This window comes from Bacillus cereus group sp. RP32, assembly GCF_040459735.1.
Classification (GTDB): domain Bacteria; phylum Bacillota; class Bacilli; order Bacillales; family Bacillaceae_G; genus Bacillus_A; species Bacillus_A wiedmannii.
Genome location: NZ_JARVHO010000001.1, coordinates 582501 through 696823 on the forward strand (window position 1 = coordinate 582501; position 114323 = coordinate 696823).

A 114323-nucleotide genomic window follows, 5' to 3' on the forward strand; every position below is an offset into this window, starting at 1 on the left:
ATCCCTGAAAGATGATCAGGTTGATAGGTTCGAGGTGGAAGCATGGTGACATGTGGAGCTGACGAATACTAATAGATCGAGGACTTAACCATATAATATGAAGCAATGTTATCTAGTTTTGAAAGAATATAAAAAACTTGTTGACTTTAAAAGTTAAATGAGTTACAATGATTCTTGTCTTAAATGAATACAGTCTGGTAATGATGGCAGAGAGGTCACACCCGTTCCCATACCGAACACGGAAGTTAAGCTCTCTAGCGCCGATGGTAGTTGGGACCTTGTCCCTGTGAGAGTAGGACGTTGCCAGGCAAATGGAGGATTAGCTCAGCTGGGAGAGCACCTGCCTTACAAGCAGGGGGTCGGCGGTTCGATCCCGTCATCCTCCACCATTTAGCCGACTTAGCTCAATTGGTAGAGCAACTGACTTGTAATCAGTAGGTTGGGGGTTCAAGTCCTCTAGTCGGCACCAGAAAATCATGGCGGTTGTGGCGAAGTGGTTAACGCACCGGATTGTGGCTCCGGCATTCGTGGGTTCGATTCCCATCAGTCGCCCCATTTTTCTTTTAAAATTAATATGCGGGTGTGGCGGAACTGGCAGACGCACTAGACTTAGGATCTAGCGCCTTTGGCGTGGGGGTTCGACTCCCTTCACCCGCACTTTTAATAAAATAACTCATACATGTCTTGCGGAAGTAGTTCAGTGGTAGAATACAACCTTGCCAAGGTTGGGGTCGCGGGTTCGAATCCCGTCTTCCGCTCCAATTTTCAATATGACATGCCGGGGTGGCGGAACAGGCAGACGCACAGGACTTAAAATCCTGCGGTGGGTGACCACCGTGCGGGTTCGACCCCCGCCCTCGGCACCATATGCGCCCGTAGCTCAATTGGATAGAGCGTTTGACTACGGATCAAGAGGTTAGGGGTTCGACTCCTCTCGGGCGCGCTTTTATTAACGGGAAGTGGCTCAGCTTGGTAGAGCACCTGGTTTGGGACCAGGGGGTCGCAGGTTCAAATCCTGTCTTCCCGATTTTCCAAAAACACGGGGCCTTAGCTCAGCTGGGAGAGCGCCTGCCTTGCACGCAGGAGGTCAGCGGTTCGATCCCGCTAGGCTCCACTTATTTAAATTTCATTTATGGCGGTGTAGCTCAGCTGGCTAGAGCGTACGGTTCATACCCGTGAGGTCGGGGGTTCGATCCCCTCCGCCGCTACCATAAAGGACCTTTAGCTCAGCTGGTTAGAGCAGACGGCTCATAACCGTCCGGTCGTAGGTTCGAGTCCTACAAGGTCCACCACTAAAGCTTTATATCTCGGAGGTATACCCAAGTTCGGCTGAAGGGATCGGTCTTGAAAACCGACAGGCGGCGAGAGTCGCGCGGGGGTTCGAATCCCTCTACCTCCTCCATTTTTTCTAAATTAAATATTTTATCATCGCGGGGTGGAGCAGCACGGTAGCTCGTCGGGCTCATAACCCGAAGGTCGCAGGTTCAAATCCTGTCCCCGCAACCAAATGGTCCCGTGGTGTAGTGGTTAACATGCCTGCCTGTCACGCAGGAGATCGCCGGTTCGACCCCGGTCGGGACCGCCATTTTTTTACATAAAGGCTCGGTAGCTCAGTCGGTAGAGCAGAGGACTGAAAATCCTCGTGTCGGCGGTTCGATTCCGTCCCGAGCCACCATTTTGAAGTCGCAAGCCGACTTAGCTCAACTGGTAGAGCAACTGACTTGTAATCAGTAGGTTGGGGGTTCAAGTCCTCTAGTCGGCACCACTTTCAAAATGAGCCATTAGCTCAGTTGGTAGAGCATCTGACTTTTAATCAGAGGGTCGAAGGTTCGAATCCTTCATGGCTCACCATTTACAATTTAATGCGGGTGTAGTTTAGTGGTAAAACAAGAGCCTTCCAAGCTCTGGTCGAGAGTTCGATTCTCTTCACCCGCTTTTCAATTATGGGCCTATAGCTCAGCTGGTTAGAGCGCACGCCTGATAAGCGTGAGGTCGATGGTTCGAGTCCATTTAGGCCCACCATAATTATTCCGCAGTAGCTCAGTGGTAGAGCTATCGGCTGTTAACCGATCGGTCGTAGGTTCGAGTCCTACCTGCGGAGCCATATTATAGAGAAGTACCCAAGTGGCTCAAGGGGCTCCCCTGCTAAGGGAGTAGATCGCGAACGCGGTGCGAGGGTTCGAATCCCTTCTTCTCTGCCAGAATTGGCCCGTTGGTCAAGTGGTTAAGACACCGCCCTTTCACGGCGGTAACACGGGTTCGAATCCCGTACGGGTCATACTAAAAGAGATAGCATAATCTGCTATCTCTTTTTTGTTGTGTAAAAGTGGACTTTTAATAGTCTGCTTTTTTTTATGGATGTCTTGTATACTTTTTTCTATTTGAATCGTCTAACTAATAGAAAGGAGAGAGCGATGGAGTATGAAAAGGTCATTATAGAAACATCAAAAAGTATTTATAGATATTTGCTTAAAATTGGAGTAACACCAGTAGAAGCAGAGGATATCGTTCAAGATACGATACATAAGGCGTTATTATCTATACCGAATATGAAAATTAAGTATATAAAAACATGGTTATTTCAGGTTGCGATTAATAGGCATCGTGATCTAGCAAGAAGGCAACAGCGTATTGAACAAATCCCGATTGAATCTGTTCAATTGATTGGAGCAAAAGGATTAGATGAGCCACTCTTAAAAAAAGAGCTTCAAGTAGAAATACAGAGCATACTTGGAAATATGAATCCAGTATATAAACATATTCTTTTATTAAAGTATGATTATGAACTCTCATATAAGGAAATAGCGGCCGTATTAGAGATGAAAGAAGAGACCGTGCGTGTTTCATTGTATAGGGCTCGAAATGAGTTTAAAAAGCAGTATAGGAGGTTTGAAGATGGGCAGAGATGATTTTGATTTTGATATAGATTCGAGTAAAGTATCAAAAATGTTGAAGAAGGCGAAGCAAAGACAATTATTAAAAATAATCGTAATTTCAATTGCACTTTTTATTGTTTTATTCTTCGGCTTCATTATAGGGATTTCACAATTGAATAATAGAGCTTATCTAGCTATGGATCGTGACGTAAATATGATTAGACAAATTACAAGGCCTAATACGGAACAAGGGGTAGCAATTACTTCTAATGGTTTATTTAAGAGCACAGTAGAATATAAAACGTATAAGGTTATTGAGGGAAAACCTGTTAAGTGGGAAGATGAAGTGTATGAATATAAAGTTTGGAATACATTTCGCCGATTATCGAATGTAAATCCATTAACAGTAGCAGATAATGTTGTAATGGGGAATGAGCGTATTAATAAAGCGAGTGAATTGTATAATAATCAAACGCTGGAAAGAGAGATGCAATTTTATCTGCCATTTGCTTCATATAATAGTTATATAAATGATATAGAGAAAATAAAAGATGAAAAGAAAGTAGCTGAATTGGCTATATCTTTTGATAAACCGTATAAGGTCTCTGAACTAAAAGACATGTTACCAGAAGGAGTGCATCCTGTTTGGTATTGGGTAGATACATATTATGATAAGAATTCGTATCATATTGATGATATGACTGAAAGTGCTTATAATGTGTACGGTTTTAAAGCAAAACAAGGTGATATTGAATTTGGAAATGGAACGGAAAAAGATTTTCTTTTAGCAATTCAAAATGGACTGGAGCAAAAGGGAAAGTTTTATGAGGAATATAAACGTATATATGATTACCTAAAAGGAAAGAAAGCAAAACCAAGTGAGCAAGATGTAAAAGTTATCGGTGTTGTTGTGACAGGAACGGCTGTGGATTTACAAAAATTAAACGGTCAAAATTATGTAAAGGCCGCTGTGTTAGGAGCTACCGCCGATTATAAATAATAAATTTAAAAAAGTTATATTAATTTAAATAGGATTACCTTTTCTTATACATAAGAAGAGGTAATCCTATTTTTCGAATATGCTTTAACTCTCTGCTGAACGCCGATCCGGTTTCATAACAGCATGACTACTATATGCGGAGTGGAGAGTTTTGTATCCTAAAAGTGCAATAGTTAAGGCAAGGCCTCCTGCTATAATAGCCACACTAAATCCTGCCGGAGCCCCAAAGTTATCAATAACTAAACCAGCTATTGCTGATCCTAGGGAGACTCCAATACCAAGGCCTGTAATTGCCCAAGTCATTCCTTCAGTTATTTTTGATTCAGGTACGATTTTTTCCACAAGCCCCATAGTAATAATCATAGTAGGAGCGACAGATAATCCTGCAAAGAAAACAATAACTACTAGCCAAGCAATAGTGTTTACGAAAACTAGTGGCAGCATTGTTATCATGGAAAGTGTGACTGCTATTAAAAATTGATTATATGGTGGAGTACGTAGTTTAAGAGTACCGAAAATTAGACCTGCCAGACAGGAACCAATTGCATAGACTGAAAGTACAAAGCTAGCAGCTATTGCGCTTCCTTGATGCTCAGCAAAAGCTACACTAACGACATCTATTGTGCCGAATATAGTACCTATAGCAATGAGTGTGAATACTAGCACTCGTAAAGAACCAATTTTAAATACTGTTCCTTTGTTTGTAATGTCGTGAGGATGCACAGGCGGTTCTGTGCTTTTTTGCATCGTGAATAGGCATACCCCAATTGTGAGAAAAACAGATGATAAAAGTGGTCCGGCTTCTGGGAAGAACATAACACTTAAACTGACAGATAATACAGGACCAATTATGAAGCAAATTTCGTCGACGACCGATTCAAAGGAAAATGCTGTATGCAATTTGTGGGATCCACGGTATAGTTTAGTCCAACGCGCACGTACCATGGCTGACATGTTTGGCATACAACCTGCACATAAGGCGGATAGAAATAGTGTCCAATAAGGAGCTTCATATTTCGTACATAGAAGTAAGAGGATCGTAAAGAAAACACTGATACCTGTAGTCTGAAGAAGTATGCGGGATTGCCTTAATTGATCGGCCATACGAGAAATATGAGGAGCTAGTAAAGCAGATGATAATGTAAAGGTGGCTGCAACAGCTCCAGTAAGCCAATAGTCACCACGTAACTGAGATAACATTGTAACAATACCAATACCCATCATTGATATGGGCATCCGAGCTATAAATCCTGCTAATGAGAATCCTTTTGTACCAGGAGCACTGAAAATCTCACGGTAGGAATTAAACATGATAATCACCAAAGTATTTGACGTTTATTACATATACATTCTTCATTCTTTTAACTCCTCCTCTGTTTCATTAATACCTTCTATAAAAAGGGACAGTGAGTCAATGTAGGATATAGGTAAGAAGTTATACTATCTTGTAAGCTAGAAATAATTGACATACGCACCGTATGCCAATATCATATTAACATACGACGCGTATGTCAATTCAAATGTTTTATCTCTGGATAGAGAGTTGACGTTTAAAGGAGTTATTCTTTTACATAGAGAAACGGTACTATAATGCAATTCATTTTGAATAAAGAGAATGAATAGAAGTAGGAGGAAAAGATGATTAAAAAAACAAGAGCAGAAATGATCACTGAAACACGTGCTAAATTGCTGCGTGCAGCAAGAGAGGCTTTCGGTACAGTTGGATATGTAAATACGTCTATGGATGATTTTACAGCATCTGTCGGTTTAACACGTGGTGCAATTTATCATCATTTTGGTGATAAAAAAGGATTGTTAGAAGCGGTTGTAAAAGAAATTGACATGGAAATGGACAATAAATTAGGGAAGGTATCAGATGAGGCGGAAGGAAAATGGGAAGGATTTGTTAGGCGTTGTCGTGCGTATTTAACAATGGCACTTAATCCAGAAATTCAGCGAATTGTACTTCGTGATGCACCAGCAGTATTAGGAACTAGTTATTATCAATCATCACAATCACAATGTTTAGCGACGATGGCGGAGATGCTTCAGCAACTAATGAAGGACAGTATTATTGAAAACACGGACTGTGAAGCATTAGCAAGATTCATAAATGGCGGACTAGTGGACCTTGCTTCTTGGATTGCGAATTCTGAAGATGCAGAAGCACAGTTGTCTAAAGCTTTGCATAGCCTATCACTTATATTGGATGGTTTATTACTAGAAAAGAATGCGTAATTTTAACGGATATTTTTTAATATACAGTAATGGTTAAAAGGGAGGTGATAAAGTATAGGCTAATTCATTTATTTCACCGTATTCTATATAAGCTAATTGACGTCCATCTTGTAAGGGTATGATGTGATCAGTCAGTTTAATCTTATAATGTGATTACATTTTTTGTGAATATTAGGATTTTGATTATAGAAAGTGAATTTAATTATAATGAGTAATCGAATCATAAATTTTTATTCACAATCTAAAGAAAACACCTAAAATGGTATGGATTCCACACCTATTCCATCAACTTTACACTCTATGTGAAAAAGTTCACAAATAGGTCATAATTTGTGAAGTAATTCACAATAATACGTGCTACAATATGAATGTAAAGAAGTTAAACAACATTAAATTAGTATTTTAATTAATTACTTAAACAATCATAAAAAAATATATGTGAACAATAGAGAGGGGAAATTACCATGAAAAAAGGTATCAATCGTGTAGTATTAGTAGGAACAGGAGCTGTAGGTTGTAGTTACGCTTACTCAATGATCAACCAAGGTGTAGCTGAAGAATTCGTATTAGTAGATGTTAATGAAGCAAAAGCAGAAGGGGAAGCAATGGACTTAAGCCATGCGGTACCATTCTCTCCATCACCAACAAAAGTTTGGAGCGGTAGCTATGCAGATTGTAAAGATGCAGATCTAGTTGTTATCACTGCTGGATTACCACAAAAGCCAGGTGAAACTCGTTTAGACTTAGTTGAGAAAAATACAAAGATCTTTAAACAAATCGTTCGCGGCATTATGGATAGCGGGTTCGATGGAATTTTCTTAATCGCTACAAACCCAGTTGATATTTTAACTTACGTAACTTGGAAAGAATCTGGTTTACCAAAAGAGCGTGTAATCGGTTCTGGTACTACTTTAGACTCTGCTCGTTTCCGTTACATGTTAGGTGACTACTTAGATGTAGATCCACGTAACGTTCATGCTTACATCGTTGGTGAGCACGGTGACACTGAACTTCCAGTATGGAGCCACGCTACTGTAGGTGTACAAAAGTTAGAAACAATCTTAGCTAACAACGAGCAGTACAAACAAGAAGACTTAGATAAAATCTTCGAAAATGTACGCGATGCAGCTTATCATATCATCGAACGTAAAGGTGCAACTTACTACGGAATCGGTATGTCACTACTTCGTGTAACTAAAGCAATCTTAAGCAACGAGAACAGCGTATTAACTGTATCGGCATACCTTGAAGGTCAATATGGTGAGAAAGATGCTTTCGTAGGTGTTCCAGCTGTTATTAACCGCGAAGGTGTACGTGAAATCGTAGAACTTGAGCTAAATGAAGAAGAAAAAGCGAAATTCGCTCATTCTGTAAAAGTATTAAAAGAAACAATGGCACCAGTACTATAATAATTGCTAAATAATTCAGAGGCGGGAAACTGCTTCCTACCTCTGAGTTTTTATATAATTTAATATAAATTCCTTTTCCGGTTTCCCTTGTATATCCCCAATATACCCCTTTTGCTGGATAAGGGTCGTTTATAGAAAAGAGCACTCTACTTTATATAGAGTGCTCTTTATTATTATTTTTTAGGTGTTAATCCTAATTTCTTTAAAATATCTGCCAGTGTACCGCTTTTTGATTTTTCAACAGGTATTTGTGATTTAGATGCATCTGGTCCTTTTTTCAAGAAGTTCTTTTCAACGAAACGAATATCTTTTTCGTCGACAATGCCATCTTTGTTAAGGTCGTCGTCTTTCACAGATAGTCCTTTTTTACCATAGTTGCTAGCGATAATTTCAGCATCTTTCAGATCAATTACTTTATCAGCATTTACATCACCAGCAAGGTTTTCGTCAGGTCGTGCATAATAATATTGACCAAGTAGTTTACCATCTTTTTCAGTACCTAGTTTTGTAGTTAGTCGGCTTGTTAAATGTCCTGGAACCTCCACGTATAAGTTATAATCACGTTTATTAACAGGAAGTCCATTCAATTTGAAGTAACCGTATTTATCAAGTGAGCCTTCAAACTTATGACGGTAAGAATCTGTTGCATATACTTTTACACCAAGCTTTGTATAATCGAATTTCTCATCTAAATATCCACGTTCATTTAAGAATGCACCAGGTTTAATATTTCCTTCTACTTTTGAGTTTAAAGACATAACTGAGAATGTTTGATCTTGAAGCACACGCATTCTGTTTGGCTCTGATTCACCTTGTTTCCAGTAAACGAACACCGGTAAATCTAATTGAGCATTTGCTTCATAAAACTCATCATTTTCTACCTTGAAAGTTACATCAATGAACGGGAAGTCACCATCTAATCCGGCGAAGTTTTTATCATCGATAGCTCCGCCTACTGTAACAGAACCTTCTTCTAGTTTCGGCTCATTTACTTTTGCGGTTACCCCTTTTTCAGAAAGGAGTTTTTCAAAAGCAGGATTCAATTTCGCATTTGCAAATTTGAAGTTCTTCTCTAGGAATTTTACGTTAAATTCTCCAGATACAAATTGTTTCACATGTTTGGCGTTTAGTGTCACAGTGAATTCATCATCTTTATATAATTCTTTTTTATCATAACTAGCTTTTGCATATTGAGCACCTTGCGGAATAAACCAATAGTTATTTACACCGCTTGGATAGTCAGGACCTGCAGTTGCATAATCGAAAATATATACGCCTGTGTTCATTGGACCTTCAGTTTTAAAGGAATCAGGTGTAATACCAACTTTAAAGTCACCATTTTCAGTAATAGGTAAAAACTTGTGCAAGTAGGGAGAATAGTCATAGTACATAACGCCGTTCGCTTCTTGCGTAATGTTTAATCCTTTTCCTCTTAAATAGTCAACGTTAGAATCATATACATTTCCTTTAATCCATAGTGCTTTTTTACCGTCTTCTACTGTATAGTTTTCTTCATTTAATTCATAAATACCAGGCTGTAATCCAGTTAATTTCACTTCTGGCGGTGTATTATCAATTACGACATAATCACCTTTCACACGTGCTTTCCCGGCTTTATCGTAGCCAACAAATTCAATTGTGTAATCTCCTTCTGGTAAGTCGATTTTTTCATCACCAATTGGTTTTGCAGGATCATTTGTAAAAGGATACACTCTGCCGTTAAAGAATGAATCTAAATAGTAATACACATCTGTTTTTAATCCACTCGTGTTTAATGTTCCGATGAAGCCAAGTGCTTTATTTGTTTTGGAATCTTTCACGATAAGATCTAACGTTTCAAGTTCGCTATTTAATTGGAACGCCCCGTGAACATATGATTCGCGGTATGGATTGAATGTAGATGTATCAGTTGAGATTGTTTTTCTTGATAATAGTGCATTTTCAATACCAGGCTCTGACACACGAATAGAGAACGGAATTTGATACGTTTCTTCTTTATTTTTCGTATTTGTAATATGAATATATCCTTCATATCGGCCTTGCTTTGCACCAGCTGGAATATTAATTTTTGCTTCAATTTCATCTGATTTACCAGCATCAATCGTAATTGTTTCAGAAGTAGAAATTTTCACACCGTTTGCGGTAGCGTCGTTAATAGCAGAAGAAGCTGGTGTATAAGAAATGTCTGTTTTAAATTCTTTCTTCTCTTGTTTATTGTGGTTTTCAATTTTAATTTTTCGTTTTTGTTCAATTGATTCCCCGTCTTTTTGATAGTATTTACCGAATGCAATGGATCCAGTTTCTTCTGGTACTTCAATCACTTCATCATTGACAATTGTTTTTGTCGTATCTAATACTTTAAAACTTGTTTCCGTGTGAACAGAGTTATAAGCATCTACTCGTCCAGCTTCAACTTCATATACGGAATACTTTTCTTTTAAATTATCAGCTGTGTTCATAAGAGATGCCTTTACATCGAATGGAGAGTATTCTGGGTGTTCTTGCAAAATAAGAGCAGCAACGCCAGCGATATGAGGAGATGCCATGGATGTTCCTTGCATACGTTCATAGGAAACATCGTAGTTTTCACCTTCTTGCGGGTCGTTAATATATTCAGGTACTGTTGAAAGTACCGCAACACCAGGCGCTGTAATATCAGGTTTAATATCATCATTTGATGTAACAGGGCCGCGTGAGCTAAAGTCTGCAAGATGATCGCCTTCTGTTTGAATGTAATTGATTTCATCGAAAGTTAAGGATGTTTTGCCTTGTTCAATTTGAGCTTTTAGTTTTTCGCCATCTTCTTTCGTTAAGCGGAATGCTGGAATGTATTTTGTACTTTCGCCAATGTAGTAAGGAATTTCTCCATCCACATTGTTATAAATAATAACTGCTTTTGCACCAGCTTGTTTCACATTTGCGATTTTTTCATCAAACGAGATTGTACCACGTGCAACGAGAGCAATTTTTCCTTTTACATCCTTTTTACTAAACTCGTCAGGAGTACCGATCCCTACAGATTCAATAGGGAGAGATTGTCCTTTGAAATCTTCTATTTTATCAGTGAAGTTTTTGCCGAATAAAATTAGGTTAGGGAATTGTAATTGCCCAGCATGACCGGATAGTTTCGGTAATGAAATAGAGCTATCACTTGCTCCAACTGTAATAGCAAATGGAGAAGCGCCTGGTGATCCAAGTGTCGCTGGATTTGGGCCAGAGTTCCCGGCAGCAACGACTGTAACAACGCCCGAAAGCATTGCGTTATTGACAGCGATAGACGTTGGATCAAGCGGATTGTTGCTATCGTCACCTAACGATAAGTTAATGACGTTCATACCGTCAGAAATAGATTTATCGATTGCAGCAATAATACCAGAACTATCGCCGCTTCCGTAAGGACCTAGTACACGATAGTTATACAGTTCAATGTCAGGTGCAACACCTTTTATTGCGGAATCTGATTTATTTTTCTTTTGAGCAGAAACGATACCTGCTACGTGAGTACCATGCGCAGTATAGAAGGAAGAACCACGATCATCAAATTCAGGAGCGCCAGATTGTTGCCACTCTGTATAAGTTGTTTCCATCGGATCTGCATCGTTATTAATAAAGTCCCAACCTTTTACGGAGTTTGGGTCTACCTTACTAGAATCCTCACCCGATTTTGCGCGATAGCCTTTATACACGTCTTTTAAGTCAGGGTGATTGTAATCAATACCTGTATCTAATACACCAACTTTAATTCCTTTTCCGGTAATACCCTCGCTATGTAACTTATCTACCCCAATTTGCGGAATGCTATCTGTTAGTTTTTGAGGTGCTTTCTGCTCTGCTTGTTTTGGTAAATTTAATTTCACATCGTAATCTTTCCAAATACGTTTTACAACGCCAATGCGTAACAATTCTTCAACTGTATTTGCAGGTAACGTTAGCGCAACACCATTTATAGCGTGCTTATAAGAACGTTTAATTTGTACAGACTGGAAATTCCCTGATTTTACTGATGGGCTGAATTGATAAAGGCGTTTTAATCCTTTTTGGAATTCCTCATGTTCTTGATCAATACGTGCCTTTATATTTTCAGGAGCAGCTTGTAACCCTTTTTCTTTTTGTTTTAATTCATTAATCTTTACTGGAGCAGTTTGAAATTCTACAATGATATTTACTGGTTCAGAACTACTCGTATTAATATCTGGCGAAATAGTAAAACCAGGATTGGCATCTAACGTTTGTAATGCTTGGCGCTGTTCTTTAGAAAGTTTTGATAGTAAAGACTGGGCGTTTGAAGAGTCAATTTGGTTAATAGGGTTTTCAGCAAGTACATTGAACGGAAGGGCAGTTGAAAATAGAACGCCAGCCGTCACAATTCCGGTAACAAAACGATTTTTCTTTTTCATATATAGGCCTCCGATAATTTATATTTTAAAAATTATTTCTCCACGCCTGGTGTTTGCTCTGCATGGAATGTCCAGTTTAGCTGCAGGGAATCACCCTGGAATTTATTTTGATCTTGGTCGTTATCTTCAAAGGAGAAGAGAACGTGTAAATAGTCTGTTTCACCAGACTTAATACCGTCTATTAAGTTATGACGTTCTAGAGAAGTAGCTACATCCTCAGGTTTCATAGTTTTTAATTCTGATAATTTTGTTTCCCACAAAATTTCATGATCATCATTTGGATTAGATGGCTTTCCATCATTCACTAAAAATTTGACGATGATGTGATCGCCTAAATCTTCACCATCATTATTTTGCTTTGCATCTGTAACTTCATAGGATGTTTCAAGTGCTACTTTTGCAATATGCAATGTTCCTTTATTTTCAAGCTTGAAGTTTCTTTCAATCAAATCACCTGGTTTTAAATCTTTCACATTAACAATTACACTTGGGTTAATAGAAAGATCTAGTGTACCAGCTTGAAATGAGTTACTAGATGTTTCAGAATCACTGAAATAGGCGAATACACCGCCGAATGTAAGGGATAAGCCAAGTGAAGCTGTGACAACTCCCATTCCAACCTTTTGTTTTAATGACATAAGAAAGCCTCCTAATTTAATTTTTTATCAAACTTTTTCCTGGAGCATGGACAGAGTAAACATAGTGTTTCAGTATGAATTATATTTGCGAGAGTTCGTAGTTCTTTATTGAGAACAAGTGTATGCTTATGAATTTTCCATTTCAATAAAATTGTGACAAAAAATGTTGAGAAACATTTTTTTATGACAGATTATTTTGTTGTGATTTTAAGTGATAAATAGCAAGTAAAATAGAATCAATCTAATGAAATAAAGGTTGAGAAATAAATAATAGGATGAAAGACTAGTAGGAAATGAAGCGTTTGCAATGGATATTCGCCAAAATTCGATATTTTACACAGTAAATTTGAATATTTTAAGCGAAATTAAAGAAAAAAACGAATATTTTTTAAAAAATAACAAGGATATTTCAGTTTTCCGCAGAAATGATAAAGAGTAAAAAATTTCTGTCATCTTAGTGAGGTGAACATATTGGATGTAATAAATTGTGAAGAAGTGAAACGAGATGAGTTTCATACAGAAAAGTACTATGACAGTTATAACATCTTTGGGGCACATATTGTGACGGAAGATGGGATGCGAGGTGTACGATTCACAGTATGGGCTCCTCATGCGAAAGCAATGAGTGTTGTTGGAGATTTTAATGAATGGGATTATGAGCAACATAAGATGCTACAAGTGACAGAAGAGGGGATTTGGTCCTTGTTTGTACCGCATATTGAAGAGAATGAGATATATAAGTATGCGATTGAAACGATGGATGGTGACGTTATTTTAAAAGCAGATCCTTACGCAGTATATGCAGAAGTAAGACCAAATACGGCATCTGTAGTTTTTGATATAGAGGGATATGAATGGAATGATAAAAACTGGATTCGTAAGAGAAAGAAAAAATCGATTTATAAAGAAGCGATGACAGTTTATGAATTACATTTCGGTTCTTGGAAAAAGAAAGAAGATGGCGCTCTGTATTCTTATAGAGAAATGGCCGAGGAGCTCATTCCGTATGTGGTGGAACATCAATTTACACATATTGAAATTATGCCGCTTGTTGAGCATCCATATGATCGTTCTTGGGGATATCAAGGGACGGGATATTATGCAGCGACAAGTAGATTCGGCACGCCACATGATTTGATGTATTTTGTCGATGAATGTCATAAATATGGAATCGGTGTCATTTTAGATTGGGTGCCGGGGCATTTTTGTAAAGATGCTCACGGTTTATATTTGTTTGATGGGACACCGACTTATGAATATAAAGATATAGATGTACAAGAAAACCTAGTATGGGGAACTGTTAATTTTGATTTAGGGAAGAGGGAAGTACGTAATTTCTTAATTTCAAATGCGTTATTTTGGATGAAGTATTTCCACATTGACGGTTTCAGGGTGGATGCAGTTGCGAATATGCTGTACTGGAATAAAGAAGGACAAGAACAAAGTAATGAGCACGCTGTTTCATTTTTACGAGAGTTAAATGAAGCGGTGTTTGCAGAAGATGAAGATTTTCTTATGACAGCAGAAGATTCAACAGCTTGGCCACTTGTAACAGCTCCAACGTATGAAGGTGGGCTTGGGTTCAATTATAAATGGAATATGGGCTGGATGAATGATGTGCTGAAATATATGGAGTGTGCGCCTGAGTATAGGAAGTATATTCATGAGAAAATGACGTTCTCTTTAATATATGCTTACTCTGAAAATTTCATATTACCGCTTTCTCATGATGAAGTCGTTCATGGGAAAAAGTCGTTATTAAATAAAATGCCAGGAGATTATTGGGATAAGTTTGCTCAACTTCGTTTATTATATGGATATTTCTTTACTCATCCAGGTAAGAAATTGCTCTTTATGGGTGGAGAATTCGGGCAGTTTGATGAGTGGAAAGACCTTGAAGATTTAGATTGGAATTTACATGATTTTGAAATGCATCGTTATATGCATGATTACTTTAAAGAGCTCATAGCATTGTATAAGCGCTCCAAACCACTTTGGCAGCTTGATCATTCACCTGAAGGATTTCAGTGGATAGATGCTAATAATCATGAGCAAAGTATTTTCTCGTTTATCCGCCAAGGGGATAAACAAGAAGATGCGTTAGTTGTCGTATGTAATTTTACGAAAGCTACATATGAAAACTATAAAGTAGGTTTGCCAGATTTCGAGTATTATAACGAGATTTTAAACAGTGACGCTGAGCAATATGGCGGATCGGGGCAAGTGAATAAGAAACGTCTCAAGACGATTCAAGAACCGTATCATAATCAAGCGGCACATGTAGAAATTACAATTCCACCATTTGGCGTATCCATATTACGACCAGTGAAGACGAGAAAGGGGAGCAAAAAACAAGATGGCTCAAAAGCAAAAGTGCGTAGCAATGTTACTAGCAGGGGGAAAAGGTAGTCGATTAAGTGCATTAACAAAAAATTTAGCCAAGCCAGCTGTTCCATTTGGTGGTAAATATCGCATTATTGACTTTACGCTAAGTAACTGTGCGAATTCTGGTATTGAAACGGTTGGGATTTTGACGCAATATCAACCACTCGAACTTCATAATTATATCGGAATCGGCAATGCTTGGGATTTAGACCGAGTAAGCGGTGGAGTCACAGTGTTACCTCCTTATGCGGAGTCTTCAGGTGTGAAGTGGTACACAGGTACAGCAAGTGCCATTTATCAAAACTTAAACTATTTAAGTCAGTATGAACCAGAGTATGTTCTGATTTTATCAGGCGATCATATTTATAAAATGGATTACAGTAAAATGCTAGATTACCATATTGAGAAAGAAGCGGACGTTTCGATTTCTGTTATTGAAGTGCCGTGGGATGAAGCGAGTCGCTTCGGTATTATGAATACGAACGAAGAGATGGAGATTGTTGAATTTGAAGAGAAACCGCAATTTCCAAGAAGTAATCTTGCATCAATGGGAATTTATATTTTTAACTGGGCAATTTTGAAAGAGTATTTAGAGATGGATGCAAGAAATCCTGAATCTAGTAATGATTTCGGAAAAGATGTACTTCCGCTTTTATTAGATGAAGGGAAAAAGCTGATGGCGTATCCGTTTGAAGGATATTGGAAAGATGTTGGAACGGTGAAAAGCTTATGGGAAGCGAATATGGATTTACTTCGCGATGAAACATCGCTGAATTTAAACGATCGTAATTGGCGTATTTATTCTGTGAATCCAAATGAGCCACCTCAATATATTGCAGAAAAGGCAAAAGTAGAAGAATCACTTATTAACGAAGGATGCGTCATTGAAGGGGACGTGAAGCATTCTGTATTATTCCAAGGGGTGACGGTGGAAGAAGGTAGTATGGTTATTGATTCTGTCGTTATGCCAGGAGCGAAGATTGGAAAAAATGTTGTGATTGAAAGAGCAATTGTTGGATCGGAAATGGTTATTAAAGATGGAACAATTATTCGTCCGGAAAAAAATGTTGACGATGTAGTACTCATTGCTGAAGGGAAATAGAAAAGGGGGATGAAATGAATGGGAGAAAAAATGTTAGGGATTATTAATGCAACGGGAAGTTTTCCTTCCTTAAAGAAAGTAACAGGGCATCGTTCACTAGCGGCGTTACCGTTTGGGGGCCGTTATCGACTCATTGATTTCATGCTTTCAAATATGGTGAATTCTAATATTCATAGTGTAGCGGTTTTTACAAGTCATAAAAACCGTTCGTTAATGGACCATGTTGGTTCAGGAAAACAGTGGGATTTAGATAGAAAAAGAGACGGACTGTTTTTATTCCCGCCAAATTGCCAATGTGACCAAGATGAATTTGGATCTTTTGCGCATTTTAGAAGACATATTGATTATTTTCTAAGAGCTAGAGAAGAATACGTCGTTATTACGAATAGCCATCTCGTAACAGCATTAAATTTCCAGGCGGTGTTAGAGAGACATATACATACGGCAGCTGATATTACTGAAGTTTGCCATGAAGGGGTTTCGCTTCAAACATACGTGTTAAAGAAACAATTACTGTTAGATTTATTTGAGTCATATAAAGATGTGGAGCAATATAGCTTATTCGATGTAGTGAGAGAAAAGCGCGGAAAATCACTGCATATTGCTACGTATGAGCATACAGGATATGTAGCTATTATTGATTCAATTGAAAGTTACTATAAACATAGCTTAGAAATTTTGCAACCTGCTATTTGGAAGCAATTATTTAAGAAAGAAGCACCGATCTTTACGAAAGTAAAAGATGAACCACCAACTCGTTACCTGAAGGGTGCAGCCGTGAAAAATACAATGATTGCAAACGGCAGTATTATTGAAGGAGAAGTAGAAAATAGTGTTATCTCCCGTTCTGTTAAAATTGGAAAAGGCTCAATTGTTCGTAATAGCATTATTATGCAAAAGAGCAAAATTGGAGATAACTGTATAATAGACGGTGTTATTATTGATAAAGACGTGAAAATTGGTGACGGTGTTGTACTAAAAGGAAACGCCGATGAGCCATATGTTGTAGAAAAAGGAAGCATTCAAAACAGTACGATTAATAGTTATTCTTAAAAGAATCAGTGGGGGTTTTTCCTCCACTGATTAAAGCATTCATTCAAATGAAAACTCGAAGGGAGGAAGCTGCAAGGGAAGTCGTATAAGCTTTTCGTGCAGTGGGACAACAAGTGAATATTTTATTTGCAGTATCAGAATGTGTACCATTTGTTAAATCGGGAGGATTAGCTGATGTAGCAGGTGCGCTCCCAAAAGAGCTAAAAAAATTAGGCGTGGACGTTCGCATTATACTTCCAAATTATAGTCTTATTCCGCAAAAATTAAGGGATGGATGTACGCTACATAAAGTAATTAACGTCCCGCTTGGGTGGAGAAATCAATATTGCGGAATTTTAAAAGGTGAGCAAGACGGAATTACGTATTACTTAATAGATAATGAGTATTATTTTAAGAGAGATTCTCTATATGGTCATTATGATGATGGAGAGCGTTTTTCTTATTTTTCGAAAGCAGTTTTAGAGTGTATTCCTCATCTTGATTTCGAAGTGGATGTTCTTCATAGTCACGATTGGCATACAGCTATGGTGAATTTCTTACTGCGTGAAAAGTATCAAGATAACCCATTATATGAGCATATTAAAACGGTATATACAATTCATAACTTGCAGTTCCAAGGTGTATTTCCTCCTGAAGTGATGTACGACTTGTTAGAACTTGGTGATGAATATTTTCATAGTGAGCAGCTAGAGTTTTATGGAAATGTGAACTTTATGAAGGGCGGAATTATTGCTTCTGATCAAATTACAGCGGTTAGCCCGACATACAAAGAGGAAATTCAATATGAGTTTTTCGGTGAGAAGTTAGATGGGTTGTTACGAAAAAATAATGGTAAGCTTAGCGGCATCGTAAATGGAATTGATACGAGCGTATATAATCCAGAAACAGATTCGTATATTACTGCTCAGTATGATGCAGAGTCATTAGAGGAAAAGAATGAAAATAAACGCGCCTTGCAGCGTTATTTTAGTTTGCCAGAAAAAGAAGATACACCAATTATTTCGATGGTAACGAGATTAACGAAGCAAAAAGGTCTTGATTTAGTACGTACTGTATTCCGCGAAATAATGGAGGAAGATGTGCAATGTATTATTTTAGGATCAGGTGATTCTGAATATGAACAATTCTTTGAGTGGATGGCATACGAGTATCCTGAGAAGGTAAAAGTGTATATCGGATTTAATGAAGAACTAGCCCACCAAGTGTATGCGGGAAGTGATTTATTCTTAATGCCATCACTATTTGAACCGTGTGGACTTGGACAACTTATCGCATTAGCGTACGGTACAATTCCGATTGTAAGAGAGACAGGCGGATTAAATGATACTGTACAATCTTATGACGAAGAAACTGGAGAAGGAAATGGTTTCAGTTTCACGAACTTTAATGCGCATGACATGTTGCACACGGTTCTTCGTGCGATTGAATTTTATCATGATAAACCGGTATGGGAGCAGCTTGTAAAACAAGCGATGACTGAAGATTATAGCTGGGAGAAATCAGCTCTTGCCTATAAGAAATTGTATAAAAGTCTCATGGAATAACATGTAGGTGGTGAAGAAATGTTTACTCATGTTGAAAGTTTCAAATCAGCTTTTCTAGAAAAGTTAGAGACGATGTATGGTAAAAGTTTTAAAGACTCTACAACTCGTGATCAATACAATACGCTTGGGTACATGGTACGTGAGTATATGAATAGTCAATGGATTGCAACGAACGAAAGTTATCGGTCTGGAGAGCAAAAGCAAATGTATTACTTATCCATTGAGTTTTTACTTGGGCGTTTGCTTGGAAGTAACATATTAAATTTAGGCATCAGGGATGTATGTGAGCAAGGACTTTCTGAGCTTGGGATTTCTTTGCAACAGTTAGAAGAGGTGGAAGCAGATGCAGGTCTTGGAAATGGTGGACTTGGACGATTAGCAGCCTGTTTCCTTGATTCACTTGCATCTTTAAACTTACCAGGTCATGGCTGTGGAATTCGTTACAAGCACGGCTTATTTGATCAAAAAATTGTTGATGGTTATCAAGTTGAATTTCCAGAACAGTGGCTTCTTCATGAAAACGTATGGGAAGTAAGAAGGCATGATCAAGCTGTAGAAGTAAGTTATTTCGGCAATGTTGAACCGCTATACATTGACGGGCGTTTAGAGTTCAGGCATACGAATGCAGAAGTGATTATGGCAGTACCATATGACGTTCCAGTAGTAGGTTATGAGACGAGTACTGTAAATACACTCAGACTTTGGAATGCTGAACCAGTTCCTTTCCCGCAAAATTGCAAAGATATTTTGAAATATAAGCGTGAAACAGAGGCGGTATCGGAGTTTTTATATCCAGATGATACGCATGATGAGGGGAAAATACTTCGTTTGAAACAACAGTATTTCCTCGTATCAGCAAGCTTGCAAAATATCGTTCGTATGCATAGAGAAAGATATGGTGACCTTCGTCAATTACATGAGAAAATTGCGATTCATATTAATGATACACATCCAGTTTTGGCGATTCCAGAACTAATGCGTATTTTATTAGATGAAGAAAAACTAGCATGGGAAGAAGCTTGGCACATAACATCGCAAACGATTTCTTATACGAATCATACGACGTTATCAGAAGCGCTTGAGAAGTGGCCAATTCACATTTTTAAACCGTTATTACCGAGAATTTATATGATTATTGAAGAGATTAATGAACGTTTCTGTCATGAACTTTGGGAACGTTATCCATATGAATGGCATCGTATTGAAGAGATGGCGATTATTGCGCATGATCTTGTGAAAATGGCTCATTTAGCAATTGTCGGTAGCCATAGCGTAAATGGCGTAGCAAAAATTCATACGGAAATTTTAAAGCAACGTGAAATGCGATTGTTTTATGAGTTTTATCCAGATAAGTTTAATAATAAAACGAATGGAATCGCTCATAGACGTTGGTTAATGAAGGCGAATCCGCAGCTGACGAACCTTATTTCAGAGGCGATTGGAACAGAGTGGAAGAAAGAACCGATTAAGCTTCAAGCGCTGCAAACAGTTCAACACGATGCGAGTTTCCAAGAGAAATTTGCAGAGGTAAAACAAGAGCGTAAAGAGATTTTAGCGGAGCGTATTCATAATACAATGGGGATTACAATTGATCCTAATTCTATTTTTGATGTGCAAGTAAAAAGATTACATGCTTACAAACGACAACTATTAAACGTTCTTCATATTTTATATTTGTATAACCGTTTGAAAGAGGATGCTAGTTTTACATTTTATCCGCGTACTTTTATCTTTGGAGCGAAAGCATCACCTGGCTATTACTATGCGAAAAAAATTATTAAATTAATCAATGAACTCGCAAGGAAAGTGAATAATGATCCGTACGTAAGCCAATATATGAAAGTTATCTTTCTAGAAAACTATCGAGTGTCTTTAGCGGAAGATATATTCCCAGCTGCGGATGTGAGTGAGCAAATTTCAACTGCGAGTAAAGAAGCATCAGGAACAGGGAATATGAAATTTATGATGAATGGCGCGATTACACTCGGAACGTTAGACGGAGCTAATGTTGAAATAAAAGACCGGGTCGGTGATGATAACTGTTTCATTTTTGGCTTAACAGCGGAAGAGGTTCTTCATTACTATCAAAATGGTGGATATCGTGCAAGTGATTATTATCACCACAATATGCATATTAAAAAAGTAGTAGATCAGTTAACGAATGGTTTCTTTGCACAGTCGGGAGCTGAATTTGAAGCGATTTATGATTCTCTCGTAATTCAAAATGATGAATACTTCGTTCTGCGAGATTTTGGTCCATATGCGGAAAGGCAAGAAGCTGTTGGTAGAGCGTATGAAAATCGGAAGAAGTGGCTAGAAATGTCGATTTTAAATATTGCACAGTCTGGTCATTTTGCGAGTGATAGAACGATTTTACAGTATAGTAATGAGATTTGGAGTATTGGTAATGCGGTTACACAGTATTAAGTAAAAGTCCCTTTTGAAGGGACTTTTACTCATGGAGACAAAGTGTATTCACTTTTAAAAGAGGAATATAATCACTTGAAAAACCGAGCTTAATCTCATTAAGCTCGGTTTTCTTTTTTTGCTTAAGAAAGAAATGGGATAGCGGTATATATGATACCTGTTCCACCATATTCTCCTGTCGCAAAGTATGAAAATGTAAAGAAACCTGTAAACATAAAAATTACAATGAGAAAAAGTGCAAAGATAAATTTTAGCATGTAAGGTCCCCTCATCCAAAAATAACTTCATATATTATTATAGTATAAGGATATAGGGTTTCCAATCATTACCTGGTTAAAAATGAGAAGTCAGACATGTTTTGTATGTTGTCATGGCATGATTATTTGTAATAGATTTTGTGTTTTTTGTAAAAGTCATGTTGTGATGAACGTGTGCATATTCCCAGTCTTGGTCATTAAAATGGACATTGCGCGGAGGGAGAAGAGGAACGACATCAAATAGATTAACGAAGCGAAAGCTACTAGCTACTTGTAGTTTATAATAATTACGAAATGCAATATCTCCCACTTTGGGAGAGGCAAATGTATAAAGACCGTACTGTGCGAAGGCGGTGTTGATACGCGCATCGAGTATATGTAGTGTGGCGAGCGCGCCGCCTAAGCTATGACCTGTTGCAAGAAGTTTTTTATGGGCTGGTAGTGATACGAGCATATCCATAATAGAATCTCGGCAAGATTCATAAATGGAAAGAAAGCCGTTATGGACATTCCCGCTGTTTAAAGCATATGGGTATGGTTTTTGGTTAACGAGTGAATCGATAATCCAGTCTGTATCTGTTTGTGTTCCGCGAAAAGCTACAATAATCGTATCCTCAGATTCTAGTATGAATCCGAACCATTCTGTCGTTTGAATGGTTTTTCCTTGAAAGCCTTGTACATATTGAAAACCATCCGGTATTTCGAAAATCCCATTTTGTTTATATTGTTCATACGTTAACTCACAACAAGAAGCTAACAATATGGCGGTATCTTTATCGAAGGATAAAGGAGTACGCATTAAGGTAGCCCTCCTTAAGAAAAGGTATAGTTCAATATATGCAGTGAGGGACTTGATTCATTCTTTTGGATGGGGCAAATAGTTTGTATCGCGTATTTAAATTAGTGGATAAAATTATAGCAACTTATGGACGAATCATGCCAAAATAAAACAGCACCCCATAAGGGCGCTGTTTACTCTTTTCCATCTAATAAACGTCCAAGTCCGCCTAAAACGCTGCCTTCACCGCTGTTTTGAGCTGCTGGGCTTGTAAGGCGTGCTGCTAAGCGGCTCAGTGTTAAGGACTGAATCCAAACCGTTCCAGGACCTTCTAACGTTGCGAAGAATAAACCTTCGCCGCCAAATAGAGCTGTTTTTACTTTTCCAACGAACTCGATATCGTAGTTAACGTCTTTTGTCATGGCAACGAGACAACCTGTATCGATGCGAAGTCTTTCGCCAGGTTTTAATTCACGCTTATATACAGTTCCTCCTGCATGCATGAAAGCGAGTCCATCACCTTCAAGTTTCTGCATGATGAAACCTTCACCACCGAAGAAACCAGTTCCAATTTTTTTCGTAAACTCAATTCCGATAGAAACGCCCTTTGCTGCACAAAGAAACGCGTCTTTTTGACAAACGACTTTCCCTTGATATTGTGTTAAATCAACAGGGATGATTTTTCCTGGATAAGGAGCGGCGAATGATACGTGGCGCTTGCCATGACCTGTATTTGTAAAGACAGTCATAAACATACTTTCACCTGTAACAAGACGCTTACCAGCGCCCATTAATTTACCAAATAGACCACTAGATGGGCCAGAACCATCACCGAAAATGGTTTCCATTTCGATATGATCTTCCATCATCATCATTGCGCCAGCCTCTGCGATAACGCTTTCTTCTAAATCTAATTCAATTTCAACAAACTGCATATCATCGCCATATAATTTATACTCGATTTCATGTGCTTGCATTTTTTCACCTCATCATATGTAGTAATTATATTGTACAGAAATCAAAGGAATTAGAATACTGTAGATTTGTTAATTTTTGAATAAAAATAGAATGAAAATTTAAGGTTATACTAGGATTATAAAAAACGATGGGTTGAAAGTGTTCTCATTTGACGTTTTTGACATAGCATGATATAGTGAAAATACTATTGAGCTACATAATGTGGTACGGAAATAAAGCACGTTGTATTAAAGGCTGTAAGCTTGTTATACATTCATGTCCTTTATATCCACCTTTTCATGTGGATTCATAGTTTCATTTTTATTTAGGAGGTACATGACATGCAAACAGGTAAAGTTAAATGGTTTAACGGCGAAAAAGGTTTTGGCTTCATCGAAGTTGAAGGCGGAGAAGACGTATTCGTACATTTCTCAGCTATCCAAGGCGACGGCTTCAAAACTTTAGAAGAAGGTCAAGAAGTTTCTTTCGAAATCGTTGAAGGAAACCGCGGACCACAAGCAGCTAACGTTACAAAAAACTAATTAGCTAGCGATAAAAAGCATTCCGATTTTCGGAATGCTTTTTTTTATTCTTTGGAACTAGATTCATTTGAAGATAATTCGCCTTTGAAAGTACGCTCTTCAAAGTCATCAAGCATTTGTTCATACTCTTCATGCTCTTCTGTGGCGAAAACTTGAGGATTTTTGCCATACATGTCTGTTCCAATAAAATTTTCGAAATCCTCTATATACCCAACATTTTCTTCACTATTTACGTACATGCCATTATAGTTTTTGGAATCCTGTCTTTCTAAATCGGACGGTGTTTCTGATGTCCCATAATTTGCGACATCTTGCCATGCATCTTCAGCATCGTATTCTACAGAATGATCTTCGTCGTGCTTGTGAAAAGAAGGAGCCAACACCTCTTCTTCAACTGGTCGCGTGTTCATATTTAATTTATTTGTAGTGTGCTGAATACATGTTGTAGCGGTTGGCATTGCCTCTAATCTTTCAAACGGAATTTCTTCGCCAGATACTTCGCAAATTCCATACGTACCTTCTTCAATTTTTTGCAGGGCATGTTTTGTATCTTCTAGCTGCTTATGCCAAAATTCGATGAGCCCGAAATCTTTCTCACGTTCGTACAATTCTGTAGCCATATCACCTGGATGATTGTCATAGCTAGATAATTCTCCAACAGAATCGCGTTCAGAAGCACGATCTGTATTCTCATGAGTTTGTATTGTTTGTTCAACTTCTTGTTGTTGTTTTTCTAAAATAGATTTAAATTGATTTATTTGTTGTGGAGTTAACATAGTCGTCCACCTTCCTACAATTCAGTTTCTTTACATAGTATGGGCGTTGAGAGTAGGAATTATGAGTTGAAATTGGTATATGAAAAAAGAGCTGCATAAGCAGCTCCTTTTAGAGGAAATATCCAAGCAATAATCCGATTCCCATGAGGAGACCGAAGATTGTATTTGTTTTTGCTGTTGCAATCATCGCAGGTACCATTTCCATTGGAATACTTTTGCCTATAAAGCCTTTCGTCGCTTTCAATGCTTTCGGTGCACTTAAAAATACGATAAGCATCCATGGTGATACGATGTTAACGATAATCAGAGCGATTGTCCAAATATAAGAAACGATGAACATAGAAGCGAGTACACCAACGGCTCTTTCGCGTCCAACGAGAATTGCTAACGTTTTACGACCGTTTTCTTTATCGCCATCTAAGTCACGAATGTTATTAGCTAGTAAAATGGCACCAATTAAAATGGAGCTTGGAATAGATAGTAAAACGACTTCTGATGTTACAGTTCCAGTTTGAATAAAGAATGAAATTCCAATAATAATGACACCCATAAATAATCCGGCTGTTAACTCTCCAAATGGTGTATATGCAATTGGAAGTGGGCCACCTGTATAAAGGTAAGCAACGGCCATACAAACAAGACCGATTGCAGCAAGCCACCAGCTAGAATTCATACAAATATAAACACCTAATAGTATTGCGATCCCGAAAAATCCAAATGCTAAGTTAAGCACCGTTTTTGGCTGAATGCCATCGCGAACGATAGCGCCGCCGATACCAACTGACCCTTCGTGATCGAGTCCTCTTTTATAATCAAAGTATTCATTAAACATGTTTGTTGCTGCTTGAATGAGAAGACAAGCGATAAGCATCATAAGGAAAAGAGGGAGATGTATTTGATTTATACCTCCGACCTGCATCGCATAGGCTGTTCCGATGAAAACAGGAACGAAAGCTGCTGTTAATGTATGGGGACGTAGTAAACTCCACCAAATGCGCCAGCCGGTTTGCTTACTTGGCTTTGGCGCCGTAGGAGAGGAATTCGTTTCGACGTTCATTTCCATGTTGAATCCTCCTTTGGTCACATATTGTACACAACTAAGTGTAGAAAAAGCATCATTTAGTGTCAACGTTTATTTTCTAGGAAGAGAAGGTGAATTTCTCAGAAATGCTAAACGTTGACAGGCCTTTCGTTTGAGGTGTATCTTAAAATCAAGCGTAATTATGACTATTTTTCGCCCATAGGGGGGAGACAATTGTGATTCAAACGAAACAAATAGGCTTGCAAGAAGTTCTTAGTGCAGCCATTAAGCGTGCAACGGATGAAAAAATATTGGTTAGCTTCGTAAAACAAATAGACTGGATAGATCCGCTTCTGTTTTATGCAGCAGGAAAAAGGATTTCATTCGAAAATAGATGTTATTTTGCAGACCCAGCTCAGCATGTAATATTTGCTGGAATTGGCTCTGTTTTCACTATAGCAACTTCTTCTCACAAACGTTTTCAAACGGCCCGTGACGAGTGGGACAAAGTAAAAGAGAAAGCATTTGTACAAAGAGAAAGATACGAATTTGGAACAGGTCCTCTTTTATTTGGTGGATTTTCATTTGACCAAGAAAAAGAGAAAACCGACTTATGGAAAGAATTTGATGATACGACATTTTCACTACCAGCATTTTTATTAACTGTAAAAAATGAAAAAGCATGGTTAACAATGAATACATTCGTTTCGGCAACTGATTGTGCAGAAACTCTTTATAACGAAATTGTTTCTTTAGAAGAGAAAATTTTTGGGGAGAGTAAATGTGCACTCGAAGGATCGAAATTAACAGTTACTTCTAAAGTAGAAGTAGATCCGAAAGGCTGGATGAAGGCCATTGGGAAAGTGCAAGATGAGATGAAGCAGGGGAACGTACAGAAGGTTGTATTAGCGAGGGAGCTAAAAGTAGAAATGGATCATCATATTGATTCTGCTCTTGTTTTAGAAGCACTTAGCATTGGGCAACCAGATTGTTACGTATTTTCTTTTGATTATAAAGGAGCATGCTTCTTAGGAGCGACGCCAGAGAGATTAATTCGCAAAGAAGATGAGAAGTTTACTTCGATGTGTCTTGCTGGTTCAACTGGTCATGGTCAATCTATAGAAGAAAGTAAACGAAATAGTAATGCGCTTCTTCATGATGAAAAGAATTTAGCTGAACACGGTTATGTTGTGAACATGATTCGAGGAGTACTAAATGAGCACTGCGAATCCGTTAATATTCCGGAAAGTCCGGGCTTATTAACAACGAAAAACTTAATTCATTTATATACGCCTGTAGAGGCAAAAGGCGATGCGAGTCTTTTGACAATGGTAGAAGAATTACATCCAACACCAGCTCTTGGCGGGACACCTCGTTTGGAAGCGATGAAACTGATTCGTGATGTTGAATTGTTAGACAGAGGGTTATATGGTGCACCGATTGGCTGGATAGATGATGAAGGAAATGGTGAATTTGCGGTTGCACTTCGCTGCGGATTATTAAATGGCGCAAAAGCATCCTTATTTGCTGGGTGCGGGATTGTAATTGATTCAGTACCGCAACTTGAATATGAAGAAACAAGCTTGAAGTTTAGACCGATGCTTGGTGCTTTGGAGGAATTAATGAAATGAACAATCATATAGAAGCATTATCATATTATTTAGGCGCGTTCGTGGATGAACTGACGCGTCTAAATGTATGTGATGTTGTCATTAGTCCAGGCTCACGGTCAACACCGATTGCTCTACTAATGGAACAACATGAAGGAATGAACACATATTTACATGTAGATGAAAGATCAGCGGGATTTTTTGCGCTCGGTATCGCAAAAGCAAAAAAACGCCCTGTTGCATTATTATGTACGTCAGGAACGGCAGCAGCAAATTATTATCCAGCTGTATGTGAAGCTTTTCATTCACGAGTGCCGCTTATCGTCTTAACGGCAGATAGACCGCATGAATTAAGAGATGTTGGTGCGCCACAAGCGATGAATCAATTCAATTTATACGGTACATTTGTGAAGCAATTTACAGAGATGGCACTTCCAGAAGCGAGTGAAGCGATGTATCATTATGCTCGCATGACGACGCAGCGCACGATAGCAAGCGCACTTCTAGCGCCGCAAGGACCTGTTCATCTTAATTTTCCAGTTCGCGAGCCGCTTATCCCAGATTTCTCATTAGAAAGTTTATGGGATAAAGGACGCGGGGAATATACAGGAGTAGTTCAGCAAGGGAACGTGATGATGCCGAGTGAATATGTAGATTCTCTTGTAGGGCGCCTTTCACATATGGAAAAGGGGCTTATTATTTGTGGAGATGATAGTCATTCAGAAATCGCAGCGTTTGCGGCAGAACTAGCTGAGAAAACGGGATATCCAATATTAGCGGATCCACTTTCTAACATTCGTAGCGGACATCACGATAAAACGATGGTAATCGACTGTTACGATACATTTTTACGAAATGAGCTGTTAAAAGAAACGTGGAAGCCAGAAGTTATGATTCGTTTTGGTGGTATGCCTGTTTCGAAAGCATTAACGCAGTTCATCAAAAAACAGACGAAAGCTGTTCATATCGTTGTTGACGAATCTGGACAATGGAGAGATCCAGCTCTCGTTGCGACAGAAGTTGTCCAAGCAAGTGATATTGCATTTTGCAGTGCATTAATAGAAAAACTGCCAGTTATGAAAAAGAATGATTGGTTCGGAATGTGGCAACATATAAACGAAAAAACGAAGGAAACGCTTCGTGAAATGGAAACATATGAAACTGCATTTGAAGGGAAAGTTATTACGGATATCGTCCGCGTACTACCAGAAGGGGCAACATTATTTGCGAGTAATAGTATGCCAATTCGTGATACAGATTCATTCTTCTTCACATCGGATAAAAATATCCAAGTGATGGCAAACCGTGGTGTAAATGGGATTGATGGCATCATTTCGACAGCTTTAGGAGCGAGCATTATTTGCGATCCGCTCGTATTAGTGATCGGTGATTTATCATTCTATCACGATTTAAACGGATTATTAGCCGCAAAATTACATGAATTAAATATAACGATTGTCGTTGTAAACAATGATGGTGGTGGTATTTTCTCATTCTTACCACAATATGAGAAAAAGGAACATTTCGAATCATTATTTGGAACGCCAATTGGACTTGATTACGAGCATGTTGTCAAAATGTACGGCGGTTCATTTAGCCGTGTAAATGGTTGGGAGCAATTCCGAGAAGAGGTACAAAAGGGAACGACGACGGAAGGTTTACACGTTGTAGAAATTTGTACGAACCGTGATGAAAACTTAACATTGCACCGTAAATTATGGGCAAAAACGCAGGACGTAATTACTACATCGTTGCAAGGTGAATCAAAATGAACGTAACGCTGCAAGGTGTATCGTATGAATATGAAGTAGTCGGAAGCGGGGAACCACTTCTACTTCTTCATGGTTTTACGGGAAGCATGGAAACGTGGCGTTCCTTCGTTCCTTCTTGGAGTGAGCAGTTTCAAGTCATTTTAGTAGACATTGTGGGGCACGGAAAAACGGAAAGTCCTGAAGATGTAACTCACTATGATATTCGAAATGTAGCCTTGCAAATGAAAGAACTATTAGATTACCTTCATATTGAAAGAGCGCACATACTTGGCTATTCAATGGGCGGTAGACTGGCGATTACGATGGCATGTCTATATCCAGAGTATGTACATTCCCTTTTGTTAGAAAATTGTACAGCTGGGCTTGAAAGTGAAGAGGCTAGAAAAGAACGCTGTGAAAAAGATGAGCGACTTGCCAATAAAATTGAGCGAGAAGGCATCAATAGTTTTGTAACGATGTGGGAAAATATTCCGCTGTTTGAAACGCAAAAACGTTTAGCACAAAACGTACAAGAAGCAGTGCGAAAAGAAAGACTTGCTAACAATCCAAAAGGAATTGCAAATAGCTTGCGCGGCATGGGAACAGGGGCTCAGCCTTCATGGTGGAACGAGCTGCAAAACTTAAAAATACCTGTTCTTTTAATGAACGGGGAGCATGATGAAAAGTTCTTTCGCATATTAAAAAACATCGAAAAATGCGTCTCTGACGCGAAATTTGTGAAAATTGATGGTACTGGCCATGCAATTCATGTGGAACAACCGGAAAAGTTTGATACAATAGTAAAGGGATTTCTAAAAACTATGCAGTGATGCTTGTTCATCTAAGAAGGAAGCTACACTTATAGAGGAGATCAGAAATATACAAGGAGGTAGTTGTAATGGCTATTGAATGGGTAAAAGAAGGCAATTACGAAGATATTATTTATTCAACATACAATGGTATCGCAAAGATTTCGATTAACCGTCCTGAAGTACATAACGCATTCCGTCCTAAAACGGTAATGGAGTTAATCAACGCTTTTGCACACGCTCGTGATGATGCAAATGTTGGCGTTATCATTTTAACAGGTGAAGGTGGACGTGCATTCTGTTCTGGCGGCGACCAAAAAGTTCGCGGTCATGGTGGTTATGTAGGTGACGACCAAATCCCTCGTTTAAACGTATTAGACTTACAACGCCTAATTCGCGCAATTCCTAAACCAGTTATCGCAATGGTAGCAGGTTATGCAATCGGTGGTGGACACGTACTTCATATCGTATGTGACTTAACAATCGCTGCAGACAACGCTGTATTCGGACAAACAGGTCCTAAAGTAGGAAGCTTTGACGGTGGATACGGAGCTGGTTACTTAGCTCGTATGGTAGGCCACAAGAAAGCTCGCGAAATTTGGTACCTATGCCGTCAATACAGCGCACAGGAAGCGCTTGATATGGGCTTAGTAAACACAGTAGTACCATTAGAAGAGCTTGAAGCAGAAACAGTACAATGGGCACAAGAAATCTTAGCAAACAGCCCAATGGCACTTCGTTTCCTAAAAGCTGCATTCAACGCAGACACAGACGGTCTAGCTGGTATTCAACAACTAGCTGGAGATGCAACGTTATTGTACTACACAACTGACGAAGCAAAAGAAGGTCGTGACGCGTTCAAAGAAAAACGCAGTCCGGACTTCGGTCAATTCCCTCGTTTCCCGTGATCAAATCAAAAGCGGAGCCGACTGCTTAGCCCCGCTGGCTAAGGTTCTTTCGCACAGAAAGTGTTTTTTACTTTCTCGTGCGGAAGGTTCTTAGACGGAAGGGGCTAGGAGGCACAGCTAGATGTGACCAAAAACGGAAGCGGCTCGTTTAGAACAAGAGGGCGTTGGAACTCCTGACGTAGAGGCGCTTTTTGCCTCGTAGGAAGGCGTGAAACGACCGACTGTTCTAGCTGCTGTAGCTGGATTAAACCAAAAGCGAAAGTAACTCGTTCAGAATGTGAGGGGGATGGAGCTTCTGACGTAGAGGCGCTTTTTGCCTCGTAGGAAGAAGTGAAGCCACGGAGCATTCTAGCTGCTGTAGCTAGATGAGATCAAACCGGAAACAAAACAACTAAGAGACTTGATGTCATATCAAGTCTCTTTCTTTCATGAAAGGAGAATGTATGATGAAAACTATGCCAAATTGGTTAAAGCAACGTGCATTTTTAACACCAGACCGCACTGCAATTGAAATAGAGGAAGAGAAAGTTACTTTCGTGCAGCTGCATGAAAAAGTAGTATCTGTTTGTGGACACCTCACGCATGTAGGAGTGAAGCGTGGGCAAAAGGTGGCTGTTCTGATGAAAAATGGTATGGAGATGATTACAGTTATTCACGCCCTATCTTACGTAGGTGCAGTAGCTGTACTTTTAAATACGCGTCTTTCAAGAGAAGAGCTACTTTGGCAAATGGATGATGCTGAAGTTATTTGTTTAGTAACGGATCAAGATTTTGAGGCTAAAAATGTTCCTGTATATTCATTCGCCGAAATGATGAATGGACCGAAGGCGGAAGCCTCTATACAAGAAGAATTCTCTTTAGAAGAAGCGATGACCATTATTTATACGTCGGGGACGACTGGGAAACCGAAAGGTGTTATTTTAACGTACGGCAATCACTGGGCAAGTGCGGTTGGCTCTTCGCTTAACTTAGGGCTTCGTGATGATGATTGCTGGTTAGCGTGTATGCCGATGTTCCACGTTGGCGGGTTATCTCTTCTCATGAAAAATATTATGTACGGCATGCGCATTTTACTTGTTCCAAAATATGATGCTGATTTTATTCATAAAGCACTTCAAACGAGAGGCGTAACGATTATTTCTGTCGTTTCTAAAATGTTAACTGATTTATTAAAAAGACTTGGAGAAGAGACATACCCATCTTCTTTACGATGCATGTTACTTGGAGGAGGACCAGCACCGAAACCGTTACTCGAAACATGTGTAGAAAAAGGAATTCCTGTATATCAAACGTACGGTATGACAGAAACATCATCACAAATTTGTACGTTATCCGCGGATTATATGTTAACGAAAGTAGGATCAGCTGGGAAACCACTATTTCAGTGCCAACTTCGTATTGAAAAAGATGGCGTAGTAGTGCCGCCGTTAGTAGAAGGCGAGATCGTAGTAAAAGGACCAAACGTAACAGGTGGTTATTTTAACCGTGAAGATGCGACGCGCGAAACAATTCAAAACGGATGGCTTCATACTGGTGACCTCGGTTATTTAGATGAAGAAGGATTTTTATACGTATTAGATCGACGCAGTGATTTAATTATTTCTGGTGGAGAGAATATATACCCGGCCCAAATTGAAGAAGTGTTACTTTCTCATCCGATGGTAGCGGAAGCTGGTGTTGTCGGTATGACTGACGATAAATGGGGACAAGTACCTGCTGCTTTTATTGTAAAAAGCGGAAAGGTAACAGAAGAAGAAATTCTTCATTTTTGCGAGGAGAAATTAGCGAAATATAAAGTGCCGAAAAAAGCATGTTTCTTAGAGGAATTACCACGAAATGCTTCGAAGAAATTGTTAAGACGAGAGTTAAGACAATTAGTGGAGGAGATGTAAGTGGAAATAAAAAAAGCGACACTTCATATAACAGAAATGCCACTCGTAATCCCGTTTGCTGCAAGTTACGGAACGTATGAAAAGCGTGAAAGTATCGTCATTGAGTTAGAGGATACAGACGGATACATTGGATTTGGCGAAGTCGTTGCGTTCTCTGAACCGTGGTATACGGAAGAAACAGTGAAGACAGCGCTACATGTACTTCAAGATTTTTTATTACCTGATTTATTAAAGGCCGAGATTTCTCATCCGAATGAAGTACCCGGTTTGTTCCAACATATAAAGAGAAACCGCATGGCAAAGGCCGGAATTGAAGGCGCTGTTTGGGACTTATATACGAAGCATGAAAAGAAATCGTTAGCGGCATTACTTGGCGGAACTAGGAATGAAATTGAGGTCGGCGTTGTAATTGGGATCAATACGATTCCGGTTATGTTAAAACAAATTGAGAAGTACGCAGAAGAAGGGTACGAGCGTTTTAAAGTAAAAATAAAGCCAGAGCATGATTACGAATTATTGAAACAGATTCGTAAAGAGTTCCCGCACATCCCGTTAATGGCTGATGCAAATTCAGCGTACACGTTAGCGGATACAGATAAATTGAAACGACTAGATGAATTTCAATTGATGATGATTGAGCAACCACTAGCGGACTACGATTTTCTTGATCATGCACAGCTGCAAAAGAAAATAGAAACGCCTATTTGTTTAGACGAAAGCATCCATAGTTTAGAAGACGCACGCGTTGCGATTACGCTGGGCAGTTGCCGCATCGTAAATATTAAACCAGGGCGAGTGGGCGGATTAACGGAGTCGATTCAAATCCATGATTATTGTATGGAGCACAACATACCCGTTTGGTGCGGCGGTATGGTAGAGATGGGGATTTCACGAGCACAAAATGTTGCGCTTGCCTCACTGCCGAACTTTACAATTCCAGGCGATATATCTGCCTCTAGTAGGCACTGGGAGAGGGATATTATTTCGCCGGAAGTGATGCTTGAGGGCGGGAAAGTGACGGTACCACAAAGCGTTGAAGCTGATTATGAAGTAGAACGCGGAAGGCTGGCGGAAATTACGAAGCAGCGAATTATTTTGGAGCGGTAGGTTGAGTCTTTCAAATAGGGGGCGAATTTCGTCGTTAATTGTCGGTAAGTCGATATTCCTTGTCGAAACGTCGATATATTAAAAAATCGCCGATATAATTCAAGTTGTGTTCGATATATTTGAAAAATCGTCGATATAATTTCATTTACTAAGGTTACTCCCGCGAGTAACCTTTTCGTATTGTACAAATTGGATAGACTAGTTTACAATCGAGCGTATAAAGGGGGAGTAAAATGAAGCGCATTTCAATTTTAATAGCGGATGATGAGGCAGAAATTGCCGATTTAATTGAGATACATTTAGAAAAAGAAGGCTACCACGTTGTGAAAGCAGCTGATGGAGAAGAGGCAATTCATATTATTGAAACGCAGCCAATCGATCTAGTGGTTTTAGATATTATGATGCCGAAAATAGATGGCTATGAAGTGACGCGCCAAATTCGTGCGAAACACCATATGCCAATCATTTTCTTAAGTGCGAAAACGTCTGATTTTGATAAGGTGACAGGTTTAGTATTAGGCGCAGATGATTATATGACGAAACCTTTTACACCGATTGAATTAGTCGCGCGTGTAAATGCACAATTACGCCGATTTCTTACGTTAAATCATCCGAAAATAGCGGAGAATAAATCTGCTTTAGAGGTAGGCGGAGTCGTTATCGATCCTGAGCGAAGAACAGTAAATGTGTACGGAGAACAAGTTGAATTAACACCGAAAGAGTTTGATATTTTATATTTATTAGCGAGCCATCCGAAGAAAGTGTACAATGTGGAAAATATTTTTCAGCAAGTATGGGCCGATGATTATTTTGAAGGCGGAAATACAGTTATGGTACATATCCGTACATTGCGGAAAAAACTTGGGGAAGATAAAAGAAAGAATAAGTTAATAAAAACAGTGTGGGGAGTAGGTTATACTTTCAATGGCTAAAAAGATGAAAAGTTTTCGCTTGAAGATGGTTATGCTATTTGCGTTAAGTATGGTATTAGCTGGTGGCGTAACATATATCATTTATGAAGGATTACGGATCTATTATAAATTAGTCGTTCGTTTTGAGGATCCATTAGCCCAAGTTCGGTCAATGGTAAGACAAATCGGGGATATTAATTTCTTTTTAATTATTTTCATTCCTCTGTCCATTATGTTTTTCTTCTTTCTTACTAGGCCTTATGTAAAATATTTTGATGAGATTTCAAACGGGATTCACCATTTGGCGAACGGGGATTTTACAAATGAAGTTCGCGTTTCATCAAATGATGAGTTTGGATATATTGCAAGCGAAATTAATGTAGCGAGTGAAAAGTTAAAGGAAGCAGTGGAACGGGGAGACTTTGCGGAAAGTAGTAAAGACCAGCTCATTGTTAACTTAGCTCACGATTTGAGAACGCCGTTAACGTCCGTTTTAGGTTATTTAGATTTAATTCTTAAAGATGAGAATTTGACGAAGGAACAAATTAAACACTTTTCCACAATTGCTTTTACGAAATCTGAAAGGCTGGAAAGTTTAATTGATGAATTATTTGAAATCACAAGAATGAATTATGGGATGCTGAAGCTGGAAAAAAGACCAATTGATATAGGTGAACTGCTTATTCAGTTAGACGAAGAATTATATCCGTTATTAGAAAAGAAGGAATTAGAAGCGAGATTGAATATGACGCCGCAATTACCTATTAACGGTGACGGGAAATTATTAGCGAGGGTATTTGAAAATCTTTTAACGAATGCGATTCGCTACGGGTATGATGGAAAGTTTGTTGATGTGAACGGATATATTGAAGGTGAAGAGGTAGTCGTACAAATTATTAATTACGGAGACAGCATTCCGGAAGAAGATTTACCGTATCTTTTTGATATGTTTTATACAGGTGATAAGGCAAGATCAGAGCAACAAGGTGGTACAGGCCTTGGGCTATTTATTGCGAAAAATATTGTTGAGCAGCATGACGGGACGATTTCTGCTGAAAGTAATGTGATTAGAACGATATTTGAAGTAAGGTTGCCAAAAGAAGAGAGCGAAGCAATTTAATAAAAATTTAAACTTTACCCCACTTTTTATTTTAATAGTTTTTTCTATTCTATACGTAAGTTACGTTAAGGAGGAACTAGAGATGAAAAAGTGGGTATTTATTTCTCTTTTTATACTATGTACAGTCTGCGTAGGCTTTTATATATCACCATTATTTCAAAAAGAGATCGATGTTAAAGTTGCAGATAAAGATAATAAGGTAAGAGCTGCGAATACTGAAAATATAGAGATTACAAAAGAACAAGTTTATAAAGGGAATCTATTATTAGTTAATAAAGATTACCCCGTTAAAAAAAATAGTATTAGATCCGATATTATAAATGTAAATCATAATAGTGAATTAGTAAGAGGTTACGTCATATTTGATAGAAATCTTCGCTTATCAAAGGATGTTGTGAGCAAGTTTTTGAACGTTGTCGATGCAGCTGGAAAAGATGGCGTGCAGCATTTCTTAATGAATAGCGGATATCGAGATTTTAAAGAGCAAGAAAAGTTATATGAAAAAATGGGCTCTGACTATGCACTTCCAGCAGGATACAGTGAACATAATTTAGGATTATCACTGGACGTTGGATCTACGCAAAAGAAAATGGAGAAAGCGCCTGAAGGAAAGTGGATTGAAGAGAATGTATGGAAGAACGGCTTTGTTTTACGTTATCCGAAAAATAAAAGCGATATTACAGGCATTCAATATGAGCCGTGGCATATACGTTATGTCGGCTTACCTCATAGTGCGATTATGCAAAAAAAGAAAATTACATTAGAGGAGTACTTAGACTTCTTAAAAGAGAAAAAAGAAATCACAACGGATGTGGAAGGTAAGAAATATACGGTTTCTTATTATAAAGTATCTGGGAACAGGAAAGTGAATGTTCCGGCGAATAAGCAGTATGAAATTTCGGGGAATAATATGGATGGGGTTATTGTGACGGTTCAGGAATAGATAAAGAGGTTGTTCCCTTTTGGAGCAGCCTTTTCTTATATAAGAAAGGGATCGACGTTTTTTGTCGGTAAATCGATATTCCTTGTCGAACCGTTGATATAATTTCCTGTACTATTAGCATTTTGAGTAGAATCTTTTTATTTACTTTTAAACATTATAACGTTATATTTACTTCTCCCTTTTTTTGTGTTACGCTAAACGTGTGAAAGACATATAAAATGAAACTTTAATGTAAGCGTATTCTTATGGCTTCTTATAGAAAAGGGTGGAAATACAATGACAGAACGATTCGTACTACGTAATGTGAAACGTGTGAACGGGGAAGAGATTGACATTGTAATTGAAAATAACAAAATCGCACAGGTGACGAAAGCTGGTGCTGGTGAGGGTGGAAAGGTTCTTGATTACTCTGGTACTTACGTATCGAGTGGCTGGATTGATTTACACGTTCACGCTTTTCCAGAGTTTGATCCGTATGGCGATGAGGTAGATGAAATTGGTGTTAAGCAAGGGGTAACGACAATTGTTGATGCGGGTAGCTGCGGAGCTGATCGCATTGCAGATTTAGTAAAAAGTAGAGAGCAGGCAAAAACGAATTTATTTGCCTTTTTAAATATTTCTCGCATCGGTTTGAAACGAATTGATGAATTATCCAACATGGAATGGATAGATAAAGAGAAAGTAATAGAAGCAGTAGAAAAGTATAAAGATGTAATCGTTGGGTTAAAGGCGAGAATGAGTAAAAGTGTCGTTTGTGATAGTGGAATTGAACCGCTTCATGTTGCACGCTCTTTATCCCGTGAAACATCATTACCGATTATGGTACATATCGGTTCAGCACCTCCTCGCATAGAGGAAGTTGTACCTCTTTTAGAAAAAGATGATGTGATTACACATTACTTAAACGGGAAAGAAAATAATTTATTTGATGAAGAAGGCAAACCGCTACCTGTATTACTAGATGCAGTGAAGCGAGGTGTTCATTTAGATGTTGGTCATGGTAATGCTAGTTTTTCTTTTAAAATAGCAGAAGCGGCGAAGCGTCACGATATTGCTTTTAATACAATTAGTACAGATATTTACCGAAAGAATCGTATACACGGTCCCGTGTATAGTATGGCTCACGTTCTTTCGAAATTCCTTTACTTAGGATATCCGCTAGAAGAGGTAATTGATGCGGTGACGAAACATGCGGCAGAGTGGCTGAAAAAACCAGAGCTTGGCCGTATTCAAGAAGGCGATATTGCAAACTTAACTTTATTTACGGTGAAAGATGAACCGATTACGTTAATTGATTCAGAAGGGGATCAGCGCGTTGCTGAAAGAAGAATTGATACGAAAGGGGTTGTAATCAATGGGTCATTCATTGAATGCTAAGTACGGATTAAAAAGAGTAATTAATGCGAGCGGTAGAATGAGTATTTTAGGTGTATCCGCTCCGACAGATACAGTTATGGATGCAATGAAACATGGTGGACAAAATTATGTGGAAATTGCTGATTTAGTAGATAAAGCGGGAGACCATATTGCGAGAATTCTAGATTCAGAGGCAGCGGTCGTTGTGAATTCAGCATCGAGCGGAATTGCGCTTTCTATCGCTGGTATCGTTACAGAAGGAAATCGCCGTAAAAGTGAAAGACTTCATCAAGAAGTCATCGCGAAAAACGAAGTGATTATGTTAAAAGGTCATAACGTTCAATACGGTGCTCCTGTTGAAACGATGATTTATTTAGGCGGCGGTAAACTTGTAGAAGTTGGCTACGCCAATGAAGGGAAAGCAGAGCATATTGAAGATGCAATTGGTGAGAATACAGCAGCGATTCTGTATGTGAAATCCCATCACGCTGTGCAAAAAAATATGATTTCTGTTGAAGAAGCATGGGAAGTTGCGCAGCGAAATAACGTACCACTTATCGTCGATGCGGCAGCTGAAGAAGATATTCAAAAATATGTGAAGTATGCAGACCTTGCCATTTATAGCGGTTCAAAGGCAATTGAAGGACCTACTTCTGGTATTGTTGGCGGTAAACGAAAATATATTGAGTGGCTGAAAGTGCAATTACATTGCATCGGAAGAAGTATGAAAGTCGGGAAAGAAACAACTTTCGGTTTACTTCAAGCGCTTGATGAGTACGGAGTAAAAGAAGATAAGAGTGAGCAAGAAAAAGAGTTATTACAAGTACTTATGCCACTAAAAGAATTAAACGGTGTAAATGTAACAATTGTTCAAGATGAAGCAGGAAGAGCGATCTTTAGAGCACGTATTCATATTAACGAAAAAGAGTTAAATAAATCGGCAAAAGACGTTGTGACAGCATTACGCGAAGGGGAAATCGCAATTTATACACGTGATTACGGCGTAAGACAAGGATTCTTTGATATCGATCCACGTCCACTTCAAGGTGATGACATACATGTAATTGAAGAAAAAATGAGAGAAATTGTAGGGGGAAACTAAAATGACAAACATTCAAAAACGTTTTTATAAAGGCCGTGTAGCGTTAAATGTATTAGCGAACAATATCCGAAATGCGAAAGATATTTTTGAAGCAGCAGAAGGTTATGTAGTAGTAGGTGTGTTATCAAAAGACTACCCAACAGTAGAAGAAGCAGTTACAGCGATGAAAGCATACGGAAAAGAAATTGATGACGCTGTATCAATCGGACTAGGAGCAGGGGATAATCGCCAAGCGGCAGTTGTAGCTGAAATTGCGAAGCATTATCCTGGTAGTCATATTAACCAAGTGTTCCCTTCAGTTGGAGCGACACGTGCAAATCTTGGCGGAAAAGATAGCTGGATTAATAGTTTAGTATCACCAACAGGAAAAGTAGGGTACGTAAATATTTCTACTGGTCCAATTAGTGCAGCTGGAGAAGAAAAAGCAATCGTTCCAATTAAAACAGCAATCGCACTTGTACGTGATATGGGCGGAAATTCATTGAAATACTTCCCAATGAAAGGTTTAGCTCATGAAGAAGAATATCGCGCAGTTGCGAAGGCTTGTGCGGAAGAGGGATTTGCATTAGAGCCAACAGGCGGAATTGATAAAGAAAACTTTGAAACAATTGTACGTATTGCGCTTGAAGCAAACGTAGAACAAGTTATCCCGCACGTATACTCTTCTATTATTGATAAAGAAACTGGTAATACGAAAACAGAAGATGTGCGTGAATTATTAGCGGTAGTGAAGAAGTTAGTTGATCAATATGCGTAAGAAAATTGCAGCGTTCGGTGAAGTAATGATGCGCCTGCAAGTACCAGGATATGAATTGTTGTCACAAGCTAACACATTAAATTACTCATTTTCTGGTACAGGTGTGAACATTGCAGCCGCACTTTCTCATCTCGGGCATGAAGGTTTTCTTATTTCAACTTTACCGGAGAATTCAGTTGGGGATGCTGCGGTATCACATATTCAAAAGTTAGGCATTCAGGCGCCGTTCATTTCAAGAGGCGGTAAATATGTCGGCATGTACTTTTTGGAAAATGGATTTGGGGCACGTGCAAGCCGCGTTACATATTCAAATCGATTAGAAAGTAGTTTCAATACGGCATGTGAAGAAATGTATCAATTTGAAGAAATCGCAAAGGAAATTGATATCGTTCATTTTTGCGGGATTACACTTGCGATGAATGATACGGTACGCCATCATATGAAATCTTTAGCGAAAGCAGTTAAAGAAAGCGGAGGCACTGTCGTTTTTGATTGCAACTATCGTCCATCTCTTTGGGGAGAAGACGGATATGAGCAGGCGAAATCGCATTATGAAGAAATGCTAGCTCTTGCTGATATCGTTATGATGAACGAAAAAGATGCAATGTTCGTTCTTGGAATGAAAACAGAAGAGACGGAGCGAGAAGCACAACTTATTGATCTTATTCCAAAAGTGGCTGAAACATATCATATCGCTACCATTGCTGGTACACATCGCTCTATTAATAGCGATAATACACACTCGCTTCGTGGGTTTATATGTAAAGATGGTGCGTTCACTTTTGCAAAAACACTTACGTTTTCTGTATATGATAGAATAGGTGCTGGAGATGCTTATACGAGCGGGATTATTCATGGCGAGATAGAAGAGTTTGCACCAGAGAAAGCTGTTTCATTTGCGTCAGCAGCTGGAATGCTTGCACATACAATCGTCGGTGATACGCCAATGTCATCAGAGAAGGATATACTTCGGGCAATGACGGCATCAGTAGGTGATGTAGAAAGGTAGTGGGTGTAACGGTGAACGTAACGAGGAAAAAAGGACCATTATATTTACAAATAAAAAATATTATTCGTGATCGAATATTGCATGGTGTATATGCGATTCATACGAATATTCCTTCCGAACCGCAGTTAGAAGAAGAGTTCAAAGTGAGTAAAATTACAGTGCGTAATGCAATTAAAGAACTTGCTCAAGAAGGATATTTGGAAAAGAAAAGCGGTAAAGGAACGAAAGTGATCCGTAATACTTCTGCGACAAAGTTGTCAAAGGGTAAGAAATTTACAGAAGTGTTAGTGGAAGAAGGATATAAAGTACAAAAGAAATTGTTAAAAGCAGAAGTCATTCATAATGAAGAAGGAACAGTGCCATTTCGATTATTCGGTAAGGGAAGTTTTCGCATTGAACGTTTATATACGTTAAATGATGCACCGTACATTCATTATACGCACTATTTCTCAGCACACATGGCAAGTACAGATTTATCGGACTTTGACTTGCAATCGCTTTACGATTTAGTTGAAGACCGAGGTATACATTTAGAAAACTTCAGAGATGAATTCGCTGTTGGACTTGCGCCTAGTTTCGTTGCAGAAGCGTTAGGTGAAAAAGAGGGGACAGCGTTATTAAAACGTATGCGCTATTCTTACGATGAAGTTGGCGAAGTAATTGAATATAGCGAAGGCTACTACAACACAGAAATGCAGCATTATGTAGTGAATTATGACGTATAAAAGGAGGGGATTCGCCCTCTTTTTTTATAAAGTGTTTCATTAGATTCATCCCGCACCAATTAGGTGTTTATTGCCTGCAAATACGGGATAAAAGTAAGGGGAATGAGAGATGGATATATACTTATTAATCGTCACGTTATTTGCAATCGCGATTGTTATTTTAGGGGTATCATGGTGGAAATGGCATGCATTTATTAGTTTAACAGTTGCGAGTTTATTTTTAGCTATCATGTCTGGATTGAATTTGACGAAAATAGTGACTGCCTATGAAACTGGTGTCGGTAGTGTACTAGGGCATCTAGTTGGTATTTTAGCTCTCGGAACAATTTTAGGAAAAATGATGTCCGATTCAGGGGCCGGCATGCAAGTGGCAGACTTCTTTATTCGATTTTTCGGTGTAAAGAAACTACCTTGGGCTATGTTATTTGCAGGATTTGTTATAGGGATTCCGGTATTTTTTGAAGTGGGGATCGTCATTTTATTACCACTTGTTATTTCCATTCGAAAAACGACGAAGCAAAATATATTATTAATTGCATTACCTGTCATTGCTGGATTATCGATTGTGCATGGGCTAGTGCCACCACATCCAGGGGCGATGACAGCAATTGGTATTTATAACGCGAACTTAGGAAAGGTACTTTTATATTCATTAATTATCGCGTTACCAACAGCCATTATCGCAGGACCGATATTTGCAAATTGGGTACATAAAAGGGTTATACCTGAAAATGAACCAGAGCTAGTTCGAGTTACAACTGTATCAACTGATTTACCAAGTCGTAAAGTTTCATTTTTTATTATTTTATTACCGGTTGTATTAATGATTTTATCAGTGGTTGCACCATATATTTCATTACCGAAAAAGATAACTGAATTTTTTGTATTTATAGGAAGTCCAGTAATTGCTTTACTTATTTCATGTTTTGCAGCATTTTATTTACTTGGAATAAGGCAAGGAATTAATAAAAAGGTGATTAAAAAATTAACGGATGAAAGTTTATTACCGGTCGGTTCCATTATTTTAATCATCGGTGCAGGCGGTGGATTTAAACAAATATTAATTGAAAGCGGCGTTGGAACAGCGATTGCGCAAATGGCAGAGCATATATCGTTATCGCCGATCGTCTTAGCTTTTATGGTAGCTGGATTAATTCGAATTGCAACAGGTTCAGCGACAGTAGCATTAACGACCGCCGCAGGAATTGTTTCACCAGTTATTCAGCACATGTCAGGTGTGAATTTAGAATTGCTCGTTATAGCAACCGGTGCGGGATCACTAATGTTTTCTCACGTAAATGATGCAGGGTTCTGGCTTGTAAAAGAGTATTTAGGTTTGACGGTGAAGGAAACATTTAAAACGTGGACGGTACTCGAGACATTGTTATCATTTATTGCATTTGGTTTTGCACTTTTATTGAATATGTTTATTTAAAAGATACCTTAACAGGTATCTTTTTTTGATGAAGCCCAATTCCAAAAACAAGCCCGTTTTTAATAAGGTCAAGCTTCCTATTCGCCCTGAAAACATACTATAAATGGAATCCCCTCATTTAGAGCAAGGAGAACTTGTTATGAATGATACTAAAGGAGGAATAGAGTAATGAGCGAAAAGTGTGAACACAGACATGATGATTGTAACCGCAGAAATGGGTGCGGCGGCGGTTTTGCGCTTCTAATCGTATTGTTTATTTTATTAATCATCATCGGTGCTAGCTGCTTCGGCGGTGGCGGTTCTTGTGGTTATGGTGGTTATGGCGGTTATGCTGGCGGCTATGGTGGATATTGCTGCTAATTATTAAAAACTATTGAAAATAGCCTTGTGCATACTGCACAAGGCTATTTTATTCATACTTTAATATGCTGTGATAATTTATTAATGTACAGAGAACGGATTAAGAAGAAGAAAATGATCTCAATAATCCCGAATAAAGTGAGTACGATACATGTCTCTTTCAGTAATGAGAAAGAAAACATGCTTTGTAAAAACTTAATGGCGAATATTGTATGAATACCAGCGACAATATAAGGAACGAAAAATAATATTCCTAATTGAATCGTTGCAGAACGAAACATTTCTGATTCTGTTAAGCCAAGTTTTGTAATCGTAATATACTTTTGTCTTTCAGTTGTTAAGTCGTTATACATACGGAAATATAAAACGCTAGCCGCACCGATAAAGAAGATAAAACCAAGAAATGCCCAAATAAAGAATTGAGCAACTGCATTTCCTTTACCGTAAATGAGTTCATCCGTAGCTGTATATATGAAGAAAGGAACTTGAGCGTTCTCTTCTGTATGCTTTTCGTAGAACTTACGTGCATCACCACTAATAACACGTAACATATTTTTTGTTGGAACAATTGCATTTTCCCAGTTTTCTACGAAGTAGTTATAGATTACGGTTGTTTCAATATGAGGAATCATATTATCAAATACATAATCTTGTACGACAGCTAAATGTGGGAATGCAAAGGATGGTTCTATTCCTTTATTAATAAACCCTTTAATATGAAATTCTTTTTTATTAGATCCAAGTGTAATCGTATTATGCTTTGCAAATGGATTAGATACGAGATTGAGAAGTTCTGGTGAGTGGCGAGAAATAATATAAACTTGTGTAGAATCAAGTGTTATTTCCGGTCTTTTCAATTGTTTAGCAATTGCGTTATAATCACTCATCTTCATAAGCATAATGTCTTCTTTTGAAGCTGTATCTTTTACTACTGTAAACTTATATTTTCTGTACTGAAAATTACTATTTGTAAGCTCAGTTTCAATTGTAGTAATATGCTTTTGTTCAAGGGAATTGTCACCTTCTGATGTATAAGTGAAGGGGACGGGATATCGTTCTAGTACCGATGCTGTTGTATTGTTATTAGCAGCAAATAACCCAATAATAATTGTAAAAGCAAGTGCAGATAGCATAGAAACGATAAAGAGTACATTAATATTACTACGGGTACGAGAAACTAAATCTGAAATCCATAACATATTTATTTGTTTCAAATAAAACTTTCTTCGTTTCTTTAAAATATAGATGAAAAGAAGAAATGTTTGTGAAAAGAAAAAATATGTCCCGACTACTACGAGTGGCAAAATAGATAACATAATAAAGACTACAGATCCATTTTGTACATTTTTTTCTGTTACGTAGCCTTTTGGGTAACCGGCGATATAATAGCATAGCCCTAAACAAATTAAAGCGAATAAAGAGATGAGTATAGATGGCTTTTTTTCAGCTTTCATTTTTTTGTTACCTTTAATAAGCTGCGCTGTTTTACGAGTACTAATAAACATCGGTGTAAATGTAGAAACGATTAAAAATAAAATGATAAACGTTACGGTTGTAACGATAATCGCTTCGGTTGGCCAATATAAATAGAGGCCTTTCGCACCTGTTAATTTCGAAGTGACTAATAAGAAGAAGTTAGAAAATACAAGGCCACCTTGAATACCGATAAAGATAGACAGTATCCCGATCATCATGTTTTCAGTAAATAACAGTCTTTTTAATTGTCTTTGTGAGATACCAAGAATAGTGAGTATCCCGAATTGTTGCTTTCGTACATTTAAAAATGATCCAACTGAATATAAGAGAAAGAAGAACGAGAACAAAACAATAATAAACTGTGCAGTACTAGCCGAATTCATAAGAGGATCTCGTTCTTGAAAACCTTGTACACTTTGTAAACGTGGATGGAACGCATATACAGTAAATGAAAAGAAAACCATGATAGAAAATGCGCTGCTTACAAAATAAGCGAAATATGCTTTCGAATTACGCGAGACATTTTTAAATGCAAATTGCCAAAATGTCATCCACGTCTTCCTCCTAATAAAGCTAAAACATCTAATATTTCTTGATAAAACTTCTCGCGATATAGTCCGCGGTGAAGTTCATTGTAAAGCTCTCCATCTTTAATGAAAATGACGCGGTTACAATAACTGGCTGCAAATGGATCATGCGTAACCATTAAAATTGTTGCATCTTCTTCTTTATTTAATTTCGTAAATAACTCCATTACATCGATTGCTGCTTTTGAATCTAAGTTTCCCGTTGGTTCATCAGCAAGTAGAAGTGAAGGGTGATGAATAACAGCACGAGCTACTGCGGTACGCTGTGCTTGTCCCCCAGAAACTTCAAAAATACGTTTATCCAAAATATGATCAATTCCAAGCTTTTTTGAAATATTATCAAGCTTTTCATCCATTTCCTTTAATGGAATATTATCTAATGTTAAAGGTAGTACGATATTTTCACCGATTGTTAGTGTATCTAGTAGGTTAAAGTTTTGGAAAACAAATCCTAACTCTTGGCGGCGGAAAATAGCTAGTTTCTCTCTACGAAATGTGTGCGGCTTTTTTCCGTTAATCACGACATCACCAGAAGTAGGGGAATCAATTGTAGAGATAACGTTTAAAAATGTAGATTTACCGCTACCAGATGGCCCCATGATAGCAACAAATTCACCTTTATCTACATGTAAATTTATATTTTTCAAAGCAGTATGAGGGACTTTTCCTTCATACACTTTTGAGACGTTTTTTATGTGTAAAACTTCTTCCATAGTAATCACCTTTCTATCCTTTAAAACTTAATGTGTTGTGATAATTTTTGCATATAAAAGGAACGAATTAAAAGGAAAAATAAAATTTCAACCGTTCCAAAAATCATCAGTACGACAGTAATCTCAGCGAAGAACGAGAGATGTAAAACTTCTTGTAGCATCTTTGTGGCAAACATCGTATGAATCGATGCCATAATGTATGGGACAAAGAAAAGAATCGCAAGTTGAATTGTAGCAGATCGTTTCATTTCGGCTTCTGTTAAACCGATTTTTGTAATCGTTACATACTTTTCTTGCTCATTTGTTAAATCTGTATACATCCGGAAGTAAAGAACACTGCCAGCACCAATAAAGAAAATAACACCTAAGAAAGTACCAATTAAGAAGAACGAAGCGACATTTAATTTTGTTGTGTATAGAGAATCGCTCGCTTCACTTGCATGGAAAGGTGGGTGCTCAGCCTTAATCGCTTCATTATCATTATCAATTTTTGTTATAAATTCCGAACCGATGTTATGTGCTTTTTCCCAATCGTTAACTTTAAAGTTATATACACTCATCTGTTTTGAAACCGATGATAATGCCTCTACATTTTCATCAGATAATACGAGTAATGTTGAGATTAAGCTGTTTGGGAAAGGATTATAATTTTTATATTCTTTTACTTGTAGCTGTAGGCTGTTTTGAGTAAGTGTAAGAATATCTTTCCTGTCTGTATCATAAATTGTGCCAATGAATTGATCATCTATGTCTTTCATAAGGATATAAGATTCATTATTTTTTACGTTGAGATGTTCCCAGTTTAACGCCATAGCAAGTATATTGTAATCACTTTGTTTAATTGCATAATAGAGCTTTGGGTTCTCTTCTGCCGAAGATACTTCATATATATTCGTTTTAAGCTTTTTATAAGTAAAGTGCTCTTCATTAAATTTTTGTTCTAACCAATTTAAATGTTCATCAGCTAACGCATTTTCAGTATGTGATAAATACGTAAAAGGGAAAGGGTTTTGTCTTATTGCATCAAACTTTGTAAATTTCCCAAAACCGTATAAGAATGTAATCATAGTAAAAGCGAGTGTTGATAGCATCGCTACAATAAAGAGCATGTTAATGTTTGTCCGAATGCGCGCTGCTAAATCAGAAATCCAAAGCATATTCGTACGCTTCATATAAAATGTTCTTCGCGTTTTTAATATACGAATGAGTAAAAAACTAATTTGTGAAAAGAAAAAATATGTTCCAGCTGCAACAAGTGAAGGAATAACAAATATGCTAGAGACGACATATAGGATTCCAATCATATCACCTAGGGACATAAAATATAACGGATTTGCCGCTAATACGTATCCAGTTATTAAACATGTCGCACCAAATAGAGAGATAAGCACGGATGCTTTTCTTTCTTTTTGTTTTGTTCCTTCTTTTAAAAGACGTACAGCCTTTCTCGTCCGAATGAGCATCGGTGTAAAAGATGAGACGAGAATGAAGAGTCCAAGAAAGATGATCATAGTTAAAATAATGGCACCCGTAGGCCAATATAAATATAAACCAGGCACATGTGTAATTTTTGCGGTAACTAATAAAAAGAACTGCGAGAAGACAAGTCCAAGTTGAATGCCGAAAAATATAGATAGGACACCAATTAGCATGTTTTCTAGAAATACGAGTCTCTTTAATTGCTTGGGCGATATACCAAGTACTGTTAAAATCCCGAATTGTTTTTTTCGTACTTTTAAGAAAGTACCGATTGAATATAGTAAAAAGAAAAACGAAAAGAATACAATGACAACTTCTGAAATTGTCATTAATATGTTCAGAGCAACATTCACGTCTGTCATATGCAATTTAGGATGAAATAAATAAACTGCAAACGAGAAAAAAATTGCGATGGAAAACGCACTGCTTACAAAATAGGCGAAATAAGCTCTGGCGTTCCGGGTCACGTTTTTAAATGCAAACTGCCAAAATGTCATTCACCTAGACCTCCTAATAGAGTGAAGAAGAAAAGGATATAAGAGATAACCTTTTCCTGTACTAATATATTTATAAAACTTAACCATTCGTATACTCTGATAACTTTCGCATGTAAAAGGAACGAATGAATAAGAAAAAGATGACTTCAACTACTCCAAAAATAATAAGAACTGCTGAAATTTCTTTGAATAGTGATAAATCAATTATGTCTTGGAGCATTTTTGTTGCGAACATTGTATGAATGGACGCCATAACGTACGGAACGAAAAATAAAATGCTAAGTTGAATGGATGCAGATTTTTTCATCTCTGCATCTGTTACACCAATTTTTGAAATTGCTACATATTTTTCTTGTTCATTCGTTAAATCAGTATACATTCTGAAGTAAAGAACGCTACCTGCTCCAATAAAGAAAATGACACCTAAGAATGTCCCGATTAGGAAGTATGCGGCACTTCCTGATGTAATTTTATATAATGAGCCTGCTGATTCATAGGAGCGTATAAGGGGTCCTTCGTATTGGAATTCCTGTCGATCTCTTTGTATTCTTTTCATAAAATCATCAGCAATTTCATACGTCTTTTCCCAGTTTTGTACGTTATAATTGTACGCTGCTACATGCTTTGTTGTATTTGGTAAGTTGTTTACAACAGCGTCAGGTAAAATTAAAGTTTGATATGAAAAGTCAGAGGGAATGGCCCCTACTTGTTCATAGCCTTTTACTTGTAATGTCGTATTTGTGCTAGAAAGTGTAATGGATTTTCTATTGTAGCTTGGCTCAAATTGGCTGAATAAGGTGAAATAAGCGCTACCTGTTAAGACATATGCTTCGTTATCGCTCATGAATAGTTGTTTCATTCGCAGGGAAGCTGCAAGTTTGTTATAGTCACTTTGTTTCATTGCATAGATGTCATTGTAAGTCGTTATACCTTCATCTTCTTTCAGTGGTGTTTCGTATAAATCAGCCTTTAGTTTTTTATAAGAGAAATCTTCCTTTTGTAACTGCTTTTCAAGCCAAGTTAAATGCTCGTTAACAAAAGGATTTGCGTCATATGAAAAATAAGAAAATGGAAAAGGTGAAGTTCTCGCAACATCTAGCTTTGTAAACTTTCCGAATCCATATAGGAACGTAATCATTGTGAAAGCAATTGTAGAAAGCATCGCTACAATAAAAAGCATATTAATATTCGTTCGAATACGACTTGCTAAATCCGAAATCCAAAGCATATTAATTCGTTTCATATAAAAATTTCTTCTTTTCTTTAAAATATAAATAAGTAAGAAACTAATTTGAGAAAAGAAAAAATATGTCCCAATTGTAACAAGTGCTGGAATCACAAAAACACTTGAAACCATATAGATAACGCCTACTTGCGTGTTTATTGAGAAGAAATATTTAGGGTTTGCAGCTAAAATATAACCACCTAATAAACAGATAGTACCAAATAGAGAAATGAATATGGATGGTTTTCTTTCCTTTTGTTTCCCACCATTAGTTTTTAAAAGGTTTACCGTCTTTTTCGTACGAATTAGCATGGGCGTAAATGAAGATACAGCGATAAAGAGACCAAGAAATACAATCGTTGTTAAAATGAAAGCATTCGTAGGGGGATATAAATATATCCCTGGTAGATGTGTGATTTTCGCTGTCACTAATAAGAAAAATTGCGAGAAGACAAGCCCAAACTGCATGCCAAAAAAGATAGATAAAATCCCAATTAACATATTTTCAGTGAAAACGAGTCGATGTAATTGTTTTTTTGATATACCTAAAATAGTTAAAATACCAAATTGCTTTTTACGAACTTTTAAAAACGATCCGATTGAATAGAGTAGAAAAAAGAACGAGAACAAAACAATAACAACTTCTGAAAAAATCATTAATCCTGAAATTTCAGAGATCATAGTGGGATTTTTTAATTTCGGATGGAATAAGTAAACAGCAAACGAAAAGAAAACAGCAATGGAAAAGGAACTACTTACAAAGTAAGCAAAATAAGCTCTCGAGTTGCGAGTGACGTTTTTAAATGCAAATTGCCAAAATGTCATAGATTATACCTCCGGTTAGAAGATATAGAAGTAGTTTTATTGCAAAAAATGTATGAGAGTGAGTTCTCATACATTTTGCTAGCATATGTTACGATCATGCTTCGGTCACCTTCTCCGTATGTTCTGCTTGATTATTTGCAGCGTTGTGGAAGATGATTTTAATTGTCGTTCCTTTACCAACTTCAGAGTCTAGTTTCACAGAGTGACCTAAATAATCACAAATTTTACTTACAATATACAGTCCCATACCAGTAGATTCTCCGAATGCGCGACCATTTTTCCCAGTGTAAAATGGTTCAAATACTCTTCGAATATCTTCTTGCGGAATACCAACACCTTCATCGCGAACTTCTAAAATAATATCTTTTCCGTTTCGGTAAGCAGATAAGAAAACTTTCTTTCCGCGCTCACCAGAGTAACGAACTGCATTTGTCATTAACTGATAAATAATGAATTTTAGCCATTTCGCATCAGAGGCAACCTTTAAATCGGAATGAACTTCTAAAACAGGGAAGACCCCGTTTCGAATGAATAATTCTTTTAATCCGTTAATATTTTTTGTTACCGCATCTTTTAATGAAATCGTCTCAACATGGAAATCTTCATGGAAGTTATTTAACCTTGCCATATATAAAGCCATATCGAGTCCTTGATTTAATCGTTCTAATTCTTTTTTGAATTTCGGAATCAAATGTTCATCTTCCATTTCGAGCACCATAAGCTGCATAACAGAAACAGGCGTCTTCATTTGATGCACCCAGTGGTTAATGAATAATTGATGTTCTTGTTGTTTTACTTCATATGACTGTAGCTCTTTTTGGAAGAGACGGTACTGCGTACGCACGAGCTCGTTTACACCGTGAGGCATCGGAGCTGTTGCTCTTTCAATAAACGCATCTTCCATTTTTTCTGGTTGTTCACTTAATCTATGGTACATTCTACGATTACGAACATAACGGTAAGCGAGGAAACAAATGAATAAGTATAAGCTTAAAACGATGAAGTAAAACTTATTGTTTTGAAACCCATCTACTGCATCATAAAGAACGAAAATAATACCGAAGTTTAATACGTACAGTAGGAAAAATGCAAAATGATCACGTAAAAATAGCTTCATGCTTATTCACTCCAAGTTGCGTTAAAACGATACCCAAGTCCACGTACTGTTTCAATTGCATTTTCAATACCAAGCTCGTTGAACTTTTTACGAAGACGCGTAATGTTTACGTTTAATGTATTTTCCTCAACGAAGCTTTCGTCATCCCAAAGAGCGGCTAATAAATCTTCACGGCTCGCTGTACGAGGGAATTTAGATAATAACATTTCTGCTAAAATTGCTTCTTTCTTCGTTAAAAGAACTTGCTCAGCGCCGAAATGAATTTCTGGGCGTTCTGGGAATAATTTTAGTCCCTCTACTTCAACGATACGTTCAGAAATATTTGGCGCATAATCACCGTAAATACGACGTAATTGACCTTTAATTTTCGCCATTACAACGTCGTAGTGGAATGGTTTTGTAATATAATCATCCGCACCGCTTTCAATCGCCATAATTTGTTCCATCTCGCCAGCACGCGCTGAAATGAAAATAATTGGACAAGTAGATTCATGACGAATTTGACGGCACCAGTAGAATCCATCGAATTTCGGTAAGTTTACATCAAGTAAAACAAGATGTGGTTTCACTGCATTAAACGATGCCATAATATCATCGAAGTTCTCTGCAACAACAGCTTCATAGCCGTACTTTTGAATGTGAGATTGTAGTAATGATGAAATATTGGGATCGTCTTCAACGATTAAAATTTTATACATATGTATCTTCCTCCTAAAAAAACAATTGTAGCTATAGTGTATCATGTGTTTCAAGTCTTTTCATTATGTTGAAAGATAAGCTAGTAAACAGTATAGGTCAAAAGCGTGAAAAGTAAAAAGAGCGTATGTATAATTGACAATTAACTGAAAAAATTTTAACATTTAGATAAATATCTAAATGTCTAATTAGAGAAGGGAAGAAAGACATTGAATCAAGCATTCAAAGCATTAGCAGATCCAACAAGGCGAAGAATTTTAGATTTATTAAAAGAAGGCGATTTAACCGCTGGGGAAATTGCTGAACAATTTAATATGACAAAACCAAGTATTTCACATCATTTAAGCGCGCTTAAAAATGCTGAACTTATTCAAGATGAAAAGAAAGGTCAATTCGTTATGTACTCTTTAAACACAACTGTATTTCAAGATTTGTTGACTTGGGTGTTTACATTTACGAATAAGGGGGAAGAGGGGAAATGAAAAAACATCTTTTTGCAATCTTATTAATTGTTATAACTTGTTTAGCATGGGCGTTTGCTTGGCCGCATTTGCCGGATACAATTGCAACGCATTGGAGCGGCGGTAAAGTAGATGGATATTCTTCTAAATTGTATGGAATGCTTTCTATGGTTGGAATTATGATTGTTTTATATATTTTTCTAAACGTGTTACCAAAGATTGACCCAAAGAAAGCAAATTATGAGAAGTTCTCTAAAGCTTTTATGATGATGAATAACGGGATACTACTGCTACTATTTGTAGGGAATATAGATATCATTACAAGTGGATTAGGATACAACTTATTTATTAATCGCGTGCCGGAATTATTAGTTGGTATTTTATTTATAGTCATCGGTAACTATTTACCACAGTGCAAACCAAACTACTTTGTCGGTATAAAAACGCCATGGACGTTAAGTAACGAAGAAGTATGGAGAAAGACACATCGCTTTAGCGGAAAGGTTTTTGTTGCATTAGGAATTATTATGATTCTAAGTGTTTTTGTACCAGTAACGTGGAAATCTTTCCTAATGATTGGCGTTATTGTTGGTGCTGTAGGACTAACGATGGGATATTCCTATGTCGCTTATAAAAAAGAACTAAAAATGTAAATAAAGCAGCTTTTCCTTCTGAGGAAAAGCTGCTTTATTTTTTATCCCGCATTAACGGGCACAGTAAGACTCCCACCCAAAAATTCGGCGAATGCGGAGGGGGTAGGTGGGAGATCAACTGCTCGTAAAAGCCCGATTGGTGAGGGCTAATAATCAGTGGGGGATGGACAAAACCCCCCACTGATTAAAGTTTCACTTTATTTCTTCAAAACCGGTATCCAAATTTCACTTTTAAAGTTTGGGGAAGTTATATCTTTCTGTTCATTCCACAATATTTCCGGTCCTTTCGCTAGTTCATAGTTTGAGGAAGGAAACCATTCGGAATAAATGCGTCCCCATACATTTTGTAATGTTTCGGGAAATGGACCGACAGCTTCAAATACGGCCCACGTTGAAGCTGCGACTTCAAGTTGCGCGAATTGCTCTGGACAAGTTTTTGTTGAGGCTACTCCAATGTAGTGATCGAGTTCTCCTTTTTCCTCCATTCTTCCTTCAGAAAAGTTAGTAGAAGCACTAATAATTCCATTCGGTTCCATGTTTGAAAGTGACTTTAACGTTTGAATGGACCCTGGATTTAAACTTTTCCACATAGAAGCAATTTCTTCATTTACACCGTTAAATACAATCGGTACGCGTTTTGTAATACCAATAATTTGGAAGGGTTCTTTTTCTTCAATTCGATAATTCATTTCGTTTCCTCCTTGAATCGATAACTGGAAGGTCATTGGTGAATAAGCTTTCAAAGAATGACTACTATTTCGGGCCTCTGAAGGTGTTATGCCGTGCAAGTTTTGAAAGGCACGTGCAAACGAATCTGGTGAGTTGTACCCATATTTTATAGCGACATCAATGACTTTTGCATCACTATCCTTTAGTTCAAAAGCAGCAAGAGTAAGTCGTCTACAGCGAATATATTCTGATAGTGATACGCCAGCGAGAAAAGAAAACATTCTTTTGAAATGATATTCAGAGCAGTAAGCTATTTTTGCGACTTCTTTAAAATCAATTTCATCTGTTAGGTTGTTTTCAATATACTGCATTGCCGCATTCATGTTTTTAAGTGAATCCATACGATGACCTCCTTGTTAAATAGAATAGCAGGAACAAACTAAGTCCATCCGACATTTCATGCACAACTTTGTAGGGTATATTTTTAACCTTACAAAATTGTAATGTTCCTGTAAGGAGAATGAATGGATGGCATGATATCCCAATGTTATAGTAACAAAGTACTTTCGTTCAGTAGGTTAAATTTTTATATCTTTACTTATGCGTCTTACATAACTGTTATGTTTGTGTAAGAAACATCGATAGTGGCAAGAGTAGAGAGTGTATATAGTTGAAAATAGAGAATAGAAGAAATGAGGGATGTCGAGATGAAAACAGTGTTAGAAGCAAAAAATATTGAAAAAGTGTATGACACGGGTGGTAATAAATTTGCAGCGTTAAAAGGTATTAACTTACAAGTAAAAGAAGGTGAGTTCGTTGGAATTATGGGACCTTCTGGTTCGGGTAAGACGACTTTACTAAACGTTCTTTCTACAATTGATAATGCGACGAACGGTGAAATTTTAATTGATGGAAAAGATATCGTGAAGATGAACGATGATAAGTTAGCGTTATTCCGCCGTGATCATTTAGGGTTCATTTTCCAAGATTATAACTTATTAGATACGTTAACGGTAAAAGAGAACATTGCGTTACCTCTTGCGTTATCAAAGGTGAAAGCGAGTGAGATTGATCGCCGCGTTCTTGAAATCTCAAAGAAATTCGGTATTGATCATATTTTAAGTCAGTTCCCATATCAAGTATCTGGTGGACAGAAGCAAAGATGCGCGGCATCACGTGCAATCGTTACGAATCCAAGTATGATTTTCGGGGACGAGCCAACTGGAGCGCTTGATTCTAAATCAGCGACAGATTTACTTGAAAGTATGAAGTCGTTAAATGAATATGATAACTCTACAATTTTAATGGTAACGCACGATGCGTTCGCGGCGAGTTACTGTAAACGAGTTATTTTCATTAAAGATGGCGAGTTATATAAAGAATTGCACCGCGGTGAATCAACACGTAAACAATTCTTCCAACAAGTCGTTGACGTAATGTCTTCCATTTCTGGAGGTATGGCTGATGACCTTATCTAGCATTGCCCTCCGCAACATACAGCGGAATTTTAAAGACTACTTTGTATATTTTGCATCTATGATATTTAGTATCGTCATTTATTTTACATTTAAGGCGTTGCAGTATAATTCACAAATGGAAAAAGCTGCGGAAGCTTCTAAAAAAATTAGCGGTGCATTTCAAGTTTCAAGTGTCATGCTAATTATTTTCGTAGCGGTGTTCATTATATATTCGAACGGTTTCTTTACACGAAAGCGTAAAAAAGAAGTTGGACTATATTCCTTATTAGGTATTCGTAAAAGACAGATTGGTAAAATGCTTTTTTATGAAAATATGTTAATGGGATTAATGTCATTAGTAATCGGTATTGCGATCGGTAGCGTTCTTTCAAAACTATTCCTTGAACTACTAATAAATATGATGGGAATAAACTTAAACGTTCATTTTGAAGTACCGATGGCTGCAGTTATTGATACAGCAATTATTTTCTTTGTAATTATTTTGTATACATCACTTCAAGGATATCGTTTAATTTATCGATTTAAGTTAATTGAACTTTTCCGAGCAGAACGTGAAGGAGAAGCAATGCCAAAAGGATCTGTCATTATGGCGTTAATTTCAGTTTTCTTAATCGGCTCAGGTTATTTCTTAGCGTTAATGTTTATGAAGGCAGTTATGTATGCAAACTTTATGGTAGTTGCACTTTATATATTACTTGCAACAGTATTAGGTACGTATTTACTATTTATGTTCTTTACAGTATTCGTATTGAAACGTGCAAGAAATAATAAGTCAGCGTTTTATAATGGTATGAATATGATAACGACGTCACAGTTACTGTATCGTATTAAAGGAAATGCAAAGTCACTTGCGACAATATCTATTTTAAGTGCAGTAACATTAACGGCAGTTGGTACGTCAGTTACGATGTATTACAACACATTTACGCAATCAAAAGCAGTCGCACCTTATAGTTACTCTTATGAGAAAAAAGATGCAGAGCTTGATAAGAAAGTAAATGCGATTTTTGCAGAAGAGAAGCTGGATCATCCGATCAAAGATCAATTTGAGGTTGAGACGGTTCCTGTAAAAGGGAAGTTTGAAGGAGATAAAGTTGATTTCATTCTGAATATGAACTATACAATTTCAGAGAAATATCAGTTTATGTCTCAGTCAGAATTTAATAAACTTGCTAAAAAAATTGATGCGGAAACAGTGAGTGTAGCTACTGGTGAAGCATTTATATATGATAGTTCGTATATTGAAGGGCATGAGTTTAGTCCACAATATGAAGGAAACAAAGCAGTATTCCAAATCGGAAACGAAACGAAGCAATTAAAAATCCAAGGTGCAAATGACGTTGCGATTACAAATTTAGGTGAATTAGTTGTTGTCGTTTCAGATGAAATGTATGAGCAAGCGAAGCAAACATTTGGAACACGTGTTGTAAAAAATATTGATGTAAAAGACGAAAAAGATAGTAAAGTTTTAACAGAAAAACTAACAAAAGTGATGCCAGCTGGTGAATCAGAAATGGTACCACCATTTAGAGATTTCTACACTGGTTTCCATATGGGGCTTGAAGGAACGGGGCTAATGATGTTTATCGGAATGTTCTTAGGACTTGTATTCTTACTAGCAACGGGTTCTATCATTTACTTTAAGCAATTAACAGAAGCAAATGCTGACCGTGAGCGTTACGTTGTACTTCGTAAAGTTGGGGTAACGAAACAAGAGATGAAAAAAGCTATTGCAAAACAAGTAAGTTTTATCTTTGCAATTCCATTAGTAATCGGAATTCTACACAGTTTGTTTGCATTAAAAGGTTTAGGAAACATATTACCATTCGAAATTATGATTCCGCTCCTAATTAGTATCGGAGTATATGGCGTCATTTATATCGGATATTACTTCATAACAGTGCGTTCTTATTATAAGATTGTGAGTGCGAAATAATAAGTGAGCAGCTATCGCTATATGCGGTAGCTGTTTTTTCATTCTTCATAAAATCTTAAGAAATCTCCTCAATTTTTGTTAAGAAACGATAGTTATACTTAGAAACAAGTTAAAAACTATCGAACGAATGGGGAGAGGGTTACATGCAACTCATAACATTCTTACATGAATTTATAAAACATCCGAAACATACTGGTGCAATTGCGCCAAGTTCAAAAATATTAGCAAAGAAAATGGTAGATGTAATTGATTTTAATAGAGCGAAATGTATCGTAGAGCTAGGGCCTGGTACAGGGGTTTTCACGAGAGAAATTATGAAGAGAAAGAAGAAGGAAACGATATTTCTTCTTATTGAAATTAATGAAGTGTTTTGCAAAGAGTTAAAGAGAAAGTTTAAAAATGAGCAGAACGTCATTGTTGTACATGGTTCAGCTGAAAATATAAAGAAGTATATGGAAGAATTACAGATAGAATGCATTGATTACGTCTTATCGGGATTGCCTTTTACATCTTTACCAGAAGAAGTTTCAAAGCGTATTTTAAACAATGTAATGGAGGCGATACATGAGACAGGTGAATTTATTACATTTCAATATTCACTTGTGAAAAAAGGATTTATACAGCATTTCTTTCCTGAAATTACGCTCGAAAAAGTGTGGCTCAATTTTCCGCCAGCGTACGTCTTTAGCTGTAAAAAAGAGCTAAGGAGAGCATATGCTTAATGGACTTACATGAATTATTATCTTATATTGAACAGTACGGTTATTGGGCACTATTTTTCTGTTTATGGTTAGGTATTATCGGTATGCCAATTCCAGACGAAATGATCGTAATGAGCGGTGGTTTTGTCTCTTCACTAGGGATATTAAATGTCATTCCAGCATTTGTATTAACATATTTAGGCGTTGTCTCTGGGCTATCTTTAGGTTATATAGTAGGGAAAATATTTGGTACAAAAGTACTTGATAAGCTAATGAAAAAGAAAAAAGCGAAATATCTTTTGAAATCTCAACAAATGGTAGAGAAGTATGGCCATTATGCGTTAGTCACAAGTTACTTCATACCGGTTGTAAGACATATCGTACCGTATTTAGTTGGAATGAATAACATGTCATTTAAGGTGTACGCTTTGTATTCCTATACGACAGGACTTGTTTGGACACTTGCTTACTTTGTACTCGGTTCTTTATTTGGACAACATATTGAAAGGATTGTAGCGCTTGCGATAGAGTATGGCGTGTATTTTGGCGGAATTGTTTTTGTTGTTGCGAGTGGTGCTTATTTGTATAAGCAAAGAAGAAGTACGGTGATGAGTAAGTAAATGTTTATACTTATTGAGAGTAGTATAAAAGGGAGAGTTATTTTGTAGAATAACTCTCCCTTTTAATGTAATGGCTTCTTATTACTTACATTAGGTGTTGTTTGAAATACAGTTATATAAATTGTTAATATGATTGTATTGATTAGATTGGCTAATATAGTCATAAAATCACTTGATGGGATGAGAAGAACGAAGATTGAAAGTATGGCAGAAGCAAGTGGAATGAACTTTTGCAGCGTAGTTAACTTTCCATCTTTATGAAGCTTTGCAGATTGAAAGAAGCAAAGTAAGAAAATTAAGGATGTAAATAATAATCCTAAATAGCCCCAACCATCTTCAATATACCAAGGTAAAAAGCTCATTCTTGATGTGAAAATAAATAAATTGAATACTAACGTGCTAATGATTAGCGTATTTAAAATAGTGATATGTATCTGTTTCTTCATTTGAATTATACTCCGTAATTTATTTTATCCTGCTATTTGTGGGGCAGCAAAAAACATTAATTAAAATTTCACTTTATTGAGATGTTTTTGCCATTTCCATAAATCTTTGTTCAATTTCATCCAATTCGAATGAGTGGCATATTCTGCGGTCTTCTTTATCTAAAATTCGATAATGTTGAGATAAAATATTTTGTTGTATTTGATAACCGTTTAATTCTTTTATTTGTCGCCACCACACTTTTCCTCCTAAAGTCTTCGGGAAGTTCGTACTGTAATGTGTAAAAGCGATTGTTTTTATAATTTCATTCACATCATCCCCAAATGTCATCTGGACTGTATCGCTCTGTTCGAAGAGTGTTACGACACAAACTGCACCTGACCATGTTAGCGTGCGTCTTCCTTTTTCGATTTCTACTAATGTTTTCTTCGATAAACCAATAATTTCTGACATTTTATCTTGTGATAAATCATTTTCAACACGGATGAGTTTTAATTTTGAATTAACGAGTTCAATAAATTCTTGTTTATTCATAATGCAGCTCCTTTTTTTAATATAGTGTAAAATTACACTATAAGTGTAATTTTGTCAATGACAGTGTAAAAAGTTACTTTTTATTGTTTTGATCTTTCTAATTAATATTTCACTTCTAGTTTAAGAAAATGTTAAGAAACCGTACGAGTTTTTATTAAGAAATACGTTCTATACTTAGAAACATCTTAAAGAAAACATAATGAAAGGCGGAATATAGATGAAAAGATTTATTTTTGGAGCAATGCTTGTTATCGTCGCAGGGGCGGTATATTTATTAAGTGGGAGTAAGCTATTAGATCAGATGAACCCATTTCTTGATATAGAGAATCATTACGCAATTATTAATAATAATGGAAAAGAATTAGGCGGAAATAAAGGCCGTGAATACAAGGTGAAAGCTTACGATAAGGATGGAAAAGAAAAAGAAGTAAAAATTGATGGTGTAGATAAATTACAAAAGGGCTCCTACTGGCATGTACTTACAAGGGGAAATTTTTTACATGATAAAGTGCAAGTAACGATAGATGAAATTCCTGACGGTGCGAAGGCAAAGTTAGGATTGTAAATATAAACCCGATTCTTGATGAGAGAATCGGGTTTGTTATTTCATGGTAAAATTTAGAAGGGAGGGGTGAGAGGTATGCTACTCGTTGTTAGTCTTATATTAATTGGGATTATGTGCAGTATGAGGGTAGTATCTTTACATATGATAGAACGACAAAAGATAGAAGAACGATATGTATATTGTCCAAAATGTGATGCGAAAATTAGAAAAGGAAATTCTGCTCCTTTTTGTTCGAAATGTAATTTAATATTTTAAAGAAGATAAAAGGCAACAACGAACATGTCTAGCTTAATCTAAACATTTGAAAGTCTGCAGTGTAACAACTGCCGGCTTTTTTATGATTATTACATTTCTTTTTAAGAAAATATTAAGAAACCCTAGCACTATTTGTTAAGAAAATGTATCTATACTGAATTCTGTTGCTTAAAAAGAACATCAAGAATAATAACAGGAGGTAGAGATAGATGAAAACAATGTTAGAAGCAAAAGGGATTTCGAAAATATATGATACAGGCGGGAATACGTTTGAAGCGTTGAAAGATATTCATCTGCAGGTGAAAGAAGGAGAGTTTGTCGGGATCATGGGACCATCTGGTTCTGGTAAGACAACACTTTTGAATGTCCTTTCTACTATTGATACAGCTTCAAAGGGCGAGATTTTAATTGACGGAAAAGATATTGTGAAGATGAATGATGATGAATTGGCACTATTTCGCCGTAATCATTTAGGGTTCATTTTTCAAGATTATAACTTATTAGATACGTTAACAGTGCGAGAAAATATTGCTTTGCCGCTTGCTTTATCAAAGGTGAAGGCGAAAGAAGTAGAATCCCGCGTTGAGGAAATTGCAAAGAAGTTTGGAATAGATCATATTTTAAATCAGTATCCGTATGAAGCGTCAGGTGGACAGAAACAACGCTGCGCAGCATCAAGAGCGATTGTAACAAGTCCAAGTATGATTTTTGGAGATGAGCCAACTGGTGCGCTCGATTCAAAGTCAGCGACAGATTTATTAGAAAGTATGAAGACATTAAATGAAAAAGATCTTGTAACGATTTTAATGGTAACGCACGATGCATTTGCGGCAAGTTATTGTAAACGCGTTGTATTTATTAAAGATGGAAAGTTATATAAAGAATTACATCGTAAAGAGACGACACGTAAACAGTTCTTCCAGCAAATTATTGATATGATGTCTTCCATATCTGGAGGTGCGACAAATGAGCTTATCTAGCATTGCACTTCGTAATATAAAACGAAATTTCAAAGATTATTTTATATACTTTGCCTCTATGATTTTTAGCATCGTCATTTATTTTACATTTAAGGCGTTGCAATACAATTCACAAATAAGTGAAGCTGGAGATAACATCGGACGAGGATTCCAACTTGCGAGTGTCATGCTCATTATTTTCGTCGCGATATTTATTATATATTCGAATGGTTTCTTTACACGAAAGCGTAAGAAAGAAATAGGTCTTTATTCTTTACTCGGCATTCGAAAAAAAGAAATTGGTAAAATGCTTTTTTATGAAAATATGTTAATGGGTTTATCATCGTTAGTAATCGGCATTATAATTGGTAGTTTACTTTCAAAAGGATTCCTAAAGCTACTTTTAAATATGTTAGAGCTACATGTAAATGTTCATTTTGAAGTGCCAATTGGAGCGGTTATAGATACAGCAGTTATTTTTTGTTTCATTATTTTATATACATCGTTTAAAGGATACCGCGTTATTTATCAATTTAAGTTAATCGAGCTATTCCGTGCAGATAACGAAGGCGAAGTCATGCCAAAAGATTCTAAAATAATGGCTATCATTTCTTTATTATTAATTGGATCAGGTTATTTCTTGTCAGTAACGGCTATTAAAAATTCGAACAGTGAGAAATTTATGCCACTTGCACTTTACATTTTATTAGCAATAGTACTTGGAACGTATTTATTATTTAAGTTCTTTACTGTTTTTGCATTAAAAAGAGCGCGAAATAAAAAATCTTCATTTTATAACGGAATGAAAATGGTGACGACATCTCAGTTACTATACCGCATTAAAGGAAATGCAAAATCGTTAGCGACAATTGCTGTATTAAGCGCAGTAACGTTAACAGCGGTTGGAACGTCTGTTACGATGTATTACAACACATATATGCAGGCGAAGAAATATTATCCAGTTAGTTATTCATATGAAAAGAAAGATATGGAATTGGATCGTAAAGTGAATGAGATTTTAAAAGAGGAAAAGAATGAAATCATTCATCAATATGAAGTGGAGACGGTAAATGTAGTAGGAGAATATGGTGATGGCACTTCATTACAATCAAGAACAACAGAACTTATTACGCAGTCATCATTTAATACAATCGCAAAATATTTAAATGAAGAAACTTTAAATTTAAAGAAGAACGAATTGTATGCATTTGATGGTATGTATAGCGAAGATAAGAGAGAGAGCGGTGGTGTATACAAAGGAGAAAAAGCTATTTTCCCAATTGGAGAAGTAGCACCAGTACAAGTAAAAGATGTACAAGCAAAAAACATTACAAACTTATATGAACTTCTAGTTGTCGTTCCGGACGAAGTGTATGAGCAGGCGAAGAAAACAATTGGAGCTCATACTGTGAAAAATATTGATGTGAAAGATGAAAGAAACAGTAAAGTACTAACAGAGAAATTAAAGAAAGTACTACCGGAAGAAGAGGCAGAAGGAAAAAGACAGTTTGGTGATTTTTACACGATGTTCCGTGATGGTATTGAAAAATCAGGATTAATGATGTTTAGTGGTATATTCTTAGGACTTGTATTTTTACTCGCAACAGGGTCTATCATTTACTTCAAGCAATTAACAGAAGCACATGCAGATCGTGAGCGTTACATCGTTCTTCGAAAACTAGGTGTCACGAAAAAAGAAATGAAAAAAGCAATCGCAAAACAAATGAGATTTATTTTCTTCATTCCTTTAGTAGTTGGTATATTACACACTTTATTTGCATTAACAGGATTAGCGACAGTGCTTCCGTATGAAATTGCAGTTCCGTTGTTAATTAGCATCGGCGTGTATAGCGTTATTTATATTGGTTATTATTTGTTGACGGTTCGTGCTTATTTTGGGATTGTTAGTAAATAAAAATTGAGTTTAAACTTTACAAAAGGCGAAAGAGAACATAGTGGAAATTATGTTCTCTTTCGCCTTTTTATCATTATTTATTTTCTAAAATTCGTTCAACATCATGTACACTCAATTTACTTGCCTTAGCAATTGTTTCAAGTGGTATATCAAGATCATGCATACTTTTAATCATTTGAATTTTTCCTTGTTGAACTCCTTCTTTTCGCCCTTTTTCTAAGCCCTTTGCTAAGCCTTTTTCTATCCCTTTTTCTATCCCTTTTTCCATACCCTTTTCCATGCCCTTTTCCATTCCTCTTTTCATACCTTCTGTCTCTGCGTGGGCGAATTTTGCTGCTTCATCCATTAAAACTTTCTCCCTCGCGTCATAGGCTTGTCGGAAAGAGGAATCTTGACTCATACGTTCCCACTTGTTTATTGCTTTTTGTAAAATAGGGTCTCGGTTCATAGCAATATCCTCCAATGTTTTAGTTAAGTGTTCATCCTCATTTGCTGAAAGCAATAAAAGCCAACGAACAAATGGATCTTTCCACGGATTTACTTTTTCTTCATGCCATTGTTCTGTTAACTTTGGAATTTCTACAATGTGAATTTCTATGTCATCACTCAAGAGTTGCTGTTGTTGTGTATTCCATAATGTTCCCGTTGTATGAAATTCTTTGTGGTCTGAAAACATTATGAAGTTCAATAAATTAATGGTGATGGTTTTATGAAGTGCGCTGTATGGCATACCTTTTTGTAATTGTGATGTGTATAATTTTCCCCAATAATATAAACTACGTTTCATCATATCGTGATTATTATTGAGCTGTATTTCTACATTTACTTTTGTTCCTGTGTTTAATGTCGCTGAAATATCTAAAATAGATAACTTATCCTCTTCATATTCCCGATGTAAATGTGGATCTTCTAGTTGTAGAGAAGCGATGGGTGATTCTAAAGACTCTCGTAACGTAGCGTTTAAAAATGCAATTAGAATATCTTCACTACCATTCGTACCAAACAATTGTTTAAATGCAAAATCAATGCGTAAATTAACTAACTGTTGGTTGAACACAGCTTTCCCTCTCCCTTATGTCAGGTTGCTTCTTACCTTCATTGTATCTAAAAATAACTAGGGCATGCAAACAGACCATTCTGTTATTTTATTAGAAGTATTATTAGAAAATGAAAGGCAGTTATGTCTATGTTATGCTCTAGTGAAATTGAAAGTTTTATATAGAGGTGAAGATGATACAGATGCAAAAGGATATTTTGAAACTATTAGATAAAAAGCAAAGTAATTATGAATTTCCTACCCTAGATAATGCAGAGGTGAATATTTCACAAGTGAAATTCTCTCTTTTCTTTAAAGATAATGAGGATTGGTTAATGGTGTTTCAATTTGTTGGAGTAGGATTATTAGGTGTATGTAATGATATCTATATATATGGTGATAAAATGAATCAATTAATTGGTGATGATGGTATTTTGCAATTAAATGATGGGGATTATGAATTATTTGATGATGAAGGTGAATTTATACCGGATATTCATAAAGGCAGTGTGAAAATTCGTGATCATCGTTTTGAATATGAATTTACAGAAGAAGATTATGCGAATCATGGGATAGAATTACAAACGCCAGAGTCTTATCCAACATATTTCATGCGTATGCTTGCGACTAATGACGAAGCTAGAAAATTAGTATGGTGGGAAAAAGAAGAAATTTTAGAAGAAATCGACTTAGAAGGTGATTGGGAAGTAGCATATGCAACGGAAGAATGGCAACATGTTGAAGACGAGAAAGTAAGTGAAAATGAATTCTTCCAATCAGTAGCCGCTGCAATAGAGAAGAAAGATCCAGGCATTATTGTGAATAAGCATTCTAATACGCACTGGAAAAATTGGGTGGAGTTTGATTACGAAAACTCATATTAAAAATGAAAGAGTAGACTAAAACCTTTCTAAGAAAAAAGACGAGCTAACATTTTAGCTCATCTTTTTTCATTACACAACCGCAGGATTATAAATCATCGTAAAGTGTCCTTGTAATAGTTCAATATGACAAGGTGTATGAAGCGAGCTTTCTCCATCTGTATCTACTTCTTTTTCTTCTTCTGTTTCAATATAAATGGATTTCGCTTTTACATGGAAGATGTCATTTTCATTTGAGTCTTCAAATAGTTTCTTTCCGATATAGTCTTTAAACGCTTGAATGCCTGTTGATTTTACAACAAAAATATCAAGTGTTCCGTCGTCGCACTTTACGTTCGGGATAAAGGACGGGATACCGCCAAGATATTCACCGTTTCCAACCATCACAAGGACGGCTTCGTCTTCATATACTTGTCCGTCGTACGTAATTTTTACTGGAAATGTTTCAGCATTTTTGACAGTTCGAATTGTGCTTAAGTAGTAACCAATTTTTCCAAGCTTTGCTTTCTCTTCGGCATCAATATTGTTTGATACTTCAGACACGAGTCCAATGCCCCAGAAGTTTAAGAAGTGTTGTCCGTTTGCTTTTGCAACATCAACTGGTTTTACATGTTCTTGTGTAATGAGTTTTGCCGCTTCTGCGATGTTTTGCGGAACGCCTAGCGTACGAGAGAAGTCATTGCAAGTTCCGCCTGGAATGATTGCAAGTGTAGGTCTAGTTTCAAGAGGTGCTAAGCCATTTGTGCATTCAAATACAGTGCCGTCACCACCAAAGACGATAATTAAATCTACTTTACTAGCAAACTCTTGGCAATATTTTGTTGCATCACCTTGCTTTTTCGTATGAAGGATATGTAAGTCAGGAAAAGCTGCCGCAAGAGGTGGTACAATTTTCGTTAAATTCGTATGTAAATCGCCTTGCCCTGCTTTCGGATTTACGATGAGGAGTACTTTTTCAAATTTTGTTTTTGTCATTTTTATTCTCTCCCTTTGTCTTTTACGAATCGTGATAGAAAATAAACTTCCACCAGTAATTGATGGTGGAAGTTTATTCTATTATATTATTCCGTTACAACTGAAGCGATAAATGGTAAGTTACGATATTTTTCTGCGCAGTCGATACCGTAGCCAACGATAAATTCGTCTGGAATTTGGAAGCCAACATATTCAGCTTTTAAGTCCACTTTACGACGCTCAGGTTTATCAAGTAACGTACAGAATTTCAATGCTTTCGGTTTATGCATAAAGAAGTGATCTTTTAAGAAGTGAAGTGTTAAACCAGAATCGATAATATCTTCTACGACAATTACGTTTTTTCCAGTAATGTTTACATCGATATCTTTTAATAGTTTTACTTTGCCAGTTGTTTCTGTTTGATTTCCGTAGCTAGATGCAGAAATAAAGTCGATTGTTACATCGTTTTTAATGTGACGAATTAAATCGGCAGCGAATACGAAAGATCCTTTTAATACAGCGATTACTACGATTTCTTCTCCTTCAAAGTCACGTTCGATTTGAAGTGCTAGTTCTTTTACTTTTTCTTGTAATTGTTCTTCAGAAATTAAAGTATCTTTTATTTCAAGATTCATTGGAGTCCTCCTACAGTGTAAAACTTGTGAACATTTCGACTGTAAAGGAAAGAAGGGGAAAAGTCAAAGAAGATATAAGTTTTTTACAGAAATCCCCACAAAATAGTCAGATGATATGATATACTGATCATATCAAGAGAACGCTTCCAAAAAGGGTGATTATGATGAGAAAGAAAGAGTATACAAGTGCAACATTTATAAAAGCATTACTTTTAACAATTGTTCTTGGTAGTTTGGCTTACATAATTGATGTACCAGCGATTCGAATTTCACTAATTGGAATGACTTTAGTATTAGGCGCAATTTCCCACGGTATGATGTCACAGCTACAAGAAGCTGGAGTGGATCATATGAAAGATCATATAGATAAGAAATGAGAAACCTTCACGTATAGAGAGTGAAGGTTTTTTGTTTCTTACAAAAATGTAAGGTAGTTGTAAGGCAAATCGATAGTTGCATAGTAGTGTTTTGGATAAACTATAGGTGTAAGGTAAAAGGCAAGCATATTTTAGGTAAATTAAGTTTTAGGCACTCTATATGTGAAAAAGGGGTAGGAGGGCATGGAGAAACGTTGGACGACCTTTTCTTTTTTAGCAACTAGCAACACCGTAATGCTAGCTGGCGAAATGGATTTTTTGCACTTGTTTGATCGAGAAGACGATCATTCTTCTTCTAAATTTACAATGAAATGGAATAAATGGAGCGAAAGTTGTAGGTTTGAAGAAGAGGCCCCTAACGAAGAGCAAAAGATTATTTTGACAAACCCTATTAAAGCGTGGGTTGTTCAACGTCGTAAGTGTAACGTCAAAAATCACTTAAAGAAAACTGAGCCGAGACAATTAGTTATCGCTCCGGCCCATTCTACTTCTAAATCACGCGAAAGTAACATGTAAATATTGAGACACACACCCGAAAAAACATCGTATATATTGCGATGTTTTTTTATTTTTTTACAATGAAATCTTTAAATGAAATATATTTCATCTGCATCTTATATTTATATCTCTTGGTTATTCTAGTAATACATCCGATGCGAAGTGATGTAAAACGTATAAGAGGAGAGAAATAAAATGAAAAAGAAACTATTACCAATCTGTGCAATGGCACTTTTAACAGTAGGATATTCTTCAGTAGCAAGCGCTTCAACTGGAACATTGACAAAGGAAGAAGCAGCGCAAATACAGCAAGATATAGCAAAAAAAGAAGCAGCGATTCAGGCGCAGCAAAAAAATGATACAGAGGAAAAACAAGCGGCACAAGCGCAAGAAAAGAATGAAGTAGCGAAAAAGCAAGCGGCACAAGCGCAAGAAAAGAATGAAGTAGCGAAAAAGCAAGCGGCACAAGCGCAAGAAAAGAATGAAGTAGCGAAAAAGCAAGCGGCACAAGTACAAGAAAAAAGTAATATGGCTAAAGAAGTAGTAGCACCACAAGTGAAAGAAAAGGAAGGAATTTCAAAAAAAGAAGCAGCAAAAGAAGCTGGAGAGAAATTACCAAACACAGCATCTAATAATGTAGCAATGATGGGACTAAGCGCATGTCTTGTAGCACTAGGTACATTATTTGGTTTGAATCGTCGCAATAAAGTTAAGGCGTAAATAAAATATTATCCTATAAAGAATGGCATAATTTCATATATTAAAAATGGTAGGTTATTCCTACCATTTTTTGCATGGAGGGATGAAACATGAAGATACTCAATTATATCGGTATCATATTGATGGCTATAGGGCTATTTATGGGAGCATATTACGCTGTCGAATGGTATAAAGGAAAAAACTCTGCTCAACAATTAACGAAAGAAGAACTAAAGAGCCTTGAAAATATACAACATAATCAACTTTCTTCCGAAACACCTGTAACTTCCCAAGTACCTTCTTCTCACACAGAACATAAAGAAGGAGAAAAGGTAGCGATGTTACATATACCGAAAATAATGAAGAAGTTTTCAATATATTGGGGAGCGGATGATGCAACTTTGAAGAAAGGCGTTGGAATGTTCGTTAGTGATTTAACGACAACGCCATCTGGAGGTGGACATACTGTTTTGAGTGGACACCGGGATACTGTATTTACCGATTTAGGGGAGTTAAAAGAAAAAGATACTCTTGTTTTAGAGTATGATAATAAAATTTACACATATGAAATTCAAAAGACATGGATTACCCATGCAGATGATCGTACTGTTATTATAAAAAAAGAAGAACCGGTATTAACACTGACGACTTGCTATCCATTTGATTATATAGGGGATGCACCAGATAGATATATTATCGAGGCGAAGTTAACGGCTAGTTATTCAAAATGAAGTGATAGTTTCTGAAAACGGAAGGGGATACATAAGTTATGTCAAAAAACATTTTAATTGTGGAAGATGAAGATATTTTGCGTGAAATACTAAAAGATTATTTTTTGAGTGAGCAATATGTAGTGTTTGAAGCAAGAGATGGAAAAGAAGCTTTAGTTGTATTTGAGCAAGAAGAGGTGGATTTAGTTATTTTAGATATTATGTTGCCGGAACTTGATGGGTGGTCTGTTTGCCGAAGAATCCGTAAAACTTCTGAGGTTCCTATTATTATGCTGACGGCGCGTGTAGATGAAGATGATACGTTACTTGGATTTGAACTTGGGGCGGATGACTATGTGACGAAGCCGTATAGCCCACCAATTTTATTAGCAAGAGCGAAAAGATTGTTAGAAAGTAGAAAAGTAACGAAGCAACTTCTAGAGAATGAAGATGATACATTATCAATCAACGGTATTCACGTCCATTTTCCGTCACGCACTGTTATGGTAGATAAAACAGACATTAATTTAACGCATACAGAATTTGAAATATTAGCGTATTTTATGAAAAATCAAGGGATTGTTTTAACACGAGAGCAATTGATTTCAAGAATTTGGGGATACGAATTTGCCGGTGATGATCGAACGGTTAATAGTCATATTCGTAATTTGCGAAATAAATTAGGAGAGAAAGCAAAATACATTACAACTGTAGTACGAACAGGTTATAAATTTGAGGGGAATGTATGAGAAAAGGGATTGTACTAAAATTATTTACCCTCACAACAGCATTATGCATGTTAATTTTAGCGACGATATTTATTGGACAAACGATATTTTTTAAACAATATTATGCAAATCGAAAAGTAGAAGATATTAAAGTGAACTTAGATTCCTTTAAAAAGAATTATTTAAATTATGCAGGGAATGCAGAAGGAATTCAGAAACTGGAACAAGACTTTTTTAGGGAAAATAATACGTGGATTACGACATTAGATCAGAATGGGAATTTAAAACATGTGGATGATTTTTATTTTGAAGTAACAATAAATCGTATGCAACAAAAGAGCTTTGGACAACAAATATTCAAAATGCCTTTATACAATCTCGTCAATATAGAAGAGATTGATAATAAATCATCAAATCCGTTTTTAGGCCAAGAAATTTATTTTTCTGGCGTGCAAAAAGATGATAGTTATATTCCATTCTCGTTCACGTTAGGCAAGCAAAATTTAAGCGGATCTAATAAACCGTTAGAAAAAGCATTTCAGGAGAAAATAAAATTAGATGAGGAGAAAAAGAGAGCAGCTGGGGAGCAGCTTGCTAAGGAAAAGAAACCAGCTGTTCAGGAAGAAGCTGCTCAGGAATTAGGCGTTTACATAGGAGGACGTGTTACAAAAGTACAGTTACCAGATGTAAACGGTCCTGTGAATCCAATTTATAAAAATAGCATATTTTTAGATAATATTAAGGTTTTTCAAACTGATTTATTATTAAAAGAAAGCAATAAAATACGATATACAACACAAACAATGGATTATGAAAAGAATGATATAAAATATAAATTATTAATTAAGCCAATAAAAGAAAAAGACGGATCGGTAACGTATATTTATGCGATGGCTTCTTTACAGCCTGTAGATGAAGCAGTACAAATGGTGCAAGATTACTACATTTACATCATTGCATTTGTAGTCGTTCTCATTTTTCTAGCTTCGTTCTATTATTCAAAACAAATTGCAAAGCCGTTATTAAAAATAAATGATACCACGAAGAAAATAGCGCATTTAGATTTCACCGAAAAAATTCCGATTACTTCAAAAGATGAAATTGGTGATTTATCGGAAAATATTAATGTATTATCTAATAAGCTCCATTCGCATATTGGACAGCTAGAACAAGATATTGAAAAAGAAAGAAAGTTAGAAAATACGCGAAAAGAATTCATTTCTGGTGTTTCGCATGAATTAAAAACACCGCTGAGTATTATGAAAAGCTGTATTTCTATTTTAAAAGACGGAGTAGCTGAACATAAAAAAGAATACTATTTTCAAGCGATGGAACGAGAAGTAGATAAAATGGATACGTTAATTTTGGATATGCTTGAGTTAGCTAAATTTGAGTCAGGTACATATAAAATGAAAAAGGATCCATTTTATATTGATACAGTAATTGAAGATATATGTGAACACCTTTCTGTGGACATAGAGAAAAAAGAACTTCATGTGCATAAAAATATATGTTCATTTGAAGTAGTCGCAAATCAAAGTCGGATTGAACAAGTAATCGTGAACTTCATTACGAATGCCATACGTTATACACCGAATAAAGAGGATATTATTATTTCTACAATAGATGAGAAAGATCGTATAAAAGTGTGTATTGAAAATAAAGGTACTCACATTGAAGAAGAGCAATTAGATAAAATTTGGGACCGTTTTTATCGCGTGGATGCAGCTCGCCAGCGTTCACAAGGTGGAACTGGGCTTGGTCTAGCTATTTCTAAAAATATTTTAGAACTGCATGAAGTTGAATATGGAGTAAAGAATACAGAAGACGGTGTATTATTTTACTTTTATTTGCCTAAAAAAGCGTAGATGATGGATAATCTGTACCCTTTGTAAAGGACATTTTGAAAAAAGTTAGGCAACATCAAGAAGATGATTTCTGTATCCAACAGGAGTCATCTTTTTTAAATTCCATTGATATCTATAGTGATTATAGTACGTCATATATTTCTTAATCTCTTGTTTCAACTCAGTAAAAGACTCGCAAGGTTTTATATGTGCTTCATCTTTCAGATGACCAAAAAATGATTCTTGTGGAGCGTTATCCCAACAGTTCCCTCTTCTTGACATAGATTGTCCGAGCTTTAGCTTTTTGACTAATTTTTGGTAGGTAGGGCTTGTGTAGTGGGCTCCTTGATCTGAATGAATATATGCGCCTTCAGTCAATGGAATCCTCTTATTCCGTTTTAGTTTATGAAGAGTTGTTGTTACGAGGTCTAATGTCATCTGTTCTGAAACATGGTAAGCTAAAATTTCATTGGTTGAGCCATCTAAAATTGTAGATAAATAAGCTCTTTTATTCTTACCGTAAATTAAATAAGTGATATCTGTAAGAAGCGTTTTTCCTGGGATATTTTGTTTAAATTCTCGATTTAATTGATTCGGCACTACTCGATGTTCTTTTGAAGCTTTCAGCATTCTTTTATAAGGATTTGCTTTCCGAATCGGACAGACAATCTCATATTTTTTCATGATTCTACGGATACGCTTTAAATTGTAGACAACTTGAAAATGACCCACCAATGTCATTTTTATTTGACGAGCCCCTTTCTTTCGATTTCTAAATCGAAGTGCTTTTAATATGATTTCTTTCACGATTTCATCTTGATTGTTCTTTTGTTTCCGTTGTTCTTGAGATGAAATGGAAAAATAATTATAGTATCCCGAACGGGATACACCAGCTACTTTACACAAATAACTCACCATATTTCTTAAGTTATATTTTATGATAACAGAACGAATCAGGATATATTTCTGACTAGGTGATAACGTTATTTCCTTCTCATCCTCCCTTCCATAAGTTTGATCTTTTTTAACAATTCATTTTCTGCCTTTAGTAAGTTCCGTTCGGCTTCTAAACGAGCATACTTCTCTTCTAACGTAAGCTCTCTCTCAAGAGTTCTTCCCGCGTTTTCGGTGCGTGTATCTCGCAAACCAAATACACCATTTTTTCTGTAAGCAGCACGCCATCTACTTCCTGATGACATAATTCGTTTCATTCCAATTATATCTATATCAAAACCACATTCTTCAAAAATATTTCGAGGTAGTTTTCCTTTCTCATTTTCCTCAATAAAAATACGCTTAAATTCATCTGTATAAGTGATACCTTTCTGACTTACAGATTTTATGTAGGGGTTATTTGATAGAATTTGAATGTCTCTTTCCGTAAATAGCTTTTTTGTCATTTTGAACTTTCTCCGATCCCAATTTTCTCTCATTATACAAGAAATACCCTATAGAATAGACTTTTTTTCAGTGTCTATTCTATAGGGTACATTTTAGGATGCTACGCTTTTTTAATTTATTTTCATATTATCTTTACCTAATCTTTATTTTTAAGCGATATAATCTAGTTAGAAAATGAGGTTATGTAAGGAGTCGATGAACCGTGCATAGCAATTGGCTAAGTATAATGGTGTTTATTTTCTTTTGTGCATTTATTGTATTTTTAATTGATATTACGATATGAAAAAAGAGCGCTCATTAAGCGCCCTTTTTTTGTGTATTCATTTGATAAGCACTTATGCTTTTGAATAGACGTGGTGAAGTGAGGAATAAAAATATAAGTAAAACTGTACATAGAATATAGGACCCAATCATTGTACTACCGTTAAATATTAAAGAATATAGAACGGCTGATTGTCCTTTCGGCGCATATTGTCCCCAGAAAATAATACCGGCAATAAAATGACAGAAGTAGCGAGCAAAGCTACCAATAAATGTAGCGAGAATAATATAACCAATCACTTTCTTTCCTTGGTTTTGTTTTGAAGAAGGTTTGTCTTTACGGCTATCTAAATTTGATTGCTCTTCGCTATGTTCATTGGATGTTAAAAGTGCTTTTTGAATTGGTCGATAGAATAAACCAGCAAATCCAATGAATGCGAAAGCAACGAAGTATTCAATGATTACTTGAATTGGTGTGACGATAATGGCATCGCCTACGACAATTTGTAATAATCCCCAAATTAAGCCTCCTAAGAAAGCCATTTTGAAGCCCCAGCGATATGCGATAATAAAAATAGGAATCATAGCGAATGAGATGGAACCGCCTGTTGCTGATATTTTGATTGAAAGTGGTAAAATGTCGATGACCAGGGCGAAGGCTGCAAGAATTGCAGATTCGATCATCGCTTGTAAATTGGTGTTACGCATGTTGTCTCCCCCTAAATCCAAGTTGTACAAAAAAGAATAGATATCATAGGAGGATACGAAATACGTAAATAAAAAGAGGTATGTATTTCGGACGTTTGCACAATCCCTGCGTTAGCATTAACTAACAGGTTCGAAGGGTCGGAACGAAGTGTTCCCTCTCAGCGGCATGGCTCCCCCAGTGATAACGAGATTCTTTATTTGTTATTGTTTATTGTAAGCGAAATGGATGAGAATGGCAAACGAATCCATTATGACAATTAATGAAATAAAATTGTAGAAAAATGTTACTAAATATGAAGTCAAAGGGGATAGTGTTCGAGAAAAAGAGTGTGCTATAATTCTTCTGAAAATAATTATCATTCTCTTCGGAGGGGGAAGGTTATGAGCTTAGTAGATATTAAAATCGGTGAGAAAGTGTTAGTAAAAAGTGTTCAGTCTTTAGATCATTTATTAAAGAGAAGATTGGCTGCTTTCGGTCTTTCTGAAGGAAGCGAACTTCGCATGAAGCAAAAAGCGATGTTCAAAGGTCCTTGTACATTGGAGTGTCGTGGACAGTTAATTAGTATTCGTCATTGTGACGCGAAAATGATAAAGGTGGAATTAGCGTGAATAAGGTAGCTTTGCTAGGGAATCCGAATACAGGGAAGACATCATTATTTAATGCACTTACTGGTTCTTATGAGTATGTAGGAAACTGGAGCGGTGTAACAGTAGAAAAAAAGATTGGTAAATTAAAAGATAAGCAAGGAACATTAATTGATTTACCAGGTGTGTATGATTTGAATCCAGTTTCGCGTGATGAAGGTGTCGTTACAAATTTTCTACTAACAGACGAATTTCATCATATGTTAAATATAGTGGATTCTTCGCAATTCGAGAGAAATATGCATTTAACGTTGCAATTACTTGAGTTTGGAAAGCCGGTTTCAATCGGATTAAATATGGTCGATGTGGCAAAGCAACGAGGCATTGTAATTGATGTAAAACGATTATCAGAGCTATTAGGTGTAACAGTCGTTCCTGTCGTTGCAAGAAGTGGAAAAGGCTGTGAAGAACTACTTGCTACTCTTAAAGAAAATGACAAAAACGAGAAAAAGCCATTTATTATTTCATATGGTGTACAGATGGATGAAGGAATTGGAGAGGTAATAGCTCTTTTAGAGAAATCGAATTATAAGCATCCAAGATGGTTAGCCCTTCAATTTTTAAGCAATAACGAAGTAGTAGAAAAAGAAATGAAAGCATTACCAATTTATAAGGAACTTGTAGCCATTCGATCTCGCTTAGAAGGAAAACTTGATTGTACGTTGGAAGAGCACATTTACAAAACTCGTGAAGCGTATATTGAAAAGTTAAAAACAAATGTTATGAAGCATGAGAAAGAAGGAAAAATTCCTTTTTCGGAAAAAATTGATAGATTAATTACACATAAAATTTTAGGACTTCCAATCTTTTTAGCAGTTATGTTTTTTATTTTTCAGGTTACGTTTACGTGGATTGGTACACCTTTATCCGATATGTTAGATGAGTTTTTTGGTGGACAGCTTACGGATTGGGTAACGGCTGGGCTCACAAGTATTGGTGCTTCTGACTTTATTCAAGCACTCGTTACAGAAGGTATTATTGCCGGTGTTGGTGCGGTATTAGTATTCGTTCCACAAATCTTTGCACTATTCTTTTTCATTTCATTATTAGAAGACTCAGGATATATGGCGCGAATTGCAGTTGTTATGGATAGAATTATGGAGTTCTTCGGTTTAAACGGAAAAGCGTTCATTCCGATGATTATCGGTTTTGGATGTAACGTTCCAGGTATTATGGCAGCGAGAACGATTGAACAAGAAAAAGAACGTTTACTTACAGTTCTTGTAACGCCATTTATGTCTTGTTCAGCACGTTTACCTGTATATGCATTATTTGCGGGAGTATTCTTCCCTCATAGTCAGGCAACTGTTGTATTTTCTTTATATGTTGCAGGTATTGTTCTTGCATTATTAGTTACAAAAATTATGTCGCTTACTATTTTAAAAGCGGAAAAATCTATTTTCGTTATTGAACTACCGCCTTACCGTGTGCCACAAGCGAAAACGTTATGGCTGAGCACATGGGAGAAAGGAAAAGGATTTGTTCGTAAAGCAGGTACATTCATCTTTGGTGGTTCTGTTGTCATTTGGTTATTAAACTATGCAGGTCCATCAGGGTTTGGTGTTGATATGGGAGACAGTTACTTAGCGATGATTGGTGGATTTATCGCACCACTATTTGCACCGCTTGGCTTTGGAACGTGGCAAGCTGCGGCATCTCTTTTAACAGGATTTTTAGCGAAAGAAGTTGTCGTTTCTACAATGGCAATTATTTATGCGGTGAAAGAAGATGTGTTAGGAAATGTAATGGGAGCACATTATACTGCATTATCAGCATATGCATTTATGTTCTTTATTTTATTATATGTTCCGTGTTTAGCGACAGTAGCTGTTATTAAACGTGAAACAGGATCAGCGAAGTGGACGATTTTCTCTGTCGTTTATCCACTCGTTGTTGCTTATATATTAACGTTCATTATATACCAAGTTGGATCCTTACTCGGATTCTAGAAGGAGATGTATTAGAGTGATGGTCAATATTATAATTGGAGCTATCATTTTTGGTTATGCAGCATACACGTTAGTTAATTTTGTAAAGAGAAGTAAAAAGGGAAAATGCGCAGCATGTTCTTTAAATAAATCGTGTCAGTCGCAAACTTGTAGTCCGGATATGGAGCAAATCGCTCACAAATAGCAAAAAAGCTTTGCGAATTTCGCAAAGCTTTTTTGTTTTACTTTTTAATTTTTACAAGTTGTGATGATTCTACACCATTTTTTCCAGGGAATTCTTTACTAGGGTCTTTATCGAATTTTAATACCCCAACAGATTTTTCATCGCCTTTTACATTTACGTAAGTTGCATCATCAACAATCGCGAACATGTCGGCATATGCACGGCCACTTCCGATAATTGTATTGCCTTCGTATTTTAATTTTGCCCCATCAAGTGTAGCATTTTCTACTTTTTCTTTAGCAAATAATACGCCTTGCTCTGCTGTTACAGCTGGTAATTTACCAAGTGGTTTCGTGTCGTCTTTTTCATTAACTTTGCTAAGTAACTCCTTCTTCACGAGTTCTTCACCAGTTTTCTTATCCATGACAAGAACTTTTTTACCCTCTAATGTTGTCATTTTCATTTTATAGAAGTCTTTTTCTTTCACTTCTTTTTTATTTTGATCTGTAATTTTCTGAACTTGCTCATCTGTTCCATATAGTACAAAGCCGTTCGCTTTCTCTCCTAATAAAGAACAACCTGATAATGCTCCGAATGAAATTGCTGCTGCTAATCCGATTCCTACTAATTTTTTCATGATGATTTCTCCTTTTATCTGTTTTATAGTAAATACATTTTTGTATTAGTCTTGAAATGATGAGAAGCTTGTTTGTTGCTTCTGGTATTAGTGTATAAGAAATATTGAAACGTAACTATCGAGTTAGCTTACAGTAACATTACAATAGTGTAATTTAGTGAAATTGCATAAAAATAAGTCAATTTTGAAGAGGGTTAATGAGAATATATTAGGAATACAATGTTTTATCTGGAATGTCATATTATATTGGCTGTATTTTGGAAATAACATGTAAGGACATATTAGTTTTGTTATAATAAACACATAGGCTGTAAAAATGAATATTCTTTACTGTAAAGGGAGATTTTTCAGTTTTCCAAGTAGTGAATTTGAAATATGAGGTATATCATAGGAGGAATTTGGATGTCTGTATTTAAGCGATTAAGAGATTTAACAATGTCGAATGTGTATTCAATAATTGAAAAAGCGGAAGATCCAGTTAAGATGACGGATCAATATTTACGCGATATGCAAGCGGATGTACAAGAAGCTGAGAAAAGTGTAGCAGCTCAAATTGCACTTGAGAAGAAATTCAAAATATTATTTGAAGAGCAAGAAGCACTTGTGAAAAAACGTGAAGAGCAAGCTCATATGGCTGTTCAAGCAAGCAATCTTGACCTTGCGCGTCGTGCTCTTGAAGAAAAACAAAATGCAGAGCAAAAGATGAATGAATATAAAGCAAGCTATGAGCAAAACAAAGCTGCTGCTGATAATCTTCGCCTGAAGTTAGAAGAAATGCGTAAGCAATTAACAGAGCTGAAAAATAAACGTGAAACACTTGTAGCACGTGTAAATGCGGCGAAAGCACAAAAGAATATTAATCAGGCGATGTCTGGATTTGATTCAAACTCAGCAAAAGCTGGTTTAAGCCGTATGGAAGAGAAAGCTCTTCAATTGGAGGCTGAAGCAGAAGCAAGTGGCGAAGTTTATAAAAAAGAAAAGTCATTAGATGATGAATTCGCAAGCTTAAACAAAAATTCTGCTGTTGACGATGAATTAGCTCGTATTATGAAGCAGTATGAGAAATAATATAGAATAGACAAAGAAACCGACATGTCTGAAGAAAATTCATGTCGGTTTTCTATTACTTTTTAGAGGAGGTTTTGCAATGACATGGACAAATGTGTTAGCCATGCTTGTATGGACTGGAGCAAGTGCAGTACTTTTATTTGCAATTATGTGGGTTGATTCAATTTTTACTAAATACAATGATTTAAAAGAAATAAAGAATGGGAATACAGCTGTAACAACGCGTTTCGTTATGAAATTATTCGCGCAAGGGTACATTTTATCTCAATCGATAACGAAAGCAAATGACTTATGGCAAGCGCTACTTGCATCAGCAGTTTCTTTCGTTATTTTATTAGTGGTAGAAATGTTTATCGAATTTGTGTTAAAGAAAATGTCTGGCTTAGATTTAGAAGAAGGTACGAAAGAAGGCAGTGTTGCGCATGCGATGTTGGCCGGATCATTACATATCGTTGGTGCACTTATTTTAGGTGCTTGTTTATAAAGAGAGAAGGAGGGGGTAAATCATGAGTTTATTTAAACGAATTAAAAATATAATGAAGAGCCCAGAGCCGCCGAAACCAGAGAAAAGTTTGTTAACGTTAGCTCCTGGCGATATGATTGAAGTTTCATTAGTCATGTACGAATTAACTGGGAAAACGAGTATGCATTCTCGTAAAGAAATTGTTTTAACACTGCAAGACGGGAAAGATATTCGTTATTTAAAAATTGAAGACCGTGAAAATACGTATTACAAATTATATACACCAATTGATGGTCGTTTAGATTCGATTGATGAAATTCCGACAACAATTGAAATGGATGATACGGAGTACCATATGGAAGAGCAATATAACGGACGTGTTGTTGTGATGGGGAAAACACCATTCTCTGCTTCAGAGGAACAGCATGTATGGGAATTCCAATCAGATAACCGAAAATTATTGCGTATTGAATGGCAAAATGGTCGCACAATGATGTATGAGGGAGAAGCAATTATTCCTGCTGATGTACAAATTATAAGAGCAACGTAAGGGGGCGTAATCATGTCAAACCGATTGTTTACCATGATTAAATCGTTCGTGATCCCTATATTTGCTATCGTTCTATTACTTGTTGTTGCTGGATATGCCTTATCAGGTTGTCAGGGCGGGCAGACAAAGTCGATTCAAGACCGTTATCCACTTGAATCTGTCGCAAAGGAAGGTAAACAAGAATCTTACGTGTATAGGGCCGCCAATCGGTCAGTTCCTGAAGTCGCAAAGGAACTCATTAATGAAAGAGAACCGAAGCAAGCATCTAAAGAAGACGAAAATCAAATGTTCCTCGTTTATTCTGATAAGATTTATAACCTGCAAAAGGATAAAGAGAAACCTTCTGATACGTTAATTGAAATAAGTAATAAAGAATTTGTCCGTCAAAATTACCAACCATCCTTCCTGCAAGGATATATTATGGGAAGTATATTAAACGATATATTCGGTTCACGAAAATCATCATACGGTGATTATCGCGGATATAATGACAGACAAAATCATAAACCGGTTATTCCAGAAAGACCACCGACGAAAGAAGAAAAGAAAACCCCGCCTCCGATTACGAAGGAAGGGAAAGGATCTATCATTAAGCGAGGCGATAATGTAGATTCGAAACCTTCCGTAGGAGATACAGGAAGTATTACGAAAAAAGGAAGTAGTACGCCTCCGCCTTCTACTGGAAGCAAAGGAAAAATCACAAAAACACCAGGTGGCTCAAGCGGATCAGATGTGAAGCCGAAATCATCTATTAAAACGCCGCCAAGGAATACATCTCCTCCGAAAACGAGGGTCGGTGGTTCAGGAAAAATTACGAAGAGAAGATAGTTATAGAGACCGAAAAGTGGAAGTTGCTTTTTGGTCTTTTTATTGTGGAAATTAATTCCTTGTAGCTGGTACAATTAATGTATAAGGAGGGATTAGTATGACTATGTATAAAAGATTTAGTGTAATTATGTTCCTCGTCTTATTTCTCAGTTTGTTTATTAGCACAACGATGAAATTCCACTTTGTAGTAGGTATTCTATGGATACTATGTACATGTACTCTTTTTCTATATGTTCCGCTTCGTTTTCAACAAGAAGTGCCCGCCTTTCAAAAATACGTAGCATGGATTAAGAGAGGAAGAAGATGGGGAGAGTAAAAATATATGAGCGATTATAGGAATATATCGACCGCAACTTTATAATAAGAAGAGGGTGTGCCAAATTGTTGGCACACCCTCTTGATTCATAATGATTAATGAATATCACGTTTCTTAAAGTTACCGCCTTTTACTTCTGCTACGTCATAAACTGTAATAAAGGCATTTGGATCGATTTCATTAATCAAATCCTTCATTTTACTTTCTTCTAAACGGTTAATTACACAAGAAATTTCTTTAAATTTCTCTCTTGAATAACCACCGTATACTTCGTTATACGTTGCGCTTCGGCCTAAACGATCACGAATTGTTTCTACCATTAATTCAGGTTCTTTCGTGATGATTTTAAATGTTTTCGAACCACTTAAACCAACTTCAACGATATGAATGACTTTCGAAGCTATAAAGTAAGCAATTGCCGAAAGGATAGCTCCTTGGAGACCGAATACTGTTGATACGAAAATAAATACGAACATGTTTAAGAATAAAATAAGGTCACTTGTTCCAAAAGGTAACTTGCGAGAAAGTAATACAGCTAGCATATCGATTCCATCTAATGCGCCGCCGTTACGTAATGCTAGTCCCATACCGAAACCGATAATAATACCACCAACAACTGTAACGAGTAGTGTATCGCCTTCAATAATAGTAGGTATTCCGTGCATAACAACGGTACCTATTGCTAATGAAGCAATCCCGATAATAGAATAAATTGCAAAGCTTTTACCTATTTGTTTATATCCTAACCAAACGAAAGGAATGTTAATAACTGCGATTAGAGCTCCTAATGGCAATCCAAATAATCTTGAACTAACGATACTTAAACCAGTCACACCACCGTCTGATACGTTATTTGGAATTAATACCGCTTCTAATCCGTATGCTGTAATAAATGCCCCAATAATAATCATCAAAGCTTTTGAAGCGATTTTTAGCTTATTGGGCTTGTTTTTGATAATTTTCTCCATGTAATTTCCTCGTTTCAAACTAGTTTCTTATTTGTTACGTAATTCACACCTAAATTTCATTTTAACATTTAATTTGAAAAATTTCTCCTTTAATGGATGTATGCAGGGAATATTATCACCATATTATCTTTAAAATATTTTTGAAATGAGTATAAGAAATCCCATCCTTTCAAAGGATGGGAGGTTATTAAGAAATGATAAAACTAAGCACGGATAGGAATAAAGAAAATCCTAAAATAGCTCCGCAAACTTTCATATGACGTTTACGTCCCATCACAACGATTGCGACATACTCACGAATCATTGCATTAGGCCAGTAATAAAATGCAGTTTTTGATCCGATTCCTTGGCTATTAAGCCCTGCTTGTCTTGCATATATACCAGCGCGGAAAAGGTGGAAATTGTTCGTTGTAAAAATACTTCTATACTTACCTTCAGGCTTTAACGAATCCATAATTTCTTTAGAGAACGACATATTTTGATATGTGTTTACAGAGCGATTTTCTTGCACGGTATGTTCAATTGGAATTCCTTTTTCAACAGCATACTTTTGCATCGCTTCTGCTTCTGGAAGGCCTTCATCTGGGCCTTGTCCGCCAGAGAAAATGATTGTTGGCGCTGTATTCACAGCGGATTGTTTCCAGTAAAAGTCGATTGCTTTATGAATACGACTTGCAAGTAAAGGCGGTACTTTATCATTAATTAAGCCGCTACCAAGAACGATGATGAAATCTTGATTACGCCTTGGTCTGTTGAATTGATATAGAAAATAAGCGCTTAAGAAGTTAGATAAGTGTATAAAGAAATATAAGGTTATAAGAGAAATTCCAGCAGAAATAGGTTGCAAATGCGGTGAAAATAAGCTGCTTGGATTTACGATAAAGAGTAATATAGATAATAAAATTCCTAAGGCTGCAATTAAAGTTAAAGAGTTTGTAAAACGTCTTCCTTCACGTTGCATTAAAATCTTTGCATTAAGAAATAGCCCAAACATTAAAGCAACGATGCCAAAAGGTATCATTACAAGTAGTGCTAACATAGGTAGAATAACGATAAAATGTAAAGAGTCACTACCAGACTCGTATGAAGCTAAAGCACAAAATAATAAAAAAGAACAGAAAAAGGCATTAAATAAAAAGCCGTTTATTATTTTTCGTGGATCCTTTAAATAAGAGATAAGAAAAATAATAAACAATATAAGGGGAATAATTCCAAAATACATAAATATAGTACACCTCAATTTGTATAATAATTTGACATACCATTTATATTACATGATTTTATAATTGAAAATGAAAGGAAAAATGATTTAGAATTTTCTCAATAAAATATATAGATGTATATGTTACAATGTATGTAAAGTGATATATTAAAAGTAAAATGGTTGAAGAGGCACTCAATGGAGTGTCTTTTCTTTTCGGTATGTAATTATGCATATTATATTTATTTTCAAGTAAAGAGGATTAAAATATAAGTGGTAGGCAGACTATATAAAGCAGAATTTTAGACAAACATTTCCCTCTACTTTTTGTATCTAACAATCGTATAACAATAAATAATTCTGTTTTATAGTGTCTGTTTATGAAAGGTGCCCTCTTTGAAGGCACCTTTTTGTTGTTTCATGTAGATACTTTTCACTGTTGGTATAGTGGAAAGTATCTATACTAAACATTAGCAATCTTCCGTATAAATATTATCAATTTACTATATATTCCAGTGGTGTTAACCTACATATGAAAGGCTTTCTTTTTCAAAATATTACCCCTAATAAATTTTTGAAGAAGTCAACTGTCTCCAAAATTGCCATTCATGCTTAGCAAAAAAGAATCCTTTTGGATTCTTTTTTGTGTTCGACATAATGTGACAAAATATATTGAAATAATTTGTTATATTGTTAAATGGTTATTATAGGAAAGAAAAGGAGACTTAAGTATGGGATTTAAAAAATTAATTTTAACAGGTGCAATTGTTGCAACTACAGCATTTACTTCAATTGGAACAGCGCAGGCAAGTGCAGATTTTAAAGATGTTCCAAACAATCATTGGTCTTATAAAGCGATTATGGATTTAGCAAATAAAAACGTTGTTGCTGGATACGGAAATGGGATTTTTGGATTTGGTGATGATGTAACACGTGAGCAAGTTGCAGCTCTTATGTTCCGTCATTTAAAACCGACAGTAAAAGAACAGTATAACAATCCGTATAAAGATGTTACGGATCGTTCAACTATGTTTAAAAAAGAGATTCTTGCTTTAACAGAGATGGGTGTATTCGTTGGAGATAACACAGGAAAATTTAGACCGAAAGATTCGTTAACTCGTGAAGAAATGGCACAAATTTTGACAAGGGGATTCCAATTGCAAATAAGAGGCGATCATAATTTCCCGGATGTAGATAGAAATGGATGGGCGAATCCTGCGATTACTGCAATTAAATCAAATTATATTACGGCTGGAACTGGTGATGGTAAATTCGCACCTAAAATGCATGTAAGTCGTGAGCAATACGTTCAGTTCTTATATAATGCAACGTTACCATTTGAAGAAAGACCAGGAGCAAAACAACCACAACCAGAAGTAAAACCAGAAGTAAAACCAGAAGTAAAACCGGATCCGAAACGTTTTGCTAATTGTAAAGAAGCAAACGATGCTGGATATTATGACATTACAAGAGATAGTCCATATTATGGTAAGCATTTAGATCGTGATGGCGATGGAATTGCTTGTGAAAAAAAGAAAAAAGGTAAATAAGAAAAAGCGCTCAGTTTGAGTGCTTTTTCTTATGGAAACATGCTATTTTTTTAGGCGATTCTCATAAAATAAAAGTAAGGAAATGAAAGTAGGTGACAAAATGCCGTCAGTTGTGGAAGGCGTTATTATTGAAAACTGTAACGGAACGATTAATTTAGGAGATAAATATAACGTGCAGCCGATTGAAAAAACGAAAGCTTATAATGGATCAGGATCATCGAATACAGGAAAAAAAGTACAAACATTTAGTGGTATTAGTACAGCAGATGTAAGGGATAGCGATGCGAACGATCAAGGAATACAGTTTACTTTATAGATAAATATGTAAAATTGCATAAAATGATGAACTTGCCTTGTGCTACAATCTAGCTGTGAGCTGTTCATGATTCTTCTGTATTATAGTTGTTAGATTGGAAATATAACATCTTATCAAAAATCATACGTACAAAAAAGACACTTCAAACGAAGTGTCTTTTTTTATTTTAGTGATACCCTTTAGCAGAGTCTTTATGAATTTTATTTTTAAAGATACTATAGCTCCAAAGTTGATATCCAATAACAATTGGTACCATAATCATTGCAACGAAGAACATAATTTTTAAGTTTAATTGACTACCAGCTGCGTTATATAGCGTTGTACTATAAGCATCATTAATACGAGATGGTAACATTCTTGGGAACATACCTGTAAATCCAGTTGTCATAAATATTGCGATTGTTAAGCACACGAATGTGAATGCGAGACCTATTTTATGTTTGTACACCATAATAAGTGCGAGTACACTCATTAACATTGCAAGTACCGGAAGAATGAATAGTACCGGATATTCTGTGAAGTTTTGGAATAAATTTGTACGATTTGCAGTTGCTACATAGAAAATAGCTAAAATGATAGCAGCTGCCATTGAAAATGGTCTTGCGATTTTATAAGCACGATCAGATACTTCACCAGTTGTTTTAATCATAACCCAAAGGGCGCCAGATACGACGAATATAGCAGTGAAGAACAGACCACCTAAAATACCATAATGATTTAGTAAGCTTAGTAAATTTCCTTCGTACCCATTTTTTCCGATTTGTAGTCCGTAATAAAGGTTAGCGAACGTAACACCGAATAAGAAGGCGATTAGGAAACTACCAATTGTAAATGCCCATTTACAAGTTTTTTGCCAAATTGGTGAATCGTCTTTATGCATAAATTCAAGTCCGGCAGCACGAGCAAACAGTGCGAGTAATACTAAAAATAGTGGTGTATATAGGTAACTAAACATATTTGCATATGTGACTGGGAAGGCAGCAAATGTTGCGCCACCAGCTGTAATTAACCATACTTCATTACCACCCCAGAATGGGCCGATTGCTTCTTGTAATTGATTTCGTTCTTGTCGGTCTTTCGCAACGAAAGGAAAAATCATTCCGTTACCAAGTGCATATCCATCAAGAATGAAGTAAACTGTCCAAATCACGCCCCATAAACCAAACCAGATAATTGCAAGCATATCATGAGACATGAGCTGCACCTCCCTCAGTAGCAGGTTCTTCTAATGCTGCTGGTCCTTTTTTCGCGAACTTTAGCATTAAGTATACGTCTGCGATTAAAAGTAATGTGTAGAACAAGATTAAACTAATTAATGAGAACCAAATTTGCGGAACAGATATAGGTGATACAGATTCTGCTGTACGCATTAGTTTATAAACTGTCCATGGTTGACGACCTACTTCGGCAACAATCCAACCAGCGTTAATTGCGATATATGGTAGTAAAACAGACCATATTGTAATTTTTAAATAACGTTTTGAGTTTTCTAGTTTTCCTTTTCGGTTTAAGTAGAAACCGTACCAAGTTAATGCCATAAAGAACATACCAAGTGCAACCATTAAGCGGAAGCTATAGTACACGAGGTTAACATTTGGACGTTCATCTTTCGGGATATCTTTTAAACCAACAATTTCGCCATCAAATGAGTTTGTATAGAAGAAACTCCCTAGTTTCGGAATAGTAAGGAATTCAAAGTTCTTTTCGTTTTTTACATCAGGAATTTGAACAAGCGAAAAGCCTTGTCCTTTTCCAGTTTCCCAAACTGCTTCCATCGCAGCTCCTTTAGCTGGTTGATATTTAGCTGCTGATACACCAGACTGATGACCCATAAACGGTGTAACAGTTGCAGCGAATAAACCTAACATTAAACCAAATTTAAATGATTTTTTGAAGAATTCCACTTCATTTTTACGTAATAAATGATAGGCGCTAATTGCCATAACGAAGAAAGCACCAACGATATAACAACCAATTACAGTATGGAAGAACATGTTCCACGCATATGGATTTGTAACAAGTGCCCAGAAATCATTTAATTCAGCGCGGCCGTTACGTACGACGTAGCCAACAGGATTTTGCATAAAACCGTTTGCTGTAATAATCCAAAGGGCGGAAATATTTGTTCCAAGTGCAACCATCCACATACAGAAGGCACGGAACTTTGGTGAAATTTTGTCTTTACCGAATAACCATATTCCCATGAAAGTAGATTCTAAGAAGAAGGCAACGAGTGCTTCGATTGCGAGAGGTGATCCGAAAATATCTCCCATATATTTGGAGTACTCAGACCAGTTTGTTCCAAATTGGAATTCCATCGTAATCCCAGTTATAATCCCCATTACGAAGTTAATTGTAAATAATTTACCCCAGAAATTTGCCATTTTGCGGTATGTTGGATTCAATGTGCGGGCGTATTGAGTTTCCATACATGCTACTAAAATAACAAGTCCGATTGTCAAAGGTACAAATAAAAAGTGATAAAAAATAGTAATTGCAAATTGAAAACGACTCAGTAACAGAACGTCGGACATAATGAATATTCACTCCTTTTTTACATTATCTACAATCAGTTTATAGTGAAAATACGTTTTAAATAGGAGGGACTTGTTACAAAGGTGTGTGTATATTTTGAAAGAATTATGTCGGTTATCTGAAAATATCTTATTTTCACTATAAAGTAATATCCTTTTTGAGTTTTTTAAATTTTGGTACACTATATAAGTAATGTAAATGAGAGAAAAGAGGGTTCTTTACTATGAAGTCATTAGAAGAGATTTTACAATACAATGAAAAATTCGTTGAAGAAAAAAAATACGAAGAGTACGAAACAGGTAAATTTCCAAACAAAAAGATGGTAATTATCTCTTGTATGGATACTCGTCTTGTTGAATTATTACCGAAAGCGATGAATATGCGTAACGGTGATGTGAAAATTATTAAAGTAGCAGGCGCTGTTATTTCACATCCGTTTGGAAGTATTATGCGTAGTATTTTAGTTGCTGTATATGAACTTGGTGCTGATGAAGTTTGTGTAGTTGGTCACCACGATTGTGGTATGGCAAAAATTCAAGCAAGCAGTACAATTGAGAAGATGAAAGAGCGCGGTATAACAGAAGAGAAATTAGATACACTTCGTTATTCTGGAATCGATTTAGAAAGATTCCTACAAGGATTCTCTAGTGTAGAAGAAAGTGTAGAACATAGCGTATCAATACTTCGCAACCATCCGTTACTTCCGGAAGAAGTACCTGTTCACGGTCTTGTTATAGATCCTGATACAGGAAAGTTAGATTTAGTTGTGAATGGTTACGACAATTAAGAATTTACTTTGTCATCCTTTTTATCTGGGACAGGATCAAATCCTCCCGGGTGGAAAGGGTGACATTTTAATATCCGCTTACATGTAAGCCAAAATCCTTTCAGAGCACCATGTTTTTGAAATGCTTCTAATCCATAATGAGAGCAAGTTGGGTAAAAGCGGCACGTTGGTGGTGTCATTGGAGAAATGAATTTTTGATAAAAGCGTATAATCCCAATAAAAATCTGTTTCATAATGGTCTCCTTTTCAGCATAGTCTAAAAGTATTATAGCACGACTGTACATAATACTTTACTAATGTTGATTTCCGTTATATCATATTGGATATAACGGAATTAAATTAAAAGCGGGAGAGATGTTGTATGCCATCAGTAGAAAGCTTTGAATTAGATCATACGATTGTAAAGGCGCCTTATGTAAGACATTGCGGAGTTCACAACGTAGGTAGTGACGGTATTGTAAATAAATTCGATATTCGTTTTTGCCAACCGAATAAACAAGCAATGAAACCAGATGTTATTCATACGTTAGAACATTTATTAGCATTTAATTTACGTAAATATATTGATCGTTATCCGCATTTTGATATTATCGATATTTCACCAATGGGCTGCCAAACAGGATATTATCTTGTAGTAAGCGGAACACCAACGGTTCGAGAAATCATTGATTTATTAGAATTAACATTAAAAGATGCGGTTCAAATTACAGAAATTCCAGCTGCAAATGAAACGCAATGTGGCCAAGCGAAGCTTCACGACTTAGAAGGAGCACAACGCTTAATGAACTTCTGGTTAAGCCAAGATAAAGATGAACTTCAGAAAGTATTTGGATAAAAAGAAAAAACTGCCTGTGAAAGGGCAGTTTTTTTGTAACACGATGATAAATGAAATTATATCGACGATTTTTCGAATATATCGAACACAACTTGAAATATATCAACGATGTTTTTAATATATCGATGTTTCGAAACTGGATATCGACTTACCGACAAAAACTGCCAATAGTATGAATCAAATATAAAGAAGAGGCCGTCTAACATATGTGTTGGGCGGCCTCTTCTTTATGAAAGTATACTAGATACCCCAACATATAAAATAAAGGCAGAACCGAGAAAATAAACAAATGCTTTTGCTTTTTGCCGCTCTTTTATTTCATCGATTCCAAAAAGGATAAACATAATACTCAAAAGGATAAAAACGTATGGTAAAAGCATAGAGAGGTTTGCGAAGAAGCTAAATAGGGCGAGAATAAGAGCGATAGTAGCTATTATAATTCGAATGTTTTTAAACATATAATTCTCCTTTAAAAGAACATTATAAATGGAATAACAAAAACAATCGTAAAAAGACTTAAACCGATGCTAATAGCTCCAATTTGTTTTTGTTGTTTTTGAATCGTCTCAATTCCTACTAAAATGCCATATAAACTAAAGAGGAACAAAATGATAGGTGAAAAGGTTTGAAAGTTCATTGTAAATGTGCTGTATAAACATAAGATTAAAGTAATAAAAACGATGGTTAGCTGTAATTTTCTTATATGCATTTTAACCTCCTAGTAGAAAGATAGTTATTGAGAGACAAAAATTATAATAGCAACGATTAAAGTGAATACGCCAGAAAAGAAGGAGAGTGTACTATGTACTTTCTTTTGTTTCTGTTTTTCTTCTGCGCTCATGATGAAGGTCATAACAGATAAGGCGATGAGTATATAAGGCATTGTAACAAGTGCGTTTGTAAACATTCCGGATAAAGCGAGAGCGATGACGATAAGAGCCGATACAATTCGTAATGTTTTTAGCATACAAATCTCCACCTTTTAAATAGATTATTTACCGGAATATTTCTGAGAAGCCAAGCAGTAAAGCACCAGCTCCAACCATGAAAGTAAGTATGCTGCTAGATTGTTTCTGTTTTTTTATTTCCTCTAAACCTATAGTGGAAGCCATAGCCCCTAAGAAAATGAACATGTAAGGCATAATGTCTCTGTTACCGCTAATAAATCCATAGATTGCTATAGATAAGGCGATAAGTGCAAAAGTAATTCGAACGCCTTTTAACATAAAAGCCCTCCTTCTAGTTTATGTAGGTAATGATGAGAACAATCTAAATGAAAGCACCTGCAACAATACAAATAAATCTAGTTCCTGAATCCTTTTTCCTTATTTGTTCAATGGTAATAAGAAGCAGTAAAATTCCTAATAGAGATTGTGAAAGTGGTAGAAAGTTATGTTGACCTGTCAATAAACTAATACTGAATATGATGTGGGCTAAAATAAGTGGTATATGAAGCGTATTATGAATTCTTCTTGCTGTTTTTTGTATAAGGGTTATCTTCTGGCTTATCAACAGAATGTTTATAAGCGTAGCCTTTATTAATCGTCATGACGGAGAGTACTAGTATGACTAGAACGATTATAATACCGATAATTAATATTTTGAACATAGAATCCCTCCTTTTCTTTATTTTACATAATTTTGTAATTGATGAAAACAATAGAAATTAAAAGGATGAAAGAAGGGTGTTACATGGAGACGAAAAAAACATATTATATATCAATAGGAAACGGTCAAATTTCACAAGTGAAGACGGCGGATACGTATAATTTTGAGATTTCCGCAAGTGATGAGGAAATTACGGAGTTAAGAGAGTACTTTGATCAAGCATATGTAGAGGATTTAGGTTCATTTGTACGTTCTCACGTTCCATTTGTTGAGTATCATCACGATTCGAATAATGACCGATATGATGAACAACTACAAAAAGCATATAAAATGATTTACGATTTAGGTAATCATGAGACGAAAGAATTAGTCGCGCAAATGGGAATAATCAATGGATTGTAATTGGATAATATTATGCAGAAAAGCAAGAATATGCTACAATTTGTGGTAGGAAAAACTTGTAACCATCAATAGGGGAGTAATGGCATGTACAAATTTAAAGATTATTACCACAACACTGTACAATTATCGTTTGAACGTTATCCATTTTCTCCTGAGCCAAAGCATGTTTGGGTTGTATGCCGGTACGGGGATCAATGGTTATTAACGCATCATTTACGTCGCGGTCTTGAATTTCCAGGTGGTAAAGTAGAATTAGGGGAAACACCGGAAGAAGCGGCGGTTCGAGAGGTTCATGAAGAAACCGGCGGCATAGTTTCTGATTTAACTTACTTAGGACAATATAAAGTATCTGGAAAAGACAAAATAATCATTAAAAACATTTATTTTGCAACAATTAGTGCGGTAGAAGAACATACGCATTACGAAGAAACGAAAGGGTCTGTTTTATTAACAGACATTCCTGACAATATTAAAACGGATAGAAAATTTAGCTTTATAATGCGCGACGATGTATTGGCGCGTACGATGAAACATATAGAAGAAATCGGCTGTTTTACGAAGTAAAGTGGCTGGTTTCTTTTTTTGTTTGTAAGAATAAATGTAAATATATCTTTATATTATTTTGGGTATATTATACAATTTTGTAAAGATATATTTACATTTTAGGAGGGGGAAGATGGATAAAAGAAAAGAAACGACTGTTACTGTTTCGATGGGGAAATTAAATTTCTATTCATGTTGTATAGCATTTGCTCTGGCGATTGGAGTTAGTTTTTTACATTCACTTCTTTCAGGTGGGTTTCAAATTGAAATTACGTTACCAACCTTGTTTCTTTTTATTATCGCAATGATTGTTCTTGTTTGTATTCATGAAGCGATACATTTAATAGGGTTTCGCTATATCGGTGGTGTTCCGTGGAGTGAACTGAAATGGGGTGTTAATTGGAAATTAGGTGTTGCATATGCTCATTCTAAACAGGCGATTACAGTAAAGCAAATGAAGAAAGTGTTAATGCTGCCGTTTTTACCAACTGGAATTTTGCCAATTGTAATTGGGTTAGCTACGAATGTGCAATCCATCTCATTTTTAGGGATATTACTAACAGCAGGTTGTATCGGTGACATTGCCCTATATCAAAAAGTTTCAAAGTTTCCAGATGGTGCGCAAGTTAAAGATCATCCGAGTAAACCGCAGTTTACAGTATATGAATAATAAAGGAAGGGGAGGCGTTTTTGAAAAACGGCCTCTTTTTTGTTTGTCAGCTTTTGTCGGTAAGTCGATATATTGCAAAAATTGCCGATATAATTTGAGTTGTGGTCGATATATTGTGAAAATCGCTGATATATTTCAAGTTGCGGTCGATATATTCGAAAAATCGCTGGTATAATTTTCTAGAGATTGGCGCCGATCTACTAGTGTTCCATCTAAGTCGAAGAAGACTGCTCGAATCATGAGAAACCTCCTTACAGTTTATATAATTAATTATCGCATATTCGTTAAATAATGATTATGATATTTTTGTAGAATGGAATAATGGAGGATTGTATGAAGAGACTGTATGGCAAGTTAGTAGGGGTTATCGTCGCAATGGGTTTAATAGCAGGGTGCGATAGTTCTATGAAGAGTGTGAAGAAAAAAGAAATTTGTAAAACAGAAGAAGAATGTGTAGAAATAGGAGATAAGAAACTTCAAAAAGTATATGAAAAAATAGATGGATTATCTGAGCTTGAAGCAGTAGAAGATTATGATATAGAAGAGCATGAAAGTGCGGATATGAAAGAGGCAGAGCAGAAAAAAGAGGATGACGAAAATTATTTCTTTTTAGCTTCTTATTATATTGATGGTGATGAAATTGTAGATCCTTATTTTGAAAAAATAGAACGGAAACGTTTAAATAAAGTATTTGCTGAAGATAAAGAAGCGAAAGAAGAAGTGCTACAACAGCGTCAAGATAGAGGTTATCATGAAGACTTATGGGATATGTATCGTACTCTCATCCCAGCTAAATATCGCGGGAATATAACAGAATTTGATTTAATAACGGACGGTTATGACGGCGTTGTTGCCCACGTTATGCCTAGTATGGAGAATCCGAAAGATTGGATTTTTAGCTTAGATACGCTTGATTCTGCGGTAAATATCGATGAAGTGATGAAAACATTAATTCATGAGACGGCTCACGTGTTGACGCTCGGGCATAAGCAAATACCAGTAGATGAAAAGTATGTAAAGGATTTTGAAGAAGATAAAGATATTTCAACGTACCGAAATAACTGTGAAACACTTTTCTTACAAGAGGGATGTGCGAAGGGAAAATCTTATATTTATCAATTTTATAACTCTTTCTGGAAGGACATTGAGCAGGAGTGGACAGAAAAGAAAGTGGAAGAAAGTGAAGAAACTCAAATTGAATTTTTTAAAGAAAAGCATGAGGAGTTTGTATCACAGTATGGAACGACAAATGTAGCGGAAGATATTGCAGATACGTTTACAGCATTTATTTTGCAAGATTCAAAAAAAGTGAAAGAAGGATCGGAGTTAAAGTATAAAAAAATTGCGTTCTTCTATCAGTTCCCTGAGCTTGTAAAAATGAGAGCCGAAGTGTTGTCGGGATTAGATGATATCTCAAAAACGATAGAACAACAAAGCGGACAATAATGAAAGGTATATATTTTAGCCAAGAAAACGTAAAGAATTTTAGTTCTTTGCGTTTTTTATGTTGATAAAATTGAAAATTCTGTCTTTTTTAAAAAAGAAGAAGGAACTGAAGCTTTAAAAGAGAATTAGTATAAAAATGTCACAAATTAGACACAATTATAATGCGCATATTGTAGGGACTATAAGTTTACTCTCAAGGAGGTAATGAAACGTATGAAAACGATTCTTGCGGTTGCTGGTCTCATTTGGGTAATGTCTCACGGTTTTCCGATTTTTGAAGGAGAGCAAATTCGTAGTGCATTAAATAAAAAGTATGATGATTATCATGTAATAGATCGAAAAGAAAATGTCGTTACAGTACGTGTGAAAGATTGTTTCCATACAGTTACGGTTGCGGATGGAAACGTTACAAATGAAACAAAGATGTGTGATAAAAGATAAAGAAAGAAGCTGACTATAGTCTATCGTCCTAAGTCAGCTTCTTTTTCGTTTTCCAATTAAAAGTTTTTCAAATGCCTCAACAAACACATACATAAGTGTTGCGAGGACGCAGGTGAGTAGTACGCTCAGTAAGACGAGCGTGAAATTAAACACTTGGAATCCGTAGCTAATTAAGTAGCCAAGACCTTGTTTAGAGACGAGAAGTTCGCCGAATATAACACCGACCCATGATAAACCAACGTTCACTTTTAGAGTTGAAATAATTGCTGGGAAGGATGCAGGGAGAACGACTTGCTTATAACATTGCCATTTATTTGCGCCAAATGTGTCCATCACTTTTATATAGTTAGAATCGACTTCTTGAAATGCGCTGTAAATAACGAGAATGGTAATGATGATGGAAATGATTACTCCCATTGCAATCGACGAAGAAATATTTGGACCGAAAATTACAATGATAATAGGACCAAGTGCCACTTTTGGCATGGCGTTTAGGACGACGAGATAGGGGTCGAGCACGCGAGCGAGAAGTGGCATCCACCAAAGAAAAGTAGCGATAATAGCGCCGAGCACTGTTCCAAGAATGAAGCCTACTCCTGTTTCAAGTAATGTCGTCCATATGTGAACCCAAAGCGAACCGTCAATCCATTTACTAAGGAAGAGATCCCAAATGCTTGAAGGAGAGCTAAAGAGTAAAGGATCGATCCACTCTTTTTTGCTAGCTATTTCCCATAGTGCAAAGAAAAGAATGAGTAGTAAAAGCTGCAGTGAGCGTGCTAACCATGCGCGCCTACGTTCTTTCTTCCGAAACTGTTCATGCAGTTGCTTTATATTATCCAAGGCGCTCCAGCTCCTTCCATATATCTTGGAAGAGGTTTGGGAAGTCGTGGTGATGGCGTGATTCTAACGGTGATAAGGAACGGATGCTTTCTGGGACGATAAATGTTTTTGCGATTTTTCCAGGGTTCGCTTGTAGTAAATAAATACGATCACTCATCGCAATGGCTTCTTCAATATCATGTGTCACGAGTAGTGATGTTTTTTTATAGTTACGTAATAATGTGAAGACGAGATCTTCTAGTTTCAACTTCGTTTGATAATCGAGAGCGGAAAAAGGTTCATCTAGCAATAAAATTTTCGGATCGGTCGCTAACGTCCGAACGAGAGCGGCACGTTGACGCATACCGCCGGACAGTTCACGAGGGTATTGCTCTTCTACATCATGTAGACCGACTTGTTTTAAAAGCTTTAAAGTGTGTTCTTTCGTCTGTTCATCGTAAATCTTTCGGGTGTGAAGTCCGAGCATAATATTTTCTTCAATTGTTTTCCAAGGGAACAAGTAATCTTGCTGCAGCATATACCCCATAGATGAAGTTTTCGTTGTAATAGGCTCACCATCTAAAAAGACGATACCTTCAATTGGATTAAGAAGCCCGGCAATAATGGAGAGGAGTGTCGTTTTGCCGCAACCACTTGGACCGAGTATAGAAATAAATTCGCCTTCTTCCACTTGTAAACTCATATCTTCGAGAATCAATTTGGCATTCTCTTTTGCGAAAAAGCAGTGAGAAACGTTACGTATTTGTAAAAAACTCATACACTTCGCCTCTATTTCTTAATAACGCTTTCGGCAATTTTTGTATTGACGAGCGCTTCATGTGGAACTTCTTTTTGTAATTCGCCAGCTTCTTTCATAATCGTTTGGAGCTGTTTCCATTCTTCAGCATCTAATAGCGGATTTGTCGCATAAGAATGTTGCTTTTTATAACGTTCAATTACTTTTACTGTAATGTCCTTTGAAGTGTCTTTAAATAACGGAGAAACGGTATCAGCAATCTCTTCTGTACTATGTGTATCAACCCATTGTTGTGCTTTATAGAGCGCACGTGTGAATTTTTCAGCAGCATCTTTATCTTTCTTTAAGAAGCTTTCTTTTGCCATGAACGTTGTATACGGAACAGTTCCAGATTCATTTCCGAACGAAGCGACGATAAACCCTTTTCCTTCTTTTTCGAATATACTTGCAGTCGGTTCAAAGAGCTGTACAAATTCCCCAGTACCAGATGCAAAGGCACTTGCAATGTTAGCAAATTCGATGTTTTGAATTAAGTTTGTATCTTTGTGGGGATCAATGCCATTTTTCTTTAAAACGTATTCTCCAACCATTTGCGGCATGCCGCCTTTACGCTGTCCTAAAAACGTAACACCTTTTACGTCATTCCAATTAAAAGAGTCTAATTTTTTACGCGAAACTAAAAATGTTCCGTCTGTTTGTGTAAGTTGTGCGAAGTTAATGATAGGATCTTTTGCACCTTGTTGATGAACATAAATAGACGTTTCAGAACCGACGAGAGCAATATCAATTCCGCCAGATAATAGGGCGGTCATCGTTTTATCTCCGCCAGCTGTTGTTTGGAGGTCAATATTTAATCCTTCATCTTTAAAAAATCCTTTTTCAATCCCGACATATAACGGGGCGTAGAAGAGAGAATGGGTAACTTCGCCGATGCGAATGTTTTGCGTTTGTTCTTTCGTACCTTCTTTTTTACTACTGCAAGCAGCAAATGTGAAAACAGCTAGTAACATGATGCAAAAAACAGCTATTAATTTTTTCACTATATGACACCTCCTAAAAGTCACTCTACAAGCATGATATGTAGGTAATTGCCCATATGTGAGTGTAGATAGCAGGAATTTTTTGGGTGATAAAGAAGTACAAATATAAGGGGTGATAAAATGGATTACGAATATGATGATAGCGTACATTTACATCTTGATTATTTCGGAACAGAATGTGATATGGAATCGATTGCTTATAAGCGGAAGAATGAAGACGTGTGGGATGTGTATTTTAATTTTGGGGCATATGGTCTTCAGAAAGATGAGATCGAGACAGGTAGATTTATAGACGAATACGCTGGTCATTACGTTTTTTCTGTACATGCTCGTGATCTTAGCTGGGAATTTGGAAGTGCTCAATTTGAAGAGTGGGTTTTGAGAAATCAAATAGTAGAAAAATCGCTGCAAAAATAGGGAGGAATTTTGTGGTCGATTTTCTCATTTTCTTGTTCATTTTCGTAGTCGGATTTTTTATTATGCAAGTACTCGTTTATCGATTTGCAAAGAAAAACATTCAAAAATATACAAAAATAAAATGGATTCATATGTGGCTAGAGATGAATATGAAAAAGGGCCCAAGATTAGATCTTTTTGATTTTGTAGTTATCGTACTTGTATGTATTATATGGAAAGTATGGATGTATTCTCTTATATAATACATATGCTCATGTTTGTTAGAATGAAGGAGAACCTGTCAGTGTTGGTAGGTTCTTTTCTTATGGTAATAATTTTGTGAAGCATAGTTCATTTATGCTGTTAGAATATAGAGCGAAGAAGTTTTATCCCGTTCAATCCTGAATGGTTCGGACTTATTAAAGTTTCACTGTATTTTTAAGGGGAAATTAAGGATATACGTGTATAATACAAACACATAGGGAGACTGACTGTATACAAATATGTTATTTTGTATATGACAATATGTTTGTTGATGCGAGACGAAGGGGTAAAGGAAAGAGGGAATAAATTGCGTTTTAATGTTTTTACACAGCGACGAAGAAGAGATGAATTTCATTTTAGTTTCTCGGCTCAGCAACCGAGAAATAATCTATTAATTTCTATCATTCTTAGTGGAATGTGGGCGATCTGTTTAGAAACGCTATTCTTTGTTATGTTAAGGTCTTTCGAATTTGAGAGAACGAAAGATTTTTTTAATGGGGAAATACCGCTAAGTATACTCATTATTGTTTTGTGGGGTGCACTACTATACATCATTCATTTGAATAAAGGCATCAGTCATAAGCTTAGGCCGGCTATTCGAGTTTATGTCGTATTATTTTTAATTGCTCATACAATGAATTGGATGTATATCATAGTGCAGGAGGATATGAGCCTTATAGTAGTAAATACATGGGTGTATTTACAATATGGGCAGTATATATTAAGCCTGTTATTTATTTATATGGTATATGTTTTTGCATATAATTTGTTTGGAAGAGTTTTCTTAAGTACAACGATAACTAGCTTAGTTTTAATTATTTTTGTGATGGTGAACCATTTTAAGCTTATTTTTAGAGGAGAGCCATTCTATCCGTCTGATTTCACACAGGTTGGTCATATGGATTCCGTTATACCGATGGTTATGGATTATTTTAGTTTTTGGAATATGTTCCTGACAATCGTTGGCATTGTTTTGATTGTGTTTGTAGTTACGTATATACGAAAGTATATTCCAGTTATAAAATCACATATTATTATGAGGATTATTTTGATATGTGGCTCTGGGTTTATGTTGTATGGATATAGTAACTATCCTACTACCTTTATGAATAATTTATTTATAAAAGGTGGAGTAGACATCCGTGCATGGAATCAAGCTGCAAATTATAAAGCGAATGGTTTTATTATTGGATTTTTAAGTAATTTAGATACGACAGTTATTAAAGAGCCAGAGGCATATTCAAAAGAAAATATGCAGCAAATTGCAAAGGATATAGAAAAACAATATAGCGGTAAAATAAAAGCACAAAAAAAAGTAGAGAAGCCAAATATTATATTTATTATGAGTGAAGCATTTTGGGATCCAACAAAATTAACGAATCTTTCATTTAGCGAAGATCCAGTGCCGAATTTACATCGTTATACAGAGAATTTCCCAGGGGGACAAACGATAGCTCCTACATTTGGAGGGAATACAGCGAATACAGAATTTGAAGCATTAACGAGTTACTCGATGAGTCTTTTAATGCCTGGTTCTATACCATATCAACAAGCTGTTCCAAGTCAAAAAGAGATTCCATCTATTGCAAGTGAGTTGAAGAAACAAGGGTATTATGCAAGTGCAATTCATGCTTTTAACCGATCGTTTTATAAACGGGAAGATGTATATAAAACATTAGGATTTGATAAATTTAATGCAGAAGACACGATGAAAAATAAAGAAGTAGTTGGAGATAATATTGGTGATTTATCTATGAGTAAAGAAATAATAGATGAATTAAAAAAGAGAAAACAACCTACGTTTATTCATGCGGTTACGATGCAAAATCATTTTCCATATAAACCAAATATGTTTGGGGAAAATAAAATAGAAATTAGTGGATTAACAGAAGAGGAATCAAAGGCAGAATTAGAAGCATATACAGAAGGAGTAAGACTGTCGGATGAAGCGTTGCAATATTTAATGGAGCAGCTTAACGATTTAGACAGGCCTACTTTATTAGTCTTCTTTGGAGATCATTTACCTATGTTAGGAACTAATAAATCTATTTATAAAGAAGCAGGATATATAGAAAATGAAGAGACGGTAAGAGAAAGATTAATTATGTCAGAAACACCATTGTTAATGTATGCAAACTTTGATTTGCCAAATGACAATTTAGGTTTAGTAAGTCCAATTTATTTTTCTAATCTTGTTTTTGATTATGCAGGACTAAATCAATCACCGTTTTATCAATTTTTATCGGAAATGCATAAAGAAATACCGGTTCTTAGAGATGAGTTAAAGGTTAATAAAGATGGGGAAGAGATAACAGATTTAACAAAGAAACAAAAAGAAATGTTAGAGCAATATAAAATGATTCAATATGATTTACTTGCTGGAAAGCAGTATAGTAAAGATATACTTTTTAAATAGAACAAACAAAAAGAACTTGTATAACGATACAAGTTCTTTTTGTTTATAGTATTTAACGGGGTAACCAGACAAGCTGGGTTTAGGGAGTATTACCTGTACATTTAGTATAAATGTACAGGTAATCGTTTTATTGATTGATTTGTGAGAAATATGTGAATTTTTTTCGGAAACTGCATTCCTATTACACGATTTAGCATAGATTTTTTATGAATTCAAAAATTTTATAAGTTCTTCATTTAATTCATCCGCTTGATCGATTGGAGAGCCGTGACCGCTATTTGAAAGAGGGTGTAACTGAGAATTTTTAATCCGCTTTTGCGTAAGTTCAGCGCTTTTGTGTGGGATAAGTTGATCGTGAACACCGTGGAATATTTTTGTTGGGACGTTAATTTTACTTAAATCTTTCGTTACGTCTTCCTTTGCGGCTGCTTGCAATATTTTGATGAGAGCGTAGGAAGCAGACTGCATACCGAGGTAAGAAAACCATTCTAACGTAGCAGACCCTAAATTTCTATTGAAAAATGATAAAGACACATCATTTAAAAATTTTGGCATATTGGCATACATTTGATTAATAAGGGTATCTGCTTGTTCTTTTGGGACACCATAGGGAGATTCTTCATTTTTAACGAAAGAGGGGGAAACGGCATCGACTAATACAAGTTTAGAAATACGATGGCCATTATAGCGAGACATGTACCGAATAGAAAGAGCACCACCTACTGAAAAACCGACTAATGTAGCATTTTCGACTTGAAGTGCTTCTAGAACAATGGCGATATCGTCTGCTAAACGATCGTATGTGTAGCCAGTCCACGGTTTATCAGATTGCCCGTTCCCGCGTATATCCATAGCGATGCAGCGGAAACCGTGCTGTGGTAACACATTGAGTTGATATTGGTACATTTGATGATTTAAAGGCCAGCCATGGACGAAGAAAACAGTTTTACTACCGGGTCCGGGATTAACGTCTTGCACAAAAATATGAACATCTTTCTCGACGGTAACAAACATAAATCATCCCCCTATTCTATTCATATGCTCTATCCCAAAAGCGTTGTTATGCTTTTTTATTTTTTTGCACCCATAATATAAGTATTATTGTTCATAGCTTTTATGCGTATATATAGTCTGAAGATGATGTGTTTTATTGGAATGATTTCCCTCAAATGTTCGATTTATCTTTGTTTGTCTATGAAAATCATTTATTATAATAAATGGTATTCTTCGAGATATTATTTTGAAGGGGTGTTGAAGTGAAAGGAAGTTTTCTATCATATAAAGAAGAAGAAAGGAATGCAAAAATTTTTTTATGGGTGCTGTATGGCATTGTTGTTTCATACCAAATTTTCTACGCAATCGTATTAGAGAATAAATCGCTAACCGATAAGGGACATAGCATACTATGGCAATTTATTTGCGGAACTGCAATACTCGGTGTGAATGTATATTTAATAAAAAAAGAGAAAGCGAACCTTGTTAAATATGCATGTGTATTTGCATACATAGGAATAGAAATCGTTAATATACTTTCGTATATGCTTTATAATGAGGCGGCATTTGATGGAGTAAATATAATAGAAATTATTTTCATCTTCTTTGTACCTATATTTTTAAATAAAAAATATTTTGTGTTTGTACTTTCGACAATTGTAGGGAAATATGTTATTTATTTATTTGTATTAAAGGAAGTAAAAGGGTTTATGTTCCTCATTATGTATACACTCGTATTAATAGCGGCATACATCATTTTAAATCGATTTATACAATACCTTTCAGCGGTAAAGGAAAGTATTAAGATTGCTAGTGAATCACAAAAATTAGCAGTAATCGGCAAAATGGCAGCGACAGTGGGACATGAAATTAAAAATCCACTTGCTTCATTAAAAGGGTTTACGCAATTACAACGAGAGAAGCATGGGGAGGACCCTATTTACAAACAGATGATTTTTGAAATAGAAAATATGAATAATATGATAAGTGAGTTAATGGAAGTTACTACATGTAAACCTTCTGTTTATAAGAAACATAATATAGGTGAAATTGCATTACAAGCAGTAACAATTGTTCGCGAAAAAATGAATGAATCTAGCGTCCAGTTTATTTCTAATGTGGAAGAGAATACGATAGAAGTTGAATGTGATGAGCGGAAAATAAGAGGAGTCTTTCTATATGTCATAAAAAATGCTCTGGAGGCAATGGAGCAAGGTGGCACATTAGAGTTACGGTTAGAAAACAAAGGTCAAGATTATGTAATGCTAAGTGTAATTGATAATGGTTACGGTATTAAGAAAGAAAATTTAGCTCGTGTTAAAGAGGCCTTTTATACAACGAAACAAGATAAAATTGGCCTAGGACTTACGGTAGCGAATCGGCTTGTTACTGAGCAGCATCTTGGTGAATTACATATTTCAAGTGAAAGAGATATTGGAACTAGAATAGATATTATGCTCCCGAAGCAACGTAGAAATAATGAAATCCAAGAGGGAGAAAAGCTAGGAGTTACGATATGAATAAAGACGATATATTTAAAAATGAAGAAATGAAGGCACTGAAAATATTTTTAAGTTTATTTTTCATTATATTTTTTGTATACGATCTTGCCTACGAATTTATTGTACCTTTAATAGGAGGAGAGCAAGAAGGAGTAGGACAATTTGAAGATGGTTTAGGTTTATGGCTCTATTTTCTAATGGTGATTTTGTTTTGTATTGGAGTATACTTCATGAAATGGAAGAATCCATTTGCAGTGAAATATATTATTCTAATTGGATATAACCTATTAGATTTTATCCATAATTTTATGATTTACTACGGTAGTGATGCTGAGTTCGATGGTGGGAATATAGTAGAAGGATTTTTTATTTTATTTGCCCCACTCTTTGTGAACAAAAGGTATTTTTGGTTAGTTACTGGTATACTTGTTGGGAAATACGCCCTTATAGGAATCATTATTCACTCGTCACTCGTTTTAATCCCGATGGCATTATATAGCGTATTTACTATCATATGTTGGATTATGTTTTTAAGGTTTCAATCTTACGTTCGTACGCTTGAGATGATGGATAAAGAAATACAACAAACAGAAAAGCTAGCAACTGTTGGGAAAATGGCTACAGTTATTGGGTACAAAATTAGAAGACCTCTAGCTAATTTAGATAAATTTGTTAATAAGCAAGCGATTAAATATCCAGAGGATAAAATATATAGTGATATTATGAAACAAGAAGTAGAACGAATTCATACAATCGCTACAGAACTTAGTGGATTTGAGAAATCTAAATCACTAGAATCAGAAGTTCATAATATAGAAGAAATTATCGCTTATGTTATCCGAGTTATGGGGAAGCCTGCTTTAAATCAAGGAGTGCACATACAAGGTATTTATAGTAAAGACATACCATCGATTACATGTGATGAAAAACGATTAAAGCAAGTATTTTTTAATTTAATTAAAAATGCGATTGAAGCAATGTCAGTTGGCGGAACGATTACGATTAAAGTGACTGTAGAAGATGCAATCATTGTTCAAGTTAAGGATGAAGGGTGCGGCATCCCAAAAGATAAAATTCCGAAGCTAAATGAAGCTTTTTACACAACGAAAGAAACAGGAACAGGTTTAGGTTTAGTAGTCACAGAAAAAATTATTAAAGACCACAACGGTAAAATGAGTTTTGAAAGTGAAGTTGGAGTTGGAACTACGGTGAAGGTTATATTGCCGATATCATGAAAAATTATTTTTAAAAAGGAGATCACTTATTTGGGAGTGATCTCTTTTTTTTGTGAAGAAAAATTTGAAAGTGTTTATACTATTGGCGCATTATATAATTGATAATCCAAAAGATGGGTATTTTTATAATGATAATATATAGTGAATTTGTCTGTTATTTGTTTTAATCTATTTGTATTTCTATTTGTTGGCCCAAATTATTGGGGCTTTTTTTGTTAAATAAATTACTTTTAAGAGGGAACTAAATATCAATGATTAGAAAAATAGAATATACAGCACTGGCAGTAATCCCAGGGGTAATATAAAGGGATATAGCATCTCCTCTTGAAACTGGGTTTCCAGTTGTAATGCTAGTCAAAGTTACAGTAGCGGGACCTACAGATGAAGTAGGATTAAATACTTGAATTTGCCCCGATCCAGTAATTTTGTCAGTAGTAGACTACTTATTTTGAAAATCTAGTATTTAATGAGATGAGAAAATCATCTATTTTCTTAATAAAATAATCTGGTTGCACAGTAAATGTAGCAGATTGATAGTTTGGTAACCATTGTACGCCAATCGTTCGTACATCTGCCTGTTGTCCAGCAAGTATGTCAGCATCACTATCCCAAATAAAAATTGCTTCGTTTGCATTTACATTTAATGTATTTAATACAAGAAGAATACCTTCAGGATCAGGTTTTGGCTTCGTTACATCATCTCCAGCTACTATACAGTCGAAGAAAGAAACTAATCCTAATGCTTTTAGAGAAATATCCAGGCTTCTTCTTGCTTTTCCAGTTACGACAGCTAACTGAAACCCTTGTTTTTTTAAATGTATTAAAAGGTTTACTATTTCATGATTTCGCTCTACGTAATCATGATGCTTTTCTTCATAACATTCATAGTATCTTTCAACTGCTACTTCTTTTTCTTCAGAGAGTAAGTTCTCATGAATAATACCAACTTCACTTGGACCAAACATAGAAAGAATCTCTGCTTCAGTAATTTCTTTATTATCAAATTGCCAAAAAACGTTTTGAAACGAGTAATAACATAAAGGTAAAGTATCAGCTAGTGTGCCATCAAAATCAAAAATAATTGTACGTAGCATTTTCTCACTCCTGTTTTAAGTTGTTTCAAGGTTTATTTAAGGGTTTTTGTTGTGATATACTTAAAATAGCTTAAAAGTACTTAAAAGTAAATGAAAATGGGTGAGAGTATGAATCAAGAGGAACGTTTAATAAAAATAATGGAGTATTTGAATGAACATAGGACGATGAGTTTGAAGATAATGTGTGAGCTATTTCAAGTCTCCAGAGATACAGCAAGAAGAGATATTGTAAAGTTAACAAATGAAACAACAATAGTACGAACCCATGGTGGTGTAGCTTTATCATCTTTCCACCATAAAATATCGGATTATGTAAATCGTGAGGAAAAAGAAATTGAATATAAGGTATCTATTGGAAAGCGAGCTGCTTCTTTTGTAGGAGATAATGAAGTGATTTATCTTGATGTTTCAACAACTGTTAACTGTATGGCTTCATTTTTGACAGCAAGTAATATAACGGTTGTTACAAATTCAATTGATACAGTAAATCATTTAATGGATATGGAGAATGTAAATATTCATATTTTGGGTGGAGAATTAAATAAACACTCACGTTATATGACGGGTTTTTCTGCAATGGAGAAACTAAAAGATTATCATTTTGATAAAGTTTTTATTGGATCACCCGGTCTTACAGAAGATGGTGTCTATTATGCGTATGAGGAAGATATTCATTTTAAGCGTCAAATTGTTAAACAAACAAATGAAGTGTTTTTACTTGCCGATGAGACAAAAATGAATCAACGTCAAAACTTTAAGGCGCTGTCATTAGAATCGATAGATACAATTATTACGAATGATGTTATTCCTGGCGATTTAGAAAGAGTAGTGAAAGAATATGGAATTGAGCTAATCGTTGGAGTGAAGTAAAGGGGGACGTAAAAATGAAGGGGATTATATTTGATATTGACGGAACGATGTTAGATACGGAAAAAGCAGTTTTATATTCATTACAGAGAACGTTGCGAGATGAAGGGATGAATTATTCATTAGAAAAGCTACATTTTGCATTAGGTATTCCTGGTATGGCTGCGTTACAAGAAATCGGTGTGGAAAATATGAAAGCAGTTCATGAGAAATGGATACGTAATATGGCAGATTTTAAGAATGAAATTACAGTATTTAAAGGAATTGCAGAAGTGATTGAAATAGTATCTTCATATAAGATTCGAACAGGTATTGTGACTTCAAAAACACGTCAAGAGTTTATCGATGATTTCCAGCCATTTGGATTACATTCATATTTTGAACACTCTATTTGTGTGGAAGATACAATGAAACATAAACCACATCCAGAGCCACTTGTGACATGTCTAAAAAGATTGAATATAGATGCACAAGAAGCGATATACATAGGTGACTCAGTATATGACTTACAATGCGCAAAACAAGCGGGAGCAAAATTTGGTTTAGCCTTGTGGGGAGCAAAGACAAGGAAAGGATTCGAAGAGGCTGATTATATTTTTCAAATGCCTCATGAAATTTTAAGTTTAGTAAAAAGAGATAGCTAATTTAGCTATCTCTTTAAAAGTTTATAACCACCATTTCTCCTGTGGAACCAAAGTAACATCCACTTCAAAATTCTCTTTAAACCAATCATACATCGATGTCTCTTTCACTAAATATTCAGAGGCAGAGTGTGATACACCGATGAGTGACATATTCGTTTCTTTTACGTAATCCATAATGAGCGAGTATTTATGTTTGCCGTAATTATTGTCGATATGGCAATGGATTTCCCCAGTAATATATGCTTCAGCGCCTTTTGCTTCTGCTTCTTTCATGAGAGAAACGACATCACCACATCCCGCAATAATTGCAATTTTTTTGATAGAATCATGTTGTTTACCTTCGAAGTCTGTGTAAGGAATATGGAAGAGATTTTTGAGACGCTTTTGGAGTGCTTCTGTGGATGTTTCATCTATTTCACAAATAAGGCCAACTGGCTCTTGTTCTGGACCTTCATATGCAAAGCCGTCAACTACATGAGCATGTAAGGATTTTGCAATTGAAATGCTCGTTCCATGCGTTTGATGAACATCCATTGGTCCGTGACATGTATATATAGAAAGTTGTTTTTCTTTTATCGCTTGCAAATATTTTTCAGGTATTGGAATAAAACCACGACCTGATTTTCCAAGCGGATCACCGCATTCCATTACAAGTGGGTGGTGCATAAAAAGTAAATCACCAGATGTGGATTGTGAAATGAATGTTTCAAGAACGTCATTTTTAGGAAAAACAGCTAAAAATACTTTATTTACAGTTTCAGCTCCTCGTATCATAAGGCCGTTAAATAGCTCTATAAAATTGGCTTCAAAAAATTTTTGCCATGGAAATGGGATAGGATCATATACGGCCGGGATAAATCGACTAAAGGCACTGTCTTTTCCGTATTTCTCTATTTGGAATAAATGATTGAGTGATTGTTCTATTTCTTTTAAAGCTGGCATGTTATGTTATCCTCCTTGAACTAATTAGATGTTTTTGTTCTTCACAGCGAAATAAGAAGCGGTTAGGAAACCAATAAAACCTAAAATCCAACCAATAGAAGGAGAATAGGGAAATATGTGTTGTAATACCATTCCGCTAGAAATAAAAAAGCTACCGAGTAGACCTAAGAAGATGGGGTATCGCAGTAAGTTGAACATAGTGATACAAAACCTCCTTTATCATATTTATTAGTCTTAATTTTCAGTATACTTTCTTTTAGAAAAATAGTGGTACAATATATGAAGGATACGAGAAGAGAGGATGAAGATTAACGTATGTACGTTACTGTAACAGAAGCAGCATATAAAAAGATTATGGATACGATTCCAAACGAAGCGAAATATATAAAGTTATTTTACGATAATGAAGGTTGCGGTTGTGTAATGAGCGGAATTATCGATTTAGTAGCTGTAGCAGAAAAAGATGAGCGCGATGTGGATATCGAATCTAGCACAATGAAATTTATCGCAGATCGCACAAAGCTTGTATTTATGGACGATAAGTTAACAGTTGATTGGCATGAAGGTGGAGGAACTTTTCAGCTGAAGAGTCCGAGCCAATTTTATAATCCGAATATGAAGTTACATGTTCGAGTGTAAGTAAGGAAAGGTGGTTCCAAAATGTATTTTGGAACCACCTTTTTATTGTATAAGTCGCTATTATTGTTGTTTTTTGTTGATAAGTCGATATATTTAAAAAATCGCCGATATAATTTCATGTACCAAACAACGCACCCCTCTCCAGACAATACAAAGATTTTTTCACATAATGAAATGTACATGTGATTGAATTTTCTGTATAATTTTATTTGCGGAGGGGATACGCATGAGAAAATGGGGGATGGAGTTATTAATTTTAAGTGTCGTTATTATTTGGGGGATTAATTTTACGATTGCTAAATATGGACTGTTAGAATTTACAGCAATTGAGTTTACTGCACTTCGGATGATATCGGCGGCACCGCTTATGTTACTCCTTACATTTTTTATTGAAAAGTCGGTTTATATGGAACGAAAGGATATACCTAGATTAATCATCGTTAGCGTTGTAGGTATTGTACTGTATCAAACGTTATTTATGGAAACTGTCAAATATACGTCCGCTACAAATGCCTCTTTACTCATTTCTATTTCACCTATTTTTACAACTGTATTTGCTATTTTTTTGAAACAAGAAAAGTTTTCTTCTCGAAAGCTCATCGGTTCTATAATTGCCTTTGGTGGTGCTGCATTAGTTTTAGTAGCAGGGCATTCACTTGCTAGTTCGTTTTACGGGAATGGGATCGGACTCATTACATCAATATGCTGGGGACTTTATCCTGTTTTAGCAAGTCCATTAATTAAAAAATATTCAGCACTACGTGTTACCGCATGGTCAGCCTTAGTTGGCGCGATTCCGCTTTTATTTTTAAGTGGACCATATGTATTTATAATGCCATTTCACATTACACACGGAATGACACTATTCGCCTTACTATATTCTGTTTTCTTTGTAACAGTATTTGGTTTAGTCATGTGGTATGTTGGTGTTCAAAAAATTGGCGCATCACATACGATGGTATATATGTATATAACGCCGCTTGTAGCTGTTTTATTTGCAGCTGTATGGGCAAATGAATATGTATCGTTTCAACAAATAATCGGTGGAATTATTATTTTCTTCGGTCTATGGTTTGTGAAATCGGAGAAAGTAAATGTACATTCTGCTGCGGGGGAACCTATATCAAAATAGGAAAACAGATCATCTATGATCTGCTTTCCTATTTTTTTATTTTTGGTAAGAAGATGAGAAATAAGATAGCAGTAATAAGTGGAATTAAGTTTAAAAATGGAATACGGAAGAGTGTGATAAGAATAATACCTGGAAGAAGAACACCGAGGACAGCGTAGAAAATACTATGATTTTTCGTGTACCAATACAATGAAAGTCCAATAAGTGCAGGGATAATAAGGTGAATGAGAGCCATTAAAAAATAAATCATTAGACGCCCCCTTTATTTGTGTACTTATTACATCATATCCGTATGTTCATAGATTGATATCAATTTTCTCATAAATGGACGAAAAATGTTTGAAAAAACTTCACAAATTATGAGGATATGATGTTTGAAATCTTGTATAATATTATTTCCTAAAAATATTTAAACAACATAAACGTACTGTTTATGTTGTTTTTAATTTGAGTGAAATGGATGTAAGCAGTATAAACTGGAAAGAAATTTTTTGTTGGATAGATAAAGTGAAACTTTAATCAGTGGGGGTTTTGTTCATCCCCCACTGATTATTAGTTGAACCAATCGGGCTTTTACGGGCAGTTGATCCCCCACCTAACTTCTTTGCTTCCGCTGAATTTTGAGGTGAGGGTCTTACTGCCCGTTAATGCGGGATAAAAATTACTGAAGAGGAGAACAGCATGATTAGTATGTCATTAAGATCATTTAAAATTCAATCGTATTATTTACTAGGTTTTCTTTTGCTAGGATGGATGTTAACACCGTTTTCAGCTCATTTTCTAGGTGCTGGAATTGGACTTATCGTAAGTATGTATTGTGTTTGGCTTTTAGGGAGACGAATTGAGAAGCTTGGAGATAGTATCGTAAAGAAAACGAAAGCACCGACGCTCGGTATGTTTAATCGTTTTGCAGCTGCCATTTTGGGCGCTGTTATTATGTACGAAATTGAGCACCACATGGTTATGTGGGCATTTGCAGTAGGGATTCTGGGTGGTTATTTCTTAATCGTTGTGAATTTAGGCTACTATAGTATGAAAGATGAGGAAGAATTAACAAAGAGATAAAAAGATAAAAAGCCTCTTTTTAGATGGAATAGAGGGTCCGGCGAGGGGTAGTTACAATAGGAAGCATAATTTTGCATAAAATACAGGTTTCTGCTTCCTATAAGTTAACATGAAATCACGTATTAGTATGACTCTTATGTTCTTTAAAAAAGGTGGATATAATACAACAAATTATTCCGGTAATTAGAATAATATATTTTATCGTTTCACTTGTATGCTCAAATAAATTAACATTAAGCATCACAAGTCCCCAAAACATTTGGATCGCTCCGTAACTGAATAAAATTTTTCCTGTACGAGAAAAATTTTTCATAGGCCTCATCCTTTCCTGCATATGTAAATTGTATCATAAAAAAATAATAATGAATGATTATAAAATGAATTTTCTGTAATTTTGCGAACTAAGTCATAGATGAAGAGATAAGATATAGAAAGAAGCTTACGTTAAAAACGTAAGCTTCTTTTTTATGTAAGTGTGTATAACCGTTAAGCCGCATTGGGTTTTGTCGGTGAGTACGCGGAACTTTACGGTTACACGACACTTATTCATATGAGTAAAAGGGGTATTCCAACAGAAAGTTTGTACTTAAGCGATTGGACCGCCTAAGTTAATAATATCTTCAGAAACGCTGTCGAACTTTTTGAAGTTCTCTTTGAATTCGCTCGCAAGCTCGATTGCTTTCGCTTTGTAAGCAGCTTTATCAGCCCAAGTTTGTTCAGGCATTAACACTTCGTCAGGTACACCTGGTACGTGAAGTGGAACTTCAAGACCGAAGATGTCATGTTTAGCTGTTTCAGTTTTCGCAAGTTCGCCGCTTAATGCAGCTTGAATCATTGCACGAGTGTAACCTAAGTTCATACGTTTACCAATGCCGTATTCGCCACCAGTCCAGCCAGTGTTTACTAAGAATACTTTCGCATCGTGTTTCTCGATTTTTTCACCAAGCATTTCAGCATAGCGAGATGCATCAAGTGGTAAGAATGGTGAACCGAAGCAAGTTGAGAATGTTGCTTGCGGAGATGTAACGCCGCGCTCTGTTCCTGCTAGTTTACTAGTGTAACCACTTAAGAAATGATACATAGCTTGTTCTTTTGATAACTTACTGATTGGAGGCAATACGCCAGATGCATCAGCAGTTAAGAAAATGATTGTATTTGGGTGTCCAGCAACACTTGGCAGTACGATATTGTCAATCGCATGCATAGGGTATGCAGCACGAGTATTTTCTGTTAAAGTAGTATCGTTATAGTCTGCGATACGCGTTTGGTTATTAATGATAACGTTTTCTAAAACAGATCCAAATTTGATTGCATCGAAAATTTGTGGTTCTTTCTCGTGAGAAAGGTTTACACATTTTGCGTAGCAACCGCCTTCAATATTGAATACACCGTTATCAGACCAACCATGCTCATCATCACCGATTAATTTGCGATGTGGATCAGCAGATAATGTTGTTTTACCTGTTCCAGATAAACCGAAGAATAGTGCTACATCACCTTCTTCACCTACGTTTGCAGAGCAATGCATAGACAGAATATCTTGTTCAGGTAGTAAGAAGTTCATAATAGAGAAGATTGATTTTTTCATTTCTCCAGCGTATTCTGTACCACCAATTAGTACGATACGTTTTTCGAATGAAACCATAATGAATGCTTCAGAGTTTGTACCGTCAACAGCTGGATCAGCTTTGAAATTCGGTGCAGAAACAATTGTGAACTCTGATTCATGAGTTGTTAATTCTTCTTCAGTTGGACGAATGAATAATTGATGTACAAATAAATTGTGCCATGCATATTCGTTAATAACTTGAATTGGTAGGCGGTAATTGCGGTCAGCGCCTGCAAATCCATTGAAGATGAATAACTCTTCTTTTTCTTTTAAGTATTCTAAAACTTTAGTGTATAATTTATTAAAATGTTCTTCAGAAATCGGTTGATTCACTGCTCCCCAAGCAATTTTGTCAGCAACCGATGCTTCTTTCACAATAAATTTATCTTTAGGAGAACGTCCTGTATATTTTCCTGTTGAAGCAGAAACGGCACCAGTAGAAGTTAATTTCCCTTCATTTCGCATTAATACTTTTTCCACTAATTGCGGAACACTTAGTTGAATCTGTGCATTGCTTCCGTTCAATAATTCGTGTAAACCAATTTGGACATTCACAGTACTCATATTTATATACCATCCTTTTCATTTAATGAAATATTTCTCGTAATCCCCAACAAGAGTATAACACAATTATATAAATAATGTATACTATTTATTTCTTTTTGTTTGTGTGAATGTATTATTTCCTTATTAATATTTCATTCTAGGCGTATTCAGAAAAACTTTCAGGAAAATGTGAATATTAATTGACAAATGAATATCATTTCTTTAGTATAGGTTGGGACGGATACTCTCTTATCCCGAGCTGGCGGAGGGACAGGCCCGATGAAGCCCAGCAACCTCACTTGTAGTGGTAAATACAGGTGAATAGGTGCTAAAACCTGTGCGAGGCTAACGGTCTCGAACGATAAGAGCAAAGGGCAAAAAGCAGTATGCAAGTAGCAAATTAAACCTTTCCTCTATGTAAAGTAGGAAAGGTTTTTCTGTATGCTTGTGTGGGAGAATAAATGTATGTCGCAGTTTGTGGCAAATTAAGGATGAGTTCCGTACAATATATACAATTACTGTAGGGAGGTTTACCACATGACAAAAAAACGTCATCTGTTCACATCTGAGTCTGTAACTGAAGGACATCCAGATAAAATTTGTGACCAAATTTCTGATTCAATTTTAGATGCGATCTTATCAAAGGACGCAAATGCACGTGTAGCTTGTGAAACAACTGTAACAACTGGTTTAGTATTGGTAGCGGGGGAAATTACGACTTCTACTTACGTAGATATTCCAAAAATCGTTCGTGAAACAATTCAAGGCATTGGTTACACACGCGCAAAATACGGATTCGATGCAGAAACTTGTGCAGTTTTAACATCTATCGATGAGCAATCTGCTGACATCGCTATGGGTGTTGACCAAGCGCTAGAAGCACGCGAAGGTCTAATGACTGACGCTGAGATTGAGGCAATTGGTGCGGGAGACCAAGGTTTAATGTTTGGCTTCGCATGTAATGAAACACAAGAATTAATGCCACTTCCAATCTCGCTTGCTCACAAATTAGCTCGCCGTTTAACTGAAGTACGTAAAGATGACACATTATCATACTTACGTCCGGATGGAAAAACGCAAGTTACAGTTGAGTATGATGAAAATGGTAAACCTGTACGTGTAGATACAATCGTAATTTCTACACAGCATCATCCAGATGTTACATGGGAAGAAATCGATCGCGATTTAAAAGAGCATGTAATTAAAGCTGTAGTTCCAGCAGAATTAATGGATGGAGAAACGAAATTCTTCATTAACCCAACTGGCCGCTTCGTAATTGGTGGACCACAAGGTGATGCTGGTTTAACAGGACGTAAAATCATCGTTGATACTTACGGTGGATACGCTCGCCACGGTGGCGGTGCATTCTCTGGTAAAGATGCAACGAAAGTTGACCGTTCTGCAGCATATGCAGCTCGTTATGTTGCGAAAAACATCGTAGCAGCTGGTCTTGCTGACAAAGCAGAAGTACAACTTGCATACGCAATTGGTGTAGCACAACCAGTATCAATTTCAGTTGATACATTCGGGACTGGTAAAGTATCTGAAGACGTACTAGTAGAACTAGTTCGTAACAACTTCGATCTTCGCCCAGCTGGTATTATTAAAATGCTAGACTTACGTCGCCCAATTTATAAACAAACAGCAGCTTACGGCCACTTCGGACGTACTGATGTAGACCTAACATGGGAACGTACAGACAAAGCTGCAGCTTTAAAAGAGCAAGCTGGTCTATAATATATGAAAAAAAGCTTTGCGCCGTGAGCGCAAAGCTTTTTTTATTTCGTTTTACTTACAATTTGAATGCATGAGCTACAATATACTTTGCCGTCTAGCTCAATATACTTTTTCATATTCGTCATGCCACTTGCCGGAAAAGGCATATGAACCCATGCCTTTTCATACGTTTGTATTTCTTTTTCACATGATTTGCAAAGGATTGGTTTCTTCTGGAACATATGTAATCAACCTTTCATTTGACGTGCTTTACCCGCGCAAAAGGCACTGCTTAGTAAAAATAGTGTTGCGAATATAATGCTTACTAATATAGCGTATGGAATTGCGCCTTTTAGAGAAAAGCCAATAGTAATGGAAGCGATGAATAAGAGGATGAATGTTGTTGTTAATTTTTTATAAAGTTCCATAATATGTAGACCTCCTTATTTAGAGATAGAACGTTTAAAAATAAAATCTATTATATAGGCAAGTACGAGAAGAATTAATGTGCTAGTCAAATAGTAACGAATACCACCATCAGGCATAAGCACATACAATTTTAAAAAGTTAATATCGAACCCGTAAGCGATACATTGAAAAAGGGATAATATAATTAGGAATGGTATAATGGGTACGGATCGTTTCATATTTTGAATCATGTAAAGCTCCTTTATATGGATAAACATACTTATATTGTATCATGTTGCATTCTTTGCTTCATACATAATTTTACAATAATATGAAAGGAAAGATGAAAAATGAGTGTTAATGAACATAAAAAACAAGCACCAAAAGAAGTGCGTTGTAAGATTGTGACGATTTCCGATACACGTACAAAAGAGACAGATAAGAGCGGACAACTATTACATGAATTGTTAAAAGAGGCAGGGCATACAGTGACCTCTTATGAAATTGTAAAAGATGATAAAGAAAGTATTCAGCAAGCAGTGTTAGCTGGTTATCATAGAGAAGATGTTGATGTCGTGTTAAC

At 36.2% G+C, this 114323-nt stretch carries 119 protein-coding genes, 22 tRNA genes, 2 rRNA genes, 2 pseudogenes and 2 riboswitches (2 of these 147 cut by a window edge); of the genes and pseudogenes, 96 read left to right on the plus strand and 49 right to left on the minus strand.

Annotated elements, in window-relative coordinates; genetic code table 11:
* The 26 genes from QCI46_RS02815 to QCI46_RS02940 all read left to right on the plus strand — a co-directional run.
* A 23S ribosomal RNA gene (locus QCI46_RS02815) occupies positions 1–92 on the plus strand; it begins 2830 nt to the left of the window's first position.
* Between the two features lie 101 nt (positions 93–193).
* A 5S ribosomal RNA gene (gene rrf / locus QCI46_RS02820) occupies positions 194–309 on the plus strand.
* A gap of 4 nt (positions 310–313) precedes the next feature.
* Positions 314–389 (plus strand) — tRNA-Val (locus QCI46_RS02825).
* Positions 390–393: 4 nt separating this feature from the next.
* Positions 394–469 (plus strand) — tRNA-Thr (locus QCI46_RS02830).
* A 10-nt stretch (positions 470–479) separates the two neighbouring features.
* Positions 480–555, plus strand: a tRNA-His gene (locus QCI46_RS02835).
* A 21-nt stretch (positions 556–576) separates the two neighbouring features.
* Positions 577–657, plus strand: a tRNA-Leu gene (locus QCI46_RS02840).
* A 29-nt stretch (positions 658–686) separates the two neighbouring features.
* Positions 687–761 (plus strand) — tRNA-Gly (locus tag QCI46_RS02845).
* Positions 762–777: 16 nt separating this feature from the next.
* Positions 778–866, plus strand: a tRNA-Leu gene (locus tag QCI46_RS02850).
* A gap of 3 nt (positions 867–869) precedes the next feature.
* Positions 870–943, plus strand: a tRNA-Arg gene (locus tag QCI46_RS02855).
* Positions 944–953: 10 nt separating this feature from the next.
* Positions 954–1027, plus strand: a tRNA-Pro gene (locus QCI46_RS02860).
* Positions 1028–1041: 14 nt separating this feature from the next.
* Positions 1042–1114 (plus strand) — tRNA-Ala (locus QCI46_RS02865).
* Positions 1115–1134: 20 nt separating this feature from the next.
* Positions 1135–1211 (plus strand) — tRNA-Met (locus QCI46_RS02870).
* A 4-nt stretch (positions 1212–1215) separates the two neighbouring features.
* A tRNA-Ile gene (locus QCI46_RS02875) sits at positions 1216–1292 on the plus strand.
* A 17-nt stretch (positions 1293–1309) separates the two neighbouring features.
* Positions 1310–1402 (plus strand) — tRNA-Ser (locus QCI46_RS02880).
* Between the two features lie 27 nt (positions 1403–1429).
* A tRNA-Met gene (locus tag QCI46_RS02885) sits at positions 1430–1506 on the plus strand.
* 3 nt (positions 1507–1509) lie between these two features.
* Positions 1510–1585 (plus strand) — tRNA-Asp (locus tag QCI46_RS02890).
* Between the two features lie 14 nt (positions 1586–1599).
* Positions 1600–1675: transfer RNA gene (locus QCI46_RS02895), tRNA-Phe, on the plus strand.
* Between the two features lie 14 nt (positions 1676–1689).
* Positions 1690–1765: transfer RNA gene (locus QCI46_RS02900), tRNA-Thr, on the plus strand.
* 10 nt (positions 1766–1775) lie between these two features.
* A tRNA-Lys gene (locus tag QCI46_RS02905) sits at positions 1776–1851 on the plus strand.
* Positions 1852–1864: 13 nt separating this feature from the next.
* Positions 1865–1935, plus strand: a tRNA-Gly gene (locus QCI46_RS02910).
* A gap of 10 nt (positions 1936–1945) precedes the next feature.
* A tRNA-Ile gene (locus tag QCI46_RS02915) sits at positions 1946–2022 on the plus strand.
* 7 nt (positions 2023–2029) lie between these two features.
* Positions 2030–2104, plus strand: a tRNA-Asn gene (locus tag QCI46_RS02920).
* 6 nt (positions 2105–2110) lie between these two features.
* A tRNA-Ser gene (locus tag QCI46_RS02925) sits at positions 2111–2201 on the plus strand.
* A gap of 5 nt (positions 2202–2206) precedes the next feature.
* Positions 2207–2278 (plus strand) — tRNA-Glu (locus QCI46_RS02930).
* 136 nt (positions 2279–2414) lie between these two features.
* Positions 2415–2909, plus strand: coding sequence for an RNA polymerase sigma factor (locus tag QCI46_RS02935; RefSeq protein ID WP_172553702.1), 495 nt, complete (start codon positions 2415–2417; stop codon positions 2907–2909).
* On the plus strand, positions 2896–3876 hold the full coding sequence (locus tag QCI46_RS02940) for an anti sigma factor C-terminal domain-containing protein (protein ID WP_353839544.1): 981 nt from the start codon (positions 2896–2898) through the stop codon (positions 3874–3876). The genes QCI46_RS02935 and QCI46_RS02940 overlap by 14 nt, the downstream gene beginning before the upstream one ends.
* A gap of 84 nt (positions 3877–3960) precedes the next feature.
* On the opposite strand, the gene QCI46_RS02945 is transcribed toward QCI46_RS02940, so the two are convergent.
* A complete protein-coding gene (locus tag QCI46_RS02945) occupies positions 3961–5187 on the minus strand; it encodes an MFS transporter (protein WP_353839545.1) in 1227 nt (408 codons plus the stop codon).
* 327 nt (positions 5188–5514) lie between these two features.
* Between QCI46_RS02945 and QCI46_RS02950 the strand changes: the two genes are divergently transcribed.
* Both QCI46_RS02950 and QCI46_RS02955 read left to right on the plus strand, forming a co-directional pair.
* Positions 5515–6114 carry a TetR/AcrR family transcriptional regulator gene (locus tag QCI46_RS02950; RefSeq protein ID WP_353839547.1) on the plus strand — a complete coding sequence of 200 codons (600 nt, stop codon included), beginning with the start codon at positions 5515–5517 and terminating at the stop codon, positions 6112–6114.
* Between the two features lie 464 nt (positions 6115–6578).
* Entirely contained in the window at positions 6579–7523 is a 945-nt protein-coding gene (locus tag QCI46_RS02955) for an L-lactate dehydrogenase (protein ID WP_048541166.1), read from the plus strand.
* 173 nt (positions 7524–7696) lie between these two features.
* Here the strand turns inward: QCI46_RS02955 and QCI46_RS02960 are convergent, their stop codons facing one another.
* Together QCI46_RS02960 and QCI46_RS02965 are read right to left on the minus strand one after the other, a co-directional pair.
* Positions 7697–11920, minus strand: coding sequence for a S8 family serine peptidase (locus QCI46_RS02960; RefSeq protein WP_353839548.1), 4224 nt, complete (start codon positions 11918–11920; stop codon positions 7697–7699).
* Between the two features lie 32 nt (positions 11921–11952).
* Positions 11953–12558 carry a CalY family protein gene (locus QCI46_RS02965; protein WP_088064688.1) on the minus strand — a complete coding sequence of 202 codons (606 nt, stop codon included), beginning with the start codon at positions 12556–12558 and terminating at the stop codon, positions 11953–11955.
* Between the two features lie 471 nt (positions 12559–13029).
* On the opposite strand from QCI46_RS02965, the gene glgB reads away from it, so the two are divergent.
* From glgB to glgP, 5 genes are all read left to right on the plus strand, one after another.
* Positions 13030–14967, plus strand: a complete 1938-nt coding sequence (gene glgB, locus QCI46_RS02970) for a 1,4-alpha-glucan branching protein GlgB (protein ID WP_060486611.1) — start codon at positions 13030–13032, stop codon at positions 14965–14967.
* On the plus strand, positions 14915–16045 hold the full coding sequence (gene glgC, locus QCI46_RS02975; protein ID WP_327958212.1) for a glucose-1-phosphate adenylyltransferase: 1131 nt from the start codon (positions 14915–14917) through the stop codon (positions 16043–16045). Before glgB ends, glgC begins: the two co-directional genes overlap by 53 nt.
* A gap of 18 nt (positions 16046–16063) precedes the next feature.
* On the plus strand, positions 16064–17098 hold the full coding sequence (gene glgD, locus QCI46_RS02980) for a glucose-1-phosphate adenylyltransferase subunit GlgD (RefSeq protein ID WP_353839549.1): 1035 nt from the start codon (positions 16064–16066) through the stop codon (positions 17096–17098).
* A 113-nt stretch (positions 17099–17211) separates the two neighbouring features.
* On the plus strand, positions 17212–18642 hold the full coding sequence (gene glgA / locus QCI46_RS02985) for a glycogen synthase GlgA (RefSeq protein WP_353839550.1): 1431 nt from the start codon (positions 17212–17214) through the stop codon (positions 18640–18642).
* 18 nt (positions 18643–18660) lie between these two features.
* Positions 18661–21069, plus strand: coding sequence for a glycogen phosphorylase (gene glgP / locus QCI46_RS02990; RefSeq protein WP_353839551.1), 2409 nt, complete (start codon positions 18661–18663; stop codon positions 21067–21069).
* A 122-nt stretch (positions 21070–21191) separates the two neighbouring features.
* On the opposite strand, the gene QCI46_RS02995 is transcribed toward glgP, so the two are convergent.
* The 3 genes from QCI46_RS02995 to QCI46_RS03005 all read right to left on the minus strand — a co-directional run bounded on the left by QCI46_RS02995 (position 21192) and on the right by QCI46_RS03005 (position 23081).
* On the minus strand, positions 21192–21326 hold the full coding sequence (locus QCI46_RS02995; RefSeq protein ID WP_087958382.1) for a hypothetical protein: 135 nt from the start codon (positions 21324–21326) through the stop codon (positions 21192–21194).
* 76 nt (positions 21327–21402) lie between these two features.
* Positions 21403–22125: a lipase family protein gene (locus QCI46_RS03000; protein WP_001260119.1), complete on the minus strand. Its 723-nt coding sequence runs from the start codon at positions 22123–22125 to the stop codon at positions 21403–21405.
* Positions 22126–22298: 173 nt separating this feature from the next.
* Positions 22299–23081, minus strand: coding sequence for a TIGR00266 family protein (locus QCI46_RS03005; protein ID WP_353839552.1), 783 nt, complete (start codon positions 23079–23081; stop codon positions 22299–22301).
* A 321-nt stretch (positions 23082–23402) separates the two neighbouring features.
* On the opposite strand from QCI46_RS03005, the gene cspD reads away from it, so the two are divergent.
* Complete coding sequence (gene cspD, locus QCI46_RS03010) at positions 23403–23603, plus strand: cold-shock protein CspD (protein ID WP_001193052.1); 201 nt, start codon at positions 23403–23405, stop codon at positions 23601–23603.
* A gap of 44 nt (positions 23604–23647) precedes the next feature.
* Here the strand turns inward: cspD and QCI46_RS03015 are convergent, their stop codons facing one another.
* Positions 23648–24379 carry a yteA family sporulation protein gene (locus tag QCI46_RS03015; RefSeq protein WP_353839553.1) on the minus strand — a complete coding sequence of 244 codons (732 nt, stop codon included), beginning with the start codon at positions 24377–24379 and terminating at the stop codon, positions 23648–23650.
* A gap of 109 nt (positions 24380–24488) precedes the next feature.
* Positions 24489–25442, minus strand: a complete 954-nt coding sequence (locus tag QCI46_RS03020) for a 1,4-dihydroxy-2-naphthoate polyprenyltransferase (RefSeq protein WP_048541149.1) — start codon at positions 25440–25442, stop codon at positions 24489–24491.
* 194 nt (positions 25443–25636) lie between these two features.
* On the opposite strand from QCI46_RS03020, the gene QCI46_RS03025 reads away from it, so the two are divergent.
* The 16 genes from QCI46_RS03025 to QCI46_RS03100 all read left to right on the plus strand — a co-directional run bounded on the left by QCI46_RS03025 (position 25637) and on the right by QCI46_RS03100 (position 43195).
* Positions 25637–27031 (plus strand): isochorismate synthase, encoded by a 1395-nt coding sequence (locus QCI46_RS03025; protein WP_353839554.1) that lies wholly within the window; start codon positions 25637–25639, stop codon positions 27029–27031.
* Positions 27028–28782, plus strand: a complete 1755-nt coding sequence (gene menD, locus QCI46_RS03030; RefSeq protein WP_137012150.1) for a 2-succinyl-5-enolpyruvyl-6-hydroxy-3-cyclohexene-1-carboxylic-acid synthase — start codon at positions 27028–27030, stop codon at positions 28780–28782. Before QCI46_RS03025 ends, menD begins: the two co-directional genes overlap by 4 nt.
* Positions 28779–29591 (plus strand): 2-succinyl-6-hydroxy-2,4-cyclohexadiene-1-carboxylate synthase, encoded by an 813-nt coding sequence (gene menH, locus QCI46_RS03035; protein ID WP_353839555.1) that lies wholly within the window; start codon positions 28779–28781, stop codon positions 29589–29591. Before menD ends, menH begins: the two co-directional genes overlap by 4 nt.
* Positions 29592–29659: 68 nt before the next feature.
* Complete coding sequence (menB, locus tag QCI46_RS03040) at positions 29660–30478, plus strand: 1,4-dihydroxy-2-naphthoyl-CoA synthase (protein WP_000963888.1); 819 nt, start codon at positions 29660–29662, stop codon at positions 30476–30478.
* A gap of 446 nt (positions 30479–30924) precedes the next feature.
* Complete coding sequence (locus QCI46_RS03045; protein WP_353841825.1) at positions 30925–32370, plus strand: o-succinylbenzoate--CoA ligase; 1446 nt, start codon at positions 30925–30927, stop codon at positions 32368–32370.
* Positions 32371–33477: an o-succinylbenzoate synthase gene (gene menC, locus QCI46_RS03050; RefSeq protein WP_353839556.1), complete on the plus strand. Its 1107-nt coding sequence runs from the start codon at positions 32371–32373 to the stop codon at positions 33475–33477. It abuts the gene before it with no gap.
* 233 nt (positions 33478–33710) lie between these two features.
* Entirely contained in the window at positions 33711–34409 is a 699-nt protein-coding gene (locus tag QCI46_RS03055; protein WP_071757554.1) for a response regulator transcription factor, read from the plus strand.
* Positions 34402–35508 (plus strand): HAMP domain-containing sensor histidine kinase, encoded by a 1107-nt coding sequence (locus QCI46_RS03060; RefSeq protein ID WP_353839558.1) that lies wholly within the window; start codon positions 34402–34404, stop codon positions 35506–35508. Before QCI46_RS03055 ends, QCI46_RS03060 begins: the two co-directional genes overlap by 8 nt.
* 82 nt (positions 35509–35590) lie before the next feature.
* Positions 35591–36451: a M15 family metallopeptidase gene (locus tag QCI46_RS03065; protein ID WP_353839559.1), complete on the plus strand. Its 861-nt coding sequence runs from the start codon at positions 35591–35593 to the stop codon at positions 36449–36451.
* Between the two features lie 276 nt (positions 36452–36727).
* Positions 36728–37828, plus strand: coding sequence for an amidohydrolase/deacetylase family metallohydrolase (locus tag QCI46_RS03070; protein WP_353839560.1), 1101 nt, complete (start codon positions 36728–36730; stop codon positions 37826–37828).
* Positions 37806–38909 (plus strand): DgaE family pyridoxal phosphate-dependent ammonia lyase, encoded by a 1104-nt coding sequence (locus QCI46_RS03075; protein WP_353839561.1) that lies wholly within the window; start codon positions 37806–37808, stop codon positions 38907–38909. Before QCI46_RS03070 ends, QCI46_RS03075 begins: the two co-directional genes overlap by 23 nt.
* A gap of 1 nt (position 38910) precedes the next feature.
* Entirely contained in the window at positions 38911–39666 is a 756-nt protein-coding gene (gene dagF, locus QCI46_RS03080) for a 2-dehydro-3-deoxy-phosphogluconate aldolase (RefSeq protein WP_000181936.1), read from the plus strand.
* A complete protein-coding gene (locus QCI46_RS03085; RefSeq protein ID WP_353839562.1) occupies positions 39659–40675 on the plus strand; it encodes a sugar kinase in 1017 nt (338 codons plus the stop codon). Before dagF ends, QCI46_RS03085 begins: the two co-directional genes overlap by 8 nt.
* A complete protein-coding gene (locus QCI46_RS03090; protein ID WP_353839563.1) occupies positions 40675–41400 on the plus strand; it encodes a GntR family transcriptional regulator in 726 nt (241 codons plus the stop codon). The genes QCI46_RS03085 and QCI46_RS03090 overlap by 1 nt, the downstream gene beginning before the upstream one ends.
* Positions 41401–41509: 109 nt before the next feature.
* A complete protein-coding gene (gene gntP, locus QCI46_RS03095) occupies positions 41510–42835 on the plus strand; it encodes a gluconate permease GntP (RefSeq protein WP_327958196.1) in 1326 nt (441 codons plus the stop codon).
* Positions 42836–43003: 168 nt separating this feature from the next.
* On the plus strand, positions 43004–43195 hold the full coding sequence (locus tag QCI46_RS03100; RefSeq protein ID WP_001290406.1) for a YjcZ family sporulation protein: 192 nt from the start codon (positions 43004–43006) through the stop codon (positions 43193–43195).
* A gap of 53 nt (positions 43196–43248) precedes the next feature.
* Here the strand turns inward: QCI46_RS03100 and QCI46_RS03105 are convergent, their stop codons facing one another.
* The 6 genes from QCI46_RS03105 to QCI46_RS03130 all read right to left on the minus strand — a co-directional run bounded on the left by QCI46_RS03105 (position 43249) and on the right by QCI46_RS03130 (position 51812).
* A complete protein-coding gene (locus QCI46_RS03105) occupies positions 43249–45222 on the minus strand; it encodes an FtsX-like permease family protein (protein WP_353839564.1) in 1974 nt (657 codons plus the stop codon).
* Positions 45219–45971 (minus strand): ABC transporter ATP-binding protein, encoded by a 753-nt coding sequence (locus QCI46_RS03110; RefSeq protein WP_000393249.1) that lies wholly within the window; start codon positions 45969–45971, stop codon positions 45219–45221. The genes QCI46_RS03105 and QCI46_RS03110 overlap by 4 nt, the downstream gene beginning before the upstream one ends.
* 20 nt (positions 45972–45991) lie before the next feature.
* Positions 45992–47947 carry an FtsX-like permease family protein gene (locus QCI46_RS03115; protein WP_353839565.1) on the minus strand — a complete coding sequence of 652 codons (1956 nt, stop codon included), beginning with the start codon at positions 47945–47947 and terminating at the stop codon, positions 45992–45994.
* A gap of 79 nt (positions 47948–48026) precedes the next feature.
* A complete protein-coding gene (locus QCI46_RS03120) occupies positions 48027–49997 on the minus strand; it encodes an ABC transporter permease (protein ID WP_327958192.1) in 1971 nt (656 codons plus the stop codon).
* 94 nt (positions 49998–50091) lie between these two features.
* Positions 50092–51114 carry a sensor histidine kinase gene (locus tag QCI46_RS03125; RefSeq protein WP_144612114.1) on the minus strand — a complete coding sequence of 341 codons (1023 nt, stop codon included), beginning with the start codon at positions 51112–51114 and terminating at the stop codon, positions 50092–50094.
* Between the two features lie 2 nt (positions 51115–51116).
* Positions 51117–51812, minus strand: coding sequence for a response regulator transcription factor (locus tag QCI46_RS03130; protein WP_353839566.1), 696 nt, complete (start codon positions 51810–51812; stop codon positions 51117–51119).
* A gap of 207 nt (positions 51813–52019) precedes the next feature.
* Between QCI46_RS03130 and QCI46_RS03135 the strand changes: the two genes are divergently transcribed.
* Both QCI46_RS03135 and QCI46_RS03140 read left to right on the plus strand, forming a co-directional pair.
* Entirely contained in the window at positions 52020–52292 is a 273-nt protein-coding gene (locus tag QCI46_RS03135; protein ID WP_098199194.1) for an autorepressor SdpR family transcription factor, read from the plus strand.
* Positions 52289–52924, plus strand: coding sequence for an SdpI family protein (locus tag QCI46_RS03140; RefSeq protein ID WP_353839567.1), 636 nt, complete (start codon positions 52289–52291; stop codon positions 52922–52924). The genes QCI46_RS03135 and QCI46_RS03140 overlap by 4 nt, the downstream gene beginning before the upstream one ends.
* Positions 52925–53121: 197 nt before the next feature.
* Here QCI46_RS03140 and QCI46_RS03145 read toward each other — a convergent pair whose 3' ends face one another.
* A complete protein-coding gene (locus QCI46_RS03145; protein WP_166703469.1) occupies positions 53122–53994 on the minus strand; it encodes an AraC family transcriptional regulator in 873 nt (290 codons plus the stop codon).
* Between the two features lie 306 nt (positions 53995–54300).
* Between QCI46_RS03145 and QCI46_RS03150 the strand changes: the two genes are divergently transcribed.
* The 4 genes from QCI46_RS03150 to QCI46_RS03165 all read left to right on the plus strand — a co-directional run bounded on the left by QCI46_RS03150 (position 54301) and on the right by QCI46_RS03165 (position 58328).
* On the plus strand, positions 54301–55071 hold the full coding sequence (locus QCI46_RS03150; RefSeq protein WP_097845562.1) for an ABC transporter ATP-binding protein: 771 nt from the start codon (positions 54301–54303) through the stop codon (positions 55069–55071).
* Positions 55058–57007 carry an ABC transporter permease gene (locus QCI46_RS03155; protein ID WP_353839568.1) on the plus strand — a complete coding sequence of 650 codons (1950 nt, stop codon included), beginning with the start codon at positions 55058–55060 and terminating at the stop codon, positions 57005–57007. The genes QCI46_RS03150 and QCI46_RS03155 overlap by 14 nt, the downstream gene beginning before the upstream one ends.
* A gap of 143 nt (positions 57008–57150) precedes the next feature.
* Complete coding sequence (locus QCI46_RS03160) at positions 57151–57729, plus strand: class I SAM-dependent methyltransferase (protein ID WP_097889148.1); 579 nt, start codon at positions 57151–57153, stop codon at positions 57727–57729.
* Positions 57729–58328 carry a DedA family protein gene (locus QCI46_RS03165; RefSeq protein WP_353839569.1) on the plus strand — a complete coding sequence of 200 codons (600 nt, stop codon included), beginning with the start codon at positions 57729–57731 and terminating at the stop codon, positions 58326–58328. Before QCI46_RS03160 ends, QCI46_RS03165 begins: the two co-directional genes overlap by 1 nt.
* A gap of 62 nt (positions 58329–58390) precedes the next feature.
* On the opposite strand, the gene QCI46_RS03170 is transcribed toward QCI46_RS03165, so the two are convergent.
* Together QCI46_RS03170 and QCI46_RS03175 are read right to left on the minus strand one after the other, a co-directional pair.
* Positions 58391–58774, minus strand: a complete 384-nt coding sequence (locus QCI46_RS03170) for a hypothetical protein (RefSeq protein WP_327986430.1) — start codon at positions 58772–58774, stop codon at positions 58391–58393.
* Between the two features lie 73 nt (positions 58775–58847).
* The gene (locus tag QCI46_RS03175) at positions 58848–59306 is read right to left on the minus strand and encodes a helix-turn-helix transcriptional regulator (RefSeq protein ID WP_353839571.1); all 459 of its coding nucleotides are present in this window, start codon (positions 59304–59306) and stop codon (positions 58848–58850) included.
* Between the two features lie 217 nt (positions 59307–59523).
* Here QCI46_RS03175 and QCI46_RS03180 point away from each other — a divergent pair, with 217 nt between their 5' ends.
* The 4 genes from QCI46_RS03180 (at position 59524) to QCI46_RS03195 (ending at position 63000) form a co-directional block, all read left to right on the plus strand.
* A complete protein-coding gene (locus tag QCI46_RS03180; protein WP_353839572.1) occupies positions 59524–59871 on the plus strand; it encodes a YxeA family protein in 348 nt (115 codons plus the stop codon).
* A 75-nt stretch (positions 59872–59946) separates the two neighbouring features.
* Entirely contained in the window at positions 59947–60126 is a 180-nt protein-coding gene (locus QCI46_RS03185) for a hypothetical protein (protein WP_353839573.1), read from the plus strand.
* A gap of 209 nt (positions 60127–60335) precedes the next feature.
* The gene (locus tag QCI46_RS03190; protein ID WP_353839574.1) at positions 60336–61106 is read left to right on the plus strand and encodes an ABC transporter ATP-binding protein; all 771 of its coding nucleotides are present in this window, start codon (positions 60336–60338) and stop codon (positions 61104–61106) included.
* Complete coding sequence (locus QCI46_RS03195; RefSeq protein WP_353839575.1) at positions 61093–63000, plus strand: ABC transporter permease; 1908 nt, start codon at positions 61093–61095, stop codon at positions 62998–63000. Before QCI46_RS03190 ends, QCI46_RS03195 begins: the two co-directional genes overlap by 14 nt.
* Positions 63001–63073: 73 nt before the next feature.
* On the opposite strand, the gene QCI46_RS03200 is transcribed toward QCI46_RS03195, so the two are convergent.
* A complete protein-coding gene (locus QCI46_RS03200; protein WP_353839576.1) occupies positions 63074–64057 on the minus strand; it encodes an Rpn family recombination-promoting nuclease/putative transposase in 984 nt (327 codons plus the stop codon).
* Between the two features lie 182 nt (positions 64058–64239).
* Here QCI46_RS03200 and QCI46_RS03205 point away from each other — a divergent pair, with 182 nt between their 5' ends.
* A complete protein-coding gene (locus tag QCI46_RS03205) occupies positions 64240–64920 on the plus strand; it encodes a DUF7003 family protein (RefSeq protein ID WP_353841826.1) in 681 nt (226 codons plus the stop codon).
* A gap of 69 nt (positions 64921–64989) precedes the next feature.
* Here the strand turns inward: QCI46_RS03205 and QCI46_RS03210 are convergent, their stop codons facing one another.
* Both QCI46_RS03210 and hpt read right to left on the minus strand, forming a co-directional pair.
* Positions 64990–65892 (minus strand): diacylglycerol/lipid kinase family protein, encoded by a 903-nt coding sequence (locus QCI46_RS03210; RefSeq protein ID WP_353839577.1) that lies wholly within the window; start codon positions 65890–65892, stop codon positions 64990–64992.
* A gap of 86 nt (positions 65893–65978) precedes the next feature.
* Positions 65979–66506 (minus strand): hypoxanthine phosphoribosyltransferase, encoded by a 528-nt coding sequence (gene hpt, locus QCI46_RS03215; protein WP_001047287.1) that lies wholly within the window; start codon positions 66504–66506, stop codon positions 65979–65981.
* A gap of 161 nt (positions 66507–66667) precedes the next feature.
* Here hpt and QCI46_RS03220 point away from each other — a divergent pair, with 161 nt between their 5' ends.
* The 6 genes from QCI46_RS03220 (at position 66668) to QCI46_RS03245 (ending at position 71386) form a co-directional block, all read left to right on the plus strand.
* The gene (locus tag QCI46_RS03220; protein ID WP_048541082.1) at positions 66668–66883 is read left to right on the plus strand and encodes a hypothetical protein; all 216 of its coding nucleotides are present in this window, start codon (positions 66668–66670) and stop codon (positions 66881–66883) included.
* Between the two features lie 183 nt (positions 66884–67066).
* Positions 67067–67399: a hypothetical protein gene (locus QCI46_RS03225; RefSeq protein WP_000415592.1), complete on the plus strand. Its 333-nt coding sequence runs from the start codon at positions 67067–67069 to the stop codon at positions 67397–67399.
* A 177-nt stretch (positions 67400–67576) separates the two neighbouring features.
* On the plus strand, positions 67577–68101 hold the full coding sequence (locus QCI46_RS03230; protein WP_353839578.1) for an LPXTG cell wall anchor domain-containing protein: 525 nt from the start codon (positions 67577–67579) through the stop codon (positions 68099–68101).
* 89 nt (positions 68102–68190) lie between these two features.
* Positions 68191–68811 carry a class D sortase gene (locus tag QCI46_RS03235; protein WP_353839579.1) on the plus strand — a complete coding sequence of 207 codons (621 nt, stop codon included), beginning with the start codon at positions 68191–68193 and terminating at the stop codon, positions 68809–68811.
* A gap of 38 nt (positions 68812–68849) precedes the next feature.
* A complete protein-coding gene (locus QCI46_RS03240; RefSeq protein WP_353839580.1) occupies positions 68850–69539 on the plus strand; it encodes a response regulator transcription factor in 690 nt (229 codons plus the stop codon).
* The gene (locus QCI46_RS03245; protein ID WP_353839581.1) at positions 69536–71386 is read left to right on the plus strand and encodes a sensor histidine kinase; all 1851 of its coding nucleotides are present in this window, start codon (positions 69536–69538) and stop codon (positions 71384–71386) included. Before QCI46_RS03240 ends, QCI46_RS03245 begins: the two co-directional genes overlap by 4 nt.
* Positions 71387–71431: 45 nt before the next feature.
* Here the strand turns inward: QCI46_RS03245 and QCI46_RS03250 are convergent.
* Positions 71432–72765 (minus strand): IS3 family transposase gene (locus QCI46_RS03250; protein WP_353839582.1). Its coding sequence is split into 2 segments (ribosomal slippage): positions 71432–72378 and positions 72378–72765, totalling 1335 coding nucleotides; the frame shifts between segments, so codons are not numbered across the junction.
* Positions 72766–73063: 298 nt separating this feature from the next.
* Entirely contained in the window at positions 73064–73735 is a 672-nt protein-coding gene (gene thiT / locus QCI46_RS03255) for an energy-coupled thiamine transporter ThiT (protein WP_353839583.1), read from the minus strand.
* An 85-nt stretch (positions 73736–73820) separates the two neighbouring features.
* Positions 73821–73922: riboswitch (TPP riboswitch) on the minus strand.
* A 194-nt stretch (positions 73923–74116) separates the two neighbouring features.
* Here thiT and QCI46_RS03260 point away from each other — a divergent pair.
* The 3 genes from QCI46_RS03260 to QCI46_RS03270 are packed head-to-tail and all read left to right on the plus strand — an operon-like array spanning position 74117 to position 76513.
* Positions 74117–74344 (plus strand): FeoA family protein, encoded by a 228-nt coding sequence (locus tag QCI46_RS03260; RefSeq protein ID WP_000060518.1) that lies wholly within the window; start codon positions 74117–74119, stop codon positions 74342–74344.
* Positions 74341–76329 (plus strand): ferrous iron transport protein B, encoded by a 1989-nt coding sequence (gene feoB / locus QCI46_RS03265; protein ID WP_353839584.1) that lies wholly within the window; start codon positions 74341–74343, stop codon positions 76327–76329. The genes QCI46_RS03260 and feoB overlap by 4 nt, the downstream gene beginning before the upstream one ends.
* A gap of 16 nt (positions 76330–76345) precedes the next feature.
* A complete protein-coding gene (locus QCI46_RS03270; RefSeq protein ID WP_000989597.1) occupies positions 76346–76513 on the plus strand; it encodes a FeoB-associated Cys-rich membrane protein in 168 nt (55 codons plus the stop codon).
* A 37-nt stretch (positions 76514–76550) separates the two neighbouring features.
* On the opposite strand, the gene QCI46_RS03275 is transcribed toward QCI46_RS03270, so the two are convergent.
* On the minus strand, positions 76551–77129 hold the full coding sequence (locus QCI46_RS03275) for a lipoprotein BA_5634 family protein (RefSeq protein ID WP_060486646.1): 579 nt from the start codon (positions 77127–77129) through the stop codon (positions 76551–76553).
* Between the two features lie 402 nt (positions 77130–77531).
* Here QCI46_RS03275 and QCI46_RS03280 point away from each other — a divergent pair, with 402 nt between their 5' ends.
* From QCI46_RS03280 to QCI46_RS03300, 5 genes are all read left to right on the plus strand, one after another.
* Entirely contained in the window at positions 77532–78197 is a 666-nt protein-coding gene (locus tag QCI46_RS03280) for a PspA/IM30 family protein (RefSeq protein ID WP_000110279.1), read from the plus strand.
* 79 nt (positions 78198–78276) lie between these two features.
* Complete coding sequence (locus tag QCI46_RS03285) at positions 78277–78681, plus strand: DUF350 domain-containing protein (RefSeq protein WP_000220323.1); 405 nt, start codon at positions 78277–78279, stop codon at positions 78679–78681.
* A gap of 22 nt (positions 78682–78703) precedes the next feature.
* Complete coding sequence (locus QCI46_RS03290; protein WP_000051749.1) at positions 78704–79210, plus strand: DUF4178 domain-containing protein; 507 nt, start codon at positions 78704–78706, stop codon at positions 79208–79210.
* A 12-nt stretch (positions 79211–79222) separates the two neighbouring features.
* Positions 79223–80038 carry a DUF4247 domain-containing protein gene (locus QCI46_RS03295; RefSeq protein WP_000071179.1) on the plus strand — a complete coding sequence of 272 codons (816 nt, stop codon included), beginning with the start codon at positions 79223–79225 and terminating at the stop codon, positions 80036–80038.
* 97 nt (positions 80039–80135) lie between these two features.
* Positions 80136–80354 carry a hypothetical protein gene (locus QCI46_RS03300; RefSeq protein WP_000180096.1) on the plus strand — a complete coding sequence of 73 codons (219 nt, stop codon included), beginning with the start codon at positions 80136–80138 and terminating at the stop codon, positions 80352–80354.
* A 95-nt stretch (positions 80355–80449) separates the two neighbouring features.
* On the opposite strand, the gene QCI46_RS03305 is transcribed toward QCI46_RS03300, so the two are convergent.
* Entirely contained in the window at positions 80450–81322 is an 873-nt protein-coding gene (locus QCI46_RS03305) for a YitT family protein (RefSeq protein WP_000411242.1), read from the minus strand.
* 187 nt (positions 81323–81509) lie between these two features.
* A complete protein-coding gene (locus tag QCI46_RS03310; RefSeq protein ID WP_353839585.1) occupies positions 81510–82544 on the minus strand; it encodes a YdcF family protein in 1035 nt (344 codons plus the stop codon).
* Positions 82545–83254: 710 nt separating this feature from the next.
* Here QCI46_RS03310 and QCI46_RS03315 point away from each other — a divergent pair.
* Together QCI46_RS03315 and QCI46_RS03320 are read left to right on the plus strand one after the other, a co-directional pair.
* Entirely contained in the window at positions 83255–84073 is an 819-nt protein-coding gene (locus QCI46_RS03315) for an S-layer homology domain-containing protein (RefSeq protein WP_088609444.1), read from the plus strand.
* An 82-nt stretch (positions 84074–84155) separates the two neighbouring features.
* Complete coding sequence (locus tag QCI46_RS03320; protein ID WP_033657613.1) at positions 84156–84389, plus strand: spore germination protein; 234 nt, start codon at positions 84156–84158, stop codon at positions 84387–84389.
* A gap of 166 nt (positions 84390–84555) precedes the next feature.
* Here QCI46_RS03320 and cydB read toward each other — a convergent pair whose 3' ends face one another.
* A complete protein-coding gene (gene cydB, locus QCI46_RS03325; protein WP_353839586.1) occupies positions 84556–85584 on the minus strand; it encodes a cytochrome d ubiquinol oxidase subunit II in 1029 nt (342 codons plus the stop codon).
* The gene (gene cydA, locus QCI46_RS03330; RefSeq protein WP_353839588.1) at positions 85574–86923 is read right to left on the minus strand and encodes a cytochrome ubiquinol oxidase subunit I; all 1350 of its coding nucleotides are present in this window, start codon (positions 86921–86923) and stop codon (positions 85574–85576) included. The genes cydB and cydA overlap by 11 nt, the downstream gene beginning before the upstream one ends.
* Positions 86924–87147: 224 nt before the next feature.
* Between cydA and QCI46_RS03335 the strand changes: the two genes are divergently transcribed.
* Positions 87148–87711, plus strand: a complete 564-nt coding sequence (locus tag QCI46_RS03335; protein ID WP_000838167.1) for a beta-class carbonic anhydrase — start codon at positions 87148–87150, stop codon at positions 87709–87711.
* On the opposite strand, the gene yidD is transcribed toward QCI46_RS03335, so the two are convergent.
* A complete protein-coding gene (gene yidD / locus QCI46_RS03340; protein ID WP_000809334.1) occupies positions 87708–87944 on the minus strand; it encodes a membrane protein insertion efficiency factor YidD in 237 nt (78 codons plus the stop codon). The two genes, QCI46_RS03335 and yidD, sit on opposite strands and share 4 nt — an antisense overlap.
* A 128-nt stretch (positions 87945–88072) precedes the next feature.
* Here yidD and luxS point away from each other — a divergent pair, with 128 nt between their 5' ends.
* On the plus strand, positions 88073–88546 hold the full coding sequence (luxS, locus tag QCI46_RS03345) for an S-ribosylhomocysteine lyase LuxS (RefSeq protein WP_353839589.1): 474 nt from the start codon (positions 88073–88075) through the stop codon (positions 88544–88546).
* A 227-nt stretch (positions 88547–88773) separates the two neighbouring features.
* On the opposite strand, the gene QCI46_RS03350 is transcribed toward luxS, so the two are convergent.
* The 6 genes from QCI46_RS03350 to ytzI are packed head-to-tail and all read right to left on the minus strand — an operon-like array spanning position 88774 to position 90155.
* A complete protein-coding gene (locus QCI46_RS03350) occupies positions 88774–89004 on the minus strand; it encodes a YczI family protein (protein WP_000475806.1) in 231 nt (76 codons plus the stop codon).
* An 11-nt stretch (positions 89005–89015) separates the two neighbouring features.
* Positions 89016–89255 carry a hypothetical protein gene (locus tag QCI46_RS03355; protein WP_064474485.1) on the minus strand — a complete coding sequence of 80 codons (240 nt, stop codon included), beginning with the start codon at positions 89253–89255 and terminating at the stop codon, positions 89016–89018.
* 24 nt (positions 89256–89279) lie between these two features.
* Positions 89280–89513 carry a hypothetical protein gene (locus QCI46_RS03360; RefSeq protein WP_353839591.1) on the minus strand — a complete coding sequence of 78 codons (234 nt, stop codon included), beginning with the start codon at positions 89511–89513 and terminating at the stop codon, positions 89280–89282.
* A 28-nt stretch (positions 89514–89541) separates the two neighbouring features.
* Complete coding sequence (locus QCI46_RS03365; protein WP_353839592.1) at positions 89542–89772, minus strand: YczI family protein; 231 nt, start codon at positions 89770–89772, stop codon at positions 89542–89544.
* A 43-nt stretch (positions 89773–89815) separates the two neighbouring features.
* Positions 89816–90013 (minus strand): DUF3953 domain-containing protein, encoded by a 198-nt coding sequence (locus tag QCI46_RS03370; RefSeq protein WP_353841827.1) that lies wholly within the window; start codon positions 90011–90013, stop codon positions 89816–89818.
* Positions 90006–90155, minus strand: a complete 150-nt coding sequence (gene ytzI / locus QCI46_RS03375; protein WP_000472802.1) for a YtzI protein — start codon at positions 90153–90155, stop codon at positions 90006–90008. Before ytzI ends, QCI46_RS03370 begins: the two co-directional genes overlap by 8 nt.
* Before the next feature lie 83 nt (positions 90156–90238).
* Between ytzI and QCI46_RS03380 the strand changes: the two genes are divergently transcribed.
* From QCI46_RS03380 to QCI46_RS03390, 3 genes are all read left to right on the plus strand, one after another.
* Positions 90239–90556, plus strand: coding sequence for a hypothetical protein (locus QCI46_RS03380; RefSeq protein ID WP_000448410.1), 318 nt, complete (start codon positions 90239–90241; stop codon positions 90554–90556).
* Positions 90557–90640: 84 nt separating this feature from the next.
* Positions 90641–91120 carry an antimutator 8-oxo-(dGTP/GTP)ase gene (gene mutTA / locus QCI46_RS03385; protein ID WP_000276386.1) on the plus strand — a complete coding sequence of 160 codons (480 nt, stop codon included), beginning with the start codon at positions 90641–90643 and terminating at the stop codon, positions 91118–91120.
* Between the two features lie 112 nt (positions 91121–91232).
* Positions 91233–91769, plus strand: a complete 537-nt coding sequence (locus QCI46_RS03390; protein WP_131932753.1) for a DUF3267 domain-containing protein — start codon at positions 91233–91235, stop codon at positions 91767–91769.
* A gap of 153 nt (positions 91770–91922) precedes the next feature.
* Here the strand turns inward: QCI46_RS03390 and QCI46_RS03395 are convergent.
* Positions 91923–92009 (minus strand): annotated as a pseudogene (locus QCI46_RS03395) (HAD family hydrolase); the annotation flags it as partial.
* A gap of 81 nt (positions 92010–92090) precedes the next feature.
* Here QCI46_RS03395 and QCI46_RS03400 point away from each other — a divergent pair.
* Both QCI46_RS03400 and QCI46_RS03405 read left to right on the plus strand, forming a co-directional pair.
* The gene (locus QCI46_RS03400; RefSeq protein WP_353839593.1) at positions 92091–93215 is read left to right on the plus strand and encodes a recombinase family protein; all 1125 of its coding nucleotides are present in this window, start codon (positions 92091–92093) and stop codon (positions 93213–93215) included.
* A gap of 213 nt (positions 93216–93428) precedes the next feature.
* Entirely contained in the window at positions 93429–93656 is a 228-nt protein-coding gene (locus QCI46_RS03405) for a hypothetical protein (protein ID WP_000849118.1), read from the plus strand.
* Positions 93657–93689: 33 nt separating this feature from the next.
* Here the strand turns inward: QCI46_RS03405 and QCI46_RS03410 are convergent, their stop codons facing one another.
* From QCI46_RS03410 to QCI46_RS03420, 3 genes are read right to left on the minus strand one after another with little or no spacing between them, the layout of a single operon-like run.
* On the minus strand, positions 93690–94496 hold the full coding sequence (locus tag QCI46_RS03410; RefSeq protein WP_000368787.1) for an ABC transporter permease: 807 nt from the start codon (positions 94494–94496) through the stop codon (positions 93690–93692).
* Positions 94489–95253, minus strand: a complete 765-nt coding sequence (locus QCI46_RS03415; protein ID WP_353839594.1) for an ABC transporter ATP-binding protein — start codon at positions 95251–95253, stop codon at positions 94489–94491. The genes QCI46_RS03410 and QCI46_RS03415 overlap by 8 nt, the downstream gene beginning before the upstream one ends.
* A gap of 11 nt (positions 95254–95264) precedes the next feature.
* Positions 95265–96272: an ABC transporter substrate-binding protein gene (locus QCI46_RS03420; RefSeq protein ID WP_353839595.1), complete on the minus strand. Its 1008-nt coding sequence runs from the start codon at positions 96270–96272 to the stop codon at positions 95265–95267.
* 120 nt (positions 96273–96392) lie between these two features.
* On the opposite strand from QCI46_RS03420, the gene QCI46_RS03425 reads away from it, so the two are divergent.
* The 3 genes from QCI46_RS03425 (at position 96393) to QCI46_RS29845 (ending at position 99348) form a co-directional block, all read left to right on the plus strand.
* Positions 96393–96689 carry a DUF3986 family protein gene (locus QCI46_RS03425; RefSeq protein ID WP_046956122.1) on the plus strand — a complete coding sequence of 99 codons (297 nt, stop codon included), beginning with the start codon at positions 96393–96395 and terminating at the stop codon, positions 96687–96689.
* Between the two features lie 11 nt (positions 96690–96700).
* Positions 96701–96931 (plus strand): hypothetical protein, encoded by a 231-nt coding sequence (locus tag QCI46_RS03430; RefSeq protein WP_087982578.1) that lies wholly within the window; start codon positions 96701–96703, stop codon positions 96929–96931.
* Positions 96932–98274: 1343 nt separating this feature from the next.
* Complete coding sequence (locus QCI46_RS29845; RefSeq protein WP_483299027.1) at positions 98275–99348, plus strand: LTA synthase family protein; 1074 nt, start codon at positions 98275–98277, stop codon at positions 99346–99348.
* 204 nt (positions 99349–99552) lie between these two features.
* Here the strand turns inward: QCI46_RS29845 and QCI46_RS03440 are convergent, their stop codons facing one another.
* Positions 99553–100362, minus strand: coding sequence for an alpha/beta fold hydrolase (locus QCI46_RS03440; protein ID WP_353839597.1), 810 nt, complete (start codon positions 100360–100362; stop codon positions 99553–99555).
* Positions 100363–100604: 242 nt separating this feature from the next.
* Between QCI46_RS03440 and QCI46_RS03445 the strand changes: the two genes are divergently transcribed.
* Complete coding sequence (locus QCI46_RS03445; protein ID WP_353839598.1) at positions 100605–101861, plus strand: ATP-binding protein; 1257 nt, start codon at positions 100605–100607, stop codon at positions 101859–101861.
* Positions 101858–103078 carry an ATP-binding protein gene (locus QCI46_RS03450; protein WP_166703438.1) on the plus strand — a complete coding sequence of 407 codons (1221 nt, stop codon included), beginning with the start codon at positions 101858–101860 and terminating at the stop codon, positions 103076–103078. The genes QCI46_RS03445 and QCI46_RS03450 overlap by 4 nt, the downstream gene beginning before the upstream one ends.
* 241 nt (positions 103079–103319) lie before the next feature.
* Here QCI46_RS03450 and QCI46_RS03455 read toward each other — a convergent pair.
* Positions 103320–103496 (minus strand): annotated as a pseudogene (locus QCI46_RS03455) (collagen-like protein); the annotation flags it as partial.
* Positions 103497–103521: 25 nt separating this feature from the next.
* Positions 103522–104172, minus strand: a complete 651-nt coding sequence (locus tag QCI46_RS03460; protein ID WP_353839599.1) for an HAD family hydrolase — start codon at positions 104170–104172, stop codon at positions 103522–103524.
* A 108-nt stretch (positions 104173–104280) separates the two neighbouring features.
* On the opposite strand from QCI46_RS03460, the gene QCI46_RS03465 reads away from it, so the two are divergent.
* The gene (locus QCI46_RS03465) at positions 104281–105042 is read left to right on the plus strand and encodes a DeoR/GlpR family DNA-binding transcription regulator (protein ID WP_073522393.1); all 762 of its coding nucleotides are present in this window, start codon (positions 104281–104283) and stop codon (positions 105040–105042) included.
* A 14-nt stretch (positions 105043–105056) separates the two neighbouring features.
* Entirely contained in the window at positions 105057–105683 is a 627-nt protein-coding gene (locus QCI46_RS03470; protein ID WP_353839600.1) for an HAD family hydrolase, read from the plus strand.
* A 21-nt stretch (positions 105684–105704) separates the two neighbouring features.
* Here the strand turns inward: QCI46_RS03470 and QCI46_RS03475 are convergent, their stop codons facing one another.
* Positions 105705–106625, minus strand: coding sequence for a Nif3-like dinuclear metal center hexameric protein (locus QCI46_RS03475; protein ID WP_353839601.1), 921 nt, complete (start codon positions 106623–106625; stop codon positions 105705–105707).
* A 24-nt stretch (positions 106626–106649) separates the two neighbouring features.
* Positions 106650–106823 (minus strand): hypothetical protein, encoded by a 174-nt coding sequence (locus QCI46_RS03480; protein WP_327958160.1) that lies wholly within the window; start codon positions 106821–106823, stop codon positions 106650–106652.
* A gap of 117 nt (positions 106824–106940) precedes the next feature.
* Here QCI46_RS03480 and QCI46_RS03485 point away from each other — a divergent pair, with 117 nt between their 5' ends.
* Positions 106941–107264 (plus strand): iron-sulfur cluster biosynthesis family protein, encoded by a 324-nt coding sequence (locus QCI46_RS03485; RefSeq protein WP_353839602.1) that lies wholly within the window; start codon positions 106941–106943, stop codon positions 107262–107264.
* A 226-nt stretch (positions 107265–107490) separates the two neighbouring features.
* Entirely contained in the window at positions 107491–108396 is a 906-nt protein-coding gene (locus QCI46_RS03490) for a DMT family transporter (RefSeq protein ID WP_327958158.1), read from the plus strand.
* A 28-nt stretch (positions 108397–108424) separates the two neighbouring features.
* Here QCI46_RS03490 and QCI46_RS03495 read toward each other — a convergent pair whose 3' ends face one another.
* Positions 108425–108646, minus strand: a complete 222-nt coding sequence (locus QCI46_RS03495; protein ID WP_000639042.1) for a hypothetical protein — start codon at positions 108644–108646, stop codon at positions 108425–108427.
* A 431-nt stretch (positions 108647–109077) separates the two neighbouring features.
* Here QCI46_RS03495 and QCI46_RS03500 point away from each other — a divergent pair, with 431 nt between their 5' ends.
* Positions 109078–109461: an ATP synthase subunit I gene (locus QCI46_RS03500; RefSeq protein ID WP_063262154.1), complete on the plus strand. Its 384-nt coding sequence runs from the start codon at positions 109078–109080 to the stop codon at positions 109459–109461.
* Positions 109462–109576: 115 nt separating this feature from the next.
* Here the strand turns inward: QCI46_RS03500 and QCI46_RS03505 are convergent, their stop codons facing one another.
* Positions 109577–109774: a hypothetical protein gene (locus QCI46_RS03505; protein WP_088064631.1), complete on the minus strand. Its 198-nt coding sequence runs from the start codon at positions 109772–109774 to the stop codon at positions 109577–109579.
* A gap of 273 nt (positions 109775–110047) precedes the next feature.
* A complete protein-coding gene (pckA, locus tag QCI46_RS03510) occupies positions 110048–111634 on the minus strand; it encodes a phosphoenolpyruvate carboxykinase (ATP) (protein ID WP_087984876.1) in 1587 nt (528 codons plus the stop codon).
* A 228-nt stretch (positions 111635–111862) separates the two neighbouring features.
* Positions 111863–111984, plus strand: a riboswitch (SAM riboswitch).
* Positions 111985–112153: 169 nt separating this feature from the next.
* On the opposite strand from pckA, the gene metK reads away from it, so the two are divergent.
* Entirely contained in the window at positions 112154–113353 is a 1200-nt protein-coding gene (gene metK, locus QCI46_RS03515; protein ID WP_000163113.1) for a methionine adenosyltransferase, read from the plus strand.
* A 41-nt stretch (positions 113354–113394) separates the two neighbouring features.
* Here metK and QCI46_RS03520 read toward each other — a convergent pair whose 3' ends face one another.
* The 3 genes from QCI46_RS03520 to QCI46_RS03530 are packed head-to-tail and all read right to left on the minus strand — an operon-like array spanning position 113395 to position 113991.
* Positions 113395–113574, minus strand: coding sequence for a hypothetical protein (locus QCI46_RS03520; protein ID WP_088080085.1), 180 nt, complete (start codon positions 113572–113574; stop codon positions 113395–113397).
* A 6-nt stretch (positions 113575–113580) separates the two neighbouring features.
* Positions 113581–113760 (minus strand): hypothetical protein, encoded by a 180-nt coding sequence (locus tag QCI46_RS03525; RefSeq protein ID WP_353839603.1) that lies wholly within the window; start codon positions 113758–113760, stop codon positions 113581–113583.
* A 15-nt stretch (positions 113761–113775) separates the two neighbouring features.
* A complete protein-coding gene (locus QCI46_RS03530; RefSeq protein ID WP_353839604.1) occupies positions 113776–113991 on the minus strand; it encodes a hypothetical protein in 216 nt (71 codons plus the stop codon).
* Between the two features lie 99 nt (positions 113992–114090).
* Between QCI46_RS03530 and QCI46_RS03535 the strand changes: the two genes are divergently transcribed.
* On the plus strand, positions 114091–114323 hold the 5' portion of the coding sequence (locus QCI46_RS03535; protein ID WP_098047254.1) for a MogA/MoaB family molybdenum cofactor biosynthesis protein. The gene runs 277 nt beyond the window's last position; the window shows 233 of its 510 coding nt (coding positions 1–233); the start codon lies at positions 114091–114093; its stop codon lies off the right edge, out of view.

Coding starts and splice junctions, on each gene's coding strand:
- QCI46_RS02935 (WP_172553702.1), top strand. CDS start 2,415: ATGGAGTATGAAAAGGTCATTATAGAAACATCAAAAAGTATTTATAGA.
- QCI46_RS02940 (WP_353839544.1), top strand. CDS start 2,896: ATGGGCAGAGATGATTTTGATTTTGATATAGATTCGAGTAAAGTATCA.
- QCI46_RS02945 (WP_353839545.1), bottom strand. CDS start 5,187: ATGTTTAATTCCTACCGTGAGATTTTCAGTGCTCCTGGTACAAAAGGA.
- QCI46_RS02950 (WP_353839547.1), top strand. CDS start 5,515: ATGATTAAAAAAACAAGAGCAGAAATGATCACTGAAACACGTGCTAAA.
- QCI46_RS02955 (WP_048541166.1), top strand. CDS start 6,579: ATGAAAAAAGGTATCAATCGTGTAGTATTAGTAGGAACAGGAGCTGTA.
- QCI46_RS02960 (WP_353839548.1), bottom strand. CDS start 11,920: ATGAAAAAGAAAAATCGTTTTGTTACCGGAATTGTGACGGCTGGCGTT.
- QCI46_RS02965 (WP_088064688.1), bottom strand. CDS start 12,558: ATGTCATTAAAACAAAAGGTTGGAATGGGAGTTGTCACAGCTTCACTT.
- glgC (WP_327958212.1), top strand. CDS start 14,915: ATGGCTCAAAAGCAAAAGTGCGTAGCAATGTTACTAGCAGGGGGAAAA.
- glgD (WP_353839549.1), top strand. CDS start 16,064: ATGGGAGAAAAAATGTTAGGGATTATTAATGCAACGGGAAGTTTTCCT.
- glgP (WP_353839551.1), top strand. CDS start 18,661: ATGTTTACTCATGTTGAAAGTTTCAAATCAGCTTTTCTAGAAAAGTTA.
- QCI46_RS02995 (WP_087958382.1), bottom strand. CDS start 21,326: ATGCTAAAATTTATCTTTGCACTTTTTCTCATTGTAATTTTTATGTTT.
- QCI46_RS03000 (WP_001260119.1), bottom strand. CDS start 22,125: ATGCGTACTCCTTTATCCTTCGATAAAGATACCGCCATATTGTTAGCT.
- QCI46_RS03005 (WP_353839552.1), bottom strand. CDS start 23,081: ATGCAAGCACATGAAATCGAGTATAAATTATATGGCGATGATATGCAG.
- cspD (WP_001193052.1), top strand. CDS start 23,403: ATGCAAACAGGTAAAGTTAAATGGTTTAACGGCGAAAAAGGTTTTGGC.
- QCI46_RS03015 (WP_353839553.1), bottom strand. CDS start 24,379: ATGTTAACTCCACAACAAATAAATCAATTTAAATCTATTTTAGAAAAA.
- QCI46_RS03020 (WP_048541149.1), bottom strand. CDS start 25,442: ATGGAAATGAACGTCGAAACGAATTCCTCTCCTACGGCGCCAAAGCCA.
- menD (WP_137012150.1), top strand. CDS start 27,028: ATGAACAATCATATAGAAGCATTATCATATTATTTAGGCGCGTTCGTG.
- menH (WP_353839555.1), top strand. CDS start 28,779: ATGAACGTAACGCTGCAAGGTGTATCGTATGAATATGAAGTAGTCGGA.
- menB (WP_000963888.1), top strand. CDS start 29,660: ATGGCTATTGAATGGGTAAAAGAAGGCAATTACGAAGATATTATTTAT.
- QCI46_RS03045 (WP_353841825.1), top strand. CDS start 30,925: ATGAAAACTATGCCAAATTGGTTAAAGCAACGTGCATTTTTAACACCA.
- QCI46_RS03055 (WP_071757554.1), top strand. CDS start 33,711: ATGAAGCGCATTTCAATTTTAATAGCGGATGATGAGGCAGAAATTGCC.
- QCI46_RS03060 (WP_353839558.1), top strand. CDS start 34,402: ATGGCTAAAAAGATGAAAAGTTTTCGCTTGAAGATGGTTATGCTATTT.
- QCI46_RS03065 (WP_353839559.1), top strand. CDS start 35,591: ATGAAAAAGTGGGTATTTATTTCTCTTTTTATACTATGTACAGTCTGC.
- QCI46_RS03070 (WP_353839560.1), top strand. CDS start 36,728: ATGACAGAACGATTCGTACTACGTAATGTGAAACGTGTGAACGGGGAA.
- QCI46_RS03075 (WP_353839561.1), top strand. CDS start 37,806: ATGGGTCATTCATTGAATGCTAAGTACGGATTAAAAAGAGTAATTAAT.
- dagF (WP_000181936.1), top strand. CDS start 38,911: ATGACAAACATTCAAAAACGTTTTTATAAAGGCCGTGTAGCGTTAAAT.
- QCI46_RS03085 (WP_353839562.1), top strand. CDS start 39,659: ATGCGTAAGAAAATTGCAGCGTTCGGTGAAGTAATGATGCGCCTGCAA.
- gntP (WP_327958196.1), top strand. CDS start 41,510: ATGGATATATACTTATTAATCGTCACGTTATTTGCAATCGCGATTGTT.
- QCI46_RS03100 (WP_001290406.1), top strand. CDS start 43,004: ATGAGCGAAAAGTGTGAACACAGACATGATGATTGTAACCGCAGAAAT.
- QCI46_RS03105 (WP_353839564.1), bottom strand. CDS start 45,222: ATGACATTTTGGCAATTTGCATTTAAAAATGTCTCGCGTAATTCGAAA.
- QCI46_RS03110 (WP_000393249.1), bottom strand. CDS start 45,971: ATGGAAGAAGTTTTACACATAAAAAACGTCTCAAAAGTGTATGAAGGA.
- QCI46_RS03115 (WP_353839565.1), bottom strand. CDS start 47,947: ATGACATTTTGGCAGTTTGCATTTAAAAACGTGACCCGGAACGCCAGA.
- QCI46_RS03120 (WP_327958192.1), bottom strand. CDS start 49,997: ATGACATTTTGGCAATTTGCATTTAAAAACGTCACTCGCAACTCGAGA.
- QCI46_RS03125 (WP_144612114.1), bottom strand. CDS start 51,114: ATGAAGCTATTTTTACGTGATCATTTTGCATTTTTCCTACTGTACGTA.
- QCI46_RS03130 (WP_353839566.1), bottom strand. CDS start 51,812: ATGTATAAAATTTTAATCGTTGAAGACGATCCCAATATTTCATCATTA.
- QCI46_RS03140 (WP_353839567.1), top strand. CDS start 52,289: ATGAAAAAACATCTTTTTGCAATCTTATTAATTGTTATAACTTGTTTA.
- QCI46_RS03145 (WP_166703469.1), bottom strand. CDS start 53,994: ATGGATTCACTTAAAAACATGAATGCGGCAATGCAGTATATTGAAAAC.
- QCI46_RS03150 (WP_097845562.1), top strand. CDS start 54,301: ATGAAAACAGTGTTAGAAGCAAAAAATATTGAAAAAGTGTATGACACG.
- QCI46_RS03155 (WP_353839568.1), top strand. CDS start 55,058: ATGACCTTATCTAGCATTGCCCTCCGCAACATACAGCGGAATTTTAAA.
- QCI46_RS03160 (WP_097889148.1), top strand. CDS start 57,151: ATGCAACTCATAACATTCTTACATGAATTTATAAAACATCCGAAACAT.
- QCI46_RS03165 (WP_353839569.1), top strand. CDS start 57,729: ATGGACTTACATGAATTATTATCTTATATTGAACAGTACGGTTATTGG.
- QCI46_RS03170 (WP_327986430.1), bottom strand. CDS start 58,774: ATGAAGAAACAGATACATATCACTATTTTAAATACGCTAATCATTAGC.
- QCI46_RS03175 (WP_353839571.1), bottom strand. CDS start 59,306: ATGAATAAACAAGAATTTATTGAACTCGTTAATTCAAAATTAAAACTC.
- QCI46_RS03180 (WP_353839572.1), top strand. CDS start 59,524: ATGAAAAGATTTATTTTTGGAGCAATGCTTGTTATCGTCGCAGGGGCG.
- QCI46_RS03185 (WP_353839573.1), top strand. CDS start 59,947: ATGCTACTCGTTGTTAGTCTTATATTAATTGGGATTATGTGCAGTATG.
- QCI46_RS03190 (WP_353839574.1), top strand. CDS start 60,336: ATGAAAACAATGTTAGAAGCAAAAGGGATTTCGAAAATATATGATACA.
- QCI46_RS03195 (WP_353839575.1), top strand. CDS start 61,093: ATGAGCTTATCTAGCATTGCACTTCGTAATATAAAACGAAATTTCAAA.
- QCI46_RS03205 (WP_353841826.1), top strand. CDS start 64,240: ATGCAAAAGGATATTTTGAAACTATTAGATAAAAAGCAAAGTAATTAT.
- QCI46_RS03210 (WP_353839577.1), bottom strand. CDS start 65,892: ATGACAAAAACAAAATTTGAAAAAGTACTCCTCATCGTAAATCCGAAA.
- hpt (WP_001047287.1), bottom strand. CDS start 66,506: ATGAATCTTGAAATAAAAGATACTTTAATTTCTGAAGAACAATTACAA.
- QCI46_RS03220 (WP_048541082.1), top strand. CDS start 66,668: ATGATGAGAAAGAAAGAGTATACAAGTGCAACATTTATAAAAGCATTA.
- QCI46_RS03225 (WP_000415592.1), top strand. CDS start 67,067: ATGGAGAAACGTTGGACGACCTTTTCTTTTTTAGCAACTAGCAACACC.
- QCI46_RS03230 (WP_353839578.1), top strand. CDS start 67,577: ATGAAAAAGAAACTATTACCAATCTGTGCAATGGCACTTTTAACAGTA.
- QCI46_RS03235 (WP_353839579.1), top strand. CDS start 68,191: ATGAAGATACTCAATTATATCGGTATCATATTGATGGCTATAGGGCTA.
- QCI46_RS03240 (WP_353839580.1), top strand. CDS start 68,850: ATGTCAAAAAACATTTTAATTGTGGAAGATGAAGATATTTTGCGTGAA.
- QCI46_RS03245 (WP_353839581.1), top strand. CDS start 69,536: ATGAGAAAAGGGATTGTACTAAAATTATTTACCCTCACAACAGCATTA.
- thiT (WP_353839583.1), bottom strand. CDS start 73,735: ATGCGTAACACCAATTTACAAGCGATGATCGAATCTGCAATTCTTGCA.
- QCI46_RS03260 (WP_000060518.1), top strand. CDS start 74,117: ATGAGCTTAGTAGATATTAAAATCGGTGAGAAAGTGTTAGTAAAAAGT.
- QCI46_RS03275 (WP_060486646.1), bottom strand. CDS start 77,129: ATGAAAAAATTAGTAGGAATCGGATTAGCAGCAGCAATTTCATTCGGA.
- QCI46_RS03280 (WP_000110279.1), top strand. CDS start 77,532: ATGTCTGTATTTAAGCGATTAAGAGATTTAACAATGTCGAATGTGTAT.
- QCI46_RS03285 (WP_000220323.1), top strand. CDS start 78,277: ATGACATGGACAAATGTGTTAGCCATGCTTGTATGGACTGGAGCAAGT.
- QCI46_RS03290 (WP_000051749.1), top strand. CDS start 78,704: ATGAGTTTATTTAAACGAATTAAAAATATAATGAAGAGCCCAGAGCCG.
- QCI46_RS03295 (WP_000071179.1), top strand. CDS start 79,223: ATGTCAAACCGATTGTTTACCATGATTAAATCGTTCGTGATCCCTATA.
- QCI46_RS03300 (WP_000180096.1), top strand. CDS start 80,136: ATGACTATGTATAAAAGATTTAGTGTAATTATGTTCCTCGTCTTATTT.
- QCI46_RS03305 (WP_000411242.1), bottom strand. CDS start 81,322: ATGGAGAAAATTATCAAAAACAAGCCCAATAAGCTAAAAATCGCTTCA.
- QCI46_RS03310 (WP_353839585.1), bottom strand. CDS start 82,544: ATGTATTTTGGAATTATTCCCCTTATATTGTTTATTATTTTTCTTATC.
- QCI46_RS03315 (WP_088609444.1), top strand. CDS start 83,255: ATGGGATTTAAAAAATTAATTTTAACAGGTGCAATTGTTGCAACTACA.
- QCI46_RS03320 (WP_033657613.1), top strand. CDS start 84,156: ATGAAAGTAGGTGACAAAATGCCGTCAGTTGTGGAAGGCGTTATTATT.
- cydB (WP_353839586.1), bottom strand. CDS start 85,584: ATGTCTCATGATATGCTTGCAATTATCTGGTTTGGTTTATGGGGCGTG.
- cydA (WP_353839588.1), bottom strand. CDS start 86,923: ATGTCCGACGTTCTGTTACTGAGTCGTTTTCAATTTGCAATTACTATT.
- QCI46_RS03335 (WP_000838167.1), top strand. CDS start 87,148: ATGAAGTCATTAGAAGAGATTTTACAATACAATGAAAAATTCGTTGAA.
- yidD (WP_000809334.1), bottom strand. CDS start 87,944: ATGAAACAGATTTTTATTGGGATTATACGCTTTTATCAAAAATTCATT.
- luxS (WP_353839589.1), top strand. CDS start 88,073: ATGCCATCAGTAGAAAGCTTTGAATTAGATCATACGATTGTAAAGGCG.
- QCI46_RS03350 (WP_000475806.1), bottom strand. CDS start 89,004: ATGTTTAAAAACATTCGAATTATAATAGCTACTATCGCTCTTATTCTC.
- QCI46_RS03355 (WP_064474485.1), bottom strand. CDS start 89,255: ATGCATATAAGAAAATTACAGCTAACCATCGTTTTTATTACTTTAATC.
- QCI46_RS03360 (WP_353839591.1), bottom strand. CDS start 89,513: ATGCTAAAAACATTACGAATTGTATCGGCTCTTATCGTCATCGCTCTC.
- QCI46_RS03365 (WP_353839592.1), bottom strand. CDS start 89,772: ATGTTAAAAGGCGTTCGAATTACTTTTGCACTTATCGCCTTATCTATA.
- ytzI (WP_000472802.1), bottom strand. CDS start 90,155: ATGTTCAAAATATTAATTATCGGTATTATAATCGTTCTAGTCATACTA.
- QCI46_RS03380 (WP_000448410.1), top strand. CDS start 90,239: ATGGAGACGAAAAAAACATATTATATATCAATAGGAAACGGTCAAATT.
- mutTA (WP_000276386.1), top strand. CDS start 90,641: ATGTACAAATTTAAAGATTATTACCACAACACTGTACAATTATCGTTT.
- QCI46_RS03390 (WP_131932753.1), top strand. CDS start 91,233: ATGGATAAAAGAAAAGAAACGACTGTTACTGTTTCGATGGGGAAATTA.
- QCI46_RS03400 (WP_353839593.1), top strand. CDS start 92,091: ATGGAGGATTGTATGAAGAGACTGTATGGCAAGTTAGTAGGGGTTATC.
- QCI46_RS03405 (WP_000849118.1), top strand. CDS start 93,429: ATGAAAACGATTCTTGCGGTTGCTGGTCTCATTTGGGTAATGTCTCAC.
- QCI46_RS03415 (WP_353839594.1), bottom strand. CDS start 95,253: ATGAGTTTTTTACAAATACGTAACGTTTCTCACTGCTTTTTCGCAAAA.
- QCI46_RS03425 (WP_046956122.1), top strand. CDS start 96,393: ATGGATTACGAATATGATGATAGCGTACATTTACATCTTGATTATTTC.
- QCI46_RS29845 (WP_483299027.1), top strand. CDS start 98,275: ATGAGTGAAGCATTTTGGGATCCAACAAAATTAACGAATCTTTCATTT.
- QCI46_RS03440 (WP_353839597.1), bottom strand. CDS start 100,362: ATGTTTGTTACCGTCGAGAAAGATGTTCATATTTTTGTGCAAGACGTT.
- QCI46_RS03450 (WP_166703438.1), top strand. CDS start 101,858: ATGAATAAAGACGATATATTTAAAAATGAAGAAATGAAGGCACTGAAA.
- QCI46_RS03460 (WP_353839599.1), bottom strand. CDS start 104,172: ATGCTACGTACAATTATTTTTGATTTTGATGGCACACTAGCTGATACT.
- QCI46_RS03465 (WP_073522393.1), top strand. CDS start 104,281: ATGAATCAAGAGGAACGTTTAATAAAAATAATGGAGTATTTGAATGAA.
- QCI46_RS03470 (WP_353839600.1), top strand. CDS start 105,057: ATGAAGGGGATTATATTTGATATTGACGGAACGATGTTAGATACGGAA.
- QCI46_RS03475 (WP_353839601.1), bottom strand. CDS start 106,625: ATGCCAGCTTTAAAAGAAATAGAACAATCACTCAATCATTTATTCCAA.
- QCI46_RS03480 (WP_327958160.1), bottom strand. CDS start 106,823: ATGTTCAACTTACTGCGATACCCCATCTTCTTAGGTCTACTCGGTAGC.
- QCI46_RS03485 (WP_353839602.1), top strand. CDS start 106,941: ATGTACGTTACTGTAACAGAAGCAGCATATAAAAAGATTATGGATACG.
- QCI46_RS03490 (WP_327958158.1), top strand. CDS start 107,491: ATGAGAAAATGGGGGATGGAGTTATTAATTTTAAGTGTCGTTATTATT.
- QCI46_RS03495 (WP_000639042.1), bottom strand. CDS start 108,646: ATGATTTATTTTTTAATGGCTCTCATTCACCTTATTATCCCTGCACTT.
- QCI46_RS03500 (WP_063262154.1), top strand. CDS start 109,078: ATGATTAGTATGTCATTAAGATCATTTAAAATTCAATCGTATTATTTA.
- QCI46_RS03505 (WP_088064631.1), bottom strand. CDS start 109,774: ATGAAAAATTTTTCTCGTACAGGAAAAATTTTATTCAGTTACGGAGCG.
- pckA (WP_087984876.1), bottom strand. CDS start 111,634: ATGAGTACTGTGAATGTCCAAATTGGTTTACACGAATTATTGAACGGA.
- metK (WP_000163113.1), top strand. CDS start 112,154: ATGACAAAAAAACGTCATCTGTTCACATCTGAGTCTGTAACTGAAGGA.
- QCI46_RS03520 (WP_088080085.1), bottom strand. CDS start 113,574: ATGTTCCAGAAGAAACCAATCCTTTGCAAATCATGTGAAAAAGAAATA.
- QCI46_RS03525 (WP_353839603.1), bottom strand. CDS start 113,760: ATGGAACTTTATAAAAAATTAACAACAACATTCATCCTCTTATTCATC.
- QCI46_RS03530 (WP_353839604.1), bottom strand. CDS start 113,991: ATGATTCAAAATATGAAACGATCCGTACCCATTATACCATTCCTAATT.